The following is a 114,042-nucleotide window of genomic DNA, read 5'->3' on the forward strand; positions in this document are numbered from 1 at the left end:
GCGTACCGGTGAGTACTGGAGTGAGAGATCCTCTGGGAAACTCGATTCGCCGCCTCCACTCATACTCATACTAAGTTGCCCCACACAGCCGCTGCTGTGTGGGGCATCTTATATTTCATAATTGCAATTGCCTAGTACTAACTCCCGCCCACTATCGCTGGTAGTGATATCTGTCGGTATAGATCCGAGTTCAGATTGGGAGTCCGTTTGCGAACCCATTAGAAAGCAGGGTGATCGAAGCGCGTCCCAAATTTATTTGGAGCGAGGTTTATCTGGGTGTGACTAGTAGGCACACATAATGTCAGATTGCAGTGGTTCTGAACTCGATACTGTGTACGAGCTTTTGTCGAGTTCACGATGTCGACATCTCATGTATTCCTTTTTGGATGAAGATACTGTGACTATTGTTGAGCTTACGCAACAGGTAGCAGAGTGGGAGCAGGGAGTGAAGACGGAGTCGATAGCGATGTCGTTGCACCATCAGCAACTGCCACGTCTCGCTGATCACGGGATGGTTGAAGTTGAGTACGGAGAGAAAGAGGATACGGTTCGAGCGACGGCGGCGTTCGAGCGAGTTCAGGAATTGGTTGCACAGGTAAGTGCAGTTGAGGAGGAGGGGGGGGAAGCGAGTAGCCCACGTGAGTTTTTCGATGGGGATGAGGCTGCGATCGGGTCTGGAAAGGAGATTACTGCTGGGTCGAATCTGGAATTGGGAGGCGGGCATTGAAGCCGGTGTTGTGGTGGAACGAGTGATGCAGGGTGGGTGGTTGTGGGAGTAAGTGATGTGTTGTGCTGTGTTGGGTTGTTCCTTCCCTAGTGTGCTATCGAGAGGGGGGGGGGGGTAGTGGTGGAGTCCCGTGTCCTGTAGCCGCGGGTACTGCGACTATTAGTCGTAGGTGTGGAATTCGATCGCGCGTTCGAGGAGTTCGTCTGGCAGTCCAGGGACTTCTTCGGCGCGGACGGGACCGAGTTCATCGAGAAGGTCGAGATCGCGCGGAAACGGTCTGCGTTGCCAGTGGATCGAAATGCCGGCTTTGGCTCCGTCCGCGAGTGCGATGGGGATTTGATTGTGGCCGGGTGTCAGGTCGCCGACGGCGTAGACGTTTTCGACGGAGGTTTGGCCGTGGTTGTCGACGGCGACGGTGCCATCGTCGTTGAGTTCACAGCCGAGTTCGTTTGCGAGGCCGTTGTTGTAGTCTGCACCGTACATTGCGAAGCCGCCGGTGTATTCGCGAGTGGTTCCGTCCTCGAATTCGAGGGCGGTTAGCCACCCGTCTGCGTCGTTCTGGACGCCGGAAATCTCTTCGTGGATGATGTCGATTGGATGGGTTTTGAGAACGGTGTCGGTGTCGTCGCTCCAGGTTGGGGGGTCACCGCGTGTGAGGAGGTCGACGGTATCGGTGAAGTTGAGCATGATTGCGGCGACGTGGGCGGCGCTTTCAGAGGTACCCATCACGTAGACGGGTTCGTCGATAAACATGTATGCATCACAGTGGAGACAGTAGTGGAGTCCGCGGCCGGTTCGGGGAAGGGGGGGATCTGGTCGAACGTCGGTAAAGCCAGTTGCAAGAACGACGTACTCAGCGGTGTAGGTGGTCTCAGTGCCAGAGAGGGAGATCTGTGGTGGGGTGGTTGTGTTGTCGGGTGTATTGGGTTTCGCGGTGTCGGTATCGGTGGTGGTATTGGTTTCGTCTTCGCTGTCACTTTCGGAACGAGTCTCAGTGGGTGCTGATTCTGATTTTGATTCTGATTCTAATTCTGGCGCTGATGTTGATACTGGCGTTTCCGTTGAACAGGACGAGATCACGTCTTTGTAGACGGTACAGCCATATTCTCGGAGTTGTTCAATGCCTGTCGAGAGGAGTTCGGTACCGGCTGTGTCCTCGGTGATGCCGATGACGTTGTGGACGTCCTGCATCATTGCGGCACGGCCGCCGCCACGGTTGATGAGTGCCGTTTGATTGCCGAGGCGCGTACAGTACAGAGCAGCGCTGAGTCCGGCCGGTCCGCCCCCGACGACGATGACATCGAACTCCTCGTGTGCTGGGTTGTCGGTCATAGGCACCGTTCCACAGAGAGCGATAAAAAGCCCGTTTGAGAATCGATGAGGATAGTGCTGGTAGCGTCTCGTGTCGGATGGCCGTACCGAGAAGTCACCATACAAAGCTATCCGGTATACTATTCGGTCAGATTTGAAACGTGTCACCCGGAACACTAACGTCCAGCCTCATCCCGTGGCGGCGTGCCGCGTCGGCTGGCTAACCCTCGTGCCGGGGGAGAGAACGCCAGAAGTCGTGGCATCCTCCAGATGCTGCTTGTCACGTGCCCGGGTTCGCCGTACTGTCATCGCACCCGAATGGGTTTGCTCGGACGGGGACTAAAGGCACGTAGGTGGTCTAGGTGCCCGCTTCGTTTAACTCTTACATGCTCGTTCGACGAGTTCGGTGATTGTCGGTCGAGCGCCTGCTGTTTTCATTCGGGTTGTGGTGTGTCGGTGACGGTTCCCTCGCCGTCGTGTTCTTCGATCCACTGGTCGTAGGTTTCGGGTTCGACGACGATGACGTCAGCGTCCATCCGCGAGTGACCAGCACCGCAGAACTCGGCGCAGACGGCGTCATAGCGGCCGGGTTCGGCGATTGTTCGGGCGCGGGTGTAGTCGCCGGGGAACGCGTCCTGTTTGATACCCAGATCGGGGACGAACAGCGAGTGAATAACGTCGTCACTGGTGAGCCAGATTGTCACGTTCTCATTGGCGGGTATCACGAGTTCGTTTTCGGTCGTGATGTTCGAGTCGGGGTAGCTTGCTTCCCATGACCATTGGTAACTCTGGACGTAAATTTCTTCGTCGCCGGTGTCGGGGAGGTCGTCGAACGATTCGAACGTTTCTTGGCCGTTGGTCTCGCCCTCGATTGCCTGTGACGGCGAAACGTACGGATTAACGAGGACGCTGTATCCGGAGAGGCCGACGAACAGTAGGATGATCGCTGTTGCGGCGGTCCAGGTGATTTCGAGGGCAGGGTCTTCTGTGGTCGGCTCGGGGTCGTCGTTGTCGTGGAACTTGACGGCCGCATAGATGAGGATCACGAGGACGAACAGGGTGAGCGGGAGGGCGACGTAGAGCAGTTGGTACTCGAGGCCGTCGATAAGTTCTCGGTTTTCCGACTGTGCAGCGACTGTGCCGGCCAGTACGAGGTTCGAGAGCGCCGCGATGGCGAGTGCGACGATCGTTCGTCGGCGGCTACTCATTGACGGGGGATTCGACAACCAGGCTGATATACGTCCTGCATAGCTCAGTGAACTGTAACGATATCAGATAAGTATGGAGGAGAGTGAACGAGAAAGGAGATATAAGTTGTACAGAAACTCATGACGAGAGGAATTCATCTTTATTGGGATTGATGGTGACGACACCGTTATGCAGGATGTCGGGCAGTGTAGTCGGTACAGGAGGGGTGACAAGCGACGATGAACCGCGCACTCGTGGAAGTATCACTGTTTGGCGCTATCATTATCGGTTGTCTTCTGGTTGTCCTTCTGGCACAGCGGCTGCGAGCCGAGCCGTCGCCGGACGGCGGTTATGCTGTGGGTCGGTCGCGCCAGTTCGGTCTCGCGGACGTGAAAGCGGCTGCTGTTCGGTGGACGACAACGACGAATCATCGCGAGATCGGATTGCTGTACATCGCGTTCGGCACCGTGGCGGCGATTTGGGGTGGAATCGACGCGATGATGATTCGCACGCATCTGTTGACACCGGCGGCGAATCTCTGGACTGAACAGACGTACAACGAACTGTTCACGATGCATGGGCTGACGATGCTCATTTTCTTTGTCGCGCCGGTGTTTTTCGGGATCGGGAACTACTTCCTGCCGTTGTTGATTGGGGCCGACGACATGGCGTTTCCGCGGCTCAACGCGATCGGATTCTGGTTGTTGCCGCCATCGCTTTTGCTTGCGCGTCTGGGCATCATTGCCGAAGTAACGGGATCGATACTCGCGATCGTCGTGCCGCGCGACCTGCTGTCCGTCTTGCTGGCGTTTCAGGAGCCAGCGATCGGCTGGACGATGTATCCGCCCCTATCACTGGATCCGAATCCACAGACGAATTTCCTCCTGTTAGGCCTCCATTTGAGTGGCATCGCTACCACGATCGGTGCGATCAACTTCATCACGACGATCATCTACGAGCGCGACGAGTCGATCGGCTGGGCGAATCTCGATATTTTCTCGTGGAATATGCTCGTCACGAGTTCGATTATCGTCTTTGCGTTTCCGCTGCTCGGGACGGCTGTCTTAATGCTGCTGTTTGACCGGAACTTTGGGACGACGTTCTATGCAATTGAGGGTGGTGGGCCGCTTCTCTGGCAGCATCTGTTCTGGTTCTGGGGGCATCCGGAGGTGTATATCATTTTCCTTCCGGCGACCGGGTTGATGAGCCTGATACTGCCGAAGTTCGTCGGTCGAAAGTTGTTCGGATTCAAGTTCATCGTCTATTCGACGATCGCGATCGGCGTACTTTCGTTCGGCGTCTGGGCGCACCACATGTTTACGACCGGTGTTGATCCGCGCGTTCGGGCGAGTTTCATGGCGACCTCAATTGCGATTGCCGTGCCAAGTGCGATCAAGGTGTTCAACTGGATCACGACGATGTGGAACGGCGATGTGAGGCTGGCTGCGCCGACGATCCTCTGTATTAGCTCGATCGGGTTGTTTATCGTCGCCGGTGTCACGGGCATCTTCCTGGCCGTTATTCCCGTGGATATCATCTATCACGGGACCTACTACGTCGTCGGCCACTTCCACCTCATCGTCATGGGGATCATCCCGCTGATGATGTTCGCTGCGAGTTATTACTGGTATCCCCTGATTACGGGCCGCATGTACGACCGCAGACTGGCGATTTTCCAATCATCGTTGCTTGTTGTCGGCTCTGCACTCACGTTTTTGACGCTGTTGGCGCTTGGATATCTCGAGCAGCCTCGTCGGTACGCGACCTATCCGCCGGAGTATTCGGGGCTGCATATCGTTGCGACTGTCGGTGCCTTCATCATCGGTATTAGCGTACTCATGTGGATTTATAACATGATATGGTCGTATTTCCAGGGCAAGCCGGTCGAGACCGCCGATCCGTGGGACTTGAAAGCGACCGAACAGTTCACGCCCGAGTGGCGGTGGTTCGAGGACCGCCTCGAACGCAAGCGCGGCGTCGCGCCGACCGAACCGGAAGAGACCCGACCGTCATACGTTCCCGCACGGGAGGACCGCCCGCTCTCGATCTACAGTCGGATCAAGCCGGTCGCACGGACCGTCGCGAACGATGCGGGAGCAGGCGCGGCTGGTGGTCTCTTCGGGACTGTGCTCATGTCGGGGATGCTCCTGCTGGCAGTTGCCCTGGGTGTGTTTGATCTCGCGACGTTCGCGGACCTCGCGACACTCGTTGGGTTACCGGCGAACATCGGACTCGGCTACGCGCTGTTCCTCTTTGCGGGGATGGCGGTCTGGCCGCTGTTGTTCCTCTCGCTGGGAGAATATCTACCGGGTGAACTCACGTTCGTGACGGGGCTGTGGTACGCGACAGTTATCGCATCTGGCTTCGCGATTGCCTTCTATACCGGCCAGACCGGACTTGAGCTTGTTACGTACCTCATCTTCGTGATCCTCTCACACTGGATCTACGGGCTGGGACTCGCGGGAACGATCACGTATCTCGGCGGTCGACAACGGCGTCCATCGACGGAGGCCGAGAACGAATGAGCGGCGGTGACGACGTGTCCGCCGAGACGGACGAATCGTCCGCTACCGGCACGGGACCGACTGAACCGACGATAGCGTCCGAATCGCTGTTGCTAACCTACGCTGCACCCTTTCTTGGCGTCCTTCTGATCGCAATTGGGCTTCCGCTGTCGATCGTCGGCGGATACGTCGTGATTCAGGACGGTGTCGGCCTCTGCGGAGACCCCACGATCACGGCGACTCACGTTGACGAATACGATGGGGTACCGGCCACTATCGAGACGCTGCCAGCAGCAGAACTCACGACAGCCGAACAGGAAGCCCTCGAAGAGGCGATCGAGAGCCCACTACAGGAAGCGAAAATCGAGGGCGATCTCCAGAATCGAGAAGCGTTTCTCGAGGGGGTACTCGTCGAATACGAGGGCGAGGAGTACTACGTTCAGATTACCTCTCAGAACTCCTGTCTCGAGGTTCAGCCACTGTTGTTCCCGATCGGTGGAATCGCAATTCTCATTGGGATTCTGGGCGTCTTGACGCCGCCGATCTATCGGAGGATGGCTGGGTTCGAGGAGCGAATGCAACGCGACCAGTCGGAGTAATCGTCGCCGTTCTTCTGTTTTCGTGTTCTCGCGTTCTTGCGTTCTCCGTTCTCGTCACCGATCACGAGCCTGCACGTTGCACGCTGACCGTTCGCCGAACGCACCCCAGAGATGGCAGTCGACCGAACGATGGCATCCAACCGTCGGCTCTCGGATAGCCGGTTCCACAGCAGGAAATCTCAACGACGGTGGCTATTTGCCCGACGTGGTCGAGTCATCCGAATTGTCCGACTCGCTCGTCCGATTCGGTTCGTCGTTCGTCATTGGGTCGGGCTGTGGAGCGATGACCTCACCGTCACCCGGCTGTTCGGCAGCGTAGGAGAACTCTCCCATTCCGTCCGGCGACTCGCCCTGCGTCCACGGATAGCCGGGATCGGATTGTTCCTCCCGTCTGGTCGAGATGAACGTGTAGTTGAACTCCTGGTTCTCCTGTTCCTGTGGGAAACTTGCAGGGACCGGCACGGGATCATCGAGCGTCTCCAGCGCGCGCAGCCACTGGTTCTGGTGCATCGTGTCCCGTGCAATGAGATAGGACAGCATGTCCTTCATACCGGGGTCGTCGGTATACTCCCAGAGGCGGGTTGCGAGGGTGCGCCCGGTCGCCTCGGCCATCACGTTCGCGTAGAGGTCGCCGGCGAGGTTGCCTGATGCGGCGATGTAGCCGCCGGTGAAGGGGACGCCGTTACTATCGACTGGCATCGCGGACTGGCCGGCCGAGAGGAACTGCCGTGGATTCTGTCCGGTCATCGCGGCGGCCGTTGCCGCGGTCTCCTGTGCATCCTCGCTCATCTGCTTCGGCGAACCGCGCAGGTTCTTCGTCACAGCGGTTGCGAGCATCTCGATGTGCCCGAGTTCTTCGGCGGCGGTTTCCATCAGCAGGTTGCGATACTCTTCGTAGTCTTCCGGGAGCGCCCAGGCCTGGAACATGTACTGCATGGCAACGCGCATCTCCCCTTCCTGCCCGCCGATCGCTTGCTGCAGGAGTTTTGCGAAGTGTGGGTCCGGTCGTTCGACGGTAACCTCGTACTGGAGTTCCGGCTCTTGGAAGAACATCCACTGATCCCTGCCCAGCGCTGGCGGGATAAATCTCTGTTGCGGACGAGACTGAACGTATCGCCGCCTGGAATCCCCCTGTGACTGGGTAGTCAGCGCCGGTGGCAATGGCAATCGTCTTGGTGCGTTTCTCGGATTCGTTGTGTCGTCATGCCAAACGATTATATCGACGCTGCTGGTCGGGGACCAGCGCATGAGCGAGAATACGCGGTGGCCGATGGCGCGACGCACGTTCGTCAAATGCGGTGCCGTCTCGACGGGTGCGCTGTTGGGAACATCAGGCGCGAGCGCGCGTATCGACTCGACATCTCGGGAACCCGAGACGGAGCCTGTCGATCACGGACTGCTCCTTCCCTATCAGTTTCGCCCCGGGAGCCGAGTCACAGTCGCCGCATCCGAACTCGACTGGCAACCGGAGCGGTTCGAGCGTTCGTATCAGACGAACGTCATCACATACGATCATGCACCGTCGTATCGTGCCTTTCTCTTTACGGAACCGAACGGGATCCTCGCGCCAGCACAGTCGCTCGAGTTCAGCGGCGTCGAACGATCAGCGCAAGCTGCCGGCCGGGGGGTCGTCACCGTCGGCCTTAATTTTGATTTCGAGTGAGTACCCTCAGATCGAAGCGCCGACGTAGAGGACGACCACGAGGAACAGCCAGACGGCGTCGACGAAGTGCCAGTACAGCGAGACGGTCGCAATAGAGGTATCGCGGTCCGGCCCGTAGTAGCCGCGAAGCGCCCGCCAACAGAGGATGGCGATCCCGCCGATACCGAGCGCGACGTGGAAGCCGTGGAGTCCGGTCAACCCGAAGAAGGCGCTCCCGAAGATGCCGCTCGTGAGGGTAAAGCCCTCCGCGGTGATGAACTCGTAGTACTCGTAGGCCTGGCCGGCGAGGAAGACGATGGCGAGTGCGAGCGTCGCACAGAGTAGTGTGAGAAAGCGTCGCCTGTTGCCGTGGCCGAGTGATTCGTGAGCGTAGTGGAGGGTAATGCTGCTGGTGACCAGGAGTGCGGTGTTAATGATCACTAGCGAGCCGAGCAGCGGCGGAAGTTCTGCGGCCGGCCACGTCCCGACTCTGATGAAGAAGTAGTAGATGAACAGGCCGCCGAACGTCGACACGTCGGTCGTGAGAAAGAGCATCGTGGTCGAGACGTACGACCCCCGAGACTTGTGTGGCTCCTGTCGCTCGCGCGCGGGTGCCAGAAACGCCTGGTTGAGCCAGCCTCCGATACCGGCCAGGAGTGCGGCCGCGCCGACGACGGCGAGGCCGATACCGATCGGGCGCGGCACGAGTTCGGTTTCGGCCCCGAAGATAAAGAGCGCGAAGCCGCCGTAGAGAGCGGCAGCGCCGGCCGCGGCGATAAACGGCCAGCGGCTCCGGTGGTTGTGTTCGGGTTCGCCGTGGTCCCCGTGGCCGCGGTGGTCGCCGTACTCCTCGGGTGCCTGTCCCTCTGGAACGTGGTGGCCCGAGCCGTCGGCTCGGGCGGTGTCGTCCGCGGGCGGATCGGTGTGTCCACCAGAATCCATACACCCGCTTCTACGTCGATCCCGAAAAAGACTCCCGCGTAGGGGCAGGCCGGGTGCGGTTGTGCCGTCGGTCGAGTCGGGAGTCAGTAGAGATAGTCGTCCGCGTCGAACTGCACGTACGTACCGTTGCGGTAGGCGAACTTGCGTTTCTTGTACGAGACGAGAAGTTTTGACGCGGCGATACCGGCGCCGTAGGTCCGGTTGAGCAGAACGTTCTCGCCGCTCCCTCCCTGCATGTCGGTGACGATGTCGAACGCTCGGTCCCAGTCATCGGGTTCGTAATCCGCGACGATGTCGGCGAAGGCGACGTTCCGGAGGATCTCGTCGCCGATCGCGCGCTTCCAGAGATCGTTGTAGTGCTCGAGCGAGTCCGTCGCGGCGAGACGGCCGGCGATTTTGCCGGTGCGGACGGCGACGTGATATCCGCCCTCGTGGAAGGCGGAGGTCGTCCCCATCGCACCGCCGGCCACGGCGATGTTCGCGCCGACGGGCGAGTCGATCGGCCGCGTCGAGGAAATGGGGTACGTTTCGGTGCCCGTCGACTTGCCGCGGTCCTCGACGATCGGCATGTCCGACTCGATGTCGTACTCGTCGCCGAACTCGTGCTCTAAGAGGCGGGTGATATACTCCGAGCCCGACGGAAGGCGCTCGTCCGAGGAGTCGAGTAGCGCGTAAGACGCAGGGTTGTCGACGTCTTCGAGTTCCATGCCGATCGGCATCGTCAGCCCGACGCGGGCGACGGTGCCGTCGTTGGGGAACACCCACGGATAGGCGGTTTCGCCCGGCATGTATCCCCACCAGAATTTGAGCCAGTCCGAGTCGAACAGCTCTTCGGGGAACTCCCGATACTCCTGATAGGCGATATGGTTCGCCGTCGGCGGCGAGAGTGCGTCGGCGATGCTTCGTCCCGGTGGCGTGAACTGATCCAGTGCCTCGAGTGTAATGCGTCGCTGTGGGCCATCGGCGAGGATGACGTACTGGGCTTCGATCCGGTCGCCGTTCGAGAGCGTCAGCGTGTGCGTTGGCCCCTTCGGGCTCGACGAGCGGAGATCCGTCTCCAGATCCGAGACGCCGGTTCCCACGCGCAGGTCGGCCCCCGCGTCGGTCGCGCGCTCGTAGAGCCAGTCGTCCATCCGCGCTCGGTGGAAGGTGTAGCCGAACTTCGGATAGCTGGCGTCCATTCCCGTCGTCGTCAACTCGACGGCGCTGTTCGGTCCGACGAACTCGGTTCCCTCGAGTTCTTGGAGGACGACATCGTCCGGGATCTCCGCGTAGTCGAAGTCCATGATGTCGATCCAGTAGTCGAGCATTCCGGCAGCGTCGGTCGAATCCGGTCCGAGCCCCTCGCGGTCTTCGCGAGGCACTCCCTGCTCGAAGAGGACCGTCTCGGCTCCGTGTGCGGCGGCCCGTTCGGCGGCGGTGGCACCTGCGGGACCGCCACCGACGACCGCGACCTCAACGCGTTCCATACTCCGTGTGGAATGAGTGGCCCGTATTAAAGTACCTGTATTTCTCGTCTGGAATCGACCGCGTGCGACGACGCGTGCGCGGACAGCGAGTGTCAATGCCCGCACGCCGTCAACGTTTTTGACCGTTCCACACGAGGGCACGTGTATGAGTATGAACTCGAGTGATGGGCCCGATGACCGTCCCAGGAGTACTGATAAGGGTGGACGCACGGATGAGACGACTACCGGAACTGAACCGGACGTGCTCGTCCTCCGACAGGGGACCCACGGCGTCCCCGTCGAACAGTACGCCGGCGCGCTCCGTGACCGACTCCCGGACCACACCGTCTCCCTCGCCCGAACGCCCGCCGCCGAACGCGAGGCCATCCGCTCTGCCGCGTTCGTCACCGGCATGATGCTCGACAGCGACCTGCTCGAGCGCGCCGACGACCTCGATGTCTTCGCATGCGCGTATGCCGGCACCGGCCACCTCCCGCTCGACGAACTCTCGGAGCGGGGTGTCACGGTGACGAACGCATCGGGCGTCCACGGGCCGAATATCGCCGAGCACGTCCTGGGGGCGATCCTGGGATTCACGCGGCGGTTTCACGTCGGCGCGCGCAGACAGCGCCGCCGGGAGTGGCGCCACTACAAGGCCCACGAACTCCAGGGATCGACGGTGACGGTCGTCGGACTGGGAGCGATCGGCCAGGCCGTCTGCGACCGCCTCGACCCGTTCGGCGTCGAAACGATCGGCGTGCGCTACTCGCCCGAGAAGGGCGGCCCGACGGACGAGGTCGTCGGCTTCGAGGGCGATGCGTTCGACGACGCCCTCGCGAGAACCGACTACCTCGTTCTGGCTTGTCCGCTCACGGAGACGACGCGCGGCCTGATCGATACCGAGGAACTGGTCACACTCGATCCCGAAGCCGTCCTGGTCAATATCGCCAGGGGCCCCGTCGTCGACACCGACGCACTGGTGAGCGCGCTTCGGTCGGGAGCGATCCGTGGTGCCTCCCTCGACGTGACCGACCCCGAACCGCTCCCCGAGGACCACCCACTGTGGACGTTCGAAAACGTCCAGCTCACGCCCCACAACGCCGGCCACACGCCAGCCTACTACGACCGTCTCGCCGATATCGTCGCCGAAAACGTCCGGCGCTACACCGCCGGCCGCGACGAACTCGTCAATCAGGTCTCGCTGTAACGCCACTCCGCTCGAGTTCTTCGTGCTGCTCGGGATCGGTTCCGAGACTGTCCGCGTCCCCGCATGTCCCGTCCGTCCGAACTCCACTGCGGATACTTTTTTGCCCCGCTCCCGCGATATGCCACTATGGACACCACAGTTATCGCCGCTACCGAAGCGTTCGACAGAGGGCACAAACAGTGCCCGCGGCGTTCCGCCGGCACACGGAGGCGACGATGACACTCACCTTCGACGGAACGGTGATCGTTCCCGTCGCGGACCCCGACGACGGCAAGCAGACGACGACTGCACTCGTTTCGCATCTCACCGACAGCAGCCACGTCGTTCTCGTCAACGTCATCGAGAAAGGCGGTGGAACGATCGATAAGGCCTCACCCGAACAGCGCAAGGAGTACGCCGACGAAATCTTCGCGGCCGCGCGCAAGCCGCTTGCGGACTCACCGGCGGTGATCGAATCCGAGGTCCTCTACGGCACTGCCGTCGCCGAGACGATCTTTGCGGCCGCAACTGAACGGGACGCAGAAGCCGTCGTGTTCAGCCCCCGAAAGAGCAACCGGCTCGTTGAACTCCTGTCCGGCGATGTCGCCAGACAACTGGTAAAGAACGGGTCCGTTCCGGTCGTCGCACTGCCACAGAACTCCTGATTCGTTTCCGTTTCGTACACTGTCTTCGTCTTCGTCTCCGTCTCCGTCCTCACCCCACTCTCTCCCAACTGTTCTCAAGGTCAGGCGATCGTCGCCTCATCCTCCGCAGCATCTCTCTCGGCACCGACTCGCTCGAGTTCTTCGGCCACTGCTTCCCCGTCCTCGCGGAGCGCCACCGTGTTCGCGTCCGGATCGAACGCGACCAGCCCAGCCTCTGCGAGCCGCGGGACGTGGTTGTGTCGAAGCGAACTGTGAACTCGTTTTCGGGTGCCAAACAGCGCGTCGCCGGTCATGGCGAGGACGCCGGAGCGCTGGTCGTCCGCGTCCGTCTCGAGAACGACGAAATCTGCGAGATCGGCGAGCGGAACCGGGTCCGTCGAGGCGCGTGTCGCAAGACAGCGAAGGACCGCTCGACGGTGGCGATCGGCAAGAACATCGATATCGGCGTCCGTGTCCGCCGTTGCACCGACAAGCGGGGTCAGCGATTCGGGATCGGAGATGACTGGAAGCATATCTCACCGTTCGCATCGTATCTATTTGGGCCCCGTGCCAAAATAGCGTGGGAAGACCGCTATTCGAACTCGATCGAAAATGTCGTTTGTGCCCGCATTCGGATCGCTGCCGCCGATGATGGTCCCGTTGTTACAGGTAGCCGTTCTCGGCGAGCAACTCGCCGTTCAGCACGCTCGCGCCGGCAGCTCCGCGGATCGTATTGTGGGCCAGACAGTTGTACTGCAGCCCGAACGGCGTCTCCTGCATCCCGCCCGCTGCGACGGCCATCCCGCCGCCGACGGTGCGGTCCATCCGCGGCTGCGGCCGGTCCGGTTCGTCGAAGACGTGGATCAGCGGCTCCGGTGAGGAGTGCAGGTCGAGCGAGGGGAACGTCTCCATCGCTTCGGCGGCGGCCGCCGCGTCGAGTTCAGCTTCGGTCTCGACCCAGACGTTCTCGAGGTGGCCGTCGATCGTCGGGATGCGGTTACAGGACGCCGACACGGCCATGTCGTTGTGGGTCAGCGACGCGCCGTCGAACTCGCCGAGGAGCTTTCGCGATTCGGTCTCGAGTTTGTCCTCCTCGCTGCCGATGTAGGGGATCGCGTTGTCGATGATTTCCATCGAGGTGACGCCGTCGTAGCCGGCTCCGGAAACGGACTGCAGGGTCGAGACGTGGACCGTTTCGAGGCCGAACTCCGTCAGTGCGGCGAGCGTCGGGACGAAGGTGATCGTCGAGCAGTTCGGGTTCTTGATCAGCGCGCCGTCCCAGCCGCGTTCGTCGCGCTGGACTTCGAGGAGATCGAGGTGTTCGGCGTTGATTTCCGGGATAACAAGCGGCACGTCGTCGTCCATTCGCCCGTTCGACGAGTTCGACGAGACGACGTAGCCGGCCTCGCAGAAACCGGGTTCGACGGCTGCGCCGACGCTCGAGGGGAGCGAGGAAAACAGCAAGTCGATGTCGTCCGGGATCACATCGGGTTCGGTCGCCTGGACGGTCATCTCCGCGACATCGGACGGGATCGGGCTATCGACGCGCCACTTGGCGGCCTGTCGGTACGTCTTGCCGGCACTCGAATCGCTCGCTGTCAGGGCGGCGAGTTCGAACTTGGGGTGCGGGTCCAGAAGCTGGATCAATCGCTGTCCAACAGCGCCGGTCGCGCCGAGTACGCCTACTCGTACTGCCATTTTGTGTCACTGTGTATCGTGGCCGCAAAACCGTTTGGATTCGTATCGCACGCGCCCCATCACCATTTTTATTTACATATGTGCACTTTTGATAGTCACACCGTAGAGTCGGTAGCGGCCGCAGCGCCGCGGTCGCTGCGACGCCCATAGAAGAAATTAAGAAAACGGGGCGGTATCTTTCGACCGATGAACTCTCGACAGACCCGATTCGATGCCAGTGTCGGTCGCCCGGCAGTGCCGTCCGGGTGCCCGTCGGCGGGGCGGGTTCCTGGATCGACTGTGACTGCGGCCGATAGTTCGAACACGGCGCGTTCGCCGTCGCTGACGGCTGTGGCGACCACCCGCCGGACTGGATCGGAGGCGAACCGATGACGGACACGACGACGAGTTCGAAGTCGCGCGAACCCGGGCTCTTCGAGACGCCGTTTAGTATCGGAGCGACCGTCCTCTCGGCGGTCAGTGCGATCATCGCGGTCCTGTTCTTCTGGACCGGCTTCCAGGGGTCGACACTGCCGGTCGTTGGTATCGAACTCTCGCTCCTGACCGGGACCGTTGGCTCGTTGTTTGCGCTGCTCGTGGCGGTCGTCGCGCTCGTTGCTGCGTTCTACATGGAACTCGGCTTCGATTATTGACGGCCTTGTCGTCGGATCACGGTTTCCGTAGCTAGCGTTCACGAGGTGAGGGGATGGATCAGGCCGCTAGTAGTGTAACTGGTGACGTAGTGTCGCCCTCTGCTTTCGATTCCGTCTCGCGTTCTGCCGGCCGATCCGCAAGAATCGATCTGTCGGCTCGGAGACGCGCGGACGCCGTGGCTCGCGTAGTGCCGGAGTGCCGAAATGCAGCCTGATTCTCAGTTGGTCTTGCAAGTAACTGCCAAGTAATCGCCAAGCGATCGGCTCACCGGCCGGGACAACTGAAGACGAGAACTCGACGGATTATGCGGGAACCTGCGCGCCCTTCTTTCGCGTCACGTAGCCTGCGATGCGGTTGCGAACGCCCTTGGATTCGACGTTGGTGAGCTTTTCGACGCTGTCTTTGTTCTGTTCGAAGTCGGTCGTGAACGCGTCCGGGTACCGCTCCAGCAGGAGGTTCCCGGTCTTCTTGACGTAGGCCGGTTTGATTGCCATGCAGGGACGTTCCGTCCAGAGGCTCTTAATCCCTTTCTCTTTCGTTTTTGTTCCCATTGCTCTCCACGCCGGGTTGTGTCTGGATTCGAGTTCCACTGATCGGTTCGCCGCATCCGACGCTGTATTTGACTCTAACATTCTCTATTTTTGTACTAATTACCAATACAGAATTCTACACTAGATCAATGAATTTAAATCATACCAACATACATTCGGATATGATGTCACTACATTTCAGAGAAGCAACGGACGTATACAGGAAAACGTGGCCGTTCGTTCTCCTGCAACTCGCTATTGGCACCGCCTTTGCACTGCTTGGAGTGATCTATCTCGCCCTGGTTGTCTGGCTTGGAAGCCTGTTCCTCTGGGGTGACGGCGGGGGTGGAATCCTCGTTGTCGCACTCGTCATGCTCATCGCACTCGTGAGTTTTGCGTATATCTGGCGGTTGATCAAACGATACGTCCTCTATATGGTCAACGCTGGACACGTCGCTGTCATCGCACACATCGTCGAGGAGGGTGAGGTCCCGGAGAACCAACTCTCGTACGGGACGACGCAGGTCCAGGAGTACTTCGTGTCCGCATCCGGCCTCTACGGCGTCAACGTCCTCGTCGATGCGATTCTCAAACAGTTCACCCGTTCAATTGCCCGCGTTCAGGAACTGATCCCCGTTCCGATTCCATCAGAACTCGAGGCACTGATCGATGTCCTTCAGAAATCGATCGTCCTTGCCGTCCGGTATCTCGACACCGCAATCCTCGCGTACATGTTCGTCGACCGAAACGACAACCGGTGGGCATCGGCTCGCGATGGAGTCGTCCTGTACGGCAAAACCTGGAAAACGGTCCTCGGATCGACGCTTCTGATCGTCGTCGGGATGTACGCCCTGTCGTTCGTCCTGGCGACGCTGCTTGCACCCGTCGCAGTCGCCCTCGACGTTCTCCCGCCCGCGTTCGAACTGCTCTCGTGGGTCTTGGTCGCCGGCGTCGTCGCGGTTGTCCACGCTGGCGTCGTCAAACCCTGGGTCAAAACCGTCGTCATCACGACGTTCCTCGTCGAACAGCGTGAGGAAACCACCGACAGCGAAACGATGTCGTGGATCGAAGACCGCTCCGACCGGTTCGGTGAACTGGTCGAGAAAGCCGAGAACGACGCTCCGGTCGACGACGATCACCCGGACGCCGGTCGAACGCCAACCCCCGGCGAAGCAGCCTGAACGATCCGATTCGAGTTCACCCGAGTCGGTACCGCTCTTTCGAGCCGTCTTTTGCAGCGCGCGTTCGAGCCTGGACTGCAGGTCCCTTGCGTGTCTTACCACTCAGCGTGGTCTCGAATGCGTTCGATGGCCAGCCGTTCTCGCGGCCCCCCGGCGCGGTCGACGACCGACGCGAAGAACTCAAGTCGGTTCCGTAGCGTGGTCTCGTCGTACCCGGAAACGCCGAGCCGAGAGGCGGCGACAGTCGCTTCGATGACGGCGTTGAAGCCGCGGTTGATCGTGGGAACGGTCTCGCGTTCGATTTCGGTCTCGATCGGTTCGAGTTCCCATTGCTCCCACGTTGTGCCGTCGTCGGATCCGGAATCGACCGGATCGGCGGAGACGCGTGCCCAGGCGGTAGCGGTGTCGAGGACCGGTTTCTCGACTTCATAAATCGTGAGGGCGGCGTCGGCGAAGACGACGGGGTCGGTGACGAACTGGACGTAGCCCTCGCCCTGTCGGTGGAAGTTCCGACGGGTTCGGGTATTGCCCCAGGTTCGAGCGGTGACTGGTGATGTTTCGGGCGTGCGCTTGTCCTCGGCTGTGTCGGCGTCGGCATTGTCGGCGTCGTCAGCGTCGGTATCGCTGGCGAACAATCCGAGTGCGGCGACGTTCCAGCGGTCGTTGGGGCCGAGCGTCGTGACGATGGATTCGGTGACGCCGGAGAGCGGTGCGGGCCAGGCCGTCGCCCCGGAATGGGGGCTCGTTTCGTCCCCGCTGTGTGTGCCCGCGTCGCTTCCGTCGTTCATATCTCGACCGTGTCGTGCTCGAGGGCGATGAAAAGCCCGGCCGCGGTGATATCCGCCGTCGTTCCCGGATTGATTCCGCGATCGACGAGTTCAGTTGCGAACGTTTCGACGGCGTCCCGATCAGTGGCAATGGCGTTGCGGTCGGCCAGCGCGGCGGCGCGCTGGCTCACCTCCCGCGCGGTGGCCTCGTCGTGTCGGTTTGCGACCAGGGTGTCGGGGCGGTCGGCGAGGAGGGAGAGGAAGACCGCTGCAGCGCGGTCGGGCAGTGGGCCTGACTTGGTTTCGAGGCGGTCGGCTGCGGCGAACGAGCGCTCGAAGCCGGCGGTCCATTCGCGGGCGACGTCGTCGCCGGGGACGCTTCGGTCCATCACGTCGACCAGCGTGAGTTCACGCGCTTCGAGTGCGGGAATCGCGTCGGACCCTCGGCGAACGTCGAGCGGAGCCATGTCCGCCGGCGGGTCGGGGACGAAGACATCGACGTGTTCGAACGCGCGGTAGAAGGCTGCCGCGTCGGCGACGGTCGTTTGCGTGACGACCGATTCGACGGCCGACTGCGAGAGTTCGTTCCGCGTGGCTCGCACGAGCGGCACGAGCAAGAGCAGTGCGCCGAACTGGGTGTTGTCGCCTTCCTGGGCGGCCATCCCTTCGATAGCCCGTTCGAAAGCGGGACCGATTTCGGAGTCGGTTGCAGCCATTTCGAGTCCGTCCCGAGCGCCGACCGCGCCCGCGAGAAAGTGTTCGAATCGTAGGTCGTCGAGATCGCGGTGGCGGTCGACGTTCCCCGGTTTCGGGGTGCTTGCGACCTCGAGCAGGAGTGCCAGTTCGCTGTTCTGTGCTGGCGTTCGCATGGGTTGATCGAATGACTGCGACGGCTTAGGCGTACGGTTGTCGACATCGGTCCGGCGGGCCGGTTACGATCGACTATCGACGCAACCATGCCGCCGAAAAACGCGACAGCCCCGCGACTTGGATCCGGACGGGAGTTCGTTCGACGGTCCGTACGGCCGTGCTGGCGTCTGTCAGATTCACGAACGCCAGTTACCTGGAATCCGTTACTTGGCCTTCTCGTCGTCTTCCATGGAAGACGAGTGGTGAACCGTTCGGTTCTCCTTCGGAGTACGCATCTCGTATCCCTGTGACGTGATACTTGATTTTCTCCGATCCTCCGCAACCGGTTTTTGCGAACAGATCGACGGAGGTCGTCCGGTGTATCCTCGCGGTGCTGCTACACTATGTGTTACGGTAGCAATGAACATAAACGTTCTCTAGCGGGACGGAGACTGTGTGGCTTCCTAACCGAACCCGGAAGCCGTGAGACTCCTTCTGTAATGAGTAAACGACTGTTAGATGAACGCTACCTGGGTTTGCGAACAACCGACACCACCATCCCTAAACCGTCCATCCGCCAAGTGTCATCGATGACTGACACGGAGGCAGCACCGACGTGGAGCCTCCCCGATGACCGCGACAGCGTTCGCGACGCGCTGATCGACTGGTACGAGGCCGACCACCGCGAGTTCCCCTGGCGACGGACCGACGACCCGTACGCGATCCTCGTCAGCGAAGTGATGAGCCAGCAGACCCAACTCGACCGCGTCGTCGAGGCTTGGGAAGCGTTCCTCGAGCGCTGGCCGTCCACAACTGAACTCGCGGCGGCTGATCGCGCCGATGTCGTCGGGTTCTGGACGGATCACAGCCTGGGATACAACAATCGGGCGAAGTACCTCCACGAAGCCGCCGGACAGATCGAGTCGGACTACGACGGCCGATTTCCGGAGTCACCCGACGAACTTCAGGAGCTGATGGGCGTCGGCCCGTACACCGCAAACGCCGTCGCGAGCTTCGCGTTCAACAACGGCGACGCCGTCGTCGATACGAACGTCAAGCGCGTGCTCTACCGCGCGTTCGACGTTCCCGACGACGATTCGGCGTTCGAGGACGCTGCGGCCGATCTTATGCCCGCCGACCGCTCGCGAGTCTGGAACAACGCCATCATGGAACTCGGCGGGGTCGCCTGCGAACAGACGCCGTCGTGCGACGAAGCCGGCTGTCCGTGGCGTGAGTGGTGCAGTGCCTACGCCAGCGGCGACTTTACTGCGCCGGACGTACCGACACAGCCCAGTTTCGAGGGAAGTCGCCGTCAGTTCCGCGGCCGCGTGATCGGGACCCTTCGAGAGTACGACGAACTCGAACTCGATACGCTGGGTCACCGAGTTCGCGTCGATTACGCGCCGAACGGCGAGTACGGCCGCGAGTGGCTCCGCGGATTACTGACGGATCTAGAAGCCGACGGCCTGGTTGAACTCGACCGAAACGCGGAACCGGTCGTCGCACGCCTCCGGCGGTAACGTATGGGTGTCGGGGATCGATTGTTGTCGGCTGCGTGTCGTGGCCGTCTACCGCGAGGAGACGAGCCGAGTCGCCGATGCCTTCGAACTGCTCGTGGACGGCGAGCCCGGCGACGTCCAGCCGTCGGACCGCCACGATATGTTGTCCGCGGGTGACGAACTCGAACTCGGCGAGTTCGACGCTGGGACCGAACTCACCTCCCGGTGGGTCGTCCCGGACGAGCCACGCGAGATTCGCAGCCACGTGGTCGTTCCCGACGCCGCGTTCGATATCGACTACGACGCGAACGACGGCGAGGTGACCGTCGAACACGCCGGCAGCGACGAAATCGGTGCCGACGCCCTGGATATCGTCGTCGAACCGACGCGGATCGAACCGGCCGGCTGGGACGAGTACGAGACCGTCACCGAGGGCGATACGACGACCGTCGCCGTCGACGGTGAGGCCTGTGCAGGGAGCGATCGCGACCCGATCGGAGTCGTGCTCGTGTACCGGGCGAACAGTGCGATCACGCACGAGCGAATCGACGACTGAGCGGGTGAGGTGAGGTTAGAGGTCGGGTTCGAGTAGCCGCTGGAAGCGGTGCTGGTGGGCGAGGAAGGCACAGAGGCCGAACACAAGCGCGGCGAGCTGGATCGTTTCGATCCGAATCGCGATAATTCCGGCGTCAAGTTCGGCGAGCGGGGAGCCGATCGTCCAGTCGACGAACCAGGCTGTTGTGAGGAGCGTGGCTGCGCCGAGGGCGAGAACTGCGGCGGAAAGGACTGGGGTCACAGAGGAGGTGGTCGGAGTCACGGAGTGGAAGACGTAACACTCGAAGCAGAACTGGGCGGTGAGGGCACCGGTGAGACAGACCGTTGCGACGAGGACACCGGTTGCGCCGCCGAGGAGTTCGGCGAGGAGGAGCCAGACGACCCAGCCAGCGGTGAGCGTGAGCGCGGTTCCGACCCGTTCGAGTGTGAGCGGTGGCGCCGAGTCGGTAATCGCCGCCTCGAAAATGGTGATCCGGAGAAGCGAGCCGCAGAGAAGAATCCCGAGTCCGATCAGGGCCGTCGTGGTCGACCGAGCGGTGATGACGAGGCCGAACCAGAGGCTGACGGCGAGCGCTTCGACGACGGCGACCGTCAGTGCGGCGGCGAGCTTGACGAGCCGACGGCGGGTCCGCTGCCCGAGGACACCCGGATGCCGGATGACGCTCACGATATCACTGCACCGTCGTTTGTCCGAACGGGATTTCGTTATCCGATTGTTACTGTGCACTGGGCCGGTGTGAGAGGGATATATACGCCGGAAACAGTGTATTGGCGTGCGTTCTGTCTGCTTCAGTGATGTTGTGTCAACAGAGCGAGCGTAGGCGTCGTTGAACGCGGTAGGATGGTGTTACGCCACGCGGTCGTGCCCGTCGTCTGGAAAACGGTCCACAGAGTTATGTAGGGTCGTGTTGACGTGGCGAATTATGCCGGACACAAAACAACAGGACACACTTTCCGAACTCGTTGTCAAGGAAGCAATCGACAGAGGGCTGGACTCGTCGATGCGTGATTCCATTCTGGAGGCCGTCGAAGAGGCTGATGGGTCGCGGGGGCCGAGACGGCGACCGCTTGCACTCGCTGCGAGCGCGTTCGGACTGGGGGCGGCGGTCGGCTTTCTAGCCGGTCGTGAGTCTCCCTCAATCGAGGAGACGCCGCTCTCGGATGTCGAGGAGCCCGAGATTATCGAAGACGTGCGAGAGACTGCAACCGGCGAGTCCCCGGTCGAAGAGATCATGGAGGTGACCGAAGAGACGACGGCTGAGTCGGAACCGGACACCGAGAAATCACCGAGCCGGTTCCTGGGGCTGGTACTCGTCCTCGGCGTCGCCGCCGCCGTCGCGTATCTGCGGCGTCGGTTCGCCGGCGACACGGAGGACTGGGAACCGATCGAGGAGTTCGAGCCGGCGACGGATCTGATGGAGGAAGACGAGACCGAGGACGAAGCGGACGCAGCGGGTGACGAGGACGAAGACGCTGACGACGAGCGCGAGGACGAGGACGCAGACACCGACGAAGATGCAGATGCGGATGCGGACGCAGAGACGGAGAACGACGAATCCGAAGATAGCGACGACGAATAACGGCTTCTTTCTGTCGTTTCACAGCGCGGTGACCACTAACGCCCGTGTGCAGGCATCGACTCACCCGCAGTCCACCTGTCTTCACCCCGATCGCCGACAACGCGATTGACGAAGAGCTAAGGGCCCGACGCCGACAGTGTGAACGCAATGGAGACGACCCATCGCGTCTTCGTCGGCGATTCTCGAACCCTCGAGACGATCGACGATGACTCCGTCGAACTCGTCGTCACATCCCCACCGTACCCCATGATCGAGATGTGGGACGATCTCTTTACTGAACTCGATCCCGATATCGGTGCGGCTCTCGATGACGGCGACGGCCGCCGCGCGTTCGACGCCATGCACGCCCAACTCGACCGCGTCTGGGACGAACTCGAGCGCGTGCTCGTCGACGGCGGTATCGCCTGTATCAACGTCGGTGACGCGACCAGATCTGTCGACGGAAGCTTTCGCGTCTTCCCGAACCACGCCCGAGTTCTCGAGGCCTTCGAAACCCGCGGCTTTGATCCGCTGCCCGACGTGCTCTGGCGCAAGCCGACCAACAGCGCCGCCAAGTTCATGGGCAGCGGCACGCTCCCGCCGAACGCGTACGTCACCCTCGAACACGAGTTCATCCTGCTCTTTCGCAACGGCGGCGACAGCCGCGAGTTCGAACCCGGCGCGGATCGGCGGTACGAGGCGGCGTACTTTTGGGAGGAACGGAACCGTTGGTTTTCAGACGTGTGGACCGACATACAGGGCGAACTGCAGGCCCTTCCGGAGACGGATGCGTCGGACGACCGTCGCGAGCGCTCCGCCGCGTACCCGTTCGAAATCCCCTACCGCCTGATCAGTATGTATTCGACGTACGGCGATACCGTGTTCGATCCGTTCTGGGGTACCGGGACGACGACGCTCGCAGCCATGTGCGCCGGCCGACACTCGCTCGGAAACGAACTCGAACCGGCGTTTCTGGACGACTTCGAGGACCGGGTCGAGAACGTGCCGTCGTTCTCTCGATCGGTCGCCCGAACGCGTCTCGAACGCCATCGCGAGTTCGTCGAGCGCCAACAGCACCAGCCGGACGGGACGACGTGTTCCTACGACGCCGTCCACTACGAGACGCCGGTCGTCACGAAAATGGAACGCGAACTCCTGCTTCGGGAGGTGACGGGCATCGAGTCGATCGAGAACGGGTACCGTGCAGTTCACGAGCCAGTCGTCCCGGGCGAGAACTGAACTCGTGTGGGCGACTCACGGATCGGTAAATCCGAAGTCACTCCCGCCACAACCGGGACAGAGGTCCCAGTTGCGGGGCTGTGGTGCGGTAGTGCTCTTCGATCGAAGAACGAACCCGCAACCCGTACATTCGATATAGTCGTGCACCTGTACAGCACGTAGTCCGCCGATACGCAGTACTCTTGTCCCATGGTAATTTGGGTGTGATGCGATACGATCAGTGCCGCGTCTGTCGGTGGCCGGGACGGTTTGCAGCGTCGTCGTGTTTCTCGGGCGTCGCTTTCGACGAGTGTACGCATTGCCGACCGATTTCGCACTGGTTACCTGCTCCCAGTGGCCGGTCGAGGTACTCGTCTCGGATTCCGCCAGCTCCCCTCGTCTCGGTATTTTTGACCACGAGTTCTTTTGACGAGTCACGTTTGTGTGGTAATTGTGACCACTGTGAACGATCAGATCGAACTTGATCGCTTCGACTCGCGGCGCTCGACGGCCTACGCGACCGGCGGAATGGTTGCGACCAGCCAGCCGCTTGCGGCACAGGCGGGTGTTTCGGTCCTGAAAGGCGGTGGAAACGCCTTCGATGCCGCCGTGGCGACGGCAGCCGCGTTGAACGTCGTCGAACCGACTTCGACGGGGCTCGGCGGCGACGTGTTCGCCCTCTATCGAACCGCAGACGGCGAGGTCGGTGCGATGCGCTCCTGTGGCGGCGCGCCGGCCGGGACGACGATCGAAACCGTGACCGAAGCGCTCGAGACGACAGACGAGCCAGAACAGTACTATCCGGAGTCGCGCGGCTACGCCGTCGACGGCGGGGCTGATGCGACCGACTTGGGGATGCCGTTTCTCGGGCCGCACGCGGTCACCGTCCCGGGGACCGCCCGCGGCTGGGAGGCGACGGTTCGGGAGTTCGGTCGGCGGTCGCTCGCCGACGTGCTCGAACCGGCGATTCACTACGCTCTGGAGGGGTACCCCGTCTCGCCAGTTATCGCCCACCATTGGGACGGGGCCGAGGAGCTATTTACCGACGAACACGCTCGCGAGGCCTTCCTGTTCGACGGTGAGAGTCCGGAGCCAGGTCAGATCGTGACGCTCCCCGAACTCGGGGCCTCACTCCAACGGATTGCAGATGAGGGTGCAGACGCGTTCTACGAGGGAGTGATTGCCGACGCGATAGTCGGGGAGGTCCGGGACGCTGGCGGCGTTATGACGCACGACGATCTCGCCTCGTTCGAACCCGAGTTCGTCGAGCCGGTGCGGACGACCTACAACGGCGCGACGGTCTACGAACTCCCGCCGAACAACCAGGGACTCGTCGCGCTCGAAGCGCTGAACATCGCCGAGGAGATCGATGCTGGCGAGTACGCCTACGACTCGCCCGAACGGATTCACGCCTTCGCGGAAGCGACGAAACTCGCCTTCGTCGACGGCCATCACTACATCACCGATCCGGCCTACGAGACGGTCCCGCCGCTCGCCTCGAAATCCTATGCACGCGAGCGCGCCCGTGCGATCGGCGAGACGCCCGTTCGAGAGCCGCCAGTGGGCGTCCCGAACGCACCCGCCGAGGACGCCGATACCGTCTTACTGACCGTCGGCGACGAGGCGGGCAATCTCGTTTCCTACATCAACTCCCGATTCGCCGGGTTCGGCAGCGGCCTCGTCGCCGGCGATACCGGCATCGCGCTACAGAACCGCGGTGCATCGTTCTCGCTCGACCCCGATCATCCGAACAGGCTCGAATCCGGCAAGCGTCCCTTCCACACGCTCGTTCCGGCGATCGCTGCACTCGGGCCGGACGACTGGCTGGCCTTCGGCGTGATGGGCGGGTATATGCAACCCCAGGGACACGTTCAGGTGCTCTCCAACCTTCTCGACTACGAGATGGCCCCCCAAGCGGCACTCGACGCCCCCCGGTGGCGCTATCGCGAGGACGGCACGCTCGGCGTCGAAGAACGGCTTCCCGCGCAGGCAACACTCGCGCGGCGAGGACACGACGTTCGCGTACTCCCGCCGGTCATGTTCGGCGGCGCACAGCTCGTCCGCCGAACCGGGGAGACCCTCGCCGGTGCAACAGAACCCCGAAAGGACGGCGTGGCGATCGGCGTTTGAACGCTGGCAGTCCTCCTCCCCAGGTACGTAACCCCGCAATAGCTACCTCCGCTCCTCCACACCCCATATCGACGCGACGTTTTTACCGCTGCTTCACCCAGTGGGTGTATGAACGATCGGCTCGAGACGCCCCCCACACCCGAGCCTCCACAGTGGTCCTCCCCAGAGACACTCCACGTCCTCGTCACTGGCTCAGCAGCGCTCCGTCAATCCGTTTCGGAAACGCTCGCTGACAGCACCCTTCTCGTCTCTACCGCCGCCGATCTCATTGACGATACTACCGCTGACGAAACTACCACCGACGAAACTACCACCGACGATACCGCCGAACTCGACGCTGCACGTGAACTCGACCTAGATTCGGATTCCGAATCGCAACCGGACTGCCTGCTCACCGACGATCCGTCACTACCCTCGAATCTGCCGGCGGACGAGTTCACGATCGTCGTCGTCTCCGATCCGGCTGGTGACATTGATGTTGATATTGACACCGACACTGATACTACCACTAACACTGACTCGCCGTCGGTCGAGTTCATCTCACGGGAGACGGTCGAGACGCAATCGCTGCTCGAACATCGGCTTCGCCGGGCGGTCGAGTTCAGTGCAGTGCAACGGCTCCAGTCGGGCCAGGCGGAGTGGTATCGGTCGCTGTTGGATCGCTCGTCGGATCTGTTATTCGTCCTCGACGAGACGGGCGAGATCACGTACTGCTGTCCGTCGGTGGGTGCTGAAGATAGCCCGAGCGGAAACGAACCGACGAGTGTCCACTCCCGGAGCGACGATCTGCAGGCGCTGCTCGGGACACACTTTCTGGAGCAGATTCATCCCGACGATACGGCGCAGGTTCGCGAGACCATCACGGCCGTTCGGACCGCCGCGGTCGGCGCGTCCGAGACCATCGAATACCAGTATCAGACCGGCACGGAATCCGACACCTGGTGTATCCACGAGGCGACCCTGACGAACCGACTCGGGGACGGACTCGTCGATGGCATCATCGTCTCGGCTCGAGACGTCACCGAGTTCCACCGCGTCGAACGCGAACTCGACGAGTCGTTCCGCCGCGTGACGGACGCGTTCTTCGCACTCGATGCGGACTGGCGGTTCACGTATGTCAACGAACAGGCCGCGGAGACCCTGGATGTCGATCGGGAGGCAATCCTCGGACAACCGATCCTCGACGTATTCCCCGACATGGACGGGACGGACTTCCAGACGGCCGCACTCGAGGCGATGGACCAGCAAGAACCGCGCGCCCTCGAACGGTACTACGGACCCTACGATCGGTGGATCGAGACCCGTATTTACCCGTCTCCAACCGGTATCTCCGTCTACTTCCGCGACGTGACCGATCGCGTCGAACGCGAACGCGAACTCGAAGTGCGTACCGAACGTCTGCAGGCGATCGTCGACAATGCCCCCATTATTCTGTTCACGCTCGATCCCGACGGCACGGTGACACTCGCCGAAGGACAGGGGCTCAACCGTCTCGACACCGTCCCCGCCGAAGTCGTCGGCAGGTCGGTTCTGGACCTCTTCGACGACCATCCCAAGGTCTGGGCCGACTTCCGCGCCGCACTCGAGGGATATCCCATCCACGTCCACAACGAGGTCGACGGTCGCGTTCTCGAGGCGTGGTGCCGGCCGATCATGGCAAACCGAGCCCCCGGGAACGGCGCGACAGCAACCGGTGACGACCCCACTGTCGAACGCATCATCGGTACCGCCGTCGACGTCACCGAACGCGTCCACTACCAGGAAACGCTCAACGCCCTCCACGACGCCACGAGCCACCTCCTCACCGTCGAATCCAAGCAGGCCGCCTGCGAATACATCGTCGACGTCGCCGGCGATGTCCTCGACTTAGACGCCGGCGTCTACCGCTTCGACGACCAGCAAAACGAACTCGTGCCGGCCGCCTACGCAACCGCCTTCGAATCCGTCGTCGACAACCTCCCCCGATTACAACCCGGCGGGAGCATCACCTGGGAGACGTTCGTCTCCGGCACGCCAGCCGTCTACGACGATGTCACCGATGCCGACCTCGCCTTCAACGAGTCGACAGCCGTCCGGAGCGGTCTCTACGTTCCCCTTGGCGAACACGGCGTCCTCGTGGCTGCCTCGCGCGAACCCGGACAGTACGACGATGAAACTGTCGAACTCGCCCAGCTATTCGCCCGCACCGCCGAGGCCGCCCTCGACCGGATCGGTCGAACCAGCCGCCTCCACGATCGCGAGCGCGAACTCAAACGTCAAAACACCCGCCTCGAGCGCCTCAACGCCGCCAACCGCGTTCGACAGGACATCGAGCAACTCCTGTTGCTGAGCGACACGCGCTCCGAAATCGAACACGGCATCTGCAGCCGCCTCACCGAACTCGAGGCGTGTTCGATGGCCTGGATCGGCACTCCGGACCCGAGCGGCACCCAACTTCGACCCCGCACCCAGGCCGGTCGTGACCACGGCTATCTCGACGCCGTCACCATCACAACCGTCGACGACTCCGCCGCCGAACCCGCCGGCCGAACCGCCCGTACCCGCTCGCCCACCTACGTCGAAAACATCGCCGATGCGGTCCACGACGGCGACTGGCGGGCCGAAGCACTCTCCCAAACCTTCCAGTCCGTCTACGCCGTTCCGCTGGTCTACGACGAGTTCCGTTACGGCGTCCTCGCGCTCTACGCCGACGACCGCGATGCCTTCGATTCCCAACTCCGGGATATCCTCACTGAACTCGGCGAAACGATCGCCTACGCGATCGACACCGTCAAACACAGGCAGGCCGCCGCCGAGGACGACCGCTCCGAGGTCGAACTCGAGATCGAACGGGGCTCGCTCCTCTCCACGCTGGCGACGCGACTCGACGCTACCGTCGAACTCGAAGGTGCGACGACTGGAACGGACGGGCCCCTCGTCTTCGTCTCCGTCAACAGCACCGAGTTCGGAACGGACGACTCGGAGGCCTCTTCCGAATCCGTCGAGCCACCCTCTTTTCTGTCAGAAATATCCGGGTTCGTCGATGCCTCGGTGATCGCCACCGCCGAGGGACGAACGCTCTTCCAACTCCAACTCACGGAACCGTTCCTCGGTTCCATCGTCGAGTCCCACGGCGGGACGCTCCGCTCGATCGTCGCCACAGCGGACGGCTCAACCCGCGCTCGCATCGACGTTCCAGACGCCATCGAAGTCCGCAATCTCCTCTCGGGGCTCGCCGACAACGACGTCCACGCATCGCTCGTCGCCCGCCGCAACCAACCTGCAGACACGTCTCCATCGCTCGATCCGGCCAGCCGAAACGCCATCCTCGAGCAACTCACCGATCGCCAGCGCGAGGTCGTTCAGACCGCCTATCACGGCGGCTTTTTCGAATGGCCGCGCCACACGACCGGCGAAGAAATCGCGACTTCCCTCGAAATCTCCCCGCCCGCATTTCATAAACACGTCCGGGCCTCCGAACAGAAACTCTTCGAGACACTGTTCGAAGACTCGTTCTCCGCGACGGACGGTTAATCAATTAACCCACCCGACCGCGCACGGTTACACAGTTAACAATCAGCCTCTTTACAGTCAACCGTGAAGGAAGACTACCTTCCACGGAATCGGGGGCTACTGCAATGACTAAAATGCCTTCACCATCGCAACCAGTCTCACGCACAGGGGAACCGTATACCACTCAGTACGACCGTCTCGACGACGAACCGCTCAGCGTCGCGGTCGCAACCGCCGTTGCAACCGCCTGCAACGAAGACGTCACTGAACTCGAGCCGCTCCACTACGCAATCAACGCTGACGCACTCGAGCGGCTGTTCGAGCCGCGCGCCAACGGACTCCGAACCGATGGCTCCGTCTCCTTCGAGTACAGCGACTGTCTCGTCACGATAACCGCAGACGGCACGATTCAGGTCGAATCCTAGGTGTTACTCTTCATCCATTAATCACTCTGGGCGTCCTCCGTCGAGTTCACTCGTGACTCTGGACGCCGATCTGCTGTCGGCCGCACGTCGACACGGCCGGTCTCGTCCACACGAACTGTATACCCGCAGTAGGTGAACTCGATTTTCGAGCGCGCTGGCTTCGTCTGAGTTTCGAAGTCAGTGTTCGTCCTGTCGGCCATCGACTGAACCAGTGCATCGAGCGCGTCCGGATCGATAACGTTGTAGAGTGGCGGTTCGAGTTCAGTCGGCTCGACACCTTCGGCTGTGGCAATCTGCTGTAGTATCTCGATACTCGGTTGGGTCCCCGACCCCATACTACTCCGTGCCACACCATCCAAGATAAAACCGCTGATGGTTTTCTGACGCGTGGCAGCCATCCGTCAGCCACACGTCTGACGATTTCCAGATTCGCGGGCCGATTCGAGGGGCAACTGGGGCTGACTCGCCGTTCGACACCCATTCTCAGCGTCCGTTGGCGATGACGAGAGCGGTCTCGTTTCGACCGAGTTGAACTCGATCACCAACAGCGGCTCAGCACAGCAGCAACTGCTCTCTCGGCGTTGTGGATGCCGGGTAGTCTCGTATTGGAAGGGAACTCTTGTGCATTGTGAATTATATTGAATACGCCCATCAATCTGCTACACCAAAATACATCAGTTGGCCTTAGAGTCCCGAAACAGTTACATCCAACGACAAATTTGCGCTACGAGTTGTTTTCGAGGGCACATCCGTCTATTACCGACAAGTAACATATTACTATCCGCGTTTCGCCCTCGATCATAATCGGCCGAACAGAGTCTCGTTGCAGCGTATAACGGATTACCCGGACTAAGTTAGTACTGTTCTCGGGAGCTCGTTAGGTACTCATTCCACCCCAAATACTACGCCGCTTGATTATTTTCCAAAGTTGTATTTGACATGGTTCTTTGAACTCCGAGCAGTCGTTTGGAAGTGCGGCTGAAAGCACTCTTTTCAGCCAATCGTTTTGATTCTAGTTAGGTATGGTTACTATTGTAACATTTGTTTCCACTAATAATGGTATCCGGATGAGGGAGTGGTGGGGTATGCGAATCAGAATGACAGACGATCAATCGATCCGTACTCGTCGTAACGTGCTCCGGACTACCGGGATCGTCAGTCTCGGGACGATCGGACTGACTGGTGCCGTTTCCGCGCATAACGACCGGAAGAAAGACGACAAGAAAGACGGGAAAAAGCGGGATAGCAAGAAAGACAGAAGGAAGAAAGACGATAAAAAAGGCAAGAAGCACGGGAAAAAAGAGGACCAGAAAAAGAAGGATAGGAAGAAAGATGATAAAAAAGACAAGAAGAACAGGAAAAAGGATGGCCAGAAAAAGAAGAGTAGGAAGGAAGACGATAAAAAAGGCAAGAAGCACAGGAAAAAGGATGACCAGGAAAAGAAGAGTAGGAAGAAAGGCGACAAAAAAGGCAAGGATCACGGGAAAAAGGAGGATCAGAAAAAGAAGGACAGCAAGAAAGACGATAAAAAAGGCAAGAAGAAAGACCGGAAGAAGAAAGACGATAAGAAGGGGCACCATCACAACGAGAGAGACAGGAGAAATGGAATCGTCGTCGAGACAGCCAACATACGAGTTGCGGTCGGGCCGCACGGAATCAGCGTCAGAACATCGAATAATTCCGTCAATCTGTAAGCTCCCCGAACGGCCACGGATACTCGATCAGCCCTTCTTTTCGGTAAGCACGGAACCCATAAATTCCCGAAGCCAGCCCGCACACGAGTTCACTGGAACCCGACCGGAACGCTCCTCGCGCGAACGGATACTTCTGGAACTGGTCGGTCCGGTCCATGTTGGGAATCTGATCAACCGCTCCGATCGCGCCCTGCAGTCGTGTGTCTCTGTCTTCGATGAACTCCTCGGTACGCCCACTGCCTCGCTTATGCGGACTGGTACGAGTTCATCTTTGACGACCAGTCGCGGTGACTCGTCCGTCGCTGTCGCTCGTTGTAGACGACGGGTTTCGGAGAGATGCTGTGGCGCTTGGACGCGGATACGAACGAAAGTCCAATATTGAACCCCGTGAGTTCCAGCAATTCACAGCCCATTGGTCATTATATTTACAATAACCTGGACAAACCGTTAGGTAGCAGGGAATGCACATCCGTCGTTGCCAACCGTGGACGCCTATCTTGGAGGCAGTTCCCTGCTATCTCACCCCTCCCACTCCGTTTCCCGCGTCGATGGTGCTTCTCACCAGTGTCTCTCAGCCTGCCGTCGCTCGGTGATCCGGGAGCTGGTTGCACTCTCCTGCCCGACTATCGATATGGATCTGTCCCCGATCAGTAATCACTCACATGCTACCCGGCGAGGGCCGTCGTCGCACGTGTCGTTCTCGTAGCCGACCGTAGACGAAGCGGCCACTGCACTCGTGGGGAGTCTAGTGATGTGGAAAAGTGGGAAAATGCCCGGGGAGGGCTCCGAACCCTCGATCTCCGCATGTCCCAGGTCCGAGGCTCGGCAGTCCTCTGTGGGACACGGAGGCTTCCAAGGCGAAACCGCACCGAATCTCTGAACCCTATGAGTGCGGCGCTATGTCCAGCTAAGCCACCCGGGCTCACTCTTCGGTAGTGCCGTCTCTCTCTTTAACCTTCTCATTCCCGCCGGTCGTGCAATCTGGACCCACGGATTTATCACACGTTATTACGAACTGCGTTTCATGAACGTTCCCGGCATCGTTCAGTCTACTCTCGATGGCGAGGAGATCGCGGCACGCGTCTCTCTCGGCGGCGAGGATGAACTCTTCATCACGCCCTCGCGGACGCTCGTCTACCGTTCGGAGGGACTTTTGAGCGACGAATCGGTCAACGAGTATCCCCACGACGCGGATCGGCTCACACTCTCAGAGGGCCGTCGCAAGACCAAATTCACGCTCGAGTACGCACTCGAGGGCACACAGGAGTTCTCCGTTCCGTCGAGCAAGACGGACGATGCGTTGCATCCGGTGATTGCGGGTATTTTGAACGGCAACGAGATTACGGAGCCCGGTGAGACGGTCGTCCAGACGTATCGCTTTAGCGAGCTCACGCTGCTCATCACGAGCGATCGGTTAGTCAAACACATTGGTGGTGCAGTCTGGGACGAGGATTACGAGGAGTACGCCTTCGAAGACGTGACGAACCTTTCGTTCGAGGACGGCAGCGTCGCTACTCAGATCGTCCTTTCCGTCGACGGCCGTCCACAGCGGATCAAGGCTCCGAACGACGAAGCAAACAATCTCCGCGAGCGCCTCCAGCGTGCACTGTTTGAGTATCACGATGTCGAGTCGCTCGCTGAACTCAACGAGACTGTCGGCGAAGACGACTCCGATGACGATACCGGAACAGCCGACGCCTCGATGGACTTCGGTGACGGTGTCGACCCGCTCGACGCCAATCCACCCGAGTTGACGGACCACGATGATGGCGAGCGAGAGCGTGATCCATCACGGAGCCAGACACAGCAAGACCACTCCGCCGACCCGCTTGGCCAGCAAGCGGACACGCGTTCGGCTGAGAGTCAACCGGGCCGTGAAGAAATGCAGTCTCAGTCTCAGTCTGCTTCTCACTCTCGATCCACCGCTTCCGACTCAGCCCCCGCCGACACCGTCTCGGAGCAATCGTCTGCCGCCGCTCCCGAGACCGACTCCGGAATCGTCGATACCGATTCGATTTTCGACGAGACCGACGAGGCCGCCGGAACGGACGAGTTCAGTTCGGCTGCTGGGTCCGCAGGTGCAGGTTCGGGTGCCGGTGCTGGTACGGGAGGGACCCAGGGGACAGCGACGGGCGATACTCCCAGTGCCGGTACCGACCCGGAAGTCCTCGATCGGCTCGACACGCTCGAGGCGGCACTCGAAGAGCAGAACAAACTCATCGAGCAACAACAACAGACGATCGAACAGTTAATTACTGAACTTCGCCAGGGCCGATAATGTCGCAGTTGTCCGCACACTCTCCTATCTACTATCCCCGCTCCGCTCTTGACGTTCTTCTCTTCTCTTCTTTTCTCTCCTCCTCTCTCCTCCCCGCTCCGTTGTTGCCGCACTGATCTAGTGGTCGGTCACACGGCCACCAGCCGTCGCTCTCGCTGGCGAGTTCTTAGTCAGTCCGTCTCGCGTCCAGTCACCTTTCGGATACACGACGATCCGAAGGGCCCGAGTTCACCCGCGTCAAGCGTGATGAAGTAGCCGGTCGAGAGGCCACAGCCGCACCGGCGGCAACTGAACTCGCCGTCTTTGGTGATGACGTCCTGTTCGAAGCGGACGTACTGGCGGCTTTTTGGTCGGACGATGCCGTTCTCGCGGTCGATAATTCCGCGAAGTTCGGCTTCATCGAGGATGGTTCGGGTGATCGTGGGATCGGTCGTGACCGTCTCGATTCGATCGACGACGTCGGCGAGCGAGAGGGAGTCGTGTTCGAGGCGCTCGAGGAGTGCGAGGCCGAGTTCGACGCGGTCGTCGTGGCTGTTTGGCTGTCCGCGGTGCTGTGGCTCGGTTTCTGTGTTGTCTGTACGCTCACGTTGCTCGCGTTCGCGTTCATGTTCGTGTTCGTGTTCGTTCCCGGACCCATCGCGCGCCATCGATGAGAGGTCACAGAGCGGGGCGAATAAACGTTGTGACGTGTCCGAACGAGCGGATTTGCGGTTGCGATTATGGTTGTGGTTGTGGCTGTGGCTGTGGTCACGGTCGTGGTGGTGATGGTCGTCGCCGTCCAGTTCGCAACTCGCGCGGACGGTAATCGACAGCGTCGGAGCACAAAGGCTTCAACGATTGCCGAAAAATCCCGACCGATGTCGGTGCTGCCGGTCTCGACGCGAGTTCTCGCTGGCGTGCTCGTCGCCAGCGCAGCCGTCACTGCGGGACTTCTCGTCTCGCCGTCGTCGGTCGTTGTGGCCGTCGAATCGCTGGCAGCGAACCCTGTCGCGTTCGGTATGGCCGTCGCCGGACTCTATCTCGTCCGACCGCTATTTGCCTGGCCAACGACGCCGCTTGCCGCTGTCGTCGGGTATGGGTACGGTATCGCAATGGGTGTTCCGTTTGCACTCGGTGGCGTCGTCGTCACCGTTACGCCGGTCTTTCTGGGCGTTCGGATCGCTGTCGGTGACGATTCCGACGGAAGTACCGATACGCAAGCAGGTGAACGCGAACGCGAACACGTACCCGAATCGCCGTTCGCCGGACTGTTCCAGCGGACAAACGCCGTCATCGACCGCTACTACGAGGCGGCGGGCCCGCTTCGCGGGGTCACAGCCTCGCGGTTGGCACCGGTTCCCTCCGACCTCTCGACGTGCGCTGCAGCGGTCAGCGGCGTCTCCTTTCGCACGTTCGTTCTCGGAACCCTCCTCGGCGAACTCCCGTGGACACTCGGCGCGGTCGTCGTCGGCGCGTCCGCTGGAACGGTCGCAACTGATGGCGTCGGTGAACTCGGGCTGGTGCTATCGGTCGCCTGTTGTCTGGCCGTGTTGTGTTTACTTGCTGGACCGGTCTATCGCGTGGTTCGCTCGCGGCAACAGCGGTCCACCGGGAGCCGGTAACCGAGCTATCAGTACTCCGGGACCTGGTACCAGCGATGCACGCTCCCTGCACTGGACGGCCGTGACACAGCGTGTGTCGCCCTACGTCCAGAACGTATCGGCACAATCGTACACGACACCGTGTTGCGGACAGACGTACTTGCAGTGGCGTTTGAATAACTCGCCGCGACAGCGGGGGCAGGTCGGGCCTCCCGCAGTCCCCGCGGCCGTCTGATTCCGCTCGGAGTTCGCGCCGCCATCGTCACCGGCCATACGATTCGCTACCGGCTGTACGGTGCTAAGTGTTGGTGATCCGATTCGGAGACGGAACGCGATTGGAAACGAAAATCGACCGGAAACAAAACCGAGTTCGCTCCGCTATGTCGCCCGCTTAGCACTCACTCCAGCCACAGGACTCGCAGGTCTTGCAGCCTTCGGAGAAGTAAAGCGACAGGGAGCCACACTCGGGGCACTCCGGCGACTCGCCGGCGTCGATGAGATCCTGCGTCGCATCGTCACTGTCGCGGTCGGCAACGCCCGCACCGCCGTCGGTTTCCGGCTCGCTGAACTCGGCGTCCGTTCCCGCCCCGGCCGCGTCCTCCAGGGTTTGCTGGGTCGGGTACGGCTTGTCAATCTCGTCTTCGAGGTACCGGCGCATCGCGGTGCCGATTGCATCGGGGATCGACTGGATCTGTTCGCCCTTGTCCCAGGCGACCTTCGGACTCCGGGTGCCACAGAGTTCGTCGACGATTTCGTCGGGGTCGACGCCCGAACGCAACGAGGTCGAGATGACCTTCGCGAGCGCTTCGGTAAAGGAGTTCGTAAAGCCGCCGGAGTGGCCGATGTTGGCGAACAGTTCGAACGGCTGGCCGGTTTCGGGATCTTCGTTGATCGTCACGTAGACCTTGCCGTAGCCGGTGTCGATGCGCTGGCTGACGCCCTGCAGCGCGTCGGGGCGCTCGCGCTTTTCGGTGAAGTCGACGTGGATCGGTTTCCGATCCGATTCTGCAACGCCATCGCGAGCGTCGCCGGCGAGTTCGTCGGCGTCCTCCTCGAGTACCGCCTGCACGTCCTCGCTCCCGAGGAAGGCTTCGAGACCGCCGAAGATTTCGCCGATCTGGTCGACGAGGGCCTCGGCCGCTTCGGTTTCGTCCGCGAAGTCGGTGTTCTCGGCGCGCGTGGTGAGCACCTGCTTCGACCGGGTGCCGTCGCGGTAGTATGTGACGCCCTTGCCGCCGTTCTCGTAGACCCACTCGAAGACCTCCTTTGCGTCCTCGAGCGTGGAGTCGTTCGGCGCGTTGACGGTCTTCGAAATCGCGGAGTCGACGCCCTTCTGGCAGGCACACTGGACGGCGGCGTGCTGTTTTGCCGAGAGGTCCGCGGTGATGACGAACAGTTCGCCGATGGCGTCCGGCACGGTCGAAAGCCCCTCGACGCCGTCGAACTGGTTGGTCGCCATCTGTTCCTGGGCCTCTTCCTTGACGGCCTCGACGTCGATGTCGTTGGCCTCCAAGGTGCGCAGGAAGTAGTCGTCGAACTCGACCAGCATCTCATCGCCCTGCACGTCGTCGGTGACGTTCTTGTAGTAGGCGACGTTGTAGATCGGCTCACAGCCGCCGGTCGTGTTGCCGACCATACTCGTGGTGCCCGTGGGGGCGATGGTCGTTACGTTGTGGTTCCGAATGGGGAACCCGTCCTCCCACTCGTCGGCGTCCTCGTCGGTCTGGCGCTCGAACCACTCGCGGTACTCGGTCGGGGCCGCGTACTTCGAGTCGTCCCAGTCGTTAAAGGACCCGCGCTCTTCGGCGAGTTCGTGGCTCTTCGCCTTCGCGCCGTGGTTGATGTGAGTCATCAGCTGGCGGGCGATTTCGTTGCCCTCCTCGCTGCCGTATTTGACGCCGAGCTGAACGTACAACTGTGCCAGCCCCATGATTCCCAGGCCGATCTTGCGCATGTCCCGAACCGTCTCTTCGATCTCTTCGACCGGGAAGTCCGACATCGTCACGACGTTTTCGAGGAACCGGGTGCCGTACTCGATGCGCTCGTCGAACTCGTCGTAGTCGATCGCCTCCGCAAGGAAGGCGTCGATGGCCTCGGCTTGCGAGGTGAACTCGTCTGCGTGTGCCTCGGACCAGACTCGCCAGTCGGGCGCTGCCTGATCGGCGAGCGTCGAGAGGTTGATGTGGCCGAGGTTGCAGGCCTCGTGTTCCTCTAGGGGCTGTTCTCCACAGGGGTTCGTTGCAAGTATTCTGTGATCGGGATTCGCTTCGGTGTCGAAGGAATGTTCCTTGTTCACCCGCTCGAGGTAAATGACGCCGGGCTCACCGTTTTCGTGAGCGCCCTCGACAATGCGTTCGAAGATGAGTTCAGCCGGAATCGACAGCGGCTCGCCGACCTCGACGTGCTCGCCGAGATCGTAGCGGCTGTACATCTCCTTGGTTTCCTCGGTCGCGATGTGCGGCTCTTCCGTGCGCGGGTTGGTGAACGTGTACTCGTCGCCGTTTTGGACGGCCTCCATGAACGCGTCGGTGACGCCGACGGAGATATTGAAGTTAGAGAGATGGCCTTCGACGGCGTTGCGCAGATGCTTCGGGACGCGGCCGTCCTCGTCGATCAGGCCGCGGGCCTCCTCGAGCGCTTCGCTGAAGGAGGTGTACGTGTAGTCGTCGGGATCGTTGAGACGCAGACAGTGAGCCAGCGAGACGTCCTTGTTCTTCGCGTGGATGAACTCGATGACGTCGGGGTGAGAGACGCGCATAATGCCCATCTGGGCACCGCGGCGGGTACCGCCCTGGGCGATGGTCTCGCAGAGCTGGTCGTAGGTCCGCATGAAGGTGATCGGGCCCGAGGCGATGCCGCCGGTGGAGCCGACCGCGTCGCCGTAGGGGCGCAGTTGCCAGAACCCGTAGCCGACACCGCCACCGGACTGGAAGACCTCTGCGGCCTTCTTTGCGGTCTCGTGGATGTCCGAGAGGTCGTCGTCCGGGCTCATGACGAAACAGGCCGACAGCTGCTGGAGTTCGTCGCCGGCGTTCATCAGGGTCGGCGAGTTCGGCATGAACGAAAGCGATTCCATGCCATCGGTGAACGTTTCGGCGACGTCCTCGACGTGCTCGCGGACTGCGTCCGGAAGCTCCGGAACGACGGTCTCGTAGGCGAACTTGTTGACGTTGTGTTCGGTGAGCTCCGTTTCGGCGTCGTCGTCGGCCGTGGTACCAGCGCCAAAGACCTCTACGGCGAGTTCGTCTCGGCGCGGGTGGTCCGGTTTGAGCTGGTCGGGCGTGACGGTAATCGTGGTATCCTGCTGTTCGGCCTCGTACACCGCCTCGGCGAGGGCGATGTTCTTGCCGACTCGGTCGAAGAGGTCCTCCTGTTCTTCGATGAGGTCGCCGTTGGCGTCCTTGCGCAGGTAGCGTGCGGGCAGGATGTTGTTGTAGGCGTTTGCGGTCAGTCGATGCTCGAGCGTCTCGCCCTCGGTGCGTTTGATCGGGAGGGGGAGATCCGCCGCGGAGATGTCGTGTTCGCTCACGCGCGAGTCACCTCGCGGGTATCACGTCGCGCTGTGTCGATTCGTGCGTGTATCCGAGTCCTGGCTCTCATCATTCGTGACGAAGGTCTGGTATTCATGCATCCCTCATAAAACGTGGTGTTGTTATCCTACTCGTGTTGGAGTAACACAAGTGTGGTTGTAAAGATGTCTCTATGATATCTGTCCGTGGACGACCGGGAGTGTCGCTGTTCGCGCTGAATACTGCTACGTGGTCGAGTGCCTTAACGATTATCAGAGCGACCTGAACGTGACCGACAGTAGCAATATATGATAACAGCCGTGATTGGGAAAACACCGCTTCATGGGTGTAATGCGGTGTGAAGTACGGTTTCCGAGATAGCTATCAGATATCGACACGGTCCCCGTTAAACTGCTGTCAGGATATCCGGAAAGATTACGGCACTGGGGTACGGGAGTTCGATCATGGTCGAACCACTAACGGGGTCGACGGTGTTTCTCGTGCTGGCGGCGCTGGCCGCCTTCGCGGTCGCTGTCATTGCGATTCGTATCGCGATCAAACTGGCCGTCCGCGTCGGGATCATCGCTGCGGTCGTTCTCGCGGCGCTGTATGCCACCGGGACGCTCGGACTGCTCCCCGGGGTCTAATGGACCAATCTGGCGCTCGTACTCTCCTCTTTTCCCACTCCGGATCACGAACCCGCCGAGCACGACGATATCGGCCGATCTATCGTGTTGATCGTCACACCGAGCGGCGCTACTCGTCGGCCCCGTCTACGGCTGCGAGGAAATTTTCGATAATATCGTGGCCGACGGCCGTGAGCACGCTCTCCGGATGGAATTGGACGCACTCGATCGGGTACTCGCGGTGGCGAATCCCCATCACGAGTTCAGCGTTGCCGTGGGTCGCCGTCGCCGTTACCTCGAAGCAGTCGGGAACGTCGGTGGCCACCAGCGAGTGATACCGTCCGGCCTGAAAGCCCTGCTCGAGGCCGGCGAAGACGCCCGTCCCGTCGTGATCGACCGTCGACGCCTTGCCGTGGATCGGGTCGGGCGCTCGCCCGACCGCCCCGCCGAACTCGTAGACGGCGGCCTCGAGGCCGAGACAGACGCCGAGCGTCGGCACATCGGGACTGAACTCGCGGAGCACGGCCGTCGAGACGCCGACGTCGCGGTCGTTCTTCGGGTGGCCGGGACCGGGACTGATGATGATCGCGTCGGGATCGGCGGCCCGCACGTCCGCGAGCGAGGCCGTATTCTTCACCACGGCAGTCTCCGTGTTCGCCTGCTGACTCACGTACTCCACGAGGTTGTACGTGAACGAATCGTAGTTATCGACGAAGAGCACGCGCTGTGTCCGTGTCTGTGCCTGCGCCTGCGTCTGTGTCCCTCGCGCCGCGTCGCGCCGATCGACTGCCTGCTCGCTCATCGACTCACCTCCGGCGTCTCGACGGATGCATCGACGGTCGTGGTCTCCGCCCCGTCAGCGTCGGCGTCACGTTCGATCGCTTCGAGCGCCGCGAGGACGCCGCCCATCTTCTGTTCCGTCTCCTCGTACTCGGCCGCGGGATCGCTATCGGCGACCAGGCCGGCCCCCGCGCGAACCGTGATCCGATCTCCCGTTCGCCCGTCCGAGTCGGGGACCGGCGCGTCCGCCTCCACCGTCGCCGTCCGGATCACGATCGCGAAATCGGCGTCGCCCGTCCAGGAGTAGTAGCCGACGCCCCCGCCGTACAGCCCGCGGGGCTCGGTCTCGAGTTCGTCGATGATCTCCATCGCGCGGATCTTCGGCGCGCCCGAGAGCGTCCCCGCGGGAAACGACGCCCGCGTCGCATCGAACGCGTCGGCGTCCGCCGCTAGCTCGCCCGTCACCGTCGACTCGATGTGCTGGACGTGGCTGTACTTCAGCACGTTCATGAACTCGTCGACACGGACGGAGCCGGCCGCCGAGACGCGCCGCACGTCGTTTCGCGCGAGGTCGACCAACATGGTGTGTTCGGCGCGCTCCTTCTCGTCCGCGAGCATCTCGCCCGCCAGTCGGCGGTCCTCGACGGGGCTCGTCCCGCGGTCGCAGGTGCCGGCGATCGGATTCGCCATGACCTCGCGCCCGCGCACCGACAGCAGCGTTTCGGGGCTTGCACCGACGACGGTCAGGTCGTCGTGCTCGAGCAAGTACATGTACGGCGAGGGGTTGATCTCCCGCATCGCCTCGTAAAAGCCGATGGGATCGACTTCCCCGTAGAGTTCGCGCGACCGGGAGATGACGCCCTGGTAGATGTCGCCGTCGAGGACGCGTTCTTTCGCCCGTTCGACGCTCGCTTCGTAGCGTTCCGGCGACCCAGCGATCTCGTTTTCGCGAACGAAGCCGCCGGGATCGGGCCGTTCGGCGGTCCGCAGCGTCGACGCGACGGCGTCCGCCTCGGCGCGGAGGTCGTCGTAAACGGCGGCGGGGTCGTCCTCGGTGCCGACGATCGGTGTGAAGACGAGCGACACCGTCCCGTCGCGTTCGTCGAACGCGAGCGTCTTCGTCGTCAGGACGAACTGCGCGTCCGGAAACCGCGAGTTCGGTCGCTCGCAGCCGACCTCGTCGAGCCAGAGGTCATAGACGGCGTCGTAGGCGAGAAAGCCGACGAGACCGCCATCCAGATGCTGTCGCTCGTGATCGGGGACGTTCGCGAGTCGCACGTCGGGCATGGCCCGTCGAAGCGCGTCGACGGTGTCACCGGTCGCGGTGGCATCGTCAGTACTGTCGTCGGTAGCGATGAACTCGAGCGGTGCATCCGGCGATAGCGCCTCGACACGCATCCCGTCCGGTTCGACGGTGATGACGGCTTCGGGGTCGTAGCCCACGTACGAGAATCGCGCGTGTCGCTCCGTGCCGTCGGACCGCGGCCGGAAGGCACCATCCGGATCGCTCGACGGTGTCTTGTCCGCGCTTTCGAGCAGGAAGGCATACGGCGAGGGCTCGCGATCGGTCGCCGTTGTCTCCCCGTCTGTGTTGGTTCCCGTTCTCGTTTCTGCGTTCGTCCGTCCGGTCAGCGCCGCATAGGCAGTCAGCGGCGTCGTCTCGAGATCGAGTGTTGCGACGGTACGCACGACGGCAGGTCGGTCGTCGGCCGTTGTCCTGTCACCGGTGGCATACGCACAGAACGTTTCACGGTCGATATCAAACGAAAGGAGGTCGTCTGCATTCGAAGTCGTATCACTCATAGCATTACGGCTGCAACTCCGTCGTCTGTTCGGCGTGTCTGGCTCGGTCGACGAACGACCGAACGGCATCAGTATCCTTGCTCCCGCCCGTGGTCTCGACGCCGCTTGCAACGTCGACGGCGAACGGATCGACCGCCCGCACTGCGTCCGCGACGTTTTCGGGCGTGAGCCCCCCGGCGAGGATCACCGGCGTCTCAAGCGCGTTCGTCACCGTTCGCGTTCGATCCCAGTCGTGTGTTTCGCCGGTGCCACCACCGCCGTCTTCATCCGCGCTGTCGACAATGAGCGCATCGACCTCCTCAGCATACTCGCCGACGAGCGGGTCATCCATCTCGCCGGCATCGACGGCAGCAATGAGGTCCACACCGATCGTCTCATGCAGGGACCCGAGTTCAGTTGGCTCCAGGCTCCCGTGGACCTGCACTGCGTCGGGTTCGATGCGCTCGACCAGGTCGATCGCCGCCGCCGGCGTTTCGGGCATCGTCACGAGCACCGCCGTTACGAACGGCGGCACGGCCGCGACGAGTTCACGCGCGCGGTCGGCGGCAACTTCTCGGGGTGTGTCGACCGGTACGTCACAGATGACGCCGATGGCATCAGTACCGGCGTCGACCGCGGTTTCGATATCCGCCGCGTTCGTCAGGCCGCAGATCTTGACGCGCGTCATCGGGGTTGTGGCTCCGGCTCCGACTCCGACTCGGACGCTGCCGTGGTCGTACAGAGCTGCTCGAGTTTCGTTGCCGCCGCGCCCGACTCGATCGCCTCGCGGGCGACTGCCGCGCCGTCCGCGAGCGAGTCCGCCTCGCCGGCGACGTAAATCGCCGCGCCGGCGTTCGCGAGGATCACGTCGCGCTTGGCCCCCGTCACCGACCCCTCGACGATCCCGCGCAGATCGGTTGCGTTCTCCGCGGGCGTTCCGCCGGCGATATCACCGATGTCGTGTTCGTCGAGTCCGAGGGTTTCGGGATCGATACTGAACTCGTCGACGGTCTCGCCCTCGACCTCCGCGACGGCCGTCTCGCCGTGAATCGCGATTTCGTCCGTACCAGTGCCGTGGACGACCAGCGCCCGGTCGACCTCCATCCGCGCGAGTGCGTTCGCAAGCACGGGCACGAGTTCGGAATCGTAGACGCCGATCACCTGCGCGTCCGCGCCGGCGGGGTTCGTCAGCGGGCCGAGGACGTTGAAAACCGTCCGCATACCGAGTTCTTTGCGCGGGCCGATGACGGCCTTCATCGCCGGGTGGAACACCGGTGCGAGCATAAAGCCGATCCCGTCGCGCTCGATGGCGTCCTCGACGGCCGGCGGTTCTGCCTCGACGTTGACCCCGACTTCCTCGAGTACGTCCGCGCTTCCCGACGACGACGACACCGAGTAGTTCCCGTGCTTTGCGATCGGCACACCGGCCCCGGCGGCGACGATTGAACTCGTCGTCGAGACGTTGATGGTGTTGTAGTCGTCGCCGCCCGTGCCGCAGGTATCGACCAGCGGTTTGCGGTCTGGTTCGATCGTCCGTGCGGCGTTGCGCATGCCTTGGGCAAAGCCGGCGATTTCGGCTTCGGTTTCCCCTTTCGCGCGCAGTGCGGCAAGCAGCGCGCCGATCTGTGCCTCGGTTGCGTCTTCGAAGACGGCCGTCGAGGCCGCCCGAGCCTCCGATTGTGTGAGATTCGTCCCGTCGGCCACTCGTTCGACATACTCCTTCATTGTGAACACCAATGTACGTTGTTGTCTTATGATGTTCATATGAGTACACCATATTAAGCCTGTTGGAGCGTGCGGACCAGTTGCGCACGACGATCGATTCGAAACCTTCAATTACGGTGGCGGGCAACGAACGAGTGCAGACAGCGTGGCGCCGCGGGCCACGGAAAGCGAAACCAGGCGGGTTGGTGGTCTAGTCTGGTTATGACACCTCCTTGACATGGAGGAGGCCGGCAGTTCAAATCTGCCCCAACCCACTACTTCTGTCGCGAACAAATCCGTGAGCGACTGAGTTGTACCGTTGGGAAGTTTGAATCAGGGAGTGTAGCGAAGCGGAACGACCGTGGTTCAAATCTGCCCCAACCCATTTCTCAGCGACACAATTCGACGAGCGGAGCGAGGAGTTCGTCCGTGACATGTCATTACGGATAGTGTGAACCAGACGAAACGCCTACCGACGCGAGTCCGTCTCGATGCAATTCAAGTCTGTCCCAACCCATCTTTCGAGCGAGAAACTGTACAGCCCGAAGCGACGAGTTCTCACTCTGTCACTCGAAAACGAGCGAGCAGTTTCCACGACGCCTACAGGTCGAACTGGAGTCGATCACCCTCTTCGACGCCTCGATCGGCAGTCCACTCGTACCCGACTTCCAGCACGTATTGACCGCGACCGGGGTAGGTTTGCTCGGACCCGTCTTCGTCCGGCCCCGGTTCTGGTGCGTGGTGAATACCCGTGATAACGCCCTCCTCATCCGCGAAGATGATATCGATCCCGAACGACATCTCCGGCATTATGAACGTCCGATCGTCCACCGCTTCGTAGACGAACAGCATCCCGCGGTCTTCGGGTAACTCTTCGGTCTCGCTCAACCCCACCCGTTGTAATGTCGGCGTATCAGCGATCGCTGCCGTCACCTCGCCAACGTCATCGCCATCGGGTGTCGTTACCCGGACGTCGGTCGTCTCGTAGTCCGAATGTACTGTTGCCGACGATTCGTCGCCGTTTGAACTCGCGTTCTCCGCCGGGTCTTCGCTTTCCTGGTCATCTTGACCGTTTTGATCCCCTTCCTTGTCTTCGTTGCTTTCGGTACTCTCGTTGAGACAGCCCACAAGTCCGATCGAACCGAGACTCGTCGCAAAGCCTGCAAGAACGGTTCGCCGGTCTGCGGTCGGTGAACGCGGCGGGGGCATTATCAGGCACCACCGACCACGACACCACTCATAAACGTTTGTTACACGTTTCATCACTTTCTGTACGTAGAGGGATCCTACGTGGTGGTACTGTTCGCTTGAACTGTCCGAGTTCATACTGTCGGACAAAACTATTCACACGTCGATCGCACTCGAACGGTCGTCGCAACAAGCGACGATCCGTGAGACGCGATCGAGTGTTCACTGACTTTNATTCACACGTCGATCGCACTCGAACGGTCGTCGCAACAAGCGACGATCCGTGAGACGCGATCGAGTGTTCACTGACTTTTGTCCGGCAGTATCAGTGCGATGCGAGCGAGCGGGTGACGCAACGTCGACGTCAAACTGCGGCGGTTCGCAATGGGTTCAGTACTAGCCGGAACCGAACGGCAGAAATGCCCGAGTCGACTGGGGCGGCATATGGACGTGCTCGGTCGGCTACTTGCGTTGCTCGCGTTGTTGTTGTTCGGAGCCGGACTCCGAACGGTCGGCATCCTCGATACGACACGAACGGCGTGGCTCAACGCTGCCGCGTACTACGTTGCGCTGCCGGCGCTCGTCTTCGTTGCGACGTACGACCAGGCGATCGACGAGTTACTCTCGCCGTCGCTCGCAGGCGGACTGGCGCTCGTCTTCGGACTCACGGCGGGCATCGCCTGGCTCGTCCATCGAAATCGCGCGGCTGACTCGCGCCGAAGCGTGGCTATCGTCCAATCGTACCACTCGAACCTCGGCTATCTCGGCTTGCCGCTCGTCGCGGCGACCTTCGCCGACGACGTGACGGCGATCGCAAGCGTCGTCCTCGGCGTCGTCACGCTATTGCAGTTGCCGCTGACGATTCTCGTCCTCTCGTCGCTCAACGGAGCGAACGCCACGCTCAGTGCGGAACTACGGCGACTCGCGACGAATCCCGTGTTGCTCTCGCTGCTAGCCGGCCTGGCGATCGGGTCGGCACACGTCTCGGTTGCGCCGGCCATCACGACCGGGCTCGACGTTCTCAGTATGTTCGCCCTCCCGCTCGCGTTGCTCTGCGTCGGCGCGTCCCTCCAAATCGACACGCCGTCGGTCGACGCCGGTGCGACGGGTGCCGTCGTCGCGCTCAAAATCTGCTGCATGCCGCTGCTCGCGTGGGCGGTCTTCTCGTGGCTCGCCGTCGATACCGCGACGGTCACCGCAACCGTCGTCATGCTCGGCACGCCAACCGCCGTCTCGACGTTCGTCTTCGCAAACGAACTCGGCGGCGACGAAGCGTTCGCCTCGCTGAACGTGTTCGTAACGACGCTCGCGTCGATCGCGACGCTGTTCGTGCTGATTACGCTCGTCGGGTAATGGCTCGTCAGTCCTCGTGACAACACGCATCGACAATGCAGTCGAACCCCGAGACTATCGCGAGAAGAGTTCTTTGAGGCGGCCGAGTAGCCCCGGTGAGTCGTCGGTTGCGGCGGCGCTGTCGGTGTTGTCGTGATCCGTAGCGGAGCTGGTGGCGGACGCAGCTCCCACACCATCGGCCGGTGAACTCGAGCCGTCGATCGATCCCGCGAGCGGTCCGGCGTCTTCGGGGATGTCGTCGATAGCGCCGGACGAGTCACTGGCGGGTGAGCCGGAGCCGGCAGAACTGGGGCCGGTATCGCCGGTGGCCGTGCTTGTTTCGAGGTCGTCCATCGAGAGTTCGATCTCGTCGATGTCCGATATGGATTCACGGCCGGTGCCGGCCTCCGCAGTGCGAACGTCGGCTCCGGTGACGGTGCCGTGTTCGATACGGGCGGCGAGGTCGGGGGTGCTATCGGCCTCATCGTCGGTGCCCGTCTCAGTTGACTCGCCGGCGACACCAGCGGCGGTATCGTTCCCGTTAGAACTCGTGTCACCGCCCTCGTCACTGCCGGCCGTATCAGCGGTATCACTGACCTGAACGCCATCGCTGGCGACACTGGTGTCGGTAGCGTTTTCGATCGGAGAACTGCTTGCGACACACTCTGCAGCCGTTTCCGTCGCTTCTTCTCTCGCGCTCGCAACCCGCTCGTCGCTATCCGAATTGGGTGTTGACGATTCACTGCTGGGTTCCTCGGCGGCAGTCTCACCGTCTGCCAAGTCGTCCCCAGATTCGTCCGCCGTCGGGCCGTCATCTGCGGAAATCACAATCCGCGAGGAGTCCGCTGTCGCGCCCGTCTCCGCGAGTGAGTCGAGAATATCGTCGACGCTCTCCTCGGAAACGACGCGGTTGGGACCGCCACCCGGTTCGAAGGGCTCGGCGTCGGCACCCGATTCCGCTGTCGACTCGGCCCCGCTCTCGGGGCCGGAGTCGGTGTCGGTGTCGGGGTCGGAGTGGGACTGAACTCGATCGTCGCTCATCGTGCGGGTCTGCTGGTGCCGGAACCATAACCGTTCCCCTGCTCCGGCGGCGGTTGTGGCGGGTGTCAGCGTGCCGGTGTCGACTCCGACTTCGACAGCCTACAACTCGCGACAGAAGTTTTGCGACGCGTAGACTGCACCGTCGTCGTCGATGTAGACGCCGACTCCGGCCCGGTCCCAACCCTGGGAACTGTGCTGCTCGAGGATGGCCTTCCGGTGATCCGTCGAGTTCATCCACTGGTTGACGAGGCCGGTTGCAAGGCCTTCGGCGGTCTGGTGTTCGACAACGGTCTCTCCGTCGGGGGACTCGACGCGTCTATCGACCCAGGTCATGGCGATGTTTTCGCCGTAGGCGCGACAGTAGTTGTCGACGGCGGTGAATCGGTCGTATGGTCCTTCGCCGGCAGGGTTCGTGTGCGAGAAGTACTCCTGCTGGGCCATATCGGCGCTGTGTGCGCGAGAGACGGAGGCGATGGTCCCGTCCCATGCCAACGGCTCGAGTCCGTGCTCGGCCCGTCGCTCGTTGACTTCGGCGTGGACGAAGTCCTCGACGGTCGTCGCCGTCACGGTCTCAACGCCGGTTTCGTAGGCCGAATCCCCGGGATCGTCCGGGTCGGTTACCTCGGGGTTTCGCTCGCCGGCCGGCGGCGGATCCGAACTCGGGGCGGGCCGTTCGGTAATGGGAATGTCATCGATAGAATCGAGGTCGTCGATTGCGATCGGTGCGAGCACCGCCGTGCCGGCGAGCAGCCCGCCGACGAGGGCGGCTGTGAGGAGGAGGTGTCCGAGGGAGCGAATCGTGGAGCCAGTGCGAGTGCGGGAGTCGTCCGATGGCTCTGGCTGCGTCTCGGCCGTCGACTGGTCCCGTCGGTCCATCATCTCCCTCGTCGGTGTCCAGGAATAAGACAGCCGTGATTACTCTCATTCGGTGATAGTTGTCTGTTCGCTGCCAAATATGGTCTCGTGAAAGCCGATGACGAGACCCGGAACGACGGCCATGAACAGGTGTTCTTCGAGCGGGATGCCGGCGATTTCGATTCCCGTTCGGAGTTCGATACTGAAGACCCCGACGGCGAGCGTGTATCGGTCCCAGAGGTACGCGATGGGATAGAGGGCGAGGATCGTCACCGCCGCTTTGCGGACCGCGTTTGCCCGGTACAGTAAGGCGGCCGCGATCGTTCCCCAGAATAGTTCCGTTGCGAGGTACGTGTACCGTCCGAGAACGCCGATATCGCGCCTCATACGCGCATTACATCGGGTCCGGGAAAAATAGTGTCTGGCCCTGCGAGCCAACCGGAATCGACTCGTTACGAAACGGTCCAACTTGGATCGATCCGTTGCATAACGGTCCGACCCGGACAAACCGTGCGGTATGTTCAAAACCCCTGATGTAGTATATCCATTCGCAAGGATGAATATCGCTGATATCGCCACCCAGGACTACATCGAAGTCGATGTCGGGACGCGAATGGGGAAAGTCCGCTCGACGTTCGAGGACGGCAACCCCAAGGGAATCATCGTCACTGACGACGGGGACTACGAGGGCGTCATCAGCGAGCGGGAGCTCCTCCAATCTCACGTCGAGGACGACGCGAAGGTTGCGGCACTTACCAAACCCAGTCGGAGCACGCCGTCCCCGAAGGTCGACCGACAGGAAGATATTCGGGAGACCGCCCGCGTGCTCGTCGAGAGTAACGCCAAGGTCGCGCCGGTCTTCGAGCACGACGACCTCTGGGGCGTCATCTCCGACGATGCGATTCTCGAGGCGGTTCTCGAGAACCTCGATGCGCTTACCGTCGAGGATATTTATACGGCTGACCCGGTCACGCTGCAGGAAGACGACGGCGTCGGGAAGGCGATCAATCACCTGCGCGAACACGGCATCTCGAGACTGCCGGTGTTGAACGAAAACGGCTACCTCACCGGTGTGGTCACGACCCACGACATCGCCGACTTCGTCATTCGGGAGAATCACACGACGACGACGGGCGATCGTGTCGGCGATACCCAGCGCCTGCTCGATGTGCCGGTCTATGACATCATGAACAGCCCGGTCAGTACGACGACCCTCGATGCCACTGCCGAGGAGGCCGTCAGGACGATGCTCGATAACGACTACGCAGGGTTGATGGTGACGCCCGAAGACGACGATCGGACCGTCATCGGGGTCATCACCAAGACGGACGTTCTGCGGGCGCTGACGTTCACCGAAGAGGAACACATGGACGTCCAGATTACGAACATCTCGCTGCTCGATACGATCACCCGAGAGTCGATCGTCCAGAGCATCGAGAACGTCTCGGACAAGTACGCCGACATGCAGGTGCTTCACGTCCACGTGCGATTCAAGGAACACAAGGAGAAACTCCGCGGCACGCCGTTGATTCACTGCCAGGTCCGCCTGCGGACGAACAAGGGGCAGGTCGCCGGCACCGGCGAGGGCTACGGCGCGGAGAACGCCTTCCGCGTCGCGCTCGACAAACTCGAGCGTAATGTCCTCGAAGTCAAGGGAATTACGAGCGACGAGGAGTACCGCGGCCAACTCCTCCGGAAACTGAACGAACTGTAGCGGACATCGCTTCGTCGCCTTTCGTCCGTCTTTTTGCACCCTGCTCGTCACCAGAACCGTCACGGCCACCACGGTCAGCGCACCTGTCGCTCGGCACCTAGTCTCACGAGTTCAGCGTTCCAATCCTGGCCCAGCCGCACGAACTTGACAGCCGAACACAAAGTCTATTAGCGATGGCTGTGGGGTCTGCTGTATGGTCGCCATCGAATTCAGTGGCGTGTCAAAGCGCTACAAGCGTCGCGGTATTATCCGTAGTAATTCCGTGACTGCCCTCCGGAACGTCGATCTCACCGTCGAAGAAGGGGAGGTGTTCGGCTTTCTCGGCCCGAACGGGGCCGGCAAGTCGACTGCAATCGACATCATGCTCGATTACGTCCAGCCGACCAGCGGGTCGGTCCGCGTCCTCGATCACGACGTCCAGACCGACAGCGTCAGCGTGCGCGAACGCACTGGCGTCCTTCCGGACGGCTACGGCCCGATCGGGGCGCGGACGGGGCGCGAACACGTCGAGTTCGCAATCGAGTCCAAGAACGCCACCGACGACCCGGAGGAACTGTTAGAGCGGGTGAACATGCTCGGTCCGGACGCTTACCCCGTCGACCAGTACTCGAAGGGGATGGCCCAGCGGCTCATGCTCGCCATGGCGCTTGCCGGCGAGCCCGACCTGCTCGTCCTCGACGAGCCATCGACCGGCCTCGACCCCAACGGTGCCCGCACGATGCGGCGCATCGTTCGCGAGGAGCGCGACCGCGGTGCAACCGTCTTCTTCTCGAGTCACATCTTAGAACAGGTCGAAGCGGTCTGTGACCGCGTCGCCATCCTCGACGCCGGCCAACTCGTCACTGTCGACAGCATCGACCACCTCCGCGAAACCGTCGGCGGCATGGCCCGCGTCACGCTCGAACTCTCGCAAGTCCCCGCCGACGCACTCGACCGCCTCTCGTCTATCGACGGCGTCGCAGAACTCGAAACCAACGGTACGACGATCGAAGTCGCCTGTGAGAACCGCGCGAAAGCGCCGGTCATCGCCGCCTGCCACGACTCACCCGCAACCGTTTCGAACGTCTCGACGACCGATCCGTCGCTGGATGAACTCTTCGCGACCGTCACGGAGGGTGTCGCATGAGCCAGGCCGGTCTCGGGTTCTTCGGCCGCCTGCTGCTCTTTACCCGCGAGGACGTCCAGGACGCCGTCCGCGATCGACAGGCCCACGTTCTCGTCGGTATGTTCGCACTGCTCGGTGCCGGACTCGCGTACGCGGCGGGCCGAACCGCCCAGCGAACGTCCGCGCAGGTCGACATCGAACTCGTCTCCCAGTTGCTCGCCCCGGTCACGCTGTTGATTCCGCTAGTCGCACTGGGGGTCGTTGCCCCCGCGCTGGTCGAGAAACGATCGACAGGCTCGCTGACGGTGCTGCTCGGACTGCCCTTTTCTCGGCAGACGGTCGTTCTCGGGACACTGCTCGGGCGAAGCATCGTCATCGCCATGAGCGCCCTTGCAGCACTGCTCGTCGCCGTCCCGATTGCGCTCGTGATGGGTGTCACGATCGACGGAACGCTGTTTGCCGGCTCCCTGCTTGCCTTTTTCGTCCTCACGATCACGTTTACCGCGATTGCTGTCGCTATCTCGGTCGTCACGAAAACCTCGACTCGAGCCTCGTTTGCGGCGTTCAGCGCCTACGTCGTCTTCGTCTTCCAGCTCTGGACCGTCCTTCCGCAGATTCTCCTCTATGTCGTGTCCGGTTTCACGCTCCCCGAGACATCGCCGCCGTGGGTCGACTTCGTCGTCGCCCTGAATCCGATGACCGCGTTTACGAACTTCGCCGGCGGACTCGTTCCGGCGTTCGAGAACATCCCGTTTCACGCCGTTCCGGATAATCCCGCCGTCTACGAACAGCCGCTGTTTGCGTTCGTGATCCTCCTCGGTTGGATCGGTGGCCCGCTCTGTTTCGGCTACCTGCGATTCCGGAAGACGGACCTGTAGTGTAACTAGCGCCGTCCCCTCTCGTCGTCGCCCTCGATACCTGCGTCCGTAATCTGGAACTGTGCCGACTCTCCCGCCGGTTTCGAGCGGTGTTTTTCGAGCATCGCACGTCGTTTGCCACCGCGAAAGCGCTCGAGTCGGAGTACAACGCCGGTCCAGTGTTCGAGCGTGTTTCCGCCGAGTGCGCGCGTGCGGTCCGAGTCGGGATCGGCGAACACCTGGTTCGTGAGCACGACCGCGAGTTCGTGTTTGCGCGCGAGCGAGAGGAGGTGTGTCACCTGTCTGGTGACGCTTCGCAGAGCTTCGCCGTCGCTGCCCTCGCCGGTGCGTTCGAGTCGGTAGAAGCCGGTTGCGCTATCGAGGACGATCAGGTCCGCCCGCTCGGCGAACTCTTCGGCATCGCGGACGGCTTCGGCCTGTTCTTCGAAGTCGAGGGCGTCTTCGATGACGATTCGCGAGGCGACGGTTTCGATGTCAGGGTGGGTGTCACCGGTGGCGTCTGTTTCGCGTTCAGGGTCGGCTGTAGATTTGGGTTCCATTGATGATTCCGGCCCCGGCCCCGATTCGAGTGTGTCTGACTCTCGGTCACCGGCGACCGCCGGATCCGTGCCGACGCGAGCGGACAGCAGTTGGTCGAAGCGATCGACCGAGACCCCTTCGGTGTCGATGTAGACGACGGTACCGCCGGTGGCGGCGGTTTCGACGGCAGCCGAGAGCGCGAGATTGGTCTTGCCTGCGGCCGGTGGTCCGTACAGTTGCGTCACGGTGCCGCGCTCGAATCCCCCGCCGAGTAACTCGTCGACCGGCCCACAGCCGGTCTGGATTGCCGCGTCGTTCACGCCCGTAATTAGGGTTGTTCGGGCAAAAAGTCCCCGAAACGTCACCGACGGCCGACTCGTTCTTGCGTCGCGGTGCCGGCGCTGGCGTCGGACACGTTTATTCGGGGGGCCAGTGAAAGACGAGTGTGATCGTCGTCGCGACAGCGGACTTCGAGGTCTACCACGGCGTCGTTACCGAACTCCGGGATCGGGGGACCGAGTTCACGACCGTCGAACCGGACGCCGAGTTGCCGGATCGAACGTCCGTGGTCATCACGGACGCGGAATCGGCAGCCGAGTTGGACGACGTGCCGACGGTCGTCGCCCAACCCGACGAGCCGCGGCGGGCGGTCGATCAGGCGTTGACGACGATTCGAGGCGCGGGCGGGCGGACGATTATCGGCGTCGACCCCGGGCGCGACCCCGGCATCGCCGTGCTGGCGGGCGAGATGGTCGTCGCTGCGTTTCAGGTGCCACTCGCCGACGCGGTGGCCGTGATCCAACGCGAAGTGAGCGACGCCGCCGACCCGGTCGTTCGCATCGGCGACGGCGCGCGCCTCCGGAGTTCAAAATTGGTCAACGACCTGGAGGACGTGCAAGTCGAACTCGTCGACGAGACGGGGACGACGCCCTACCTCGGGACCGGTACGCGAGGGATGGGCGACGTGTTGGCCGCGGTCAACATCGCCCGGCACGAAGGGGAGGTCGTCGACGCCCGCGATATCGAGCCGACGGCGGGTGAACTCCAGGTGATCAAGGATCGCTCGCGCGAGCAGAGTCGGACGAATCGGGCGATCGACGAACTGCTCGCCCGCCGTGTCGCGGCCGGGGAGTTGACGATCGAGGAAGCGCTCGCCGAGCACCGATCCGATGCCGAGTCGGCGGCTGCGGATGAATCACAGGAGCAGGAGGAGCAAACGGCGAGTACGGAGGCGACCGATCCTGCCAGTGAGGCGGCTGATGACGCCGACGGCACCGACGATACTTGAGTGGATCCGGACTCGATGCCGGCCGGCTTTTCAGTCCAACGTAGTACTGCAACGGCGTCAGCTGCCCACCGCCGCTACTGGATCGCCGACAGCCACCGCTTCCGAACTCGCGGCCGCGTGCTCATCCACCACCCGGTCGCACCGCCAACACAGCTCCCGAACGCTATCCACCCCTCGTCGGTACCGCCTGTCGCGATGACGGTAAGGCCACCGAGGACCGCTGTGCCGGCGAAGGCCCGCTCCGGCTCTCCGTCGGTGGCCCACGCTGCGACGAGCAGATAGCCGACCCCGAAGCCGATCGACGCCAGCACGTCGACGAGATAGTGAACCCCGAGTGCGAGCCGCGAGAACGCGACGAGACCGATGACGAGGGCCGCCCCGGCGAGTCGACGACGGCGCGTCGAGTACGCGCTCCAGACTGCAAGCGCCCCCCAGAGTACCGTCGCGGCCATCGCGTGCCCGCTCGGAAAGCCCTCCCCCGAACGCGGGACCGCTTGCAACGACGACGGCGGCCGCGGAAGACCGAACACCGTCTTCAAGAGTAGCGTCAGTGCGAGACCACCCAGGACGACTGCCAGCACGAACGCCGCTCGATCCGAAACGAGGCGATCGTAGTCGCGAGTCGCCCGCCCGTACGCGTCGGAGCCGGTAACGAGTGCCAGCACACCCACGACGACGAGTTTGTCGCCAAGCAGTGCAATGCACTCGAACGCCGGGACGGCCCACTCCGGCAGACCGTCTCGAATCAGTTCCGTGAAGCCGACGTTTCGGTTCATAGCCGATCGGTTCCCATCCGTTGACGGCGTTCAGCACACTGCTGCAGTGTCGTCATTGTGCTCGCTACGACCGCCCGGCAGTTAATTCTTGCAAACCGATACTGTGGCCCCCGATTTATGCTCACCGGTGGTCTCTCTGTGCACAGCCCGATCCGGTCTCGGGACCGGGTGATCCCAGCCGATGGCTCCCGCACTCGTTCACTTCCTCGCCGGCGCGACGCTCGCGCTGTTCGCAGCGACGCCGCTGGCCGTGCGCGGGTACCTCGCCAAACGGCAACTCTGGCTCGTCGCCATCGGCGGACTCTGGGGAATGGCTCCGGATAGCCACTACGTCACGCCGGTGGGAACGTCCGAACTCATCGCCCTCCATCGCACTCACTGGGGCGACCTGTGTGCGTTTCACTACACGCTCGACCAGCCGCCGATCGCAACGCATGAACTCGAGAGTATCGTGGTGTCGGTCGCAACGTTCCTCGTGGCGACCGCTATCTTCACGGCCACGATCGCAGTCGGCGACCGTCGCGCTTGCGCGACTCGCTCGCCACGAGCGGGGGTCGTCCCTCGAACACTTCTGACGGGCTATGCCGTAGGTCTCACCGCGCTGATCGCCGCTGTCCCTGTCGGCCTCTTTCTCACCTGGACCGGTCAAATCGACACGGTCGCAGCGCTGTCCGGCCGCGAAAGTACGGCGGCAGGCTGGCTGCTGGTTGGGGGCGGGTGTCTCGTTGCAAGCGGTGTCTTTGCGGGACTTTTTACACTCCTCGGGGCCCGATGGGACGTTACGAGTTCACGCGCGGGGGCAGTTATCGGCGTTCTCGTTGGGGTGGCTGGCTGGTTGCCCATCGGGTTGATCGGAGTGCCACTCTGGATGCGCGTCGTGTTAGAACTCCCGCGGCCGATTCCGTCCGTTCACCCGGTGACTCTGCTTGCACTCGTCGTCTGTGGGGTGGTGATTGGCGCGGTCTATCCGTTCGTCCGGCGAGTCGTTGCCGTTTCGTCGGTAGAGTGAGTGTGTCCATGTCTTCGCCCGTGTGTGCTACGTCACTCACACGGACTGGACAGATGAACTCGAACGATTCTGTGAGTGGCCAACAGCGACGACCGGTACAGCGAACAAAAAAGATGGTTGCGGAACGGCCGGGCGGTCAGTTAGTCATCGGTGGTGTCTTCGAAGAGCGAATCGAAGTCGATGTCCGAAGCGGCTGTCGAACCGGAGACGTTGGCTTCGTTCGATTGCGAAACAGCCTGTGACTGGGTGATATCGCCATCGGTCGATTCGGCAACCTGGCTGTTACTGTTGTCCTGGATCACAGTCTGGTTCGACTCCGAGTCACCGCCGTCGCCACCATCGCCAGGCTCGTCTGACTCCTCTGCAACCGTCACGATCGCCTGTGTACTGTCGCCGGCACTGGCGACGGTTACCAGGTAGGTGCCGGGTTCGAGGCTGTCAGTGCTGGCAGTCAGGGTTGCCGTATCCGATTCACCCGGACCGAGTGTAACCGTCGTTTCGTCGACGGGTGACCCGTTGAGCGAGAGGGTGATCTCCTGTGTCGTCTCCGTATCTCCGGTGTTCTCGATGGTTGAGACGACCTCGAGCGGTTCACCCGGTTCGACCGGGGAATTCGTCTCGCCGATCGAGACGGTGACCGTCGGCTGCTCGCCGGTCTCGTCGCCAATCGTGATCGTTTCCTGGACGGAGTCGTCCTCGCTCGAAACGGTTACCGTGTACTCGCCGGGGTCGAGTCCGGTGGTGTCGCCGGTCAACGTTATCGTTTCGGACTCGCCGGGTCCGAGTGTGACTTCTACCGTATCGAGGATCTCGCCGTCGAGCTCGAGCGAGATTGTCTGGGTGAGTTCCTCATCAGTCGTGTTTTCGATGGTCGCGTCGACTTCGATCGGCTCACCGGGTTGGATCGGCGTATTGATATCACCGATACTGACCTCGAATGTCGGGCCAGTTTGCTCGTCGCCGATCGTGACCGTTTCCTGGGCGGAGCCGTCCTCACTCGAAACGATGGCCGTGTACTCACCGGGATCGAGTCCGGAAGTGTCGGCGGTCAACGTTATTGACTCGGATTCACCGGGACCGAGCGTCACCTCAGCGGTGTCCTGAACCTCACCGTCGAGTTCAAGTGAGACCGTTTGGGTGAGTTCTTCANAGCGTCACCTCAGCGGTGTCCTGAACCTCACCGTCGAGTTCAAGTGAGACCGTTTGGGTGAGTTCTTCATCGGTCGTGTTTTCGATGAGTGCGTTGACTTCGAGGGGATCACCAGGTTCGACGGGCGCGTTGGTTCCTTCGATGGTAACATCGAATGCTGGGCCAGCCTGCTCGTCGCCGATCGTGACCGTTGTCTGGTCGGAGCCGTCCTCGCTCGAAACGATGGCCGTGTATTCGCCGGGATCGAGTCCGGTAGTGTCGGCGGTCAGCGTTACTGACTCGGATTCACCGGGACCGAGCGTCACCTCAGCGGTGTCCTGAACCTCACCGTCGAGTTCAAGTGAGACCGTTTGGGTGAGTTCTTCANGAGCGTCACCTCAGCGGTGTCCTGAACCTCACCGTCGAGTTCAAGTGAGACCGTTTGGGTGAGTTCTTCATCGGTCGTGTTTTCGATGAGCGCGTCGACTTCGAGGGGGTCGCCCGGTTCGACGGGCGCGTTGGTTCCTTCGATGGTAACACTGAACGCCGGTTCACTCGGTTCGTCTCCGATCGTGACTGTGGCGTCGTCGGTGTTGTCGTCGCTTGAGACAGTGGCCGTGTACTCGCCGGGGTCGAGTCCGGCGGTGTCGGCGGTTAGCGTTACTGACTCGGATTCACCGGGCCCGAGCGTGACCTCTGCCGTGTCCTGGACTGTGCCATCGAGTTCAAGCGTGACTTCCTGGGTTCCTTCTTCGGTTCCAGTGTTCTCGATCGTGGCGTTAACTTCGAGCGGCTCTCCTGGGTCGACTGGATCGTTCGTGCTATCAACTGTTACGTCGAAGACAGGACCCTCGTCAGGACAGTCGATGCCGGTACCGAAGAGCCCCAGACAAACGGTGGCTTGGGCTCCAAGGACCGGGTCTTCGACCGTAATTCTAGCAGTGGCCTCGAAATCACCAGTGATTATCGGGCAAAACGACGCTGACACCGATAAGACACTGTCGTCAAGTGACGCATCGACAGTGAACACGTCCGCGTCGCCGACAACATCGATGTTTACGAGTTCGAAGACATCAAGAGGGAGTCCAAGGGTGCTGAGATCGGCTTCGAGACTTTCCTCGAGACAGTTTCCACCCGTGTCATCGACACACACTTCACCGAAATTCAGCGCGTTTAATTCCGCGTCACAGTCGTTTCCATCACAGTCGAGGCCAGTACCGAAGAGTCCCAGGCAAACAGTGGCCTGGATACCAAGGACCGGATCTTCGACCGTAATAATAGCAGTGGCCTCGAAATCCCCGGTGATCGTCGGGCAAAACGACGCTGACACCGAGAGGACACTCTCATCAAGTGACGCATCGACAGCGAACACGTCCGCGTCACCGACAATGTCGACATTTGCGAGCTCGAAGACATCGAGCGGGAGGCCGAGAGTGCTGAGATCGACTTCAACACTTTCATCGAGACAATTTTCACCCGTGTCATCAGCACACACTTCACCGAAATTCAGCGCGTCTAATTCTACGTCACATTCTTCTTGTGCGCCCACGGATTGAGACATGTAGATTGTCCCAATGGCACCTGTTCCACCAATCGTTTTCAGTATTGTTCGGCGTGTTTGGTCGGTCATAGTCTCTGTTTCAGAAGCTTGACTCCGGTAGATAACCAGAAGCCAAACCTGTCAGAAATCACTGTTGGTTGGGAATATTATAGGCTCGCATTGTTTATCTTGAAAGTAAACTGTAGGGGAATATATGCTGAAACAACGGGACGGTATCGTTCAGTATTGTCTCAATAGGAAATCGCTATGGAGTGTCTGATTCGTCTTCTCTCGACCGGCATACGTGTAATCCCATTTCCGTGAGTCTCGGCCACTGAACGAGTTATCTGTAAGCCATCACAGAAGTCTATCCGAATCGAAGTCACCTCGTCTCGGTTGTCACTGTCGTTCTACAATTCAATTCAGTTGATGGGTTATTTGCAGTACGTGATCACCGGTTGCTGATGGCCAGTGTTCACGAGACGTGGTGTATCCTCGATATCACTCACCCCACTATGTTGAGGTAAACGCACTCTCGCTGCGGTCTGTAGCGCTAAACACACTGGTTTCCAGCAGAAGATCAGATTCAGCGTTAATTGTGGCATACAGCTATGTCCGCTCCAGTCACGTCGGTCTGCGTTTCGTCGGGGTTCGCTACGAGTGTCGTCTGCAGTCACAGGGGCCACCTATTTACTCGTCCTCGAAGTGGGCTCTGTCTATGCAAGCCGTCGTTCTCGCGGCCGGCAAGGGGACTCGCCTGCAGCCGCTCACGGATGACACGCCGAAGGCGCTCGTCGAGGTCGACGGTCGACCGATCATCGAAGACGTCTTCGACAACCTGCTCGCGGTCGGTGCCGAGGAACTGATCGTCGTCGTCGGTCACCTGAAAGAGCAACTCATCAACCGCTACGGCGACGCCTACCGCGACGTCCCGATCACCTACGCCCACCAGCGCGAACAGCTCGGCCTCGCACACGCCATCCTCCAAGTCGAACCGCTCGTCGAGGACGAGTTCATGCTCATGCTCGGCGATAACGTCTTCCGGGCGAACCTCGGCGATGTCGTCGCTCGCCAGCACGAGGACCGCGCCGACGCGGCGTTTCTCGTCGAAACGGTGCCCGTTGAGGAGGCCTCGCGCTACGGCGTGCTCGATACGAACGAGTACGGCGAGATCGTCGAGGTCGTCGAAAAACCCGACGACCCGCCGTCGAATCTCGTCATGACCGGTTTCTACACGTTTACGCCGGCGATCTTCCACGCCTGCCGACTCGTCCAGCCGAGCGACCGCGGCGAGTACGAACTCTCGGATGCGATCGATCTCCTGATTCAATCGGGCCGGACGATCGATGCGATCCGCATGGAAGGCTGGCGCATCGACGTTGGCTATCCAGCAGATCGGGACCGGGCGGAAGCGTTCTTGCAAGGCGAGGCCGTGCCGCCCGCCGAAGTCAGCGGACGCGCCGTTGACGCGCCGGAAGCGGAGATGAATTGAAACTCACATCAAATCGGGGCATAACCTCACCGTTCTACCTACGCTTGGTCGATAGCTGTCTTCCGTCGATTCAGCTATCGTCGTCCCCCTGTTGGTCAGTCTCGCAGTCTTTATCCGCCCGCACATGGACGTACGCCCAATGGCCGATGCCGACGATCCGGCTTCCGGAACCCATCCCCAGGCGGTCGCTGATACGGCAGCGTCGTTCTGCGAGGAGTACGATGACGGGGAACAGATCCTCGAAACAGTCCTCGCAATCGATGCCGATCACGACACTGAAACCTGGACATTTTCGGATCTACCGCTGGATTCGGGGACGTTTGGTGAACTCGTTTCGCGTAATATCGTCGTCAAGGATGGCGGCGAGTATCGTGTCTCAAGCCGTAATGGAATTCGTGCAGCGCTAACTGACGAGGAGATCACCTCCGAATCCGAATCCGATTCTGACTCGAATTCAGGATATATTCGATCGAGGATCGTCGCCGTTGATATCCACACGGGTGCTGCGTTCGTGGGAGCACTCGCAATTCTGTTGGTGATGCGCCTGTTGAACTACGGGGCGGTGTTTCGCGGCGACCGCGTCGTCTCGCCGGGCAACGATCCCTACTACTATCGGTACTGGATGACTGAGTTCCTCGCGTCATCCGATGGGCTGACCGACTGGAGTGTGGTTACGTCGATGCCCGACGGAGCCGCCGAGCGGCGGCCGTTTACGCACGCTGCAAATTGGCTGCTCGCAGAGGTACTCGGTGGTGGCCAGGGGGCGGCAGACATCGTCACTGCATGGCTCCCTGTCGTCGCGACGCTTGCCTTGGGGATCGTCGTCTATTGGCTCGCCGTTGTCGTCACGGACGACGTTCGTATCGGTATCGCATCGGTGGTTCTCCTCGCGTTAACACCGGTTCACGCCGTCTACTCTGGGGTTGGGTTCCTCGAACACAGATTGCACCAATACTTCTGGCTCGGCGTAACGCTGTTGGCACTGGCCTGGCTGGCCGTCGACCTTCGGCGGCGATCCCAAGACTCGTCGGACCGAACGCGGGACCCCCTCCTTGAGCACTGTCGCTCCCCCTGGACGTGGGTCGCTACTATCGTTTTTGGCATTGCACTCACCTTCTCGGCGTACGCCTGGGGCGGTTCAGTGCTGATGTTCCTCCCGGTCGCCATCTATATCGGGTTGAAGGTTCCACTTGATGTCCGTGCGGGGCTGTCACCGACGCTTGGAAACGTTCCATTGCTGACTGGACTAGGGATAAGCAGCGCGCTCAGCGTCTTCTTCTATCTCCGCTGGGGATGGCAGGAATCGTTTACGGCGGTCGTCTCGGTACTTCTCGTCGCCGGTAGTCTCGGCGTCATTGTCCTCGGCGAGGCGTGGCATCGTCTCGAGTTCAGTGTTCCGACATCCGGACTGATTGGAATCGAAGCGGTGCTCACTGCGGTGGGGATCGGTGTGGTTCGCTCATTGCGTCCGACGGACTGGACACGATTGCAGACTCGGGCCGATGATCTGCTATTTCGAACTGGGGCAACGGAGACGGGATCGGTCTTCTCGACGGACAACTCTATCATTCTCGAACCGATGGCACACCTCGGCATCAATTTCTATCTCGCGGTCATCGTTCTCGGTTGGGCGAGTTGGGTTGCGTCACGACGGTACGAACCCGGCTGGCTCTTGCTGTCGGTCTACACCGTCTTCTGGCTCGTGATGGCGACACTGCAGGTCCGCTTTGCAGCACAACTCGCGATTCCACTCGCCGTGCTCGGCGGACTGGGACTCGTTGCTCTCCTCGCCTGGGTCGATCTAGCTCGGGTTCCACGCCCATTCCGAACGTCCACGACGGACGACGACCCGAGTGAGTCGTGGCGAACTCGTGACACCGTGACCGATGGCGGTGACTACAAGCCGGGAATCATCGTTCCGCGGGATGTCCGCAAACTCGCCACACTCGGATGGATCGTGCTTCTCGTCTGTGGAATGAGCCTGATTTTCGTTCCATCACTGAGTGCACAGACGACCCACAGTGACGCACAACTAGAGGCAACGACCGCCATCGAGGACCACGCCCTCGAGACGGATCGCGAGTACCCGGCCACCTTCGTGTTGAGTCGTTGGGGAGACAACCGACTGTACAACTACTTCGTCAGTGGAGAGTCCCAGAGCTACAGCTATGCTCAGAACACGTTTGGTGACTTCCAAACTGGTACCGATCCGGACGGCTGGTACGACCAGTTCGGAGACCGTGTTGGCTACGTGGTTTTGACCGACCAGAGCAACGTATCCGCGGAGATGACTCAATCACGACTCCACGAGGAGTACGGTACGGGCGGATCCCAGACTGACCCGCTCACGCACTACCAGGCGATCTACCTCGACGAGGAGGTAACAGCGTTTGCCGTCGTCCCCGGCGCGACGATTACCGGTTCGGGCGAGGCCGGCGAGAACGTTACCGTCGAAACTGAGACCGACGTTTCCGGCGAAACACTCACGTACGAGCGATCAACGACCGTCGGCGATGACGGCACGTTCTCCGTCACCGTCCCGTACCCCGGAGAGTACGATGTTGGCACGGCGTCGGTCGACGTTTCCCGGTCTGCAGTCGAGTCGGGGGAGTCGGTTCCGCTGGACTAACGTCGCTGTTCGATGCGAATGCGTGCCGTCTCAACTCACCGTTTGAGAGCGACCACGGTGTTGACGGTTTAGAACCTGCAGCTATTCTCCGAACCTGATACTATCTCTCGGACTCCATGACGGTGCCAATCCGTGATAACACTGGGTGAGCGGAGTTCAACAGGCGAGTGAGTCTCTATGTTTCTATCTCAAATATACACTATCTAACATGAAATATGTTATACCATCCGTAGGTGTGGCATGGAACGAATGGTGACCGGCTGGCAGTATCGAATGGTAAGTGCTTTCGGTGCGATACTTGCCGTATTCGGCGCGCTGAGTGTTGCAAACCATCCGGTGGCGCAGTCGCTATTCACGACGCACGTGCCGCTTTTCAACCGACTGGAGGTCACCGTCTTGGGCGGCGACTCTCTCGTCTGGGCGCTTACCCTCACCGTCCTCGCCATCACCACCAGCCTGTTCCCGCTTTATAGACCCCAACCGCGACGCGTTCTCGATACCGTCTTTCTCACGCAAAAGCGCGTCCTCGTCGGCGGCCTCGCGCTCGCCACACTCGGCTATTTCAAGTGGTCATACCGCCTTCCGCGTGCGACGCTCGTGATGACCGTCGGCGTGCTCGGACTCATCCTCCCAGCCTGGTTCGTCTGGATCCGACGCCGACCGACCGACGATTCCGATCGCCTCCTACTCGTCGGTGACGACCCCGAGCAGTTGGCCCAGATCCCGACGACCATCTCGATGCCAATTCTCGGCTATCTCTGCCCGTCCGTTCTCTCCCCGCGCGACAACGCCGAGCCCGCGGCCGACGGCGGCCTCTCGATCTCTGCAACTGCCTCCTCCGAACTCGAGTCGGACTCGACGGCGGAGCAACCCGGGCTAGAGCGGATCGGCGGTCTCTCTCGGCTCGAAACCGTTCTGGTGGAGTACGACATCGACACCGTCGTCCTCGCGTTCCGCCACGCCGACCGCGCCGAGTTCTTCGGCGCACTCGATGCCTGTCACGCACACGGTGTCGACGCGAAGGTCCACCGCGAGTACGCCGATTGCGTACTGGCTGCAGAGGGGACCGTCGGAACGCTCGTCGACGTAGACATCGAACCCTGGGACCCGCTCGATCACCTGTTCAAGCGCGTTTTCGACATCGCCTTTGCGCTCACCGGGCTGGTCTTGGCCGTGCCGCTCGTGACCGGAATTGCGGTTGTAATCAAACTCGACAGTCCCGGCCCGGTGCTGTACAGTCAGGATCGAACCGCCGGCTTCGGCGACACGTTTTCCGTCTACAAGTTCCGAACGATGATTCCCAAAGGTGAGTCCGCGGCTCCTGCTTCGGATTCGGAAAACGACCGCATCACGCGCGTCGGTTGCCTGCTGCGGAAAACCCACCTGGACGAGTTACCCCAGCTGTGGTCGATTCTGATCGGGGATATGAGCGTGGTCGGCCCCCGTGCCGCCTGGACCGAAGAGGAGGTCCTGCTCGAAGCGGACGCGCCTGCATGGCGAAAACGCTGGTTCGTCAAACCCGGGCTGACCGGACTGGCGCAGATAAACGACGCGAAGAGTACCGATCCGCGGCTGAAATTGCGCTACGACCTCGCGTACATTCGCCGCCAGTCGTTCTGGATGGATGTGAAGATCGTGATTCGGCAGGTGTGGACCGTCCTCACCGATCTGTGGATCACGCTTCGTCGCGGCAACTGAACTCGTCCTGTGGCCCGTGGGCCGGTGTTTCGTCCGCCGGTTCACAGCCAGTATCGTTCGTAGAGGAACACGCTCCCGGCGATGATTCCTGTGATGACAAGCACGGTAGGGTCCGATGAGACGTAGAGATTCGGTGTCGGATGGCGGTACCACGTGATCGGATAGAGCCACGTCCCAGCTGCGCCATCGGCGTATGCTTTGAGCCCGTCGATGACGAGGTGTGAGAACGCTCCCGCAAGCAGGAATCCGAATGCTCGTCGATGACGCTCTGTGAGGACGACGGCACCGACACCGGCGAGCAGGCAGACGCCACCGATCGTCTGCATCGCGTCGAGACTAAACGGCACTCCGAGCACCGACTCGAGCGTTGCATCGGTGACGAGCAGTCCGAGCCGGTTGAGGTCAGGAAGCAGTGCCCCGATCATCGCGATCGCCACCCAGCGTTTCGTGAGCCACTCGAATCGCCAGCTCGCGACGGTGAAGAGCGCGTAGGCCGCAAGGACGTGGGTCAGGAGGTCAGCCATCGTTCGGTCCTTCTGTATCGCGTTCTGTCCGGCCCGTTCGCGGCTCGAATCCGAGTTTCTGCGGAAGGGGTTGCCAGTGTTTGCAAAAATAACTGATTGCAAGGAGAGCTCCAGCGAGAGAGACGACGTATTTGTACGTCGATGCGCCGTCGCTTCGGTTGACGACAACTGTTTTCTCGGCCGTCATCGTCTGATCCGAGTCGAGCACACCGTACACCTGTACCATGCCACCTGGCTCGACTGATTTGTCGACGTTCGTCACCTCGAGTTCAGCCGCGATGTCGTCGGCGTCGTCGTGGACGTGGATGACGATCGTGTCTTCGGCCGCGGTCTGGACCTCTCCGAACAGAAGGACCTGCTGGTCGGTGAACTGGCCGGGGTCGTCCTGCAGCTGATCTCCCGTCGGATGGGGCCAGCGCTCATCGTAGGTTGCGCCGTAGTGGACACAGAGCCCGGCGAGGGTTGTGAGGAGCAGTGTTCCAACGACGACTCTGACTGCCGGGCGCATTCGTTTTCGTGCTCTCGGATTCGGTACTTGGTCGTTATGCTTCGGATTGGTGTGGGTTGTCTGTTTGGCTGCACTCGGGAATGAGGACCGATTCCACCGGCAGTGATTGAGACGAACGATAACGCATTAGCCCCGTCGCTGTGAATGTCGGACGAATGCGAATTCTTCGGGTCGCACAGAAGGTCTATCCCGACGTGAAAGGGGGCGGACCGTACCACGTCCACGCGATGAGTCGCGACCAGGCGGCGATGGGACACGACGTGACCGTCCTGACGGTGCGGTACGACGACTCCCTTCCTCACGTTGAAGAACGCGACGGATACACGGTGGTTCGGTACGATCCCGCAGTGACGCTCCTGGGGAACGATATCAGCCCCGGGCTCGCGCAGTATCTCTCCGCAGCCGAGGATTTCGACGTAATGCATGCCCACTCGCATCTGTACTTTGCGACGAATCTGGCTGCACTGAAGCGATTCCTCGGGGATATTCCGCTCGCGATCACGAACCACGGACTGTACTCGCAGAACGCGCCGGAGTGGGTCTTCGATCTCTATCTGCGGTCGATCGGCCGATGGACGTTCAACCAGGCCGACGTCGTGTTTTGCTACACGGACACCGACAAGGAACGCGTGCGCGAGTTCGGCGTCTCGAGTCGGATCGAGGTGGTGTCGAACGGGATCGATACCGAACGGTTCACGCCTAACGGTTCAGAGAGTGAGTTGATCGAGAGTGATGGGCCTGTCGTGTTGTTCGTCGGACGGTTAGTCGAGGGAAAACAGCCAACCGTTGCCATCGATATCGTTAGCCGTCTCCAGTCGAAGCATCCCGAACTAGCGCTGTATATCTGCGGCGATGGCGCATTACGCGGAGAGCTTGAGGATCTTATTGCTCATAACGAGCTAAACCAGTCTGTTTCGCTCCTCGGGCAAGTCCCCTACGATGAAATGCCAGCTATTTATCGAACTGCCGATGTACTCCTGCTTCCGAGTACTGCTGAGGGGCTCCCCCGTACCGTCCTTGAGGCATTTGCTTCGGAAACCCCCGTTGTAGCCTCGAATCTGGATCACATTCGGGAAACCGTTCGAAACGGCGGTAAAACGGCACCACCAGAGAAGCCGGCAGCGTTCTCCGAACAAATTGATCACTTACTTTCGGAACCGGATACTCGAGAGCATCTCGCGAAACGCGGCCGTCAACTTGCAACGAGGACTCATCAGTGGCGAACAACCGTTGAAGCGACTACAGCCACATTAGAGTCACTCCTAGCATAGCTGCCCATCGATATCATTTTACGAATTCATATAGAAACCGCTGGTACCAATGGAGGCACCGAACGTTTTTTTCTTGTCAGTTGACTCTCTGCGATACGATTATTTCTCGGACTTTCAGGAAACGATCGCAGATCGGACAACGGGAGTGAGTTTCACAAATGCGGTATCGACCGCCACACAGACGAGTTCATCAATGCCGATGCTTGCAACGGGATCGTATACTGACGAACTCGAGACGTGGGGCTTACCCGAATCTGGAGAGCCTGCTCCGCTCGCTGAAGTTTTTCAGGATTGGGGCTATCGAACGGGGCTTTGGACGGATAACTTTCTGTTCGGTGCGGACTATAACTACGATCGCGGCTTCGACGGCGGAGACCTCGGGAAACCGACGTGGAAGAAAAAGCTCTCAACGACCCTCCAGAACGGGCCGATAGAACCGCTGTTCCCGGCAATTGAGTGGACGTATTTCAACATCTTCAAACGGTTTACGCAGTCGCTGGGCGCTGACGAGAATTTCTATCGACCTGCCAGCTCCCTCAATGAGTCGGCGATCGACTGGGTGACGGCCCAGACGGATCCCACGTTCTGTTGGATTCACTATATGGATCCGCATCATCCGTTTGAACCACCGACGGATTATCTCGGTAAGTACAAGTTCAATACCACAGAAAATAGAAACGAATTAAGCCAACTTAGCCGGAACGCTATAAAGGCAAACGGAGAAGGCTATTCGAGCGCTGAACTTGACGACGTAAAACAGGTATACGAGGCTGCATGTGAGTATCAGGGCGATCAAATACTCGATTTTATTGAACAGCTAGAAGCAAGTGGACAGTACGATCCTAATCGAGATGTCTTTGTTCTGACCGCCGATCACGGAGAATGCCTGTCGCACGACCAGTACGGGATGATGGGCCACGTTCCACCGGCGATCTGGGAAGAGTCCGTCCGGGTCCCCCTCGTCATCTCGATTCCGGAGTGGTCTCGCGAAACAGTCACTCGCCAAGCAACGCTTGCCAACCTCTACGAGACAATCGTCACAGCAGTTGACTTCCGGGTAGACGGCGACTCCGAGGAGACTCTACCAACTCCTGCGGATATGACTGCTGAAACCGCCCACTTTGTAACTGAATGGGAGGTCCCTGGAACAGATGAGACCCACACCTATCGCGGTGTCCGTCGAGCAGATGGAACGAAATTGTTCGGTGGACACCTCAATGCGCAGGATCAAGTTGTACTGACGGAGTATACTGTCGACGAGATTTCAGATACCATTCGTTTTACGTCGACGGGTGAGGAGACTCCAGACGATTCAGACGAACTGGAACTCTGGTCTGCACTCATGGAACTCGTCGAAGAACGCGGTTCGGCTATCGATGATGCGGCAGTTGTCACTGGTGAGCTAAACGAAGAACATCTTCGTGATCTCGGGTACTTGGATTAGGCACCTAATGTTATCCCACTATGTCGTAGTGTTATCGAATGGAATGTATTGATTACTTTAGGACGTACTTCCCTTCGCGCACCGTAATTCGTTGCAGATCTCCGATCTGACCATAATATGTTCACAGAACTAATACCGGATGGGCCGTAACAAGAGGTGTAGAGGAATAAATCGACATGTCAAAAATGCGGGCTGCAATCAATCATCCGTGGACTGCTATTAGAACGGTAAAGTCAAATGTAGCGCGACCTTTTATTGAACCACCATCTGAGCAATCAAACATCCTTGAGATGGACTGGGATAATCTTATTATTCTGGATGCTTGTCGATATGATACGTTTAAGAAGCACAACTCTATTGACGGTAATCTTAGGAAAATCTATTCTACATCAAGTCATACAGCAGAATTCGTTGAAAAAAACATCAATAAATACTTCCAAGACACTGTATATATAACAGCGAGCCCACAGTTGGCTGGGCAGGGAGACAAATTTCATCACCTAGAGCACCTTTGGCAGGATTTTTGGGATGATGATTTACGTACGATTCCACCTTGGGATGTCACTGATCAGGCCAAAAAGATTGCGCGATTCTATCCGCATAAACGGCTTATAGTACATTATATGCAGCCCCATTATCCATTTATTGGTGGCAAAGGTAGTGAAATTGGCGAGCATGCAACATTCACAGGGAATGTTGAAGATAGAGAAGCGACTTCGGTTTGGGATTTACTAGCTGCGGGTAAGATTAATACCGATTTGGCACAAGCCGCTTATGAAGAAAACTTAGATATTGCTCTTGAATCCGTTTGTGATCTTGTAGATTCGTTAGTTGGCAAGACAGTTATATCCAGTGACCACGGTAACCTTTTTCGGAAGAAAATCGGTTCTCTACCGGTTAGAATCAATGGTCATCCAAAATCATTCCCCGATCCAGAACTACTATCAGTTCCATGGTTAGAGGTCCAAGGAGAAACAAGAAAGGAAATCATTGAGGATACTAGTCCTACTAGTGATCCTCAATCATATGATGATAACATCGTCCAAGACCGATTGGCTGATCTAGGATATTTATGACAACGACTGTTTGCTTTGTCACAAGCGCCGATCTCTCGGGATCGTCTGGACGAAATATTGCTACACGAGAAATCGTGAAGGCATTCGCAGTTGATCCAGACATTCAGTTGCAACTTATTGTGCCACGTCCACAGCAATCTAGCGCCAATGCAGTCTTTAAGGCTACGTCACAGGTTCTTTTTCTCCCTCTAAAGGATGGGTCAAAGAAGTGGTATGTCTATTCACAACCCCAACTCCTACGTCACCTCTGGCAGTGTCGTAACTCAGATTTTCTCGTTACTCGTTCACATCCATCACATATTCTCCCACCACTTGCCTCGGATATCTTTGGAACAAAATATGTACTCTTGATCCGGGGTTTAGCTGCCTTAGATGATCGAAGTCAAGAACAATTTGGGAAACTCGCTCATCATGTTATTAAAAAGAATTCCAATTCAGCAGATAAAATTGTTATTGCCTATGAGGAGATTGAGCAGCGACTGCAAACTCTAGGGTGGGGCCTCTCAGAGAAAACTGAAGTATTCCCGAATGCCGTTGACACTTCACGCTTTCATGCGATACCCAAGAACTCTGCACGCGACAAACTTGATATCCAATTTTCTTCTCAAGACTTTGTTGTCGGATTTGTTGGTAGTGTACGACAACGACACCGCCTTCGATCACTCATTAAAGCGATCGCTATCTGCCAGAGGCAATTGGAGTCAATAAAACTACTAATTATCGGTAATGGGCCACAAAAAGAGGCTCTTCAATCACTTTGTGATACAAAAGATATTGAATCGCGTGTTGTCTTCACCGGTCACGTACCCCATGATTCTGTCCCAACCTACATTTCGGCTTGTGATGTTCTCTATGGAGTTTCTGACGATGATAGGCCTTCAAACCCCATTAAATGCTATGAGTATTTGGCTTGTGAACGCCCAATCATCACATCACGAACACCTGAACTGGAATTTGTTGAGGAACTTCCAGCCGGTGAGATGTTAGAGAAGGTCACTCCAGAGAGGGTTGCTGATGCAATAGTAGATTTGGAACATGCAGGCAGGAGTTTCCGTTCAGAGATGGGACAAAGAGGTAGGAAATACGTTGCCGAACATCATACTTGGGACCAAATTGTTGATATTTGTACTGCTCCTATAGTTGAAAGCAATGCAGAATATTGATAGTTGAATAACTCCGGAAGAATATTGTATTTGTGGTGTTGTAACTACCTCATGGGAAAAACTTGTGGTGCAGTATATATTGCCACAGGTGCACAATATGTTGACGAAGCAATGGGTTCTATCCGTAGTTTGAAAGAAGAGACCTCTGATATCAATATAACCTTACATACCAACGATAAAGGTTTAGTTGGAAAAAACGAAGTGCGGTTGCTAGACTCTATAAATACCATTGAGAGCTATGAGGGCCACTATGGGGATTCAATCATAACTCCCAATCTACTTCCGTATGATAAAAACCTAGTCTTAGATACAGACACATATGTCAGTGGAGATATTACCCCTGTATTTTCTCTATTATCGGAATTCGATATTGCCGCTGCTCACAATCCTGGTAGCCGAGTATCAAGAGATATAGGCGGGAATGTAGCTCGAGATGTCCCTAATGCATTCCCTCTCTATAATACTGGTGTCGTTGGCTTGAAACGCTGTCAATCTGTTTATGATTTTTTGGATAATTGGGAAACAAAATATGATGAGCTAATGAATAGAAGTGATAGTAGGCTTAACCAACCGGCTTTTCGGGAAGCACTTTATGAAAGTAATCTTCGAATCGCGACACTTCCTAGTGAATATAACTGCCGTATAAGATATCGTGGATCGGTCGGATTTCTAACATCTGATGTCAAAATCATTCATGGTAGACATCCAGTGGGGATCTCGAATCTAGAGAGAAAATTGAACAAAGATTCTGGAATGAGGGTATTTACCACAAAAAGATATCCTCTACAGTTAATTAATAGGAGTCCTGGTCTGATTTTCTATCTTCGGTCAATTATGAAGGAAATGAGAACAAATAGATTCTCTTCGTACTCCTTCATAGGTAGATTTCGCGATTCAATTAAAAAGAGAGGGACTTTGGAAACCATAGAGAAAACCACCAGAGATTTACTAGATTGAGAGACATCTAGTTAGAATCTTAGCATTGGTTCTTATTGAACGATATACGGTCTGAACTCTGATATAATTGTTCAACAGCTAAGCCCATAATTAGCCAGATCGTGTATATTCTTGTCATACGACCCGAGAAGAATACATATACAGAAACAATAACTAGGGACAACAGAACAGCAATCCTTTCTTCTTCTCTGATTGATATAGACAACCGGAGTAGTGATGTGAAGATGTATGCATGTAGGACGGTATATGTGAGCGCTGCTGGTATTCCAAGATACAAGGCAAAACTCAACCAGATATTGTGAGGATCATAGATAATTGGCTCACCAATAGATAGTGGAACGTAATTGTGTACACCAACTCCGAATAGGGTGCTTACAGGATTTGATACTGCAATTGATATTGTTTCCAGATATCTGTTTCCCCGGTAAGCTAAGCTCCCTGCCAAATAATCAATTGATAGCAGCCGATTAGTTATCCCAGGTAGATCAATAGCGACAAGCGAAATAAATAGTATTCCAAAACTTGCTGTCACAATGGTCCTTGCAAATCTAAAAATTGTATCCCGTTCTAGTAGAGCCATAAAAATCACTACAGACATTCCAACTCCCAATAGAGCCGAACGAGATCCTGTTAAAATCAGTCCTGATAAAATTACTGTTAGACCGGCTATTCCGAATATATTGTTGCCATCTTGATAGTAGTAGCGGCAAACACCAACAACAAAAGCGACTGCCATGCCATGTGATAGATGATTAACTCCGATGGCTAGTTCTGTATTCCCAATCCGCCGTGCACCTCCAATAGTCAATGCAATGTATATAACTATAGCACTAAATACAACACCTGATAAAAAAATTGAGTATAAGATGTTTTTTGCCCTCACATATTGGGATAGAATGATTGTGACTGCAAATAATGCTATGTTCGCCCAAAACTCTGTGAAGAATATAAACACTACACCATTCCGGCTAAATGCTGATATATTATAAACAAATGATAATGAAGAACAACATATGAATAGAAACATCATATATATTGTTACATGATCAATACGAGTATTGTATTGCAGAGTAGTAAATAGCACAAAAACCGACGATAATGCTATGAGGATGGGTATGAAATAAGAAAGACTATCAATATATGGTAAGTTTAGTGGTACATCAAACCCACGCAAAAAGAAAGTATTTAGAGCTAATGAATACAATATCACATATGACACTACTCTCTTTGTGTTCTTCTTTTCATCTCTCAAATAGTATTTTATATTATTCATATACTGGGTGTATACTGAGTTGACTCAACTGCATGGTTCTCATTCTGGTTTGGATATAGGCAGACACATAGTTGTTTTGTAATAGCTGGCGGATGTAATATAATCCAGAAGATCTACTCTGGAAATAGTCTCTACCATCAAATTATAGGGGCTAACAATTGATAACCTATGCCAAAAATAGCTAACCTAATACGGATGGAGAACGGCCATTAGAACACAATATGCCAGTGAGAAAACCCATCAATAACGGATTGCGATATTTGAGATGCTTATTTCATGGGAGCAATGTTGAAAAATACATCCGTCAGATCGGACTTGACCAATATCTCTCTGGCCCCTATTGGTCTCTCGTTCATAGATTTTCCAATAATACTCAAACTCATACTATTGTTGATCAAAGCGTTGAATTTCGGACCGAATCATTCACTGAATTCATGCGATTCCAGAACCTAAATCATGAACAACCAGTGATAAAGAATTTATTATGTTCAATAGATTCGGATGATGTATTCTATGATATTGGAGCAAATGTGGGGACTTATACCTGTTTTGTAGCACCAAAAATAGACCGTGGACAAATCGTTTCATTCGAGCCAGAACCACATAATGCGATGCGTCTACAAGATAATCTTGATTTAAACGATTTTGATAGTCAAATCATCAGAGTGGCATTAACAGACACTAACACAACTATTGACTTTGCGCTTTCTGGGAACGAAACTGGTGAAGGAGAACATGCAATCTCTCTGACCGATGGTGAAGATACAATCAAAGTTGAAGCTGCAAGAGGAGACTCAATAATTGATCAACGTAATTTGGAGGTTCCAACAGTATTAAAGATAGATGTAGAAGGAGCAGAATTGTCAACCTTGCGTGGGTTTAAAAAAACGATCCATGAACACGCCCGACTAGTATATGTTGAAGTGCATCCGGAGAAACTTCCCGAGTTTGGTGGTACTGTATCAGAAGTGCGCGCCTTCCTTGAAGGGGCCGGGTTTGATGTAGCTGAGATTCCTCAGAAGCGAAGCGAGGTTTTTTTACGAGCATCGAAATAGCCATTAAGTAGAATGCAGACTAGCCTATTTCGGCGATTTATATCAATCCTTGGAGCTAAAATCACAACTCTCCTACTTGGATTATTCATAACACCTATTCTCGTGCGTTTGCTTGGTAGTTCTCTGTATGGTGATTATGCATTTATTCTCTCTATTTTAGGAATTACGATGATTCTCGCCAATGCTGGTATCTTTGATGGTGCTCGAAAGTATATTGCAGAAGATAGAGAAGATTCTAATTGGGTTGAGCATGTTTTTGGATTTTATCTGCGCGTAGCTGCTCAATTGGCTGCTCTTGCAGCCTTTTTATTTATACTATTTTCCTGGTTTGGCCTATCTGATCGATTCTTCAATTCTAATTTCTCTATTTATTTTTATTTGCTTGCTGCTCTGATCATTAGCCGACAAGCATATTCTGTCGCTCGAGGTGGATTAATGGGCCTTGGTTTTGAGGATCAGAGCGAACCACTCAGTATTCTCAAAAAAGTACTTTTCGGTATTTTTGGCCTTTCATTCGCTTATATTGGATATGATGTTGCTGGTATTCTTTTGGGACACATTCTTGCAAGTCTCATAACCTCTCTTCTCGCCTTTATGATATTATTCCGCCATCTAAATACCAGATATGTTTTCACCCGTGTTCCAGCAAAATTCCCAAAGAAAAGCTTACTTTCATTCAATTTCTTCAGCATTATACTGATATTTATGACATCTTCACTATATCATGTTGATATTCTTCTTCTTCGTCCAATAACTGGGAGCGAGGCAACTGGTTACTATCGGGCAGCGCTTGTTGTTGCTGAGTTTCTTTGGTTTGTTCCAAATGCAATTCAAATGTTCCTTCTCCATTCATCCTCTGAATTATGGTCAAAAAACAAGATTTCAGAGATAACAAATATTGTTTCTAAGGTGACTAGATACAATCTATTACTAGTACTTTTATTCTCAGTTGGCCTTGCAGCGCTTGCTAATGATTTTGTTACAGTGTACTTTGGTCCGGATTTCTCTCCAACTGTTCGACCCCTACTGTTACTATTACCTGGCACACTTGGATTTGCACTTGCTAGACCAATATTTGCTGTTGGACAAGGTAAGGGTGAACTTCGTATTCTGATTTTAGCGACCGGTGCTGCAGCAGTCATGAATCTTTGTTTAAACCTTTTATTGATACCATTATATGGGATATCTGGAGCTGCTGTTGCTACTAGTATTAGTTATGGGTCAATGGTTGTATTCCATGTTATAGCCGCCCGGAAAATTGGGTTTGACCCAGTCAGTGATCTCCGACTCTCAAAGATTGTGTTTGTTGCTCTAACATCTTCAATCGTTATTTTTGGTATTTCTTCTATAATCTCTTCCTCTTACCTATCCCTATCTATCGTCCCTCCGATTGGGTTCATTGTATATATTATATTAACAGTGAAATTTGGAGTTCTATCTTCTGAGGAAATTGATGACTTTGCACAACGGTTACCAAATCCAATTGATGAACATTTCAGAAGATTTGTAGTTGTATTACAAAATCATTAACTCAATAAGTTATTAGGGGACTGAGTCATCAATGATCCATATCATCATCGTATTGTCTTGAGTCAAAATGTTTGGTTATCTATTTTCTTCAAGTTCACTTGCAGCAAGCTCACCACGAAGATAGGCAAGACCGCGATCTGTGATTCGATAGTAGCCGCGTTTTTCATCGATCTTTTCGAGCAAGTTAGCATCTGAGAGGACGTTCATCCGCCGAGAGACGGTATTTTGGCTTCGGTCGAGAACGCCGAGTTCTTCGACAAGATTGTACCAGACGGTTGTTGGTGGGAGTGCAATCCGATGGCCCGCATTGGTCTCTAGTTCTTGAAGATACTCTAAAATTGCATCGTCAGCTTCGTTCATCCACGATACGCGGGCCCGCATGTCTCGGAGGTCATCTGTTTGGTGATTAATTGCACCGGATCGGACGCTTGTTGAGCTATATGGTCCAAATATGGGCCATATACACTAGAAACTAAGTAACATGAATCTGTACGTCTTGGTAGGGACGCTATACGCGGATTCGACTCTCTAGAAAGTCGAAAATGCGGATCGGTGCTGCAGACACCGAGTCCGCGAGAAGCTCCCGTAATTCCCCTACGGAAGCCATGTCAAACGACGAGACACGGGGTAATGAAAGCCCCGACCGGCAGGACGCAATCGACCCGAACGACCCACTCGAGACCCACCTCGAAGCTATCGACCAGCTCACGAGGGCGCTCCTCGTCAAGACGACGCCACCGGACGCGCCCGCCATCGACGACCTCGACGCGACACAGCGCCGGGAGGTCCGCAGGCGACTTCGCGAGATCAGAGCCGAGACCAGTCGGATCGGCCTGCTCCTGATCGGCCCCGAGGCGGCGATTCCTTACCGCCCGGAGGGCGTCACGACCTACTCCGGTCCGGATCCGGAGACGTTCGAGGACGACTCGCTACAGACCGACGACCGGGGTGAGGACGATGACTGACACGCTCCGCGAGCGCGTCGAAACACTAGAGGCTGAACTCCGGCGCAAGGACGATCGGATCGCCACCCTCGAAGCCCGACTCGAAACGGCGATAGACCGCCTCGACACCCTCGAGTCGCGTCTCGCTGACCACGACGACCGCCTGGAGACGCACGAGAACGCCTGCCACGATCACGCTACCCGCCTCGACGCCCACGACGACCGCCTCCAACAAATCGACGCGCTCGCCGACGCCACGCGCAACCGTACCGGCGCGAACAAGGCCCGCATCGAAGAACTCCAGGCGCGCGAACTCGAGAAGGGAGCCCACCTCGAAACCGCCACCGTCGACGAACACGAACTCGAGGTGCAGGGTGATCGGCTCGAACGGATCACCAAGGACGACGGCCGTTCATATTTTCGCGTTCCGGACAGCGCCGACCCGCTCGATTCGGGGCACGTCTCGCTCGCCTACGGTGACTTGCTGCCGATCCAGCAACTCGCCAGGATGGACACGGACAGACGCCGGGCAGCCGCCAACACGGTCCCGACCAGACTCGCGGCCGCACTCTGGCAGGCACGTACCGACCCGAGCATCGGCGACGATCCCTGGGAGCCCGGCTGCAAGAACGTTCGCGCGTTCGTCACGGCGAGCGATCTGAAACACTGGATTCGACGACAGGAACCCGGGACGAGCGAGACCTACGCGAAAAAACTCGTCTCGCGGACCATTGACGCCCTGCTCGATCTTTCGAAGCACCGACTCGCGGTTCGGCGGACGACCCAGCGCAAGAACGGCCTCGAGTACACCGAACGACGGCTGATCCTCCCCGCCGATGCCGCGATTCCGGGCGAAACCGGTCGAACACGGAGCGACCCAAACCGAGACCGGCAGTCGAACGGGATGGACGAAGACGCGTCACCCGAGTCGTCTCCACCGACAACTGATGTCCACGGATAACAGCGTCCATCCGCCGGTTTCGCTCCCGAGTTCACGCTGACTCGCTGGCGAGAGCCGTCATCTCTACACGACCCTCGACGCCGCGGTTCACGAGCGGCTGTCTGCACTGGCGGTAGCTGCGGGTCTCCCTGCGAGCAGTCCGCGGCAGTCTACACGGGAGACAACCGCCTGTGACGCTCCGAAGACGACGGCTGTCCACGGGATCGGTTGCTGTCGCCGCTCGAAATCGCACGCCGAGTCGTATCGACGACTCGTTCGAGGGTGGTATCCAAAGCCGCCGAGAAGACATCGAGTAATCGAGTGCAGCGAGCGGTGCGATCACCGCTCGTGCTGTTCCGGTGGGGATTCCGTGCCGGACTGGTGGTCGTGCTCCCCTCGCTGTTGCGAGTTCGCTCGGGCCGGCGGCTCAGGTGGTTCGAACGCCGCGACGAGCACCTGCCCGGCGCGGGTATCCAGCAGGGCAGCCAGACTTCGCCGGGAGCGGGTGCCGACCGCTGCCAGGCCGGCGACGAGTAAGTGGCCGATGATGACGGGCGTCGATACCGATCCCCCGCTCCCGACGGCGATCGACGCGAGCAACGACGCGGCAACCGCCGGAAGGACGACCAGACTCGTCACGCGAATCGGCCGTGCACGAATTGCGTCCCGCAGGTCCCGTCCCCGTCGAGCAACGCCGGACGTTTCCAGTGCGGCCGCGAGTTCGCCCGCTACGCGATCAATACCCCGAATAATGGGGCCGACCGCTCGCGTCTCGCGGAGGTCGATGACGATGACCTCGGGCTCGGGTTCCGTCGTCAGCCAGCGATAGCAGTACGTCGACTTGAGGTATCCCGTCCAGGTCGCGCCGATGGCGGCTAGCCGCGAGTTCACGATAGCGCCGCGAATCCGGGCTCCGTATCGCGATAGCGACGATCCGCGGGCAGCGAGCCGCGAGTTCGCGATCCAGTTCCGGACCCGGGAACCGACCCGCGACAGCGACGAGCCGACGGCGGTGAGTCGCGAGTTCACGACGGCTGTCTCGACGTAATCGCGGACGGGCGACTGCTCATCGTCTGCTCGGGAATCCGCTGACGGCTCGTCCGGTGACTCAGACACGGATTTCCTCCCGCTTCCGACGAGGTGAACTCGTCAGTGATCGGTGCGAGCGTTCGACTGGCTCCGGAGGACGGATTTCTGGATCGACCATAGACGACGGATGACGCGCAGACACCAGCGTCACTCGATGTCCGTGACGGTTCCGCTGACAGTCGTCGTGTCGAGGTCCAGTGCAATAGTGGTTCCGGCCTCGAGTCGGTCACCCCGGAATCGGGTGCCGGTTTCGCGTTCGTGCGCAGTGGTTTGTAACTCGACCGTGAGGGTTACCCGCTCGTTCCGCGGGTGTTCGCGCTCGTAGATGTTCCCGTCGTCGCTTTCGATGATCACGGTCGCCGGTTCGCGCTCGACGGACTCGATGGTCGCGATCGTCTCGCCGCGGGCCGTTTCGCTCATATTTACCCCGAGTTCGTCCGCGACGTTGGGATCAACGTTGTCGAGTTCGACATCGACGACGGTCGTCGTCGGTTCGATTGCGAGCGTTTCCCCTTCGGTACTGAGATCGGTGACGGTGCCGTTCGTGGCGTGCCAGCCCAGATCGAGGCGGAGGCTGTCACCGAGGCGGAGCGGGTCGCCGCCGACGCGGAAGCGATCGAGATCGTGAGTGTCGCCGCCGGCCACTCCGTCGACTGCTGCGCGGACGCGAACAGTCTGGCTCCCGTCGGCTGCGGGTGCGGTGACGAAGACATCAGTGAGAGACACGTTGTCGTCGCTACCGGCGATGGCGGCGGTTTCGTTCTCGTCGAGTCGGTCAGCGACGTAGTCCGGTTGGGAGCCCAACTCGAGCGTGACGTATCGCGTCTCCGGGTCACCGTTCGGCTCGGCGGCTGTGGCCGGTTCGCCGCCCGAATTTCCGGTCACGACGAGACCGACGCCGGCGGCGACGACCACGAGCAACAGTCCGACGACGAGTGCGTCGATGACGTTGATGACGCCGAGGAGGCTGCCGTCGTCGTCGATTAGTGGCATAGATCGGGTCCGCGTGTTGTGTGTCGTCGCCGGTCGCGACTCGCCGTCGTCTTTCCGTTCGATTCCATGCTTCTCATCCCCGCGCAGATAAGCGAAACGTGCGGGTGAGAACCGCTTGTGACGGACGTGTGACTGTTCATAGCACAGGTCTGTGTGTAGATACTAAATAAGTTCTCCTTTGAGGATAAGTGTCCGTAGCCAAGCGGTGTACGGTAGCCAGCGATACAGCCAGTGGAGGTACTGGCGTCCCACCGACATTCAAATAGTCTGACTACTCAATCGAAGAACAATGGATGGGTATCCGCGAGACCGACCCGTTTCAACACGAGACCGACGTGTCCGTTTCGATGCCACTGTCTCCAATAGTTAGCTTCGTCGTCCCCTCCTCGCAATCGTTTGGCGACCAGGTGGTGGTCGTTTTGCTTTCCAGTCCGTCGGCTTCGATCGCCACGTCGTAGGTGCCGCCGTCGGACAGTTCGATCACGAGTTCACTTGTGGCCGGGATTGCAACTTCCCGATCGAGGACCGAGTCGCCGTCGTGGTCGAGTTGGATCGTGATCGGGAGTTCCTCGTCGGTCGTGTTTTCGATGCGAATGCCGTACGCGTCATCCGCGACGGTCCAATCGTCTCCGCTGGATCGGCGTTCGAATCGATCGATCACGTCGGAGTCGTCGGGGATCGAGTCGAGGTCGCCTGCCGTCTGGGAGTCTGACGGGGAGTCGGTGTCGGTCGACGAGTCATCGCCATCGGGCCATGTGGTGCCGCTGAGACAGCCGGCGAGAGCGGCGAGACCGCCCGTCGCGCTGAGCGTGATGAACGTGCGTCGGTCCGGTCCACGGTCATCGAGATTCAGATCCATATCGACAGCACACGAGCGCGCGTAATGGCCTTTTTTCACGGATTGAGAACGGTCAGGATGGGGAGACTGTCAACCCGTGGCTTTCGTTCCGGGAGGGAGGGGACTACTGACGATGGCCGGTCGCACGTCTCCCGCAGTCAGTGGTGCTGACTGCAAGCGTTCACCCGGCGTCGAGTAGGTGGGAATTACACCGTTGTAGTGGATACAACGGGTCCGATACGACGGCGTGGCGGGCCTGGTGTCGACAGCGTGGCGGCGGACGGGAAGCTACCGACAGCCATCACAAATGGTCACCTATCGAGATGCAAGTCCACACTGAGCGTGCAAACGCCACGGGAGGTTATTATCATCGACAGGGAGCCACGAGTGCCCGTAGGGCAGTATTACCTCATGAGCGGAACACACTGGTTCGATTCGCATTCGCGCACAGTTTCACTGGTAGTCATCGTCGGGCTTCTCGCGATGGTGATTGGTGGTGGATTCACTGCGGCGGTCTCAGCCCAGTCGTCCGACGACAATGTCGCCGTCAACGAAACGATTACCAACGAGAGTTCACAGGAGATACTCGCGGAATCGATCGTCAACGAAACGTCCGAGACGGGATCGGATGTTTCCGAGACGCCTGATCCGACGCTCCCTGCGCTTCCGGAGTTGGGTGATGGACTGTTCGATGAGAGCGTCGGCGATGAAGCCGGTAATGTCGTCGCTGACGACTGGTCCCCGTTCTGAACGGCCGTTACGCCACCAGTAGCGGTTCTTTCCTTCTGGTGTTGGTGCCGACCGACGGTACTGTCTGCCGGACCCGGGACCGAGATCGCGGTGACGTGCCGGCACCTTAGGCGCGGCATCGAAGGATAAGTTGATAGCGCCGCCGTCGGTACAAATTCGAGACGACTGGGGTCGCCGCTAGCGTCTGTGCTCACCGTGGACACGTGCTTTCAAACGAGCCAATTGCGACCCGGTACCAGTGGTCGTGAATACGGGTTCTGCGAGTTCGCAGTGTGGCGTCGATAGCACGACCGTTCGCGCGTGCGCATAGTTCCATTCTGTTGACAACAATGCTGCGACGAACGAGCGCTGGCAAGAAACAGAAGAAACGATACTGTGAATAGTCGAGGTCGCGTTGAATGGGCGTTAACGTAGCGGATTACGCACCGACCCAGACGTTCGTTGAGGCGACAGCACCGAACTGAGCGTTTTCGTTCTCCTGAAGGGCCACCTGTGCGGAGTCAGCGGTGCCACCGTTTTCGGCGACGGCGATGGCGGCCTGCTGCTCGTTGATGTTCTCCTGGAGCACGTACTGGGACTGTTCGATCTGTGCGCTCGCTTCTTGCTCGACCTCGTTGGTCTGCTGTGCGTCGTAGTCGAACGCGATACCTGGTGCATCTTCGACGTCGCCGCCGCCGAGGGTCATGCTCGTCGTGTCGGAGTAGATGACACTGTCGTGCATGTAGCCCGGTCCGGCGTAGACGTTCAGCGCATCAGCGAACCCAATCTGCGTGTTGATGTTCTGCTGGTGGGCCAGCTGGATTGCGGTGGCTTCGCTGCCGTTAGTCGCGATTGCCATCGCAGTGCTCTGGAGGTTGACGTTCATCTGTTCGACTTCCTGCGTCTGGCTGACGCTGGAGGTCGCCGTCTGAACGCCCTTGCCCTTCTTGTGATGGTCGTCGTCCTTCTTGTCCGACTCTTCACCGAGCGTCTCGGCCGCCTGTGCGGCTTCGTCCATCATCTCAGGGTTGTCGACACCCGCGGTGGCGATGGCCATGCCGGGCATCGACGAGAGGATGTTTTCGGCGTCCGCTTCGCCGATCTGCTCGTTGAAGTTGGTCTGTTCGGTGAGCTGGATCGCCGTCGCAGTGCTGTTGTTTCCGACAGCGATTGCGACTGCGCTGTCTTGCTCGTTGTAGTTCATCTGATCGGCGTTCTGGCCCTGCTCGACTGTGGCTTCGGCCGATTGATCGAGGAACTCGCCGCCACCCGCGTAGACGTTCGTGGCGTTTGCGACTCCTTGCTGGAGGTTCTGGTTGGTCTGTTGGGACTGCTGGATCGAGAGCGCTTCGCTGTTGTTCGCCGCGAGGGCGAACGCGGTGCTTTGCTCGTTGTAGTTCAGTTGTCCAACGACCTGGCTCTGGGTGACTTCGGCTTCGGCAGCCTGGTCAGAGTCGACTTTACCCTTGTCACCTTTCTTGTCGGCAATACCCCAGCCGTCGAACTGCTTGCCGTCACCGTTCCCGATGACGACGTTGACAGTTCCGACATCCTCGAAGGAGGTCGATTCAGCCATCCCAGATCCGGCGAGCGCCTCACCGAACTGTTCGTTGTCGTTGTACTGGTTCGCCTCTTGGACAGCGGTTGCCTCGCCGCCGTCGATCGAGATGGACGTCGCGTTCGATTGTTGGTTGATGTTAACCTGGTCGACGTCCTGGTACTGGCTTACTTCGGCATCGGTCTGTCCGGACGCCTGGGACTCGATGAACTCGTCGAGTGTTGTCCCGTTGAGGTCGGCCCCGAAGACCAGATACAGTTCTTCACCATTGTCGAGCGCGTGTACGCCGTTCGAACTCGGTGTGGTATCTTCACCGGCTGCGGCTGCGGGTGCCCCCGCAGCGAGCATCGATAAGGCGACGATACACGCCATCAGGACGGTCGTACATTGTGACCGTCTCGTCGTTGTGGTACTCATGTTTCGTTTGATCCGTGCCGTGAGAGTCTTTTGTTTCTGCACCTCCACGGCGCAAATCGTCGTATCTTGATGACAGACTTTGTTATCTGGTAGTTGCCGCATCGATGGAAGGGCCTACCGCGCGGAAGCCGGTAGCTTATTTCGCGAAGGTAGTGACTATTCACGGCTGAGCGGCACAAACAGGCCAAATACACGTTGCAAACCGACAGAACGTATTATGATAGTACCAGCCCTGAACAACGTATTATGATCGAAGAAACTGTTTCAGCGACCGAATCCTTCACTTACTCCCTGTAGAACTGGTCTTGTCGATCATCACGATTCTGGCGGCTGACGAGGTAATCGCTGACCGAGAGTAAGAGTTAGCAACAGAAGCACTATGCCGATAGTACCATTTATAGGCTCTCGTTCAGCTCACTGTCTGGGTGTGCTCACTACTATAGTCTCGGTTTCAGGGCGACAAATCCGACTATTCGACGTGAAACCGTTGTCCGGGTTCAAGTACGACTCGGTGATGAGTAGCGACCGGGCACCGCGTCACACTAGCAGCAGGATCTATCCATCACAAGCCGCCGTCCCGTGTGGGACGTATGACGCGTGGCCTCAGAAAGCAACACTATGAAACGTACACTCACGCTCACACTGGCAGTAGCGCTAATTGGGAGCCTCATGTTCATGGGGTTCACAGGAATGGCTGCAGCACAGAACGACACTAACTTGGAGTCTGGCAATGCAACGACCACTGCTGAAGTCAATCAGGACAATACCAACTCTCAAACGGGTATTGCAACTGCAATGAGCGCCGGTGCAGATGACGGTGCTTCTGACCACCACGACCACCACAAGGCCGACGATTCTGCCTCGGCTGGAGGCGCTGAGGCTGGAGTCACTCAGGCCCAGGATGTCAGCCAGGTCAACACCGCTGAAATCAACCAAAACGCTGAAACGGGCGATGTCACCAATGAGGAAACGGAAGCACCCGCAGATGACGGTGCCGAAGACGGTGCCGAAGACGGTGACCTTGAGGAACGAGTGTCTGATCTTGAAGATGACGTGACGGAAATCGAGGACAGTCTCATTGACCTCGAGGCTACGGTCGGTGACCTCGAGGCTACGGTCGATGACCTCGTCGGTGAGGTCGGACTCGACGTCTAATCGCAGATAACTCGCCAAGAATTTTTGAATCGCTTTTTGCGTTTCTAGGTTCAGTTCTAATGGACACCGGCAGATAACGGTTACATCCATCTGTCCACAACAGTCCGCAGGGTTCCACGTTCAGTCTCGGTCGATGACCATTCTGTCGGTCAGCAGTCAGTACGACGGTAGCCGCATGCACAATCGTCCCCCACGGCGACGGCCGCAGTAGCGCAACCACCGTCACACCAGTCCGGCCGACAGTGTACTTTCCCCTTCGGACACTATATTCAGTCAGCCTTGATGGCGGCCGCCTCTGCCCGCCGAATCACCTCTCGAATCGCAAACCCGCTTTTCCGAGCAACCGCGCTGGCATCGTCATACTCCGCACTCACGTCGTACACCTCGCCAGCACTGTCGCTTGCAACTTTCACCGTCACCTCGTAGGTGTCGCCCGCGAGTTCAACGGCGGCCGTTCTGAACTCGCGCTGGGCGATCCAGCGGTGGGTTGCGCCGGCATCGCGGACCCCCAGCGTTCCGGTCTCCTCGGCCAGTCGCCTGGCAACTCGCCGTCTGTCCTCGGGTTTGCAGATTACCTTCACGAGGTGGCCAGGGCGGGATTTCTTCATCGTGACCGGAAGGATTGAGACATCACGCGCGCCCGCATCGGCCAGGGTGTCCTGCAGACCGCCCAGAACCTCGGGAGGAGCGTCGTCGAGGTTCGTCTCGAGGACGGCGATATCGTCTTTCACCAGTCCGCCGCCACCCTCGCCGACCAGGACGCGGAGCACGTTCGGGTGGGGGTCGAGGTCGTAGCCGCCGGCACCGTAGCCGGCGTTTGTGAGTTCGAGTTCGGGAAGCGAGTCGACGCCGTCGGCGACGTGGGCGAGGATGGCAGCGCCGGTGGGGGTGAGCAGTTCGGCGTCGACGGGGCCGCCTCGGAGTGCCCAGTCGGCGTCCGCCGCGAGTTCGGCGACGGCGGGTGTGGGGATGGGATACTCGCCGTGGGCCATTGAAGCGGAGCCGCCGCCGGTCGCGAGGGGTGTCGTCACGACGCGGTCCGGGTCCAGATCGTGGAGGAGGACAACTGTGCCGACGATATCCGCGATGGCGTCGTCGGCACCGACCTCGTGGAAGTGGATGTCTTCGAGAGCCGTGCCGTGAACGCTGGCTTCGGCCTCGCCGAGGCGTTCGAAGATGGCGAGGGCATCGCGCTCGATGGGCTCAGGGAGCCCCATCGCGTCGACGATAGCACGGACTTCCTGATAGCTGCGATGAGGGCCGTGACCTTCGGCGTGCGTGTGGTCGTCGTGGCTGGTGTGGTCGTCGTGGCGATGTTGTCCCTGCGTGTGCTCGTGTGCGTGTTCGTGTTCGCGCTTCTGGTTGTCCTCGGCTGCCTCCGCAGCCGTCTCCGCCGAATCCGCATCAGTATCGGCGTCTGCATCAGCATCCGCGTCCGCCCCACTGTCGGACTCGGACCGTTCGTCGGTGAGAACCACATCGACCGTCGTTCCCGTGATTCCGCACTTGTCCGCCTCGGCGATGCGGTATTCGACTGCGAGTTCGTCCGTGATGAACTCGAGGCGGTCGGGATCAGCGCCGGCATCGAGGAGGGCGGCGAGGAGCATGTCGCCGCTTGCACCCATGCGGCCGTCGAAGGCGAGTAGCGTCATCGTGATATACGTATGGAGTCGGTGCCGAGCGCAAAAAGCCATCTTCTCGAGACTGCCCGGTGACGACGAGCGCGAGTCCGTGACCGTGAGTCTTTCTCCGATTCTCTCAAAACCCACCGCCGTCGACACTTCTATGTAGCTTCCAACCAAACATAGATTTGGTAGCACCTAGCAAACTCAGATGAGCAAAAAACCTATCCGATCCGGAATCGGAGTCACAGACATTGCCGTGGATCCTGAATCATGAATGAAGTTCAACTGGAGGTTGCGAAGGCGTACCCGAACGACTCGGGTCGTGGTATCGCCCGGCTCGACCCGGACACGCTGTTGCATTTGAAGCTGAGTCCGGGCGACATCATCGAAATCGAAGGCGCAGATACGACCGCTGCGAAGGTGTGGCGTGCGGACCGGCAGGACTGGAACACGGATACCGTCCGAATCGACGGGTTCACGCGACAGAACGCCGACGTGGGTATCGGCGAGCGAGTGACGATTCGCAAGGCGGAGGCGACCAAGGCCGATAGCCTCGTCCTCGCCCCGCCCGAGGAGGCGTCGGTGCAGTTCGGCTCCGACGCTGCGGGCATGGTCAAACGCCAGATTCTGAAACGGCCGGTCGTCGGTCGCGATATCGTCCCCGTCATGTCCTCGACGAACCACCCGTTTATGCGGTCGCCCGGCCAGGCGATCCCGCTGATCGCAGTCGAAACCGAACCCGAGGGGGTGGTCCTCATCACTGAAGACACCGACGTCGAACTCCGCGAAGAACCCATCTCTGGCTTCGAGAAGACCGGCGGCGGGATCACCTACGAGGACATCGGCGGACTCCAGAGCGAGATCCAGCGGGTCCGGGAGATGGTCGAACTCCCGATGAAACACCCCCAGATCTTCAAGAAATTGGGGATCGAACCCCCGCAGGGCGTCCTCCTGCACGGCCCGCCCGGAACCGGGAAAACCCTGCTCGCGAAGGCCGTCGCCAACGAAACCTCAGCGTCGTTCTTCTCGATCGCCGGCCCGGAGATCATCTCGAAGTACTACGGCGAGTCCGAACAGCAGTTACGCGAAATCTTCGAGGACGCGAGCGAGGAGTCACCCGCCATCATCTTCATCGATGAACTCGACTCCATCGCACCCAAACGCGAGGACGTGACCGGCGAGGTCGAACGCCGCGTCGTCGCCCAACTGCTGACGATGATGGACGGCCTCGAAACGCGCGGCCAGGTCATCGTCATCGCGGCGACCAACCGCGTCGACAGCGTCGATCCCGCACTGCGCCGCCCCGGCCGCTTCGACCGCGAGATCGAAATCGGCGTCCCCGACGAAACCGGCCGCGAAGAGATCCTGCAGATTCACACGCGCGGCATGCCCCTCTCGGACGACGTCAACCTCTCGCACCTGGCCGACGAAACCCACGGCTTCGTCGGTGCGGACATCGAGAGCCTGACCAAAGAGGCCGCGATGAAGGCGCTGCGGCGCTACCTCCCGGAAATCGACTTAGACGAGGAGGACATCCCGCCCAGCCTGATCGACCGAATGATCGTCAAACGCGAGGACTTCCGCGGTGCGCTCAACGAAGTCGAACCCTCCGCGATGCGGGAAGTTCTCGTCGAACTTCCGAAGATCACCTGGGACGACGTCGGCGGCCTTCACAATGCCAAGGATCAAGTCAAAGAGTCCGTCGAGTGGCCGCTCAACAACCCCGAACGGTTCACCCGACTCGGAATCGATCCGCCCGCCGGCGTCCTGCTGTACGGCCCACCCGGAACCGGGAAGACGCTCATGGCGAAAGCCGTCGCCAACGAAACCAACGCCAACTTCATCTCCGTGCGCGGGCCGCAACTACTCAGCAAATGGGTCGGCGAATCGGAGAAGGCCATCCGCCAGACCTTCCGGAAAGCCCGGCAGGTCTCGCCCACGGTGATCTTCTTCGACGAACTCGACGCGCTCGCCCCCGGCCGCGGCGGCGAAACCGGGTCGAACGTCTCCGAACGCGTCGTCAACCAGCTCCTGACCGAACTCGACGGACTGGAAGACATGGAGGACGTGATGGTCATCGGCGCGACGAACCGTCCGGACATGATCGATCCCGCGCTCTTGCGCTCGGGTCGCTTCGACCGCCTCGTCATGATCGGCGAACCCGATATCGAGGGCCGCGAACGCATCCTCGATATCCACACCCAGGAGACGCCGCTGGCCGCGGACGTAACCCTCCGTGAAATCGCCGAGATCACCGACGGCTACGTCGGGAGCGATCTCGAATCGATCGCCCGCGAGGCCGCGATCGAAGCCCTGCGCGAGGACCACGAGGCGAACGTCGTCGAGATGCGCCACTTCCGGCAGGCGATGGAGAACGTCCGCCCGACGATCACCGACGACATCCTCGACTACTACGAACAGATCGAAGACGAGTTCAAGGGTGGTTCGGCCGGCCCGGACCCGACGGGTCGTCGCGGCAGCCGGATCGGTTTCCAGTAACGGTCTGCCGTTCTGGTCTGTTCCCTGTTCTCTCCCGCTCGAATTCTTCGGTCCACACCACCCGCGGTACCGCCGACCGGTCTCCGTCTCCCCTGCGTACTCCGTCCGATCCCGTTCGAGCGGCCGCTGGTGGTGTCCGCTACTCGCGAGTTATCGTCCGTCTTCTTGGTCAATTGGTCCCGCGACCAGCGTCCCCACATCGACAGCACACGTCGGCAACAGCGACGTAATCACTGCTTACTGCAACCACGGATCGCTTACGCAGATCTTACCGACCGACCACGACCAGTGGCGCTCACCTGAACTCGAGTGGGGAGACGGAGATTCGCATGAATTCCGACCAACGATTCGAAACAGTCGCGCTGCTATATGCCGGCCGCAATCATGAATTGGACCAACGGTGTCTCGATGTCGGAATCTGCATCTCCCCGGGAGTTGGCCGCTGCATCGAACGAGATAACGTCCGGTTCGACGCCGTCGAACGAATCGGCGTCACCACCAGCCACAACGATGGACACACCAGCGACGATAGCGGACTCCACAACAGCAACGACCGTCCGTGCGGACACGCCACCCGCCACCGACTCGGCTTCGTCCGCGTCGGCTCCTTCCTCAACTCGTTCGTCGTCCGCGTCCTCGTCGCTCTCTTCTTCCACTGGAGCGGCTTCCGGTTCACCATCTCCCTCATCCTCCCCCTCCTCCTCACCTTCCCCGGCCGACTCTACCCACCTACACACACTCACCTCGTACCTCCGCATCACCGGCTTCTGGGCCGCAATCGTCCTCCCGTTCATCTACATCCCGATCCTGCTTACCGGACTCTCCACGCGCGTCCAGACGACCGCGTTCCTCCTCCTGTTCCTCCTCAACCTCCTCGCCCTCTACGCCGGCCACACCCACCGGCAGGACGACAGGCAAAACGCCACTCCACCGCGGCATCGGTAGCTCGCTACTCTCGACTCCGAGCCGCCAGCGACCACACGTGACTGAACTCGTCGCGGATCGCCTGGCGTTTGACGAGGACGAATCCGAGTGCGATGAGCCCGAATCCGGCGACCGTCGTAGCGTCGACGACCTGATCGAGGTAGAGCCAGCCGACGACGGCGGTGAAGATCGGCGCGACGTACGAGACCATGTTGATCTCGACGGCTCCCAGGCGCTCGAGCAGGTCGAAGTAAAGCAGGAAGCCGAGCGCGCTCGCGATCAGTGAGAGGTACGCGAGCGCGCCGATCGCTTGCGGGTCGGTCCAGGCCGCCGGGTCGATCGGTTCTCGCAGGCCGAGGCTGACGAGATGCATCAGTACCGCCCCACCGAGCATCGACCAGGCTTCCATCGTTTCGATCGGGAGCGTCGCCTCGATCCGACGGGTGAGAACGCTCCCCAGGGCGAAGGCGGTCGCCGCACAGAAGACGAGCGCCTTCGCGACGGCGTCCGTTGCGAACAGGTTCGAGGGATCGGGCTGGACGATAACGGCGACGCCGACCAGTCCGAACACCACACCGACGATTCCGGCCCACGAGAGCGCATCGGATGGCAACAAGACGCGGCTAAAGCCCGTCGTCAGGATCGGCGAGAGACTTACCAGAATCGCGGCCGCAGCGGCAGTCGTGTTCAGTTGCCCCATGAAGAGAAACACGTGGTAGGCTGCGATCAGCAGGGTCGCACCGACGGCGGCGACGGCCCACTCGCCACGAGTTCGTGGATACCAGTCGTCGACGGTACCGGCTGCGTACGCGAGCATCACGAGGCCGGCGATATCGTAGCGAAATGCTGCGAAGAGAACTGGTGGGAAGTATTTGAGGCCGGCGCTGATTGCGACGAATGCCGTTCCCCAAGCCGCTGCAAGCGTCAGGAAGAGTCCGAAGTTCCGGTAGCGACTCACACTCGATTCACAGCAGTGCTCTCGATTCTGAGACACTATGTGTTTCGATTCGAATGGGATAGCGCGAGTCGCTATGCCGCAGAAAGATCAGAACTGAGACGAGTAGCGAGTGGATAGTAGACGGCTATCGCGCGACCGACGGATGGTTTGAAAGCTGGCGTCTCCTGTTGTCTCGGCTGCTACAGCGTTGGCTGCTTGCGGAGTTCGGGGATCTCCTCGGTCTGTTTGAACTGCTCGAGGAGCGGTTTGATGTCTTCGAACCCTTCACTGAGTACGATATCGCCGCTTCGAAGGTCGTATTCGATGATATCGTAGTCAGCGAGCCGTGGCAGGTGGTTGTGAACCAGTGAGACGTACAGCTGTCGGCGAGTGTCGCCGTCAACGGTGTCGACCGTTTCGCCGCGTTTCCAGGCGACGATCTGCGTGAGCAGGTCATCGAGCGTCGTCTGGTGGTCGTCCGCCAGCTGGTAGAGCAGGTAGCGACGTTCCGTTTTCGACAGCAGGTCGCAGGCTGCTTCCATCCGGGAGGCGGTCGCGCGGTCTGAGTAGGTCATATCTGTGTCAGGCCCCAGGCGGTATTACACCTGCTGCCAATACAAATTGGTTCTGCATGGTTCTGCATGTAACAGATACCGATAATGGTGACCAGACTCACTGTCCTGCCAATATTCACGCTAGATGATTGTTATAGCAGAGACATCAGCAGAACGGGTGAACCGTACCCTGTCCCTCCGGGAGCGAGTTCAGCCGCGCCACGAGTTCGGATCGACCGCGCCCTCGAAGTCGGCGGCCGTCCCGTAGAGGTGGCAGGCGACCGAATGTGTGTTGTTCCCGAGTCCTGGGTGATCGCGTTCGCAGACGCTCTCGTATTCCGTCCGGAGGATGGCCGCAGCGTCCTCCCAGTTCGAGGCGGCCAGTTCGGTGAGGGCCGTTTCGACGATTTCGTCGTGGTGCGGCGGAAGGGGTTCGTCGAACAGGCGACGCTTCAGGGCCGCGACGAACGCCGGGATGTCGGCCTCTGGAACGGAACCGTCCTCGACGGTGAACTGATCGTCGTCACCGACGGTCTCGAGCGAGATATCGCGGCTCTCGATGCGCTCTCGAACCGTCATGAGTTCGCGGTACGTGTCCTGGTCGATGTCGAGATCCTCGGGTGGAATCACCATCGGACAGCGCGTCCGGAACCGACAACCACTCGGTGGGTCGCGCGGCGAGGGTACGTCACCCGCAAGCGTCTCCCGATCGCGCTCTCGTTCGTCCGTCGTCGCTCGGGGAACGCTCTCGAGCAGCGCCTTCGTGTAGGGGTGTTTCGGGTCCTCGAACAGTTCTTCGACGGGACCGATTTCGACGATTTCGCCCAGGTACATCACCGCAACACGGTCACAGATATGACGAATCACGGAGAGGTCGTGACTGATGAGCAGGTAGGTCAGATCGAACTCCGCCTGGAGATCTTCCAAGAGGTTCAGGACTTGCGCCTGCACCGATACGTCAAGCGCGCTCGTCGGCTCGTCTAACACTAGAAACTCCGGTTCGAGTGCGAGCGCTCGCGCGATCCCGATGCGCTGGCGCTGCCCGCCGGAGAACTCGTGTGGATACCGATCGAGCTGGTCGACCGAGAGGCCGACCCGTTCGAGGAGATCACGGACGCGTTCGCGGCGCTCTTCGTCCGCTCCGACGTCGTGAATGTCGAGCGGCTGCTGGACGATATCGCCGATCGTCATTCGGGGATCGAGACTCGAAAACGGGTCCTGGAAGACGACCTGCGCTTCCCGTCGGAACGCGGTAAGGTCGCTGCCCTCCATTTCATAGACGTTTGTTCCGGCGAACTCGACGCGCCCGTCGGTTGGCTCCTGGAGTCGCAATAGCGTCTCACCCGTCGTCGACTTCCCACAGCCGGATTCGCCGACGAGACCGAGCGTCTCGCCTTCACGGATCTCAAAGCTCACGCCGTCGACGGCCTGCACGGCGACCGGTTCGTCACCGAGCAGGCGGTCGAGTAGCGAGTCGTTCTCCCAGAAGTACTTCTGGAGGTTTTCGACGCGGACGAGCGGTTCCCCGTCGGGGGTGTCCGTCCCGATTCCGGTAGCGAGTCCGGCGTCCACCGAACTCGTCGCACGGTTGTCGTCGGAACTCATCGTGACTCACCTCCCGAGTCACTGATCGTCGTCCGTGTTCGCTCCGCCGGCTGTTCGCCGTCGGAATGCGCCGGCTCAGCGTGTTTATCCCCGGCCGGTCGCTCCGTGTCGCCGAAGTAGTTCGGCGGCAACGCCTCGCGTTCGGTATAGGACTGCGTCGCTAGCACACAGCGAACGGTGTGGGCCTCGCTGCCCGCCGCGTCGAACTCGGGCGGATGGTCGAGACAGTCCTCCATCGCCATCGGACACCGATCGGCGAAGTGACATCGGTCTTCCATCTCGTGATCGAGCAGGCTCGGCACGTTGCCGCCGATCGGTTCGAGTTGTCCGTTCGCCCCCCCGAGTTCGGGAATCGAGCCCAGCAGTCCCTCGGTGTAGGGGTGGACGTGATCGTCGAAGACGTCCTCGAGCGTGCCACGTTCGACGATCTCGCCGGCGTACATGACGCCGACGCGATCGCACATCCGCGCGACGACGCCCAAATTGTGCGTGATCAGCAGGATCGTCATCCCCGTTTCGGTCTGGAGATCGTCGAGCAGATCCAGAATCTGGGCCTGTATCGTCACGTCCAGGGCCGTCGTCGGCTCGTCCGCGATCAACACGTCCGGCTCGCCGGCGAGCGCCTGGGCGATCATCGCTCGCTGGAGCATCCCGCCGGAGTACTCGTGTGGGTACTCGTCGGCGCGTTCGACCGGGTCGGGAATACCGACGAGTTCGAGGAGTTCGATCGCGCGCTCGCGGCTCTCCTCGGTGACGAACTGCTGTGAGGGGAGCACCGTCGACAGCAGGAGGTTTCCGAAGGAATACTCGGCGGAGTCCGTTTTGGCCTTCGTTGAGCGCGGGTTCGCGCTGGCCCGCCGTTGGACCTCGACGGCCTCGGCGAGTTGTTCGCCGACCGTGAGACTCGGGTTGAAACTGCTCTCGGGGTCCTGAAAGATCATGCTGAAGGACGTGCCCCGAAGGGATTGGCGAACCGCGGGTGATACCGAGAGCAGGTCGACGAACGAGCCGTCGACGGCGTCGGGTGCATCCTCGCGAACCGTCTCGGCCAACTCGGCGTCGTCGAACCAGATCTCGCCGTCGATGATCTCGCCGGGAGCGTCGATCAGGTCGATCACCGACCGGGCGGTGACGCTCTTGCCGCTGCCGCTCTCGCCGACGATGCCGAAGACCTCGCCGCGTTCGATCCGCAACTCGAGTTCGTCGACGGCGTTTACCTGTCCCTGTTCCGTGAAGAACCGCGTCGAAAGATCGTTGACTCGTAAGATATCGTCAGTGTCTGTCATGGTCGCTTAGGCACCTCCACCTTCGCCCTCGATGTTCGGATCCAGTGCGTCGCGAAGCCAGTCGCCGAGGAGGTTGACGGCGATGACCGCGAAGACGATGCCGAGTCCCGGCACCATCGAGATCCACCAGCTCGTTCGCTGGTAGCCCTGACCTCGCGAGATGTCGTAGCCCCACGAGAGTGTCGTCCCGGAGAACCCGAGGAACGACAGCGAACTCTCGAGGAGGATGACGGCGGCGACCTGAATCGTCGCCAGGACGATCACCGGGGTGAGGCTGTTCGGCAGAACGTGTTTGAACAGGATCGTCCAGTTGCTCGCGCCCATACTCCGCGCAGCCGTGACGTACTCTTCGTTGCGAACGCTCATCGCCTCGCCGCGGGCGACGCGGGCGAACCAGACCCACGTTACCAGCGCGACGACGACCGTGACCGTTCCAGGGAGCGTCGTACTTTCCGGCATACCATCGATGAGCCCGAATCGGGTGAGCGGATCAGGAATGCCGAACCCGGCCGAACCGAAGACGCCGATAAGCGCGAGCGCGAGGACGAGCGACGGAAACGCGAGCATGGTGTCGGCGATGCGCATCATCACGTCGTCGACCCGCCCGCCGTAGTAGCCGGAGACCAGTCCGAACGGAACGCCGATGAGGACGGCCAGTCCGGTTCCCAACAGCCCGACGAGCATCGACGTTCGTGCACCGTACACCAGTCGGGAGAACACGTCCTGACCGATGTCGTTCGTCCCGAGGAGGTGGTCGCTCGTCGACTCGACTTCGACCTCGACGAACTCGCCGTCCTGGCCGATCTCGGTGGTGTAACTCGTCCCGAGCGGCGGGTAGCTGTTCCCGTTCTCGTCGAGGTAACCGGTCCGAGTCGGATTGTGCGTCGCGAGCACCGGCGCAAAGATCGCCATAATGAGTATGCTCGCCAGGAGAACGAGCCCCAGTTTCGGGAGTAAACTCTCGCGAAAACCTTGCCGCAGATTCGATTCGAGTCTGTCCGGAATCATTCGTTGGTCACCCGTGGATCAAGCGTCGCATAGAGCGCGTCGACCGCAATGTTGATCAGCACGAATCCGAGCGCGATAAAGACGATAATGCCCTGCATGAGCGGCCAGTCGCGTGCATTGAGCGCCTGAATTAACCGATCACCGAGCCCGGGCCAGTTGAAGACGGTCTCCGTGATCACCGCCCCGCCGATCAGCGTCCCCAGTTGGAGCCCGAGGACGGTGATGATCGGGATCATCGTGTTCCGCAGGACGTGTTTGTACCGGATCAACACGTACGGAATTCCCTTCGCCTCGGTCGCGGTCACATAGGGTTTGCCGAACTCGTCGATCATACCGCTTCGAGTCAATCGAGTGATCATCGCCGTGAAGTAGGTGCCGAGCGTGATCGCAGGCAGCATAATGTGGCGCACCCAGGTGAGTAAATCGCCTGCGTAGCCGGTCGTCACAAGCGTCATCACCGCTTCACCGAAACCGACCGGCCGTCGCCCCTGTGGGAAGGTAAATCCGAGGTAGGTTTCCATCGGGTCCTGCAGGAAAACGGCAAACAGCAGGATGAGCATCAATCCGAGCCAGAAGTTCGGCGTCGAGATGCCGAGCAACGAGAATAACGTTGCACCGTAATCGGCGGGCTCGTTCCGTCTCGAGGCGCTGATCACGCCGAGTGGCACCGCGATCACGATCGCGATGATCGTCGCCGCGATCGCCAACTCGAGGGTCGCCGGAACTCGTTCCAGAACCATCGCCGTCACCTCGCGACTCGACTGAAACGAGTAGCCGAAGTCGCCGGTGATCATTCCCTGCACGTAGTCTACATACTGGACGTAGATCGGTTCGTTTAGTCCGTACTGTTCTCTGACCTGATCGCGGATCTCGGGATCGGCCGCCGGGCCGACGATCAGATTCGCCGGATCACCCGGCGAAACTGCCCGCAGCGCGAACATAATCGTAATCACTCCCCAGATGACGAGTACCCCCTGCAGGAGCCGTTTTACCAGAAACTTTCCAATAGACATGTACCCTCGTATGCGAAATTTCGTCTGCTTAGTGTGCGTGCATGCGTTTTATTGTCGATTCTTGTTCTTCGGAACTGTTCCGGCGGACTACGGATTCATCTCCCAGACCCAGATATTCTCGTCCTCGCGGGGCTCCCACTCGATGTCGTCGCGAATGCCGTAGATGCTCTCTTGCTGGTGGAGGAAAATCCACGGCGCTTTCTCGCGGGCCATCTCGTTGAGGTCCTGGAGCGCCTGTTCGCGCTCGTCCTGATCGTCGATGCCTTGACTCTCGGTTATCGCTGAATCCAGTTCCTCGTCTCGGAACGTCTGGACACCGCCTCCCTCCTGGAAGAACCCGGAGACAGCGTAGTCGGTGTCACCCGTAATGACGCCCCACCCGATCAGGAAGAACGGAATCTCGTAGTTGTCCATTCCTGCCGAGTTCGCGTCCGAGACGACGCCGAAGTCGACGATGTTCGGCTCGCAACTGACGTTCTCGAGTTGATCTATCTGGTCGGCTACCCGCTCGGCGACGGCGGCATCGTTGAGGTACCGGCCCTGCGGGGCAGTCAGTTCGATTTCGACGCCCGCGTAGCCGCTGTCCTCGACGAGCTGTTCAGCCTGCTCGATGTCCTGCGAGTAGTGCTCTAAGTCCGGGTTATGCCCGTTGACACCCGGCGGTGACGGCTGACTCATTGGGCTTCCAAACGAACTGAGCGAGCCGTCGATGATCGCCTGATTGTCGACCGCGTAGTTCATCGCCTGCCGGAACTCCTGGCTGTCGAAAGGTTCCGACTCGTTTTTCATCACGCAGAAGATGTTCCGGAAGCTGGTCACGCGCCGGACTTCGGTGCCGTCGTTGTCGTTTATCGTCTGTGTATCCTGCGGGAGGATGTTTATCGACATATCGCTCGACCCTGTCTCGACCGCGGTGGCACGGCCGTTTGACTCCGTGTCGGAGTTGAACGTCACGCGTTCGAACGGGGCTTCGTCTCCCCAGTAATCGTCGAATCGCTCGAGAACGATTTCGGTATCGGGCGTGAAATCGACGACCTCGTAGGGCCCGGTTCCGTTGAAGATATCGGCCGAACTCCCCGCAATCGCCTCCTCCTCGCCGCCCTGCTCGCGGGTCCACTCCGCGTTCATCGCGCGGGCGTAGTTGCCGAACTCGTACTCGGCGAGCGCCGCCGCACCGCTGTACTGGAACTCGACCGTCGTCTCGTCGACCGCCTCCGCTCCTTCGATGGAACCGAGCCCTGCAACCTGCGAGGAGGCCGGACCGAACTCGGCGTCGATCTGGCGCTGGAGCGTAAACGCCACGTCTTCTGCGGTCAGATCTTGCCCGTCGTGGAACTGCACGTCATCACGGAGCGTCATCTCGACCGAGCCATCACCGTGGTTCCAGTCTTCAACGACGCGACTTTCCGGTGCCTCGCCAGGTTGGACGTTGAACAGCGGTTCGTAGATGTGATCGAACACGTCGAAGTAGTCGCCGGTAATGTGATCGATCGGATCGACCGTATCCGGGAACTCCGAGAGCGTGATCGTGATCTCGTCGATTTCTTCGTCCCCGCCGTCTCCGAGACAGCCAGCAACCGCACTGAGACCGACCGTCGTCCCGGCAACACCGGTCACTTTCAGCAGCGTTCGGCGATCCATACTCGTATTGTCAGCACCCTGCATACCCTGGACATAGCAGGACTGTTATTTATATATGTTGGTGGCCGGCCACACATCACACGGGTGACTGTCTTTCGCGCACGTGAACTGATGGACAAGCGTCCATTGCCAGCGACTCTTTTCGGTTGAAACGAACGTCTGATTTTCAACCAGCAGAACCAGTTTCTGAGTCGCGCCATAAGCTTAAGTTCCCTACAGTCCGTATCACAGATATGGCCGCTCACGGCCGGTCCGCACTGCGGGACCTGTTCGACGAGTCGCCCACACCTCATATTGCACACCCTCCTCGGACGCATCATCGCGACTTCTACGTCGCGACCGACGGCTCGTTCCGGGAGTCCGGTGGTGGATTGGGCGCTGTTATCGAAACGCGCGACGGCACCCGCGTCGCACGCATCGCGACGACGGATACGCCGCCGGACAACAACGTTGCCGAGTATCGCGCACTTCATCTCGGTCTCGATGTCCTCGCCGCACGAGCACCGCGCGATGCCTCCGTCGGCGTCCTCATCGACCACGACGCCCTCGCGAGCAACGTCAACAACACTATTCTGGCAACGAGCCACCCCGACGGCAAGCCGCCACGGCCCGTCTCGATTCCGGCCGCAACGCGCTATCACTGGCGCGGCATCCAGGCTCGCCTTACCGGCTTCGGTGCCGTCCGCGCCGCACGAATCGATAGCGACCAGAACCCCGCACACCCACTCGCCAACACGCCCGGCCGGTACCAGCACCTCTCTCACGAACCGGCACGCTGTGTCCTGCCGGACCCGCCACAGTCTTCCGGTCCCGATCCCGGCGATCCGACGCCATCGGAGTTCCCGCCGCCATCGCGAGCCGACCGCAACAACAAGCAGGCGTCGGACTAACGCCTGATACGGTCTGCTGTCAGTCAGTTTCCTCGCCCCTGCGATCGGTCCTGCGAGTCGTCGAGAACTCGGTACAGCAGCCCGTCTGACACGGTCTTCGCGGCATCCGCGGTATCCAGACATCCGAACGACTCCTCATTCAACACCCGGAATCGCCATCGTTATTTCACCGCTCCAGAGAGTCGTCCCCGATGAGCCTTCGCGTCGCCGCCGCCGCCCCCTTCGTTCAACACGGCACGAACCGCCTCGAGGAAAGCGAGTTCGTCGTCGCCCTCTCGCTCGACCGCGACTGGTTCTCCCCCGACCAGTCGAAACGCCTGATCGACGTCGCCACCCAGGACGGCCTCCTCGAACCCGACGGCACCGAACTCGTCGCCACCTTCGATCCGTCGTCGATCACGATCCCCGAGGACTTCGTGCCGGACGACGACATTCTCACCGAACGGTCCGCGTTCGAACGCGTCCTCGGCGCCCTCGTCGCCGACGGCGTGGCGAAACACGAGGCCGTCGGCGCGATTAACGCCCTCCAGAGCGACCTCGCCGTCACCATCGAAACCGCTGCCGTCGTCTACGCCCGCCGCGAAGGCATCGACGTCAGCGACCTCGTTCCCACCGCCCGCGCTGAACTCGTCAACGACGGTGGTGACGTCGATTCGGAACCGGAACCGGAACGCAAACCTGGTGCCGGAGCCGAAGCCGAAGCCACCTCCAACTCCAAAACTACATCTGAAGCCGGAGTAGAAGCCGAAGAGCGTTAACCCTCGCTATCCCACCACCAGCATGGTCGAAGACCGGACAACCGACGGCACGCGAATCGCACAACTGCTCTCCTCCGAACTCGACGGCCGCGAGGACGGTGAACTCGCGGCTCTCGCCGTCACAAATGCCGATCGAGATGTCGATCCGACGGTCGACGGTGTTCGCGCATACGACGTGACGATCACGGGCGACAGTGGAGACGATGACGGCGATGTCGCCACCGACAACCCCGCCGGTGAGCGACTCGCACAGGTGTTCGTCCATCCCGACCGTTCCCACCTCGAGTTCACTGCGGGACAGGACGTTGCGGCCGAGGCCGCTGCGAACGAGGGGCTTCGCGTTCGACCGAAGGCGACCCAGCCGCCGCGAACGCTGGTGTTCGTCGAGAGCGGTGCCGAAGTCAAGCGCGCGACGGACGTCGTGCAGGCGGTCGTGCGCGAGGAAGGAGTGGACGGAGCGAGCACGTAGCGGTCGGACGCTGGTCAATCGTCGCCCGGTTGCGGTATCCCGTCGCCGGCATTTTCGAGTCGCGGCACGACAATTGCCTCGATTCGGTCGGAGTGTTGCATGAGCGTCGTCCCGAGCACGCTCATGACGAGCACGTACCCGATAGCGAAGGCGTAGATCGTGTCGGCAGTCCCCGCGGCGAGGCTGGTCCCGGCACCGCTGATGGCGAGACTCGCGATGATCAGCGAGAACTCGCCGCGGGTCGTCATTCCGAGCCCGACTCGGACCGACCGCTGAACATCGAGATCGTAGAGACGCCCCCCGAGATAGCCGCTGACGAGTTTCGTCGGGGCCGTCAGCACGACGCCCGCAGCGATCGCCGCGAGGACGAACCCATCGGCGAACAGCATCGGGTCCGTCCGAATCCCGATCCAGACGAAAAACACCGCCGCGAAGGTATCCCGGAGCGGTTCGAGCAAGTTCTCGAGATCGTGAACGTGATCCGTCGAGGAGAACGCCATTCCAACGAAGAAGGCGGCGACCGCCTCGCTCACGCCGAGTGCCAGTGCCACACCGGACACGAATATCGTGATGCCGAGCGCACGCAAGACGAAGAACTCGTGAGAGTCCGTTTCGAGACTGCGCTGGACCCAGTCGGTTCCGAACGAGACGGCAAGCAACAAGACCAGGAGAAATCCGACCGCGATGCCGATCTGACCGAGCGCCTCGCCGACATCGCCGCCACCGCCGACGAGCACCGACGCAATCGCCAGATAGACGGCGATAACGAGGTCCTCGTAGACCAGCGTCCCGAGCAGCGGCTCCGATTCGTCGTTTGCGATCCAGCCCAGATCGATGATCGACTTCGTAATGATCGCACTCGAGGAAATGTAGACGATCCCCGCCGTGAGAAACGCGGGCAGTATCCCGTCGAAAAGAATCCAGCCGAGACCCAGTCCCGCACTGAAGTTGACGACGAAATCGACAGTCCCCACCTTTCCGATCCGATCTCTCGCCTGGATTAGGCGGTCGAGATTGAACTCGAGGCCGAGAAAGAACAACAACAGAACGATCCCGACCTCGGCACTGACGTGAACGAAGTCTGTGTCGGCGAGTGCACCGTCACTGAGCGACGCAACCAGATCGACGCCACGGACCGTCCACTCCACGCCGAGTGGACCCGGGAGTTCACCGAGGACGTGCGGACCCAGCAGTATCCCGATGAGGATATACCACGGAATCACCGATTGGTTGATCCGCTGGGCGACGAGTCCGGCGACTCCTGCCGCTCCGAATAGGACTCCCAAATCGATCAGTGCGGTCGATTCAGCCGCCACTCGAGCTCACCTCGGAAACTCCCGCCACCGGAGACTCAATCCTCGTCTCCAGTCTGGGATTCGAGCAACGTTTCGAACTCGCGACAGTCCTCTCGGTCCCCGACGACGACGAGCGTGTCGTCGGCTTTGATCACCGTCTCGGGATCAGGCGGCGCGATTACCTCGCCCGCACGCTGGATTGCGACGATGGAGACGCCGGTTCGTTCTCTGATCCGTGCATCGGCGAGACTCCGTCCGGCGAGTGCAGCGCCCTCGCTCACGCTGTACCATTCGAGAAACGTATCGTCGGAGAGAATCGTCTCTACGCGTTCGGTCTGAACCGGCTGGAAGTACGCCCCTTCGAGGATCGTGCCGATCTTCCGCGCGAGCCGATCCGACGCCTCGAATAATTTCTCGCTGTCGGCGTCCGGATCCGGTTTTCGATACACCTCCCGCTTTCCCGTATTGTGGGTGACGATAACGAGGCGTTCGTCGTTTTCGAGTTCGACCTCGAACTTCTTTCCAACCCCCGGGAGGTCGCTCTCGTAGATGGTCATACACGAACCAGGCAGGCCGTGATATTAAAATCCGTGACACACCACGGACGAGTCGATGGCGGATGGGACAGTGGTTCATTGAGGTGTTGTCATCTCTGATTGGTGAACTGCTGTGATGCTGGGTGGGGAGGATGAGCGGACAGTCGAATACTGGTCTGATTGACACTTCTTCAGCGAGATATTGCACGCGGTCAGCCGGTCTCTGCAAGTCCCTCGATGAGAAACGTCGCAGACGCGAGGTTCGTCGCCAGGGCCGTGTCGTGAACGTCACAGATCCGTAACAGCGCCGAGATATCCGGCTCGTGGGGCTGGGCACGAAGCGGATCGCGCAGGAAGATGACGCCGTCGATCATCCCCGCTGCGACCTCCGCGCCGATCATCAGATCACCGCCGTACGGGCCCGACTCCTTGCGTTCGACCTCGAGTTCAGTTTCCGTCTGGAGGCGCTTCCCAGTCGTTCCGGTCGCGACGAGATCGCAGGTCGCAAGGGCGTCCTCGTAGCGCTCGGCGAACTCGATCAAGGCCGGTTTCTCCTCGTCGTGGGCGATCAGTGCGAGGCGACTCATATCGGATTGTCGAGTGCGGTGACTGTAATAGTATCCCCGCTGGTTGCTTCAGTTCGGATGATGCTGTCACCAGCTGCTGGGACGAACTCGCCGATCGACCCAATCGGGACGGACGGCTATCAGCCGGTTCCGGCGCACCTGCGCCCGTCCTGCGGGCGCGCTGGGAACTCGGGGCAGCACCCGTTCGAGACGAGCGAGGGGGATCGAGGGAGCCAAGAGGATCGATCCAATCCAGAGCCGAACGTTTTTTCGGCCGGGCTTCCGGACGTTCGCTATGCCACCGATCCACTCCGACACGGACACTCACCACGTTGGGATTACCGTCAGCGACCTCGATACCGTCCTCCCGTTTTACCGCGATGTACTCGGCCTCTCGGTCGCTGACGAGTTCACCGTTGCCGGTCCTGAACTCGCCGACGCGATTGATGTCGACGGCGCGAGCGGGACGTTCGTGCATCTCGAGGGCGAGGGAGAGGGTGAGGGCCCCCGGAACTGCCGCGTCGAACTCGTCGAGTTCGAACCGGCGGTTCGCGAGGTGCCGGCCGCGGGACTCAATCAGCCGGGCGCGATGCACGTCGGCCTCGAAGTTGGTGATCTCGCGGCGTTCGACGAGGCGTTGCCGGCGGATGTGACGACGTTGAGCGGGCCGCAAACGACGGAAAGCGGGACGACGATCATGTTTTTGCGCGACCCGGAGGGGAATCTCGTCGAGGTGCTCGAACCGTAGCGAACCGACGAGTCGCCGTCCCGATGCCGTGTTGGCTCCGGTTCCGGACGGCCGTGAGAACCATGCACTTGCTTCCGACGCCCTCCGCGATTTCGATCGTTGACGGTCGATTTGCTACCGTGGCTGCTCAGTCGAGAAACCGTTCTGTCCCGGGGATTTCGTCCGCCTCGGCCGGAAGGTCATCGAACCAGCCCGCATCCTCGACCGGGTCGCCCTCGGGGGTAGCCGCCTCGAGGTCGTAGCTACCGGAAACCGGCGAGGCGCTGAAGATGACGAACCCTCGAGATGCCGTTTTCGTCCCGTCTTCCGTCCGGACGCGGATATCCCAGACGCCTTCGATCGCATCGAGTGTGACGGTGAAACCGATGGTCTCCTGAATGTGCGTCGTAATTCTCGCGGCGAAGTCCTCCTCGGGGGCGACCGTTGCGACGGGAATTTTCCACGCGCACGTGTCGGTGAGCCGCCGGAAGAGCAGGTCGCCATCGGAGTTCGTGATCCCTGCTCCGGCGAGATCAGCGAGGGCTGCGACTTGCTCGACGAGTTCATCATCGACAACATCCGTCTGTTCGTGAAACGGGATGTCATCGCGATTGCGCAGCGCTTCGTGGTCGATAACTGGTCCGGTGGCCGTCGGTGGAGATTCGTCCCCAGTGTGGTGACGTGGCATTGTGCAGGTGACTGCAATCGGTGTAGTTGCTGGCTCTCGTGCCGTCGATGGCTCTGTCTCCGTGGATCGTGAACTCGTCCGCTGAACAACGGCAGTATGAACACCGTAATTCCTCTCTACAGGTAGGAATAAAAATGATTTCATCGAGCGCCGCAGTGGTTCCCTGTCAGTATCGAAACCAGCAGGCCGTGTGATCTCGACTTGGTCGTCGAACTGATACGGACTGCTGTAAATGCGAGTCTCGCGACTGTTGGTGAACGAGGAGACTGCGCGTAGCTACTACCGCGCCCTATCGCGAAAACGTCGATCGAACCTGTTCGACCTCGGTATTGCACGAGGGACAGGTTTCCTTTTCGTCGTCAATGTAGACCGCATTGCAGGTCGAACACTGGAAGAGATTACCGGCGGCGTCCGACTGTGCCGCCGTCGAGTTCGTTACCGCCTCGGGTTCATGGTCGCCGCTGTAGTCGGGGCCGTTCTCCTGGCCGCGACCGTCGGTCGGTTTCGGACCGCGAACGGACGGTTGGCCGGGTTCCGTCGCTCCCCCGCTTGCCTGGGCCGTCCCCCGAAGTGTCGACTGGATCTGGTTGCGAACACGTCCGAACTGCAATAGCGGCTTCACCTTCCCTCGGATATCCATACAATGCCTATACCCATTACCCCGAAGTAAATACCATCTAATATGTTTGGTATTGTCATCTGGTACCGTTCCGTACACTTGGAACGCACGCGACACACCTCGTCCGTGTTCGCAGCGAAACGGAGGGCTACCGTGTCGATTCGTTGCCGGCCTGCCGCGTTGCTATCGACACCTTCCGGACGACAGCCTGCAATTTGTTCCCAACTGCTCACTGAGTGCTGTCCAGCGGTATAGGAACCTTTTCGACCGTCCGGCGGTCACTCGCGTGCATGAACTTCTTCGATCGACTGCACGACCGCATCCGAACGGTCGACAGCGTCGTGAGCGTCGGCCTCGATCCCGATCCGTCTCGCATTCCCAAACACCTCCGCGAGTACGACCTCCCTCGGTGGGCGTTCAACCGCCGCATCATCGACGCAACCCACGAGCACGCCGCCGCCTACAAACCGAACGCCGCCTTCTACGAGGACCCCGACGGCTGGCGCGCACTCGAGGAGACGATCGCCTACGCCCACGGCAAGGACGTGCCGGTCCTGCTCGACGCGAAGCGAGCGGACATCGGCAACACGACCCGCCAGTACGCCCAACTGCTCGACCGCGCCGACGCGATCACCGTCAATCCCTACATGGGCCGGGACTCCCTCCAGCCGTTCCTCTCGAACGAGGCGGCCGGCGTCTTCGTCCTCTGTCGCACCTCGAACCCCGGCGGCGCGGACATCCAGGATCTCGAACTCGATTCCGGCGAACCCGTCTACGAACGCGTCGCCGCCCTCGCCGATCTCTGGAACGAAAACGACAACGTCGGCCTCGTCGTCGGCGCAACCAAGCCCGAAGAACTCGAGGACCTCCGGGAGCAGGTCCCCGACCTCCCGTTTCTCGTCCCCGGCATCGGCGCACAGGGCGGCGACGCCGAAGCCGCCGTCGAGTTCGGCCTGGCCGACGGCGTCGGCCTGGTGAACTCGTCGCGCGGGATCATCTTCGCGGGGGAAAACGATGGCGAGGAGTTCGCCAACGCGAGCGGCCAGGCGGCAAAACGGTTGCAGCGGCGACTCAATCAGTATCGGGACTGAAACGAACGACCCGACCCAGGGTGCGAGATCGCCGACGATTCTGCTACGTACAGCAGGCTTGTGAAGTCGGCCGAGACAGTTGAATTCGGTCTCGTGCTTGAGACGGGTCAGTACGGTCCGAGGACACAACGGTGAATTGAGAAGGTGACAACTTTTATCTACATATGCGTTTTATTGAGAATATGCGTCGTCGTGTCCTCCTTACCGGTTTTGCGGTCGGATCCGCTGCTATCGCAGGGTGGATGACTCGTGGAGCTAGCACTATACCGGACTCCGTCGGAAGGATGGACGTTGGAGCCAGCACTGGGGCAGATTCCAGCAATACGGAACCCGAGTTCGAGGTGAATGAAGCCGAACCCGGTGCGTTCATCCTCCTGCGGAACCAGCCACAGGTCCCAAATGGCATTACCGTGGGAGACGAATTTGAAATCGGTATTCATCTTGGGAACCCTGGTGGTGAGCCAGCTACTGGTGAAGTAAGTGTCGAACTCACGCCACCGAACGAGGAGGAGCCCGTGCAAACGGCCTCCACCAGTATTGACGGTGATGCGGAAATCCCGCCAGGAGAAGCGAGATTTTTCACGCTCGGTCGGTTCGATGCGACGGTAGCTGGCGACTGGGAACTCACCGCCGCTTCCGGAATTGAGCGGGTGAGCGATACATACGACAAAACAATCACAGTTGGAGAGCGACCTGACGACTAACAGCTGACGCTTGGCATCGAAGTAAATCGTCAGTCAGCCTCATTTCTGAAACCGGTCACAAAATCGGTGCTCAGTATTTACACACTTGTGGCGGGTCTTTCACTAGAGTGTGACCGAAACCGTCGCTCTCAGCCTAGTAACCAACCCAGCCGAACTGTCTGGTGGCCGTAATCTCCGACGTTTGGAACTCAACCTTTCTTGTTTTCCCTTCTCGTGGACAGACACCGGCAATAACTCGATAGAGATACGGATGTACGGACGCCTGGTGACCACAAATCTGCTCGAAGGCTTACGGGGGGTCGGCCGTCGAACAGGCGGCTGCGACGAGTCGCCCGACGACGTAGTCCTCGACGATTCGGGGCTCGATTTCGACTTCGACCGGGGTAGCGGGGACCGCCTCGAGTTGGTCGATGCCCTCGACGACGGCGATGTCCAGCGGACTTCCCTCGCGCGGGTGCGCGGCGACGAGCATTCCCTCGCGTTGCGCTACCTCGACACAAAACCGGTCACCGACGCCGACGGCGATCGCGAGTTCATCGCGAATGGTGGTCATTTGGTGGAGTGGATGCGAGGGGGGGGAGATAGCGATCAGAACCGGTGTACGTCGACGTCGTCCGAGTTCGGATCACGCCCAGGTTCGACCTGGGCTGCACAGTCGGCACAGAGCCCTTTTTCGCGGTCGTAGTGTTGCTCGCAGGCGAGCGTGCCGCAGTTGTCACAGCGCTCCTGGGCCGGCCGGGATTCACAGATCTGACAGAGGCCACTGACGCTCATACTGCATACAGGGGCTCGAGACCCTTGAAACCGGCCCCAGTATCTTCCGCCGATCTATGGTAATTGATACCCATAGACGGGAAGGCTTTTGCCGTGTGGCGCGCTATCAGTTGCTATGAGCCGTGACCGGGCTCTTCTCGAGCGAGCCCTGGACCGTGGCGAACAGGACGGTGGCAACGTCGAGTTCAAGGAACGGCTTTCACGCGATGTTCACCTCGAGAGTGGACGACGCGAGAGTCTGGCGGCCCAACTCCGTCACCGACTCCTTTCTGGCGACGGCGAGGCGACGTACGTCGTCGGCGTGACGGACGACGGCGGCCTCGCCGGTGTCGATCCCGATACCTTCTCGGAGACGATGGACGTGCTCTCGCTACTGGCCGAGGAAGCTGACGCACACATCGACGACGTACAGACCTGGGGAATCAACCAGGGGCTCGTCGGCGTCGCGACAATCAACGAGGGAAGCGTCCTTGAGACGGACGACGAACACGTCGTCGTCGGCACGGCGGGTCACGTCGACCACGGCAAGAGCACGCTCGTCGGCTCGCTTGTCACCGGCAACCCGGACGACGGCGACGGCGCGACCCGGTCGTACCTCGACGTCCAACCCCACGAGGTCGAACGCGGTCTCTCGGCGGATCTCTCCTACGCCGTTTACGGCTTCGACGACGACGGCCCAGTCCGCGTTCGTAACCCGAATCGCAAGGCGGACCGCGCCCAGGTCGTCGAGGAGGCCGATCGACTGGTCTCCTTCGTCGACACCGTCGGCCACGAGCCGTGGCTCCGCACGACGATCCGCGGGCTCGTCGGACAGAAACTCGACTACGGCCTGCTCGTCGTCGCCGCCGACGACGGCCCCACGCGAACGACCCGCGAACATCTCGGCGTCCTCCTCGCGACCGACCTGCCGACCATCGTCGCGATCACGAAAACCGACGCCGTCGACGACGACCGCGTCGAGGAAGTCGAACGCGAGGTCGAACGCCTCCTCAGAGAGGTCGACAAATCGCCGCTTCGCGTCTCCCGCCACGGCATCGACACTGCAATCGACGAAATCGGCGAGCGCGTCGTCCCCATCGTCGAAACCAGCGCCATCACGATGGACGGGCTCGAGACGCTCGATGAACTCTTCGACAGACTCCCGAAGACGTCCCAGGATACCGGCGAGTTCAGGATGTACGTCGACCGCAGCTACTCGGTGACCGGCGTCGGCGCGGTCGCCTCGGGGACCGTCAAATCCGGCGAGGTCGAGGCCGGCGACGAACTCCTCATCGGGCCGATGCCCGACGGACGATTTCAGGAGGTCGAGGTTCGATCGATTGAGATGCACTACCATCGGGTCGATACGGCCCAGGCCGGCCGGATCGTCGGAATCGCCCTGAAGGGGATCAAGGAGAGCGCGATCGAGCGCGGCATGGTCCTGCTCCCGCGGGACGCCGATCCGGAACCGATTCGCGAGTTCGAGGCCGAGGTGATGGTACTCAACCATCCGACCCGGATCGGCGACGGCTACGAGCCGGTCGTCCACCTCGAGACGATCGGCGAGGCGGCGGCGTTTCACCCCGACGAGGGTCGCCTCCTCCCGGGCGACACGGGCAAGACAACCGTCCGGTTCAAGTTCCGCCCGTACCTCGTCGAGGAAGGCCAGAAGTTCGTCTTCCGCGAGGGTCGCAGCAAGGGCGTCGGCACGGTGACGGCCGTTCACCCCGCGAACGCGGAGTGAGTCGTGTCCATCGTCGACCTCTCGACCCATTCGTCGATACATCGATGTGACACTCCGGCACATTTTTATTGAGATAAATCAGTTATTCTATTGATATTTCCGCGCTCCCCGGCCGGCCGCCTCCGATGGGCGATCCGCGAAGCGCTCGTCTTCGCCGGCATCCTGCTGTTCTGGATCGCTCTCGCCGCGGTCATTACGATCGTCTTGCAACTCCTCGTCCTGCCGTTCGATCTTCTCGGACTCCGACCTGGGCCGATGAGTGAACTCGTTTCGCTGGCGCGAGGATTTCAAGACCTGGTCGTTCCGATGACGGTGCTCACCTCGGGACTCTACACGCTCGTCCGCGCTGGAACGGTGCTCATCGATCACTACCGCCGGACGAGTTCGTAATCGCGACCGTCCCCAGCCCCACAGGGTGCTCGCCGGTCACCGTCCCACCGAGGGTCACCGCATCCGGGTGCATGAACAGAACCACGTCGTCGGGCATCGACACGTCCGTCCAGAGCTGCCGCTCCAGAAACGGCATCGATTCGACCGCGAGTTCGTCCGCGAGCAATCGCTGCTCGAGTGCCCGCCGATTGTTCGGATGCAGGTAGAACTCGCAAGTCGTCGGCTCGGTTCGCTCGGCGAGCGCACCGAAGAGTTGCTGGCAGACGTCGATCACGTCGTCGCCGTCGACCGTGACCAGCGGTGCGTCGGCGGCCGTGCCAGTAGCAGGCCTGTCGTCGCCAGCGCCGTGCGAGCCTGCGGTTCGTCGAATCTCCGCGACGATCGACTGAAAGTTGATCGCGTGGTCGGTCATCGACTCGCACGGACGACTGTCGCACAGTAAAAGCGGCCGGTCTTGGTCTGTGCACACTCACAGCCACACCGGCACGTGCTCACTCTCATCATCACCATCACCAGGGCGGCGTCACCAGTTCCTCGAGCGACTCGAGCGTGTGCTCGGGCGCGGGAGTCGGTTTCTCGGGGACCGAATCCGTCGCGGGAATCCATACCGACCGGAGGCCGGCCGCGCTGGCACCCGCGACGTCCGCTCCGAGCGAGTTCCCGACATAGACCGCTCGGTCCGGCGTCGATTCGAGCCGCTCCAGCGCGAGGTCGAACGGTTCGGCCGCCGGCTTCGCCGCCGCGTCGTAGCCGGCGCAGACGACCGTCTCGAATCGGTCCGCGAGGCCGATCGCCTCGAGTTTCGTCCGCTGCATTCCCGGCGGCCCGTTCGTGATGAGTCCGAGTCGGTACTCCTCGCCGAGTTGGTCGACGACCCGCCGTGCCCCCGGGAGTGGCTCGACGCTTTCCTGCGCTCGAACCTCGGCGAAGGCGTCCGCGACCGCCTCGCCGATCGAGCGGTCTTCGCCCGCGGCGACGGTCAGGTCGCCAAAACACCGCCGTCGAAGGTCTCGAATATCCGTGCTGTCCTCGAGATAGTCGCGGTAGCGGTCGTAGTACGCGTCGATATCCCAGCACTGCGAGACGCCGGCGCGGTCGAACGCGCTCGCGAGGACCTCGTCACCGCCACGACTATAGGTACACAGGGTATCGTCGAGGTCGAAACAGACGGTATCGATCGTCACAGTCACGGCCGCAAAACGGGATCACGAGCCAATAAAACGACCGTTTCGGTTACGGGCTACGATGACGTAGCGATTGCTCGATACCTGGTCTCGTTCGCCCGCTCATGGCGCTCGGCGAGTCCGAGCAGGACGGCCCACTCGAGTAGCCGCTCGATTCGGTCCGGTTGCACTCGCCGGCGGGACGACGACTGGGACTGGGACCGGGACTGGGGCTGAGGCTGAGACTGCACTCGGTCGGCGACGGCTGTAGCAGAAAGCGGTTCTGCGGCGGCGTCCAGCGCCTCGAGTATCGACCCCACGCCGTAGACTCGCTTGCGAAATGCAGCCCGTACCGCTTCCCGCTCGAGTTCACGATCCGTCCGCCGATAGCCATCCTCGCCGTCGGTCGCGAGTTCGAGCGCGCGGAGGAATGTCAGCCAGGTTGCGGCGTCGTCGCGGTCCCGGATCAGTTCGGTTCCGTCCGCGCCCCTCCCGGTTCGCTCGAGAACTCGCACGCAGCAGTCGGCGGTCTCCGCGGCGGCGGCCTTCGTCGCCGGAACTGCGTTCCGAACAGCGGCGAGGGTGTCAAAATCGGCTGGTGGCTCCGGGACCGGCTTGAAGGTGAGAGACATGTACTGTGTGGCGATTACGGGGTGCAGTTACGGGTGTCGTTACAGGTCGAACGACTGTGCGACTAGCTCCTCGTCCGTCTCACCGTGGACGTACGTCGGCCCGCCGAGCACGTCGATCGTGACCGACGCAGGCGCGAACAGATCCGAGGGAACCTCCTCGAAGTCCCAGTCGAGTTCGTCGAAGATGTCGCCGAACGGGCGGCCGTGGTCCTCGGCGGCGACCGATGGCACCGAATCGAAGACGTCCGCATCCTCACGAACCGTGAGGTGAGCCGTGCCGCCGTAAGCGATCGCATCGTTCGTGCGCGCAATCGCCGTCTGTTCGTCTGCGGCGACCGGCGCGACCGGTGCCCGGCCCGTCGCCGAGACGATATCGTGCAGGTCGTAACCCAGTTCAGCGAGGCGGAACGTCGCGAGTTCAGCCGCCCGCGCGGCGTTCGTAATGCTTCCGGCGAGACTCGCCGTCCGGTAGGCGAGCAGGAAGACGCTACTCGGCTCGACCTCCGCAAGGTCGGCGACCTGTGCGGCCGCGCTCTCGGTCGGGATGGCCTCCGTCTCGACGGCGAGTGCCGTCAGATCGAACGCGTCCGTGTACCCGACGCGCCTGAACTCTTCCTCCTCGGCGACGAGCGCCCTGGCGGGACCGCTTCCGAGCCCCTCGAAGTCCTCGGTGACGAGTTCCCAGCCGGCTTTCTGGGAGCAAAGCAGAGAGAGTGCGGGCTGGTCAGTCGAGAGTTCGACGTAGGGAAGCGATGCCCCGTCGAGGTCGCCGAGTTCGTAGCTCGGCGTCGCGAGCCCGGCGGTTTGGATCTCGGTCAGCAACAGTCCAGCTTCGATGCCGCCGTCGAACTCGACGCCGAAGTCGAGGACGGTCGCCTCGTTTTCGAGGTCGTAGCCGCCGACGTTCAACTCCTCGGCGTAGTCGAGGGCCTCGTCGACGAGCTCGATCGCCATGCGATTGAGACTTTCCATAGGCTACGCTTCAGGCTCCGCCATAAAACAGTTTGCCAGATTCAGTCTGACCTGCGTCTGACACAAGGGTCGAGCACGCCGAACGTAGCGTTCGACGCGGATCGCTGATAGCGGTTAGGCCGCTGTCTCGTAGCCGGCGTTTTCGATCGTCTCGGCGAGCGTCGCCTCGCCGACGGTTGTACCGTCGTGTTCGACGCGGACTTCGTTGGCTTCGTGATTCGCCGTCGCGGAGGCGACGCCGTCGAGCGCCTCGACGGCCTCGATGACGGTCGCTTCACAGCCGTTACAGGACATGCCAGTAACCTCGAGTGTGGTCTGGGTCTGCGCCATGGGCGTTGTAGTCGCGTCGAGCGGTTGAGTGTTCCGCTCAGCGGTCGGCGATTGTCTCGGCCGGTAGTGGTCAGCGCTGGCTCGTCGGCTCTCGGCCGAGTTCGTCCGCAACTGACTCGACTTTCGTCGTTGCGCTCGTCTCGCGCGTGCGTTTGTCATCTATTTTGAGAACCGTACTGACTCGATCGCCGTCGACTGCGTCGTGGGCGGCCTGTGCGGCCGCGAACAGTTCGTCCGTGCTTTCGGCCTCGATCACGGTGCCCATCGAATTCGTTTCGTACTCGACATCGTAGTTCTCGAGTTCGTCGACGGCCGCCGCAACCTCGCCGGCCATGCTGTCTTCGATCACGGGTGCGACACTCAGGAGTGCGAGTACCGTCATACAGGTCCCGAGGACGCCAGCGGTGGTAAATCCGTCCCCTTCGAGGTACTGTTGAGTTACCGGAAATCCGTGCCGCCGATCCCGTTGTGTCTACGGGTATCCGTGGATTTCGGTGTCGGCTTCTGTTTCCTGTCCGGTTGTAGACGGCCCGTTCGTGCGTGTTACCGTTGCTGAGAGTTCGGGTGTGGACGCGGCTGCTCCACGCCGGGGTCCGTCTCTGTTGGTGGATGGATGATCACGTCCCCGTTCGCATACACGTAGACCGTGTGTTCTACTGCCGTGAAGGCGACGTGGCCACCGCTGCGTTCGGAACCGTCTGCCGTCGATCGGAACAGCCGATTGAGGGCGTCCGGATCGACGCTATCGTACAGGGAGAACTCGCCCTGAGAAACGTCGATATCCGTGACCGATGCCAGCGCGTGGACGATCGTCGTCGTCACCAGCGCGCTGCTCTCGGTATCGTGGTGGAAAACGTAGCGGTCGTTCGATTGGTCGTACTGGCGGTCAGCCGCGTCATCTGCGGGTGAACAGTCCGTTTGCATAGGAGACGTGATGCGATCGTCTACACCTCCATATCCTGTTCCAGCATAAAACTCACTCGGTCGTGATATCGGTTATCGCTTGTGATGGACTCCCGCACTAACCAGTCGATCGCCTGTGAACTCGGCGGACCAACAAGCGACGAGTTACCCGGGATCCGGCGCGTACTCACGCTCTATACTACAGGTACGGGCGGTGAGTATGCACTACGCGGTGCGTATCAACAGTGATCGCCATAGAATTACAGATCCGACCCCGTCGCTCACGAGTTCAGTCGTGATAGAAGTGCGCTGGCTGGGATTTGAACCACGCCCAGACGTGCTCGCTTCGCTGTGCGCGACTGGTCTGATTCAAATCCAGATACGATTTCTGTCGCTCACGAATTTGTTCGCGACAAAAGTGCGCTGGCTGGGATTTGAACCCAGGTTGTGACCATGGCAAGGTCACGTGATACCACTACACTACCAGCGCCCTGCTGCACTTACACCTACTGTCGGAGGGATGTATAAGGGTTGCGAATCGTTTTGTCTTCGCTATGTCTGCCCATGTCGGAATCTGTGCCCATACTCTTGTACACCGTATTTGATGCAGCAATACTTGCTCCGTTCGGCCGTTGACAGACGAACAAATCACTCCAAACGACTGTGTGCCCGTTCGGCACGAATTACCGGGTGTGAGGCGTTCACAGCCGGAATCGAATCCGCTATTCTTTTAAGACCTTGTCCGCAACACATCGCTACAGTCTAGTGACGCGGCGCCGAAGCGTCACGGCATGACCGTCAGCGTACTCGTGCCGTCGTCGCTCACTCGGGAGGCCGAGGACAAACGCGAGGCTACTCGCAAACTCGGATACGTCGCCCGCGCGGCGACGGTCTTCCGTGCTGACCGCCTCGTCGTCTATCCCGACCGGGATGGCGAAACGGGGCGATTCGACGGCGGGTTCGTAAGCACCGTCTTGCGATACGCCGCAACACCGCCATACCTCCGCAACGAGGTCTGGGGGATGCGCAACGAACTGGAGTATGCGGGCGTCTTGCCGCCGCTCCGCGCCATGTCACAGACCGGCTCCGAATCTACCGGTTCGGGGTCGTTAAGACAAGGGATCGTGACCGAGGTCGGACCTGATCAACGCGTGCGGGTCAATTGCGGCTTGCAACACCCGATCTCCCTCAACGTGCCGCCGAAAATGGCGCTCGACGAGGGCGAGCGCGTGACTATCAGGATCTCTTCGCGACGACCGGTCCGGGCAAAGCTCGTCGACGACCCCCTTCCGGGGCTCTCCGTCGAGCGGACGGACCTACAGGCAGCACTCAGCCGTGAGGACGCCGGCGTTCGAATCGCCGCCTCCCGATACGGTACCGAACTTACCGTCGGGCGGCTCGACACGCTGGCCGGACGCGTCGACCGCGACGGGATGACCGTCGCCTTCGGCGCGCCCGAGAGAGGGCTGCCGGACATCCTCGAGTTCGAATCCGAGGACGCCGTCGACACGTTGTCGTCCTGGCCGCCGCGGTCAGACGACGCTGACGGAGTCGAACCCACATCTGGCGATGTCGATCCAGGACGAGGGTTCGACCTCTGGCTGAACACGGTTCCGTACCAGGGAAGCGATGTCGTGCGAACGGAGGAGGCTCTGTTCGCGACGCTCGCTCCCCTCTCACTCAGAGAGTGATAGAATGCCACAATCAAACGCACCACGCAAAGGCTCACTCGGGTTCGGCCCACGAAAGCGGGCGACCAGCGAGGTCCCACGCTTTAATTCGTGGCCGGACGACGACGGACAGCCGACGCTCCAGGGCTTCGCGGGCTACAAGGCCGGCATGACCCACGTCGTAATGGTCGACGACAAAGCGAACTCGCCGACCGAGGGAATGGAAGAGACCGTTCCCGTTACGATCGTGGAGACGCCGCCGATGCGCGCCGTCGCCCTGCGTGCGTACGAAGACACGCCGTACGGAAAGAAGCCGCTCACCGAGGTCTGGACCGACGAGTTCGTTCCTGAACTCGATCGCGTGCTGGACCTTCCCGGTGACGACTACGACACTGACGCTTCCGCGGACGAACTCCGTGGCTTCCTCGAGGAAGGACGCGTCGACGACGTTCGCGTCATCACGCACACGGTTCCGGGGGACATTCCCTCGATGCCGAAGAAGAAGCCGGACGTGATGGAGACGCGCGTCGGCGGCAGTTCCGTCGAGGACCGCGTCGACTACACCCTCGAACTGCTCGAGGACGGCGGCGGCGAACACGTCATGAACGACGTGTTCCGCGCCGGCGAGTACGTCGACGCAAGCGGCGTCACGAAAGGGAAGGGGACACAGGGTCCCGTCAAGCGATGGGGCGTCCAGAAACGCAAGGGCAAGCACGCCCGGCAGGGCTGGCGCCGCCGCATCGGGAACCTCGGTCCCTGGAATCCGTCCCGCGTCCGGTCGACGGTCCCACAGCAGGGACAGACCGGCTACCACCAGCGGACGGAACTGAACAAGCGCCTCGTCGATATCGGCGACGGCGCAGACGCGACGGTCGACGGCGGCTTCATCAACTACGGTGAAGTCGACGGACCGCACGTGCTGATCAAGGGCTCGCTCCCCGGACCGGAAAAGCGCCTCGTGCGCTTCCGCCCGGCGATCCGACCCGGAGACCAGCCGCGCCTCGATCCAGAGGTGCGCTACGTCTCCACCGCATCTAACCAGGGATAACACATGGACGCAACAGTACGCAACCTGGACGGCTCCGACGCGGGATCGGTCGACCTCCCGGCGGTCTTCGAGACGCAGTACCGCCCGGACCTGATCGCCCGCGCCGTCAACGTCGCCCAGGCAAACCGCAAACAGGACTACGGTGCCGACGAGTTCGCCGGCATGCGGACGCCGGCCGAATCGTTCGGTAGCGGCCGCGGGATGGCCCACGTCCCCAAGCAGGACGGACGCGGCCGCCGCGTTCCCCAGACTGTCAAGGGGCGCAAGGCCCACCCGCCGAAAGCCGAGAAGGACCAGTCCGAATCGATCAACACGAAAGCAAAGAAACTGGCCGTCCGCAGCGCCATCGCTGCGACGACCGACGCTGAACTCGTCGCCGAGCGCGGGCACGCGTTCGATGATGACGCCGAGATTCCGGTCGTCGTCGCCGACGAGTTCGAAGACCTCCAGAAGACGAAGGAAGTCGTCGAGTTCCTCGAGGCAGCGGGCCTCGCCGAGGACATCCAGCGTGCGGACGAGGGTCGAAACGTCCGATCGGGTCGCGGGAAGACCCGTGGGCGAAAGTACAAGACGCCGACGTCGATCCTCTTCGTTACGTCGAGCGAGACGGGGCCGTCGCGAGCGGCTCGAAACCTCGCCGGTGCCGATGTCGCGACGGCTGCGGA

At 60.2% G+C, this 114,042-nt stretch carries 109 protein-coding genes and 3 tRNA genes (1 of these 112 only partly in view); 52 read left to right on the forward strand and 60 right to left on the reverse strand.

From position 1 onward, the window contains the following. Positions 1–298 precede the first annotated feature (298 nt). Entirely contained in the window at positions 299–727 is a 429-nt protein-coding gene (locus tag C484_RS10545; protein WP_239640966.1) for a DUF7344 domain-containing protein, read from the forward strand. 159 nt (positions 728–886) lie between these two features. On the opposite strand, the gene C484_RS10550 is transcribed toward C484_RS10545, so the two are convergent. Together C484_RS10550 and coxB are read right to left on the reverse strand one after the other, a co-directional pair. After that, on the reverse strand, positions 887–2,059 hold the full coding sequence (locus tag C484_RS10550) for an NAD(P)/FAD-dependent oxidoreductase (RefSeq protein WP_006825937.1): 1,173 nt from the start codon (positions 2,057–2,059) through the stop codon (positions 887–889). A gap of 413 nt (positions 2,060–2,472) precedes the next feature. After that, positions 2,473–3,246: a cytochrome c oxidase subunit II gene (gene coxB / locus C484_RS10555; protein ID WP_006825938.1), complete on the reverse strand. Its 774-nt coding sequence runs from the start codon at positions 3,244–3,246 to the stop codon at positions 2,473–2,475. A gap of 219 nt (positions 3,247–3,465) precedes the next feature. On the opposite strand from coxB, the gene C484_RS10560 reads away from it, so the two are divergent. Together C484_RS10560 and C484_RS10565 are read left to right on the forward strand one after the other, a co-directional pair. Beyond that, a complete protein-coding gene (locus tag C484_RS10560; protein WP_006825939.1) occupies positions 3,466–5,751 on the forward strand; it encodes a DUF6789 family protein in 2,286 nt (761 codons plus the stop codon). Beyond that, positions 5,748–6,329, forward strand: a complete 582-nt coding sequence (locus C484_RS10565; RefSeq protein ID WP_006825940.1) for a hypothetical protein — start codon at positions 5,748–5,750, stop codon at positions 6,327–6,329. The genes C484_RS10560 and C484_RS10565 overlap by 4 nt, the downstream gene beginning before the upstream one ends. A gap of 192 nt (positions 6,330–6,521) precedes the next feature. Here C484_RS10565 and C484_RS10570 read toward each other — a convergent pair whose 3' ends face one another. Beyond that, positions 6,522–7,382 (reverse strand): manganese catalase family protein, encoded by an 861-nt coding sequence (locus C484_RS10570; protein ID WP_006825941.1) that lies wholly within the window; start codon positions 7,380–7,382, stop codon positions 6,522–6,524. A 193-nt stretch (positions 7,383–7,575) separates the two neighbouring features. On the opposite strand from C484_RS10570, the gene C484_RS10575 reads away from it, so the two are divergent. After that, positions 7,576–7,992, forward strand: coding sequence for a hypothetical protein (locus C484_RS10575; RefSeq protein WP_006825942.1), 417 nt, complete (start codon positions 7,576–7,578; stop codon positions 7,990–7,992). 6 nt (positions 7,993–7,998) lie between these two features. On the opposite strand, the gene C484_RS10580 is transcribed toward C484_RS10575, so the two are convergent. Continuing rightward, positions 7,999–8,913 carry a cytochrome c oxidase subunit 3 gene (locus tag C484_RS10580; RefSeq protein ID WP_006825943.1) on the reverse strand — a complete coding sequence of 305 codons (915 nt, stop codon included), beginning with the start codon at positions 8,911–8,913 and terminating at the stop codon, positions 7,999–8,001. Positions 8,914–8,996: 83 nt separating this feature from the next. Further along, positions 8,997–10,382: an NAD(P)/FAD-dependent oxidoreductase gene (locus C484_RS10585; protein WP_006825944.1), complete on the reverse strand. Its 1,386-nt coding sequence runs from the start codon at positions 10,380–10,382 to the stop codon at positions 8,997–8,999. A 151-nt stretch (positions 10,383–10,533) separates the two neighbouring features. On the opposite strand from C484_RS10585, the gene C484_RS10590 reads away from it, so the two are divergent. After that, positions 10,534–11,568, forward strand: coding sequence for a D-2-hydroxyacid dehydrogenase (locus C484_RS10590; RefSeq protein WP_006825945.1), 1,035 nt, complete (start codon positions 10,534–10,536; stop codon positions 11,566–11,568). A gap of 215 nt (positions 11,569–11,783) precedes the next feature. Beyond that, on the forward strand, positions 11,784–12,212 hold the full coding sequence (locus tag C484_RS10595) for a universal stress protein (RefSeq protein WP_049915379.1): 429 nt from the start codon (positions 11,784–11,786) through the stop codon (positions 12,210–12,212). A gap of 80 nt (positions 12,213–12,292) precedes the next feature. On the opposite strand, the gene C484_RS10600 is transcribed toward C484_RS10595, so the two are convergent. Next, positions 12,293–12,724 carry a DUF7344 domain-containing protein gene (locus tag C484_RS10600; protein WP_006825947.1) on the reverse strand — a complete coding sequence of 144 codons (432 nt, stop codon included), beginning with the start codon at positions 12,722–12,724 and terminating at the stop codon, positions 12,293–12,295. Between the two features lie 130 nt (positions 12,725–12,854). Further along, positions 12,855–13,889, reverse strand: coding sequence for an aspartate-semialdehyde dehydrogenase (gene asd / locus C484_RS10605; protein WP_006825948.1), 1,035 nt, complete (start codon positions 13,887–13,889; stop codon positions 12,855–12,857). A gap of 368 nt (positions 13,890–14,257) precedes the next feature. Between asd and C484_RS10615 the strand changes: the two genes are divergently transcribed. Beyond that, positions 14,258–14,521, forward strand: a complete 264-nt coding sequence (locus C484_RS10615) for a hypothetical protein (RefSeq protein ID WP_006825950.1) — start codon at positions 14,258–14,260, stop codon at positions 14,519–14,521. A 303-nt stretch (positions 14,522–14,824) separates the two neighbouring features. Here C484_RS10615 and C484_RS10620 read toward each other — a convergent pair whose 3' ends face one another. Beyond that, complete coding sequence (locus C484_RS10620) at positions 14,825–15,016, reverse strand: 30S ribosomal protein S17e (RefSeq protein ID WP_006666749.1); 192 nt, start codon at positions 15,014–15,016, stop codon at positions 14,825–14,827. 221 nt (positions 15,017–15,237) lie between these two features. Here C484_RS10620 and C484_RS10625 point away from each other — a divergent pair, with 221 nt between their 5' ends. Then, positions 15,238–16,233, forward strand: a complete 996-nt coding sequence (locus C484_RS10625) for a hypothetical protein (RefSeq protein ID WP_049915381.1) — start codon at positions 15,238–15,240, stop codon at positions 16,231–16,233. 95 nt (positions 16,234–16,328) lie between these two features. Here C484_RS10625 and C484_RS10630 read toward each other — a convergent pair whose 3' ends face one another. Together C484_RS10630 and C484_RS10635 are read right to left on the reverse strand one after the other, a co-directional pair. Continuing rightward, a complete protein-coding gene (locus C484_RS10630; RefSeq protein ID WP_006825952.1) occupies positions 16,329–17,021 on the reverse strand; it encodes a DUF447 domain-containing protein in 693 nt (230 codons plus the stop codon). Further along, the gene (locus C484_RS10635; RefSeq protein WP_006825953.1) at positions 17,018–17,869 is read right to left on the reverse strand and encodes a triphosphoribosyl-dephospho-CoA synthase; all 852 of its coding nucleotides are present in this window, start codon (positions 17,867–17,869) and stop codon (positions 17,018–17,020) included. The genes C484_RS10630 and C484_RS10635 overlap by 4 nt, the downstream gene beginning before the upstream one ends. A gap of 570 nt (positions 17,870–18,439) precedes the next feature. Here C484_RS10635 and C484_RS10640 point away from each other — a divergent pair. Both C484_RS10640 and C484_RS10645 read left to right on the forward strand, forming a co-directional pair. Further along, positions 18,440–19,369 carry an A/G-specific adenine glycosylase gene (locus C484_RS10640; RefSeq protein ID WP_006825954.1) on the forward strand — a complete coding sequence of 310 codons (930 nt, stop codon included), beginning with the start codon at positions 18,440–18,442 and terminating at the stop codon, positions 19,367–19,369. Between the two features lie 7 nt (positions 19,370–19,376). Then, the gene (locus C484_RS10645; protein WP_193364809.1) at positions 19,377–19,904 is read left to right on the forward strand and encodes a hypothetical protein; all 528 of its coding nucleotides are present in this window, start codon (positions 19,377–19,379) and stop codon (positions 19,902–19,904) included. Positions 19,905–19,919: 15 nt separating this feature from the next. On the opposite strand, the gene C484_RS10650 is transcribed toward C484_RS10645, so the two are convergent. After that, on the reverse strand, positions 19,920–20,570 hold the full coding sequence (locus tag C484_RS10650; protein ID WP_006825956.1) for a hypothetical protein: 651 nt from the start codon (positions 20,568–20,570) through the stop codon (positions 19,920–19,922). Positions 20,571–20,826: 256 nt separating this feature from the next. Between C484_RS10650 and C484_RS10655 the strand changes: the two genes are divergently transcribed. The 5 genes from C484_RS10655 (at position 20,827) to C484_RS10675 (ending at position 28,727) form a co-directional block, all read left to right on the forward strand. Beyond that, entirely contained in the window at positions 20,827–21,483 is a 657-nt protein-coding gene (locus C484_RS10655) for a hypothetical protein (protein ID WP_006825957.1), read from the forward strand. Positions 21,484–21,630: 147 nt separating this feature from the next. Then, positions 21,631–22,701: a DNA-methyltransferase gene (locus C484_RS10660; protein WP_006825958.1), complete on the forward strand. Its 1,071-nt coding sequence runs from the start codon at positions 21,631–21,633 to the stop codon at positions 22,699–22,701. A 441-nt stretch (positions 22,702–23,142) separates the two neighbouring features. Further along, the gene (locus C484_RS10665; RefSeq protein WP_006825959.1) at positions 23,143–24,810 is read left to right on the forward strand and encodes a gamma-glutamyltransferase family protein; all 1,668 of its coding nucleotides are present in this window, start codon (positions 23,143–23,145) and stop codon (positions 24,808–24,810) included. Between the two features lie 108 nt (positions 24,811–24,918). Continuing rightward, positions 24,919–28,323 carry a GAF domain-containing protein gene (locus tag C484_RS10670; RefSeq protein ID WP_006825960.1) on the forward strand — a complete coding sequence of 1,135 codons (3,405 nt, stop codon included), beginning with the start codon at positions 24,919–24,921 and terminating at the stop codon, positions 28,321–28,323. Between the two features lie 113 nt (positions 28,324–28,436). After that, on the forward strand, positions 28,437–28,727 hold the full coding sequence (locus tag C484_RS10675) for a HalOD1 output domain-containing protein (protein WP_006825961.1): 291 nt from the start codon (positions 28,437–28,439) through the stop codon (positions 28,725–28,727). Positions 28,728–28,744: 17 nt separating this feature from the next. Here the strand turns inward: C484_RS10675 and C484_RS10680 are convergent, their stop codons facing one another. Continuing rightward, entirely contained in the window at positions 28,745–29,062 is a 318-nt protein-coding gene (locus C484_RS10680; protein WP_006825962.1) for a HalOD1 output domain-containing protein, read from the reverse strand. 762 nt (positions 29,063–29,824) lie between these two features. On the opposite strand from C484_RS10680, the gene C484_RS10685 reads away from it, so the two are divergent. Beyond that, complete coding sequence (locus C484_RS10685) at positions 29,825–30,421, forward strand: hypothetical protein (RefSeq protein ID WP_239640967.1); 597 nt, start codon at positions 29,825–29,827, stop codon at positions 30,419–30,421. A gap of 770 nt (positions 30,422–31,191) precedes the next feature. Here the strand turns inward: C484_RS10685 and C484_RS23010 are convergent. Then, a tRNA-Met gene (locus C484_RS23010) sits at positions 31,192–31,343 on the reverse strand. Between the two features lie 102 nt (positions 31,344–31,445). Between C484_RS23010 and C484_RS10690 the strand changes: the two genes are divergently transcribed. Further along, positions 31,446–32,699 (forward strand): DUF7115 domain-containing protein, encoded by a 1,254-nt coding sequence (locus C484_RS10690; RefSeq protein WP_006825964.1) that lies wholly within the window; start codon positions 31,446–31,448, stop codon positions 32,697–32,699. A gap of 170 nt (positions 32,700–32,869) precedes the next feature. Here C484_RS10690 and C484_RS10695 read toward each other — a convergent pair whose 3' ends face one another. Next, complete coding sequence (locus tag C484_RS10695) at positions 32,870–33,346, reverse strand: DUF5830 family protein (RefSeq protein ID WP_006825965.1); 477 nt, start codon at positions 33,344–33,346, stop codon at positions 32,870–32,872. 210 nt (positions 33,347–33,556) lie between these two features. Between C484_RS10695 and C484_RS10700 the strand changes: the two genes are divergently transcribed. Next, positions 33,557–34,300 carry a TVP38/TMEM64 family protein gene (locus C484_RS10700; protein WP_049915383.1) on the forward strand — a complete coding sequence of 248 codons (744 nt, stop codon included), beginning with the start codon at positions 33,557–33,559 and terminating at the stop codon, positions 34,298–34,300. An 81-nt stretch (positions 34,301–34,381) separates the two neighbouring features. Here the strand turns inward: C484_RS10700 and C484_RS23655 are convergent, their stop codons facing one another. Both C484_RS23655 and C484_RS10705 read right to left on the reverse strand, forming a co-directional pair. Then, a complete protein-coding gene (locus C484_RS23655; RefSeq protein WP_006825967.1) occupies positions 34,382–34,552 on the reverse strand; it encodes an HVO_2523 family zinc finger protein in 171 nt (56 codons plus the stop codon). Positions 34,553–34,670: 118 nt separating this feature from the next. Further along, on the reverse strand, positions 34,671–37,808 hold the full coding sequence (locus tag C484_RS10705; protein WP_006825968.1) for an adenosylcobalamin-dependent ribonucleoside-diphosphate reductase: 3,138 nt from the start codon (positions 37,806–37,808) through the stop codon (positions 34,671–34,673). 444 nt (positions 37,809–38,252) lie between these two features. Here C484_RS10705 and C484_RS10710 point away from each other — a divergent pair, with 444 nt between their 5' ends. Beyond that, positions 38,253–38,435, forward strand: coding sequence for a hypothetical protein (locus C484_RS10710; RefSeq protein WP_006666730.1), 183 nt, complete (start codon positions 38,253–38,255; stop codon positions 38,433–38,435). Positions 38,436–38,544: 109 nt separating this feature from the next. On the opposite strand, the gene trpG is transcribed toward C484_RS10710, so the two are convergent. The 4 genes from trpG to trpD are packed head-to-tail and all read right to left on the reverse strand — an operon-like array spanning position 38,545 to position 42,701. Next, positions 38,545–39,216, reverse strand: coding sequence for an anthranilate synthase component II (gene trpG / locus C484_RS10715; protein ID WP_006825969.1), 672 nt, complete (start codon positions 39,214–39,216; stop codon positions 38,545–38,547). Continuing rightward, a complete protein-coding gene (gene trpE, locus C484_RS10720) occupies positions 39,213–40,997 on the reverse strand; it encodes an anthranilate synthase component I (RefSeq protein WP_006825970.1) in 1,785 nt (594 codons plus the stop codon). Before trpE ends, trpG begins: the two co-directional genes overlap by 4 nt. Before the next feature lie 4 nt (positions 40,998–41,001). Continuing rightward, on the reverse strand, positions 41,002–41,664 hold the full coding sequence (locus C484_RS10725; protein WP_006825971.1) for a phosphoribosylanthranilate isomerase: 663 nt from the start codon (positions 41,662–41,664) through the stop codon (positions 41,002–41,004). After that, complete coding sequence (gene trpD / locus C484_RS10730; RefSeq protein ID WP_006825972.1) at positions 41,661–42,701, reverse strand: anthranilate phosphoribosyltransferase; 1,041 nt, start codon at positions 42,699–42,701, stop codon at positions 41,661–41,663. The genes C484_RS10725 and trpD overlap by 4 nt, the downstream gene beginning before the upstream one ends. A 179-nt stretch (positions 42,702–42,880) precedes the next feature. On the opposite strand from trpD, the gene C484_RS10735 reads away from it, so the two are divergent. Next, a tRNA-Val gene (locus C484_RS10735) sits at positions 42,881–42,955 on the forward strand. A gap of 325 nt (positions 42,956–43,280) precedes the next feature. Here C484_RS10735 and C484_RS10740 read toward each other — a convergent pair. Continuing rightward, positions 43,281–43,889, reverse strand: coding sequence for a DUF192 domain-containing protein (locus C484_RS10740; RefSeq protein WP_006825973.1), 609 nt, complete (start codon positions 43,887–43,889; stop codon positions 43,281–43,283). 423 nt (positions 43,890–44,312) lie between these two features. Between C484_RS10740 and C484_RS10745 the strand changes: the two genes are divergently transcribed. Next, on the forward strand, positions 44,313–45,221 hold the full coding sequence (locus C484_RS10745) for an AEC family transporter (protein ID WP_006825974.1): 909 nt from the start codon (positions 44,313–44,315) through the stop codon (positions 45,219–45,221). A 54-nt stretch (positions 45,222–45,275) separates the two neighbouring features. Here the strand turns inward: C484_RS10745 and C484_RS10750 are convergent, their stop codons facing one another. The 3 genes from C484_RS10750 to C484_RS10760 all read right to left on the reverse strand — a co-directional run bounded on the left by C484_RS10750 (position 45,276) and on the right by C484_RS10760 (position 47,483). After that, the gene (locus C484_RS10750) at positions 45,276–46,241 is read right to left on the reverse strand and encodes a hypothetical protein (RefSeq protein ID WP_006825975.1); all 966 of its coding nucleotides are present in this window, start codon (positions 46,239–46,241) and stop codon (positions 45,276–45,278) included. 99 nt (positions 46,242–46,340) lie between these two features. Next, positions 46,341–47,117 carry a CAP domain-containing protein gene (locus C484_RS10755; protein WP_006825976.1) on the reverse strand — a complete coding sequence of 259 codons (777 nt, stop codon included), beginning with the start codon at positions 47,115–47,117 and terminating at the stop codon, positions 46,341–46,343. A 45-nt stretch (positions 47,118–47,162) separates the two neighbouring features. Next, positions 47,163–47,483: a lycopene cyclase domain-containing protein gene (locus C484_RS10760; RefSeq protein WP_006825977.1), complete on the reverse strand. Its 321-nt coding sequence runs from the start codon at positions 47,481–47,483 to the stop codon at positions 47,163–47,165. Positions 47,484–47,652: 169 nt separating this feature from the next. Here C484_RS10760 and C484_RS10765 point away from each other — a divergent pair, with 169 nt between their 5' ends. The 3 genes from C484_RS10765 (at position 47,653) to C484_RS10775 (ending at position 50,793) form a co-directional block, all read left to right on the forward strand. Next, a complete protein-coding gene (locus C484_RS10765; protein ID WP_006825978.1) occupies positions 47,653–48,810 on the forward strand; it encodes a CBS domain-containing protein in 1,158 nt (385 codons plus the stop codon). Between the two features lie 193 nt (positions 48,811–49,003). Next, positions 49,004–49,936: an ABC transporter ATP-binding protein gene (locus C484_RS10770; protein WP_006825979.1), complete on the forward strand. Its 933-nt coding sequence runs from the start codon at positions 49,004–49,006 to the stop codon at positions 49,934–49,936. After that, entirely contained in the window at positions 49,933–50,793 is an 861-nt protein-coding gene (locus tag C484_RS10775) for an ABC transporter permease (RefSeq protein ID WP_006825980.1), read from the forward strand. Before C484_RS10770 ends, C484_RS10775 begins: the two co-directional genes overlap by 4 nt. 5 nt (positions 50,794–50,798) lie before the next feature. Here the strand turns inward: C484_RS10775 and C484_RS10780 are convergent, their stop codons facing one another. Then, positions 50,799–51,632: an AAA family ATPase gene (locus C484_RS10780; protein ID WP_006825981.1), complete on the reverse strand. Its 834-nt coding sequence runs from the start codon at positions 51,630–51,632 to the stop codon at positions 50,799–50,801. 125 nt (positions 51,633–51,757) lie between these two features. Here C484_RS10780 and C484_RS10785 point away from each other — a divergent pair, with 125 nt between their 5' ends. Then, positions 51,758–52,600, forward strand: coding sequence for a hypothetical protein (locus C484_RS10785; protein WP_006825982.1), 843 nt, complete (start codon positions 51,758–51,760; stop codon positions 52,598–52,600). 74 nt (positions 52,601–52,674) lie between these two features. Here C484_RS10785 and C484_RS10790 read toward each other — a convergent pair whose 3' ends face one another. After that, entirely contained in the window at positions 52,675–53,376 is a 702-nt protein-coding gene (locus C484_RS10790) for a phosphatase PAP2 family protein (protein ID WP_006825983.1), read from the reverse strand. Positions 53,377–53,557: 181 nt separating this feature from the next. Between C484_RS10790 and C484_RS10795 the strand changes: the two genes are divergently transcribed. Beyond that, complete coding sequence (locus tag C484_RS10795) at positions 53,558–54,385, forward strand: hypothetical protein (protein WP_006825984.1); 828 nt, start codon at positions 53,558–53,560, stop codon at positions 54,383–54,385. 140 nt (positions 54,386–54,525) lie between these two features. Here the strand turns inward: C484_RS10795 and C484_RS10800 are convergent, their stop codons facing one another. Next, entirely contained in the window at positions 54,526–55,437 is a 912-nt protein-coding gene (locus C484_RS10800; protein WP_152422699.1) for a hypothetical protein, read from the reverse strand. A 399-nt stretch (positions 55,438–55,836) separates the two neighbouring features. Further along, positions 55,837–57,144, reverse strand: coding sequence for a CARDB domain-containing protein (locus C484_RS10810; protein WP_083867330.1), 1,308 nt, complete (start codon positions 57,142–57,144; stop codon positions 55,837–55,839). 628 nt (positions 57,145–57,772) lie between these two features. Here C484_RS10810 and aglF point away from each other — a divergent pair. From aglF to C484_RS10825, 3 genes are all read left to right on the forward strand, one after another. Then, positions 57,773–58,546, forward strand: coding sequence for a UTP--glucose-1-phosphate uridylyltransferase AglF (gene aglF, locus C484_RS10815; RefSeq protein WP_006825988.1), 774 nt, complete (start codon positions 57,773–57,775; stop codon positions 58,544–58,546). A 139-nt stretch (positions 58,547–58,685) separates the two neighbouring features. Beyond that, positions 58,686–61,175 carry a hypothetical protein gene (locus C484_RS10820; protein ID WP_006825989.1) on the forward strand — a complete coding sequence of 830 codons (2,490 nt, stop codon included), beginning with the start codon at positions 58,686–58,688 and terminating at the stop codon, positions 61,173–61,175. Positions 61,176–61,424: 249 nt separating this feature from the next. Continuing rightward, complete coding sequence (locus C484_RS10825; RefSeq protein ID WP_006825990.1) at positions 61,425–62,873, forward strand: sugar transferase; 1,449 nt, start codon at positions 61,425–61,427, stop codon at positions 62,871–62,873. Positions 62,874–62,914: 41 nt separating this feature from the next. Here the strand turns inward: C484_RS10825 and C484_RS10830 are convergent, their stop codons facing one another. Continuing rightward, positions 62,915–63,397 carry a metal-dependent hydrolase gene (locus C484_RS10830; RefSeq protein WP_006825991.1) on the reverse strand — a complete coding sequence of 161 codons (483 nt, stop codon included), beginning with the start codon at positions 63,395–63,397 and terminating at the stop codon, positions 62,915–62,917. After that, positions 63,390–63,905, reverse strand: a complete 516-nt coding sequence (locus tag C484_RS10835; RefSeq protein ID WP_006825992.1) for a hypothetical protein — start codon at positions 63,903–63,905, stop codon at positions 63,390–63,392. The genes C484_RS10830 and C484_RS10835 overlap by 8 nt, the downstream gene beginning before the upstream one ends. A 155-nt stretch (positions 63,906–64,060) precedes the next feature. Here C484_RS10835 and C484_RS10840 point away from each other — a divergent pair, with 155 nt between their 5' ends. The 5 genes from C484_RS10840 (at position 64,061) to C484_RS23025 (ending at position 69,816) form a co-directional block, all read left to right on the forward strand. Then, positions 64,061–65,176 (forward strand): glycosyltransferase family 4 protein, encoded by a 1,116-nt coding sequence (locus tag C484_RS10840; protein ID WP_006825993.1) that lies wholly within the window; start codon positions 64,061–64,063, stop codon positions 65,174–65,176. Positions 65,177–65,225: 49 nt separating this feature from the next. Continuing rightward, positions 65,226–66,620 (forward strand): sulfatase-like hydrolase/transferase, encoded by a 1,395-nt coding sequence (locus C484_RS10845; RefSeq protein ID WP_083867331.1) that lies wholly within the window; start codon positions 65,226–65,228, stop codon positions 66,618–66,620. 176 nt (positions 66,621–66,796) lie between these two features. Next, a complete protein-coding gene (locus tag C484_RS23020) occupies positions 66,797–67,696 on the forward strand; it encodes a hypothetical protein (protein WP_152422700.1) in 900 nt (299 codons plus the stop codon). Continuing rightward, positions 67,693–68,859 (forward strand): glycosyltransferase family 4 protein, encoded by a 1,167-nt coding sequence (locus C484_RS22320; protein ID WP_083867332.1) that lies wholly within the window; start codon positions 67,693–67,695, stop codon positions 68,857–68,859. The genes C484_RS23020 and C484_RS22320 overlap by 4 nt, the downstream gene beginning before the upstream one ends. A 51-nt stretch (positions 68,860–68,910) precedes the next feature. Further along, positions 68,911–69,816, forward strand: coding sequence for a hypothetical protein (locus C484_RS23025; protein WP_006825996.1), 906 nt, complete (start codon positions 68,911–68,913; stop codon positions 69,814–69,816). A gap of 19 nt (positions 69,817–69,835) precedes the next feature. On the opposite strand, the gene C484_RS22325 is transcribed toward C484_RS23025, so the two are convergent. Continuing rightward, positions 69,836–70,771, reverse strand: coding sequence for an O-antigen ligase family protein (locus C484_RS22325; protein WP_160164243.1), 936 nt, complete (start codon positions 70,769–70,771; stop codon positions 69,836–69,838). Positions 70,772–71,523: 752 nt separating this feature from the next. Between C484_RS22325 and C484_RS10855 the strand changes: the two genes are divergently transcribed. Together C484_RS10855 and C484_RS10860 are read left to right on the forward strand one after the other, a co-directional pair. Beyond that, a complete protein-coding gene (locus tag C484_RS10855; RefSeq protein WP_239640968.1) occupies positions 71,524–72,144 on the forward strand; it encodes an FkbM family methyltransferase in 621 nt (206 codons plus the stop codon). 12 nt (positions 72,145–72,156) lie between these two features. Next, complete coding sequence (locus tag C484_RS10860; RefSeq protein WP_006825998.1) at positions 72,157–73,674, forward strand: oligosaccharide flippase family protein; 1,518 nt, start codon at positions 72,157–72,159, stop codon at positions 73,672–73,674. 75 nt (positions 73,675–73,749) lie between these two features. Here the strand turns inward: C484_RS10860 and C484_RS10865 are convergent, their stop codons facing one another. Next, positions 73,750–74,034, reverse strand: a complete 285-nt coding sequence (locus C484_RS10865) for a hypothetical protein (RefSeq protein WP_006825999.1) — start codon at positions 74,032–74,034, stop codon at positions 73,750–73,752. A 245-nt stretch (positions 74,035–74,279) separates the two neighbouring features. Between C484_RS10865 and C484_RS10870 the strand changes: the two genes are divergently transcribed. Both C484_RS10870 and C484_RS10875 read left to right on the forward strand, forming a co-directional pair. After that, entirely contained in the window at positions 74,280–74,639 is a 360-nt protein-coding gene (locus C484_RS10870; protein ID WP_006826000.1) for a hypothetical protein, read from the forward strand. Beyond that, positions 74,632–75,579 carry a hypothetical protein gene (locus C484_RS10875; RefSeq protein ID WP_006826001.1) on the forward strand — a complete coding sequence of 316 codons (948 nt, stop codon included), beginning with the start codon at positions 74,632–74,634 and terminating at the stop codon, positions 75,577–75,579. Before C484_RS10870 ends, C484_RS10875 begins: the two co-directional genes overlap by 8 nt. A gap of 318 nt (positions 75,580–75,897) precedes the next feature. On the opposite strand, the gene C484_RS10880 is transcribed toward C484_RS10875, so the two are convergent. From C484_RS10880 to C484_RS10890, 3 genes are all read right to left on the reverse strand, one after another. Further along, the gene (locus C484_RS10880; protein ID WP_049915321.1) at positions 75,898–76,674 is read right to left on the reverse strand and encodes a hypothetical protein; all 777 of its coding nucleotides are present in this window, start codon (positions 76,672–76,674) and stop codon (positions 75,898–75,900) included. Between the two features lie 120 nt (positions 76,675–76,794). Next, positions 76,795–77,640: a DUF4330 family protein gene (locus tag C484_RS10885; RefSeq protein ID WP_006826002.1), complete on the reverse strand. Its 846-nt coding sequence runs from the start codon at positions 77,638–77,640 to the stop codon at positions 76,795–76,797. A 319-nt stretch (positions 77,641–77,959) separates the two neighbouring features. Further along, entirely contained in the window at positions 77,960–78,499 is a 540-nt protein-coding gene (locus C484_RS10890) for a hypothetical protein (protein ID WP_006826003.1), read from the reverse strand. Positions 78,500–78,889: 390 nt separating this feature from the next. Here C484_RS10890 and C484_RS10895 point away from each other — a divergent pair, with 390 nt between their 5' ends. Beyond that, a complete protein-coding gene (locus tag C484_RS10895; RefSeq protein WP_006826004.1) occupies positions 78,890–79,228 on the forward strand; it encodes a hypothetical protein in 339 nt (112 codons plus the stop codon). Between the two features lie 418 nt (positions 79,229–79,646). On the opposite strand, the gene C484_RS10900 is transcribed toward C484_RS10895, so the two are convergent. Then, complete coding sequence (locus C484_RS10900; RefSeq protein WP_006826005.1) at positions 79,647–81,137, reverse strand: hypothetical protein; 1,491 nt, start codon at positions 81,135–81,137, stop codon at positions 79,647–79,649. Between the two features lie 663 nt (positions 81,138–81,800). Here C484_RS10900 and C484_RS23905 point away from each other — a divergent pair. Beyond that, the gene (locus tag C484_RS23905; RefSeq protein WP_193364810.1) at positions 81,801–82,337 is read left to right on the forward strand and encodes a hypothetical protein; all 537 of its coding nucleotides are present in this window, start codon (positions 81,801–81,803) and stop codon (positions 82,335–82,337) included. Positions 82,338–82,606: 269 nt separating this feature from the next. On the opposite strand, the gene larC is transcribed toward C484_RS23905, so the two are convergent. Continuing rightward, entirely contained in the window at positions 82,607–83,989 is a 1,383-nt protein-coding gene (gene larC / locus C484_RS10910) for a nickel pincer cofactor biosynthesis protein LarC (protein ID WP_006826007.1), read from the reverse strand. A 243-nt stretch (positions 83,990–84,232) separates the two neighbouring features. Here larC and C484_RS10915 point away from each other — a divergent pair, with 243 nt between their 5' ends. Next, positions 84,233–86,461 carry a CDC48 family AAA ATPase gene (locus C484_RS10915; protein WP_006826008.1) on the forward strand — a complete coding sequence of 743 codons (2,229 nt, stop codon included), beginning with the start codon at positions 84,233–84,235 and terminating at the stop codon, positions 86,459–86,461. Between the two features lie 365 nt (positions 86,462–86,826). Here the strand turns inward: C484_RS10915 and C484_RS10920 are convergent, their stop codons facing one another. From C484_RS10920 to C484_RS10960, 8 genes are all read right to left on the reverse strand, one after another. Beyond that, on the reverse strand, positions 86,827–87,255 hold the full coding sequence (locus C484_RS10920; RefSeq protein WP_239640969.1) for a hypothetical protein: 429 nt from the start codon (positions 87,253–87,255) through the stop codon (positions 86,827–86,829). Between the two features lie 155 nt (positions 87,256–87,410). Continuing rightward, a complete protein-coding gene (locus C484_RS10930) occupies positions 87,411–88,343 on the reverse strand; it encodes a DMT family transporter (RefSeq protein WP_006826011.1) in 933 nt (310 codons plus the stop codon). Positions 88,344–88,522: 179 nt separating this feature from the next. Next, positions 88,523–88,897 carry a DUF7344 domain-containing protein gene (locus tag C484_RS10935; RefSeq protein WP_006826012.1) on the reverse strand — a complete coding sequence of 125 codons (375 nt, stop codon included), beginning with the start codon at positions 88,895–88,897 and terminating at the stop codon, positions 88,523–88,525. Positions 88,898–89,086: 189 nt separating this feature from the next. After that, the gene (locus tag C484_RS10940; RefSeq protein WP_006826013.1) at positions 89,087–90,481 is read right to left on the reverse strand and encodes an ABC transporter ATP-binding protein; all 1,395 of its coding nucleotides are present in this window, start codon (positions 90,479–90,481) and stop codon (positions 89,087–89,089) included. Continuing rightward, complete coding sequence (locus tag C484_RS10945) at positions 90,478–91,767, reverse strand: ABC transporter ATP-binding protein (protein WP_006826014.1); 1,290 nt, start codon at positions 91,765–91,767, stop codon at positions 90,478–90,480. The genes C484_RS10940 and C484_RS10945 overlap by 4 nt, the downstream gene beginning before the upstream one ends. 6 nt (positions 91,768–91,773) lie before the next feature. Next, positions 91,774–92,775 (reverse strand): ABC transporter permease, encoded by a 1,002-nt coding sequence (locus C484_RS10950; protein ID WP_006666682.1) that lies wholly within the window; start codon positions 92,773–92,775, stop codon positions 91,774–91,776. Then, a complete protein-coding gene (locus C484_RS10955; RefSeq protein WP_049915324.1) occupies positions 92,772–93,788 on the reverse strand; it encodes an ABC transporter permease in 1,017 nt (338 codons plus the stop codon). Before C484_RS10955 ends, C484_RS10950 begins: the two co-directional genes overlap by 4 nt. 87 nt (positions 93,789–93,875) lie before the next feature. Then, entirely contained in the window at positions 93,876–95,429 is a 1,554-nt protein-coding gene (locus C484_RS10960) for an ABC transporter substrate-binding protein (protein ID WP_006826016.1), read from the reverse strand. Between the two features lie 233 nt (positions 95,430–95,662). On the opposite strand from C484_RS10960, the gene C484_RS10965 reads away from it, so the two are divergent. From C484_RS10965 to C484_RS10975, 3 genes are all read left to right on the forward strand, one after another. Beyond that, positions 95,663–96,319 (forward strand): reverse transcriptase-like protein, encoded by a 657-nt coding sequence (locus tag C484_RS10965; protein ID WP_006826017.1) that lies wholly within the window; start codon positions 95,663–95,665, stop codon positions 96,317–96,319. 191 nt (positions 96,320–96,510) lie between these two features. Continuing rightward, a complete protein-coding gene (locus tag C484_RS10970; RefSeq protein ID WP_006826018.1) occupies positions 96,511–97,077 on the forward strand; it encodes a DUF2240 family protein in 567 nt (188 codons plus the stop codon). 22 nt (positions 97,078–97,099) lie between these two features. Continuing rightward, on the forward strand, positions 97,100–97,546 hold the full coding sequence (locus C484_RS10975) for a hypothetical protein (RefSeq protein ID WP_006826019.1): 447 nt from the start codon (positions 97,100–97,102) through the stop codon (positions 97,544–97,546). Positions 97,547–97,560: 14 nt separating this feature from the next. Here the strand turns inward: C484_RS10975 and C484_RS10980 are convergent, their stop codons facing one another. The 3 genes from C484_RS10980 to C484_RS10990 form a co-directional block, all read right to left on the reverse strand. Beyond that, positions 97,561–98,862 carry a cation:proton antiporter gene (locus C484_RS10980; RefSeq protein WP_006826020.1) on the reverse strand — a complete coding sequence of 434 codons (1,302 nt, stop codon included), beginning with the start codon at positions 98,860–98,862 and terminating at the stop codon, positions 97,561–97,563. Positions 98,863–98,897: 35 nt separating this feature from the next. Further along, the gene (locus C484_RS10985) at positions 98,898–99,398 is read right to left on the reverse strand and encodes a cation:proton antiporter regulatory subunit (protein WP_006826021.1); all 501 of its coding nucleotides are present in this window, start codon (positions 99,396–99,398) and stop codon (positions 98,898–98,900) included. 191 nt (positions 99,399–99,589) lie between these two features. Continuing rightward, entirely contained in the window at positions 99,590–99,964 is a 375-nt protein-coding gene (locus tag C484_RS10990; RefSeq protein WP_006826022.1) for a methylglyoxal synthase, read from the reverse strand. Positions 99,965–100,238: 274 nt separating this feature from the next. On the opposite strand from C484_RS10990, the gene C484_RS10995 reads away from it, so the two are divergent. Then, positions 100,239–100,691, forward strand: a complete 453-nt coding sequence (locus C484_RS10995; RefSeq protein WP_006826023.1) for a VOC family protein — start codon at positions 100,239–100,241, stop codon at positions 100,689–100,691. A 127-nt stretch (positions 100,692–100,818) separates the two neighbouring features. On the opposite strand, the gene C484_RS11000 is transcribed toward C484_RS10995, so the two are convergent. After that, positions 100,819–101,358 carry a hypothetical protein gene (locus C484_RS11000; protein WP_006826024.1) on the reverse strand — a complete coding sequence of 180 codons (540 nt, stop codon included), beginning with the start codon at positions 101,356–101,358 and terminating at the stop codon, positions 100,819–100,821. A 289-nt stretch (positions 101,359–101,647) separates the two neighbouring features. Next, positions 101,648–101,998, reverse strand: coding sequence for a hypothetical protein (locus tag C484_RS11005; RefSeq protein ID WP_006826025.1), 351 nt, complete (start codon positions 101,996–101,998; stop codon positions 101,648–101,650). A 269-nt stretch (positions 101,999–102,267) separates the two neighbouring features. On the opposite strand from C484_RS11005, the gene pyrF reads away from it, so the two are divergent. Further along, a complete protein-coding gene (gene pyrF / locus C484_RS11010) occupies positions 102,268–103,068 on the forward strand; it encodes an orotidine-5'-phosphate decarboxylase (RefSeq protein ID WP_006826026.1) in 801 nt (266 codons plus the stop codon). A 284-nt stretch (positions 103,069–103,352) separates the two neighbouring features. After that, positions 103,353–103,772 (forward strand): hypothetical protein, encoded by a 420-nt coding sequence (locus tag C484_RS11015; RefSeq protein ID WP_006826027.1) that lies wholly within the window; start codon positions 103,353–103,355, stop codon positions 103,770–103,772. A gap of 289 nt (positions 103,773–104,061) precedes the next feature. On the opposite strand, the gene C484_RS11020 is transcribed toward C484_RS11015, so the two are convergent. Together C484_RS11020 and C484_RS11025 are read right to left on the reverse strand one after the other, a co-directional pair. Continuing rightward, positions 104,062–104,325, reverse strand: a complete 264-nt coding sequence (locus C484_RS11020; RefSeq protein WP_006826028.1) for a hypothetical protein — start codon at positions 104,323–104,325, stop codon at positions 104,062–104,064. 35 nt (positions 104,326–104,360) lie between these two features. After that, positions 104,361–104,546: a hypothetical protein gene (locus tag C484_RS11025; RefSeq protein WP_006666667.1), complete on the reverse strand. Its 186-nt coding sequence runs from the start codon at positions 104,544–104,546 to the stop codon at positions 104,361–104,363. A 115-nt stretch (positions 104,547–104,661) separates the two neighbouring features. On the opposite strand from C484_RS11025, the gene C484_RS11030 reads away from it, so the two are divergent. Beyond that, positions 104,662–106,269: a GTPBP1 family GTP-binding protein gene (locus tag C484_RS11030; RefSeq protein WP_006826029.1), complete on the forward strand. Its 1,608-nt coding sequence runs from the start codon at positions 104,662–104,664 to the stop codon at positions 106,267–106,269. A gap of 90 nt (positions 106,270–106,359) precedes the next feature. After that, positions 106,360–106,659, forward strand: a complete 300-nt coding sequence (locus C484_RS24340) for a hypothetical protein (protein WP_006826030.1) — start codon at positions 106,360–106,362, stop codon at positions 106,657–106,659. On the opposite strand, the gene C484_RS11040 is transcribed toward C484_RS24340, so the two are convergent. The 8 genes from C484_RS11040 to C484_RS11075 all read right to left on the reverse strand — a co-directional run bounded on the left by C484_RS11040 (position 106,628) and on the right by C484_RS11075 (position 111,149). Continuing rightward, entirely contained in the window at positions 106,628–107,071 is a 444-nt protein-coding gene (locus C484_RS11040; RefSeq protein ID WP_006826031.1) for a hypothetical protein, read from the reverse strand. The two genes, C484_RS24340 and C484_RS11040, sit on opposite strands and share 32 nt — an antisense overlap. Before the next feature lie 97 nt (positions 107,072–107,168). Continuing rightward, complete coding sequence (locus C484_RS11045; protein ID WP_049915333.1) at positions 107,169–107,849, reverse strand: HAD family hydrolase; 681 nt, start codon at positions 107,847–107,849, stop codon at positions 107,169–107,171. 50 nt (positions 107,850–107,899) lie between these two features. Next, the gene (locus C484_RS11050) at positions 107,900–108,454 is read right to left on the reverse strand and encodes a hypothetical protein (RefSeq protein ID WP_006826033.1); all 555 of its coding nucleotides are present in this window, start codon (positions 108,452–108,454) and stop codon (positions 107,900–107,902) included. Positions 108,455–108,493: 39 nt separating this feature from the next. Further along, the gene (gene mch, locus C484_RS11055) at positions 108,494–109,426 is read right to left on the reverse strand and encodes a methenyltetrahydromethanopterin cyclohydrolase (RefSeq protein WP_006826034.1); all 933 of its coding nucleotides are present in this window, start codon (positions 109,424–109,426) and stop codon (positions 108,494–108,496) included. A gap of 114 nt (positions 109,427–109,540) precedes the next feature. Continuing rightward, positions 109,541–109,756: a heavy-metal-associated domain-containing protein gene (locus C484_RS11060; RefSeq protein WP_006826035.1), complete on the reverse strand. Its 216-nt coding sequence runs from the start codon at positions 109,754–109,756 to the stop codon at positions 109,541–109,543. Positions 109,757–109,826: 70 nt separating this feature from the next. Then, positions 109,827–110,138, reverse strand: coding sequence for a thiamine-binding protein (locus C484_RS11065; RefSeq protein ID WP_006826036.1), 312 nt, complete (start codon positions 110,136–110,138; stop codon positions 109,827–109,829). Between the two features lie 161 nt (positions 110,139–110,299). Beyond that, complete coding sequence (locus C484_RS11070) at positions 110,300–110,680, reverse strand: HalOD1 output domain-containing protein (protein ID WP_006826037.1); 381 nt, start codon at positions 110,678–110,680, stop codon at positions 110,300–110,302. A gap of 398 nt (positions 110,681–111,078) precedes the next feature. After that, positions 111,079–111,149, reverse strand: a tRNA-Gly gene (locus tag C484_RS11075). 301 nt (positions 111,150–111,450) lie between these two features. Here C484_RS11075 and C484_RS11080 point away from each other — a divergent pair. The 3 genes in view from C484_RS11080 to rpl4p are tightly spaced (at most 4 nt apart) and all read left to right on the forward strand, a layout consistent with a single transcriptional unit that may run on beyond the window. Further along, the gene (locus C484_RS11080) at positions 111,451–112,350 is read left to right on the forward strand and encodes a putative RNA uridine N3 methyltransferase (protein WP_006826038.1); all 900 of its coding nucleotides are present in this window, start codon (positions 111,451–111,453) and stop codon (positions 112,348–112,350) included. A 4-nt stretch (positions 112,351–112,354) separates the two neighbouring features. Continuing rightward, positions 112,355–113,377 carry a 50S ribosomal protein L3 gene (locus C484_RS11085; protein ID WP_006826039.1) on the forward strand — a complete coding sequence of 341 codons (1,023 nt, stop codon included), beginning with the start codon at positions 112,355–112,357 and terminating at the stop codon, positions 113,375–113,377. 3 nt (positions 113,378–113,380) lie between these two features. After that, positions 113,381–114,042 carry the 5' portion of a 50S ribosomal protein L4 gene (gene rpl4p / locus C484_RS11090; protein ID WP_006108962.1) on the forward strand. 91 nt of this gene lie beyond the right edge of the window, so 662 of the gene's 753 nt are visible here — the first part of the coding sequence; the start codon lies at positions 113,381–113,383; its stop codon lies beyond the right edge, outside the window.

The sequence above is a fragment of the Natrialba taiwanensis DSM 12281 genome, assembly GCF_000337595.1.
GTDB classification, from domain to species: Archaea; Halobacteriota; Halobacteria; order Halobacteriales; family Natrialbaceae; genus Natrialba; species Natrialba taiwanensis.

Excerpts from the sequence above, each read along its gene's own strand:
- C484_RS10545 (WP_239640966.1), top strand. The coding sequence starts at position 299 with ATGTCAGATTGCAGTGGTTCTGAACTCGATACTGTGTACGAGCTTTTG.
- C484_RS10550 (WP_006825937.1), bottom strand. The coding sequence starts at position 2,059 with ATGACCGACAACCCAGCACACGAGGAGTTCGATGTCATCGTCGTCGGG.
- coxB (WP_006825938.1), bottom strand. The coding sequence starts at position 3,246 with ATGAGTAGCCGCCGACGAACGATCGTCGCACTCGCCATCGCGGCGCTC.
- C484_RS10560 (WP_006825939.1), top strand. The coding sequence starts at position 3,466 with ATGAACCGCGCACTCGTGGAAGTATCACTGTTTGGCGCTATCATTATC.
- C484_RS10565 (WP_006825940.1), top strand. The coding sequence starts at position 5,748 with ATGAGCGGCGGTGACGACGTGTCCGCCGAGACGGACGAATCGTCCGCT.
- C484_RS10570 (WP_006825941.1), bottom strand. The coding sequence starts at position 7,382 with ATGTTCTTCCAAGAGCCGGAACTCCAGTACGAGGTTACCGTCGAACGA.
- C484_RS10575 (WP_006825942.1), top strand. The coding sequence starts at position 7,576 with ATGAGCGAGAATACGCGGTGGCCGATGGCGCGACGCACGTTCGTCAAA.
- C484_RS10580 (WP_006825943.1), bottom strand. The coding sequence starts at position 8,913 with ATGGATTCTGGTGGACACACCGATCCGCCCGCGGACGACACCGCCCGA.
- C484_RS10585 (WP_006825944.1), bottom strand. The coding sequence starts at position 10,382 with ATGGAACGCGTTGAGGTCGCGGTCGTCGGTGGCGGTCCCGCAGGTGCC.
- C484_RS10590 (WP_006825945.1), top strand. The coding sequence starts at position 10,534 with ATGAACTCGAGTGATGGGCCCGATGACCGTCCCAGGAGTACTGATAAG.
- C484_RS10595 (WP_049915379.1), top strand. The coding sequence starts at position 11,784 with ATGACACTCACCTTCGACGGAACGGTGATCGTTCCCGTCGCGGACCCC.
- C484_RS10600 (WP_006825947.1), bottom strand. The coding sequence starts at position 12,724 with ATGCTTCCAGTCATCTCCGATCCCGAATCGCTGACCCCGCTTGTCGGT.
- asd (WP_006825948.1), bottom strand. The coding sequence starts at position 13,889 with ATGGCAGTACGAGTAGGCGTACTCGGCGCGACCGGCGCTGTTGGACAG.
- C484_RS10615 (WP_006825950.1), top strand. The coding sequence starts at position 14,258 with ATGACGGACACGACGACGAGTTCGAAGTCGCGCGAACCCGGGCTCTTC.
- C484_RS10620 (WP_006666749.1), bottom strand. The coding sequence starts at position 15,016 with ATGGCAATCAAACCGGCCTACGTCAAGAAGACCGGGAACCTCCTGCTG.
- C484_RS10625 (WP_049915381.1), top strand. The coding sequence starts at position 15,238 with ATGTCACTACATTTCAGAGAAGCAACGGACGTATACAGGAAAACGTGG.
- C484_RS10630 (WP_006825952.1), bottom strand. The coding sequence starts at position 17,021 with ATGAACGACGGAAGCGACGCGGGCACACACAGCGGGGACGAAACGAGC.
- C484_RS10635 (WP_006825953.1), bottom strand. The coding sequence starts at position 17,869 with ATGCGAACGCCAGCACAGAACAGCGAACTGGCACTCCTGCTCGAGGTC.
- C484_RS10640 (WP_006825954.1), top strand. The coding sequence starts at position 18,440 with ATGACTGACACGGAGGCAGCACCGACGTGGAGCCTCCCCGATGACCGC.
- C484_RS10655 (WP_006825957.1), top strand. The coding sequence starts at position 20,827 with ATGCCGGACACAAAACAACAGGACACACTTTCCGAACTCGTTGTCAAG.
- C484_RS10660 (WP_006825958.1), top strand. The coding sequence starts at position 21,631 with ATGGAGACGACCCATCGCGTCTTCGTCGGCGATTCTCGAACCCTCGAG.
- C484_RS10670 (WP_006825960.1), top strand. The coding sequence starts at position 24,919 with ATGAACGATCGGCTCGAGACGCCCCCCACACCCGAGCCTCCACAGTGG.
- C484_RS10675 (WP_006825961.1), top strand. The coding sequence starts at position 28,437 with ATGCCTTCACCATCGCAACCAGTCTCACGCACAGGGGAACCGTATACC.
- C484_RS10680 (WP_006825962.1), bottom strand. The coding sequence starts at position 29,062 with ATGGGGTCGGGGACCCAACCGAGTATCGAGATACTACAGCAGATTGCC.
- C484_RS10685 (WP_239640967.1), top strand. The coding sequence starts at position 29,825 with ATGACAGACGATCAATCGATCCGTACTCGTCGTAACGTGCTCCGGACT.
- C484_RS10690 (WP_006825964.1), top strand. The coding sequence starts at position 31,446 with ATGAACGTTCCCGGCATCGTTCAGTCTACTCTCGATGGCGAGGAGATC.
- C484_RS10695 (WP_006825965.1), bottom strand. The coding sequence starts at position 33,346 with ATGGCGCGCGATGGGTCCGGGAACGAACACGAACACGAACATGAACGC.
- C484_RS10700 (WP_049915383.1), top strand. The coding sequence starts at position 33,557 with ATGTCGGTGCTGCCGGTCTCGACGCGAGTTCTCGCTGGCGTGCTCGTC.
- C484_RS23655 (WP_006825967.1), bottom strand. The coding sequence starts at position 34,552 with ATGGCCGGTGACGATGGCGGCGCGAACTCCGAGCGGAATCAGACGGCC.
- C484_RS10710 (WP_006666730.1), top strand. The coding sequence starts at position 38,253 with ATGGTCGAACCACTAACGGGGTCGACGGTGTTTCTCGTGCTGGCGGCG.
- trpG (WP_006825969.1), bottom strand. The coding sequence starts at position 39,216 with ATGAGCGAGCAGGCAGTCGATCGGCGCGACGCGGCGCGAGGGACACAG.
- trpE (WP_006825970.1), bottom strand. The coding sequence starts at position 40,997 with ATGAGTGATACGACTTCGAATGCAGACGACCTCCTTTCGTTTGATATC.
- C484_RS10725 (WP_006825971.1), bottom strand. The coding sequence starts at position 41,664 with ATGACGCGCGTCAAGATCTGCGGCCTGACGAACGCGGCGGATATCGAA.
- trpD (WP_006825972.1), bottom strand. The coding sequence starts at position 42,701 with ATGAAGGAGTATGTCGAACGAGTGGCCGACGGGACGAATCTCACACAA.
- C484_RS10740 (WP_006825973.1), bottom strand. The coding sequence starts at position 43,889 with ATGCCCCCGCCGCGTTCACCGACCGCAGACCGGCGAACCGTTCTTGCA.
- C484_RS10745 (WP_006825974.1), top strand. The coding sequence starts at position 44,313 with ATGGACGTGCTCGGTCGGCTACTTGCGTTGCTCGCGTTGTTGTTGTTC.
- C484_RS10750 (WP_006825975.1), bottom strand. The coding sequence starts at position 46,241 with ATGAGCGACGATCGAGTTCAGTCCCACTCCGACCCCGACACCGACACC.
- C484_RS10755 (WP_006825976.1), bottom strand. The coding sequence starts at position 47,117 with ATGGACCGACGGGACCAGTCGACGGCCGAGACGCAGCCAGAGCCATCG.
- C484_RS10760 (WP_006825977.1), bottom strand. The coding sequence starts at position 47,483 with ATGAGGCGCGATATCGGCGTTCTCGGACGGTACACGTACCTCGCAACG.
- C484_RS10765 (WP_006825978.1), top strand. The coding sequence starts at position 47,653 with ATGAATATCGCTGATATCGCCACCCAGGACTACATCGAAGTCGATGTC.
- C484_RS10770 (WP_006825979.1), top strand. The coding sequence starts at position 49,004 with ATGGTCGCCATCGAATTCAGTGGCGTGTCAAAGCGCTACAAGCGTCGC.
- C484_RS10775 (WP_006825980.1), top strand. The coding sequence starts at position 49,933 with ATGAGCCAGGCCGGTCTCGGGTTCTTCGGCCGCCTGCTGCTCTTTACC.
- C484_RS10790 (WP_006825983.1), bottom strand. The coding sequence starts at position 53,376 with ATGAACCGAAACGTCGGCTTCACGGAACTGATTCGAGACGGTCTGCCG.
- C484_RS10795 (WP_006825984.1), top strand. The coding sequence starts at position 53,558 with ATGGCTCCCGCACTCGTTCACTTCCTCGCCGGCGCGACGCTCGCGCTG.
- aglF (WP_006825988.1), top strand. The coding sequence starts at position 57,773 with ATGCAAGCCGTCGTTCTCGCGGCCGGCAAGGGGACTCGCCTGCAGCCG.
- C484_RS10820 (WP_006825989.1), top strand. The coding sequence starts at position 58,686 with ATGGCCGATGCCGACGATCCGGCTTCCGGAACCCATCCCCAGGCGGTC.
- C484_RS10825 (WP_006825990.1), top strand. The coding sequence starts at position 61,425 with ATGGTGACCGGCTGGCAGTATCGAATGGTAAGTGCTTTCGGTGCGATA.
- C484_RS10830 (WP_006825991.1), bottom strand. The coding sequence starts at position 63,397 with ATGGCTGACCTCCTGACCCACGTCCTTGCGGCCTACGCGCTCTTCACC.
- C484_RS10835 (WP_006825992.1), bottom strand. The coding sequence starts at position 63,905 with ATGCGCCCGGCAGTCAGAGTCGTCGTTGGAACACTGCTCCTCACAACC.
- C484_RS10840 (WP_006825993.1), top strand. The coding sequence starts at position 64,061 with ATGCGAATTCTTCGGGTCGCACAGAAGGTCTATCCCGACGTGAAAGGG.
- C484_RS10845 (WP_083867331.1), top strand. The coding sequence starts at position 65,226 with ATGGAGGCACCGAACGTTTTTTTCTTGTCAGTTGACTCTCTGCGATAC.
- C484_RS23020 (WP_152422700.1), top strand. The coding sequence starts at position 66,797 with ATGTCAAAAATGCGGGCTGCAATCAATCATCCGTGGACTGCTATTAGA.
- C484_RS22320 (WP_083867332.1), top strand. The coding sequence starts at position 67,693 with ATGACAACGACTGTTTGCTTTGTCACAAGCGCCGATCTCTCGGGATCG.
- C484_RS23025 (WP_006825996.1), top strand. The coding sequence starts at position 68,911 with ATGGGAAAAACTTGTGGTGCAGTATATATTGCCACAGGTGCACAATAT.
- C484_RS10855 (WP_239640968.1), top strand. The coding sequence starts at position 71,524 with ATGCGATTCCAGAACCTAAATCATGAACAACCAGTGATAAAGAATTTA.
- C484_RS10860 (WP_006825998.1), top strand. The coding sequence starts at position 72,157 with ATGCAGACTAGCCTATTTCGGCGATTTATATCAATCCTTGGAGCTAAA.
- C484_RS10865 (WP_006825999.1), bottom strand. The coding sequence starts at position 74,034 with ATGAACGAAGCTGACGATGCAATTTTAGAGTATCTTCAAGAACTAGAG.
- C484_RS10870 (WP_006826000.1), top strand. The coding sequence starts at position 74,280 with ATGTCAAACGACGAGACACGGGGTAATGAAAGCCCCGACCGGCAGGAC.
- C484_RS10875 (WP_006826001.1), top strand. The coding sequence starts at position 74,632 with ATGACTGACACGCTCCGCGAGCGCGTCGAAACACTAGAGGCTGAACTC.
- C484_RS10885 (WP_006826002.1), bottom strand. The coding sequence starts at position 77,640 with ATGCCACTAATCGACGACGACGGCAGCCTCCTCGGCGTCATCAACGTC.
- C484_RS10890 (WP_006826003.1), bottom strand. The coding sequence starts at position 78,499 with ATGGATCTGAATCTCGATGACCGTGGACCGGACCGACGCACGTTCATC.
- C484_RS10895 (WP_006826004.1), top strand. The coding sequence starts at position 78,890 with ATGAGCGGAACACACTGGTTCGATTCGCATTCGCGCACAGTTTCACTG.
- C484_RS10900 (WP_006826005.1), bottom strand. The coding sequence starts at position 81,137 with ATGGCGTGTATCGTCGCCTTATCGATGCTCGCTGCGGGGGCACCCGCA.
- C484_RS23905 (WP_193364810.1), top strand. The coding sequence starts at position 81,801 with ATGAAACGTACACTCACGCTCACACTGGCAGTAGCGCTAATTGGGAGC.
- larC (WP_006826007.1), bottom strand. The coding sequence starts at position 83,989 with ATGACGCTACTCGCCTTCGACGGCCGCATGGGTGCAAGCGGCGACATG.
- C484_RS10915 (WP_006826008.1), top strand. The coding sequence starts at position 84,233 with ATGAATGAAGTTCAACTGGAGGTTGCGAAGGCGTACCCGAACGACTCG.
- C484_RS10920 (WP_239640969.1), bottom strand. The coding sequence starts at position 87,255 with ATGAACGGGAGGACGATTGCGGCCCAGAAGCCGGTGATGCGGAGGTAC.
- C484_RS10935 (WP_006826012.1), bottom strand. The coding sequence starts at position 88,897 with ATGACCTACTCAGACCGCGCGACCGCCTCCCGGATGGAAGCAGCCTGC.
- C484_RS10940 (WP_006826013.1), bottom strand. The coding sequence starts at position 90,481 with ATGAGTTCCGACGACAACCGTGCGACGAGTTCGGTGGACGCCGGACTC.
- C484_RS10945 (WP_006826014.1), bottom strand. The coding sequence starts at position 91,767 with ATGACAGACACTGACGATATCTTACGAGTCAACGATCTTTCGACGCGG.
- C484_RS10950 (WP_006666682.1), bottom strand. The coding sequence starts at position 92,775 with ATGATTCCGGACAGACTCGAATCGAATCTGCGGCAAGGTTTTCGCGAG.
- C484_RS10955 (WP_049915324.1), bottom strand. The coding sequence starts at position 93,788 with ATGTCTATTGGAAAGTTTCTGGTAAAACGGCTCCTGCAGGGGGTACTC.
- C484_RS10960 (WP_006826016.1), bottom strand. The coding sequence starts at position 95,429 with ATGGATCGCCGAACGCTGCTGAAAGTGACCGGTGTTGCCGGGACGACG.
- C484_RS10965 (WP_006826017.1), top strand. The coding sequence starts at position 95,663 with ATGGCCGCTCACGGCCGGTCCGCACTGCGGGACCTGTTCGACGAGTCG.
- C484_RS10970 (WP_006826018.1), top strand. The coding sequence starts at position 96,511 with ATGAGCCTTCGCGTCGCCGCCGCCGCCCCCTTCGTTCAACACGGCACG.
- C484_RS10975 (WP_006826019.1), top strand. The coding sequence starts at position 97,100 with ATGGTCGAAGACCGGACAACCGACGGCACGCGAATCGCACAACTGCTC.
- C484_RS10985 (WP_006826021.1), bottom strand. The coding sequence starts at position 99,398 with ATGACCATCTACGAGAGCGACCTCCCGGGGGTTGGAAAGAAGTTCGAG.
- C484_RS10990 (WP_006826022.1), bottom strand. The coding sequence starts at position 99,964 with ATGAGTCGCCTCGCACTGATCGCCCACGACGAGGAGAAACCGGCCTTG.
- C484_RS10995 (WP_006826023.1), top strand. The coding sequence starts at position 100,239 with ATGCCACCGATCCACTCCGACACGGACACTCACCACGTTGGGATTACC.
- C484_RS11000 (WP_006826024.1), bottom strand. The coding sequence starts at position 101,358 with ATGCCACGTCACCACACTGGGGACGAATCTCCACCGACGGCCACCGGA.
- C484_RS11005 (WP_006826025.1), bottom strand. The coding sequence starts at position 101,998 with ATGGATATCCGAGGGAAGGTGAAGCCGCTATTGCAGTTCGGACGTGTT.
- pyrF (WP_006826026.1), top strand. The coding sequence starts at position 102,268 with ATGAACTTCTTCGATCGACTGCACGACCGCATCCGAACGGTCGACAGC.
- C484_RS11015 (WP_006826027.1), top strand. The coding sequence starts at position 103,353 with ATGGACGTTGGAGCCAGCACTGGGGCAGATTCCAGCAATACGGAACCC.
- C484_RS11020 (WP_006826028.1), bottom strand. The coding sequence starts at position 104,325 with ATGACCACCATTCGCGATGAACTCGCGATCGCCGTCGGCGTCGGTGAC.
- C484_RS11025 (WP_006666667.1), bottom strand. The coding sequence starts at position 104,546 with ATGAGCGTCAGTGGCCTCTGTCAGATCTGTGAATCCCGGCCGGCCCAG.
- C484_RS11030 (WP_006826029.1), top strand. The coding sequence starts at position 104,662 with ATGAGCCGTGACCGGGCTCTTCTCGAGCGAGCCCTGGACCGTGGCGAA.
- C484_RS11040 (WP_006826031.1), bottom strand. The coding sequence starts at position 107,071 with ATGACCGACCACGCGATCAACTTTCAGTCGATCGTCGCGGAGATTCGA.
- C484_RS11050 (WP_006826033.1), bottom strand. The coding sequence starts at position 108,454 with ATGTCTCTCACCTTCAAGCCGGTCCCGGAGCCACCAGCCGATTTTGAC.
- mch (WP_006826034.1), bottom strand. The coding sequence starts at position 109,426 with ATGGAAAGTCTCAATCGCATGGCGATCGAGCTCGTCGACGAGGCCCTC.
- C484_RS11060 (WP_006826035.1), bottom strand. The coding sequence starts at position 109,756 with ATGGCGCAGACCCAGACCACACTCGAGGTTACTGGCATGTCCTGTAAC.
- C484_RS11065 (WP_006826036.1), bottom strand. The coding sequence starts at position 110,138 with ATGACGGTACTCGCACTCCTGAGTGTCGCACCCGTGATCGAAGACAGC.
- C484_RS11070 (WP_006826037.1), bottom strand. The coding sequence starts at position 110,680 with ATGCAAACGGACTGTTCACCCGCAGATGACGCGGCTGACCGCCAGTAC.
- C484_RS11080 (WP_006826038.1), top strand. The coding sequence starts at position 111,451 with ATGACCGTCAGCGTACTCGTGCCGTCGTCGCTCACTCGGGAGGCCGAG.
- C484_RS11085 (WP_006826039.1), top strand. The coding sequence starts at position 112,355 with ATGCCACAATCAAACGCACCACGCAAAGGCTCACTCGGGTTCGGCCCA.